Raw genomic sequence first — 115,343 nt, forward strand, 5'->3', positions numbered from 1 at the left:
CGTTCGTCTCGAATATCGTTATACCGATTACGGCCACAAGGATTTCGACTTCGGCGTTCCTGATGCTGGCGTTCGCGACAAGTTCAAGACCAACGAAGTTCGTCTCGGCGTCGCGTACAAGTTCTAATCTGATTTATTCAGATCGACTTCTCTGGAAAGGCTCCGCAATGCGGGGCCTTTTCTTTTTGCGCTCAATTCAGTGCTTTTTTGTTAATGACAAATTTACCCCCCTTTAAACTGCCGCATTTACCCTTCAGGCGATAAACGTCCTCGATATATACGGGTTGATGATTTAAGCGGGTTACAAACCAGTACCCGACGAACAGGTGGGCGGATCAAGAACGATATGGCATCGCGAGACGGCAGAAACGGACGCATCGAACCTTCCTTCGGCAAGCCGGAGGAAAAGGAAGAGGACGTGTTTCGCGTCGACGAGGAGGAGCGCATGGCCCGCCCGCAACGGAAAAGCAAGCCATCGAAAGATCGCGAACCACGCGGGTCAAGCCGCAAGCCAAAAAAGCGTGGCGGCTTTTTCGGCTTTGTTCGCCGCGCTTTCTACTGGTGTCTGGTGCTCGGCCTATGGGGTGGCATCGCATTCGCCGGTATGCTCGTCTATTTTGCGGCCAAGATGCCACCGACAACCGACTGGACTATTCCGGATCGTCCGCCGAATGTGCGTATCGTTGATGTCGGAGGCAATCTGATTGCCAATCGTGGCACCACCGGCGGTGAAGCCGTCGGCCTGCATGAAATGTCGCCATTTATTCCGCAAGCCGTCATGGCGATCGAAGATCGCCGTTTCATGTCGCATTTCGGTATCGATCCTATCGGTCTGGCGCGTGCAATTGTAACCAACGTGACCTCTGGCCGCGCAGTTCAGGGTGGCTCGACGCTGACCCAGCAGCTTGCCAAGAACCTGTTCCTGTCGCCGGACCGTACGCTGGAACGTAAAGTGCAGGAAGTGATGCTCGCTCTCTGGCTTGAGCATAAATATACCAAAGAGCAGATCTTGGAGATGTATCTAAACCGGGTTTATCTCGGTTCTGGTGCCTATGGCGTCGATGCTGCGTCGCGCCGCTATTTCGGAAAGTCCGCCAAGGACGTAAATCTAATGGAAGCGGCAACCCTTGCCGGTCTTCTCAAGGCGCCTTCACGTCTCTCGCCCGCACGCGACCCGGAAGCAGCAAGCGCTCGTGCCAAGCTTGTGCTTGGTGCCATGCGTGAAGAAGGCATGATCGATGACCGTCAGGTGGCGATTGCGGAAAGCGAGCCACCGGCGCGCGCCGCCTCTTACTGGCAGGGTTCTGAAAACTATTTTGCCGACCGCGTTGTAGCCGAAATTCCGGCGCTCATCGGCGAGACAAAAACCGACATCACCGTTGAAACCACCGTTGATCTCAATCTGCAACGCGCCGGTGAAGAAGCGATCAAGGATCAGATTTCGACCAATGGCAAGAAGATGAATGTGAGCCAGGGCGCGCTCGTTTCCATCGATGGTACGGGTGCAGTGCGCGCATTGGTTGGTGGCTATGATTATGCCGCAAGCCAGTTCGACCGCGTTACCGATGCACGTCGTCAGCCTGCCTCTTCCTTCAAGCCTTTCGTCTATCTAACGGCTTTGGAGCAGGGCCGCACGCCGGATTCCGTGCGCAATGATGCGCCGGTGCGGATTGGCAAATGGACGCCCAGCAACGACAACGGCAAATATATGGGTGAAGTGACGCTGGCGACCGCATTGTCCCACTCGCTTAATTCCGTTTCAGCACAGCTCGTGATGGAAGTCGGCCCACAGACGGTGATCGACACTGCCCATCGCCTTGGCGTTCAGTCGAAGCTCGAACCCAATGCCTCGCTCGCACTTGGCACTTCGGAAGTTTCTTTGCTTGAGCTGGCCGATGCCTATGTGCCGTTCGCCAATGGCGGCTATCGTGCGCCGGTCTATTTCATCACCAAGATCACGGATTCGGAAGGTAAGGTTCTCTATCAAAGACAGGATGGCGTCGGCCCGCGTGTGATTGATGAGCGCAATGTCGGCATGATGAATGCAATGCTGCGCAAGACAGTGGAAGACGGCACCGCAAAACGCGCTGCTTTTGGCTGGCCAGCCGCAGGCAAAACCGGAACAAGCCAGAATTTCCGCGATGCTTGGTTTGTCGGCTATACCGCCAATCTCACCACAGGTGTCTGGTTCGGCAATGATGACGGCAAGGGCATGAAGCGCGTCTTCGGCTCGACATTGCCTGTCGCCGCATGGAAAACCTTTATGAAGGAAGCCCACAAGGGCGTGCCTGTTGCGGAACTGCCCGGCCATTATGACATTCAGAACATCGTACCGGGTGGCAGCGACGGTATCGATCCGAACAACCCATATGAACCGGGTATGATTCCGCAGGGTGGCTATGGCGACCAGCCAATGGCTGGCAATGGCGATGATGGCTATTGGCCACCAGCACCCGACTCCCCTGCCCGAAACACGGTTCAGCAAGGTCAGCAGCCCGGCACACCGGCCAATTATCCGGTCAACGACAATGGCGCACCATTACCTCCGGGCGATGTTGGCGGACAGCAGCCGCAACAGAACCGTGATTCAACCACGCTTCTCGATATCATCATGGGCAATTCGCAGTAGTATTTTCTTAGAGAGCCGGGCGCACAAAGGTCGCTCTAAAACTTTATACTTACAGCATAATTTTACCTTAAACTGATCCAGGTTTAAGGAATTATGCTGTAGGGCGGCTTAACTGTAACCGGCCCTTATCGCGATCAAGTGAAGCAGCCGACTGCCTGATTGTTTAAATCCGCTCGAAATCCTGAGCGGCTTAGTCTATTCAAAGATTGAGAGTGAGGTTGTCATGTCTACAGTTTCCCCAACCGATACGTCCCGGTCTGATACTCCCAAGGCAGATACGGAACGTAAAACCCTTGTTCTGACAGGGGCAAGCCGTGGCATTGGTCATGCGACGGTTAAGCGTTTTTCGCGCGCTGGCTGGCGCGTCATCACCTGCTCGCGTCAGGATTTCGCTGAGAATTGTCCGTGGCCAGCGGGACCGGAAGATCACATCAAGGTTGACCTAGCGGATCAGGAAGACGTGGGCAAAGCCATTGCTGAAATCCGCCGCCGCCTTGAGGCCAATGGCAGCAAGCTGCACGCGCTCGTCAACAATGCAGGTATTTCGCCAAAGGCAGAGGGTGGAAAGCGCCTGAACTCGATTGAAACGCCGATGGCCGTGTGGCGCGACGTGTTTCAGGTGAACTTCATGGCGCCCATCATGCTGGCGCGCGGCCTGTTCAAGGAACTTGAAGCTGCGCAAGGCTCGGTGGTCAACGTGACGTCGATTGCCGGAAGTCGCGTTCATCCTTTTGCTGGCACGGCTTATGCGACCTCGAAGGCAGCCCTTGCAGCGCTCACGCGTGAAATGGCGTCAGATTTCGGTCCGCATGGCATTCGCGTCAATGCGATTGCTCCGGGTGAGATCGATACCGCCATTTTATCGCCCGGTACGGATAAACTTGTCGAACAATTGCCGATGCGTCGCCTTGGCAAGACGTCAGAAGTGGCCGAGACGATCTACTATCTTTGCTCCGAAGCCTCGTCTTATGTGACAGGATCGGAAATCCACATCAATGGCGGCCAGCACGTCTGATGATTTTTCAAAAGCGCGGCGTTGAATAACACCGCGCTTTTGTGCTTATTTTCTCTTCAATCGATTTAACAGCTGAGTTGACCCATGATCCTATGCTGCGGTGAAGCCCTGATTGACATGCTGCCACGCGAAACTGCGGCGGGAGAGACAGCCTTTTTACCACTCGCGGGTGGTTCTGTTTTCAACTCAGCCATCGCGCTCGGTCGATTGAATGTCCCGACGGGCTTCTTTTCCGGGCTTTCGTCGGATTTTTTCGGTGAAGTGCTACGCGACACGCTTGCGCGCTCCAACGTCGATTATTCCTATTCCGCCATTTCGGACCGTCCGACGACACTCGCATTTGTGCGACTGGTGGACGGACAGGCCCGCTACGCCTTTTATGATGAGAACACAGCGCTGCGGATGCTTTCCGAGGGTGACATCCCGCTGATCGACGACAATATCAACGCAATGCTGTTCGGCTGTATCAGTCTGATTTCAGAGCCGTGCGGGAGTGTCTATGAAGCGCTGATGACGCGGGAAGCCAAGAACCGCGTGATGTTCCTCGATCCGAATATTCGCTCCGGCTTTATCACGGACCGTGAAAAGCATCTTGCTCGCATGAAACGAATGATTGCCCTTTCCGATATCGTGAAGCTTTCGGATGAAGATCTCGACTGGTTTGGCGAAAAAGGCAGCCATGACGAGATTGCGTCGCGTTGGCTTGAGCTTGGGCCCAAACTGATCGTCATCACCAAAGGTGCCCATGGTGCGGATGCCTACACGGCAAACGCGACTGTTCGCGTGCCCGGCGTTAAAGTGGATGTGGTGGATACGGTTGGCGCTGGCGACACGGTCAATGCGGGTATTCTCGCAAGCCTCAACGATCAGGGCTTGTTGAGCAAGCAAGCAATCGCAAAACTCGACGAAGATCAGATCCATGCCGCCGTCGCGCTCGGGGTGCGTGCAGCCGCGGTTACGGTTTCTCGCGCAGGTGCCAATCCACCGTGGGCGGCTGAAATGCGGGATTGATTTCCCGGTGTTTGAGGCCGATTCTGCTTTTCAATAACAGGAAGGCACAACATGGCTCAGAACATTTATGATCGTGCGGACTTTTTCACCGCCTATAGCGAGCTGCCGCGCTCTGTGCACGGTCTGGATGGCGCGCCCGAATGGCCCTATGTGCGATCAATCCTGCCAGATCTTAGAGGCCTGGACATTGCCGATCTCGGCTGCGGCTTTGGCTGGTTTTCACGTTTTGCCTGTGAACAGGGTGCCGCGTCTGTCACCGGATATGATCTTTCAGAGAATATGCTTGAACGTGCGCGCAAGGAAACGCGAGACGAGGCTATCCGCTACGTGCAGGCGGATATGGAAGCTTTGGAACTGCCGGAAGACCGTTTCGATCTTGTTTATAGCTCGCTGGCCTTTCACTATATCCGGGATTTTCCGCGTCTCCTGACCACGATCAGCCGCGCCTTGCGTGCAAACGGCCAATTCATTTTCACAATAGAACATCCGATTTTCATGGCACCCGCTAAACCCGGTTGGATGGAAGGCGAAAATGGGCAGAAACACTGGCCCATCGATCACTATGCCGTTGAAGGTGAACGGCGCACGGATTGGCTTGCTGATGGCGTCATTAAATATCACCGTCGCCTTAGCACGACCGTCAATGCCTTGATAAAGGCTGGCTTTGCAATCGCCAACCTTGAAGAATGGCGCCCGAGCGAAGAGCAGATCGCAGCCTGGCCCGCATTAGTAGACGAGCTGGAAAGACCGATGCTACTCATCGTCTCGGCAAATAAATAGCCGGGCAAGGAAACAACTCAAGGCTCCCCTGCCCTTGACCGGACGCATTTAGCGTCTTCTATTGGACAGGGGTGGGAGCGAATCGAATATAGGCGAAGGACAATTCATTGGACGTCTTGCGCATAGCAGCCTTCTCGCAAGGCAATCAGGGCGGCAATCCTGCCGGTGTCCTGATTTCTGAAAAACTTCCCTCAGCCGAGGAAATGCAAAAAATTGCCAAGGATGTTGGCTTTTCGGAAACGGCCTTTGCCATGCCCGAAGCCGGTAACTGGCGCGTGCGCTATTTTGCGCCTGAAACAGAAATACCCTTCTGCGGCCATGCCACGATTGCACTGGGTGCAGCGCTCGCCATGCGCGAGGGTGACGGACGCTTTTCCTTAAAGCTTAACCACGCCGAAATCAGCGTCGAAGGCCGCAAGGAAGGCGAGCTGTTTGCCGCCAGCCTGCAATCGCCGGGTACGCGCAACCGGGCCGCCACTGAAGTCGAAATCGAGCAGGCGCTGGCCCTTTTCAACTATGAGAAGGATGATCTTGCGCCAGGCATTCCGCCAGCGCTGATCCATGCCGGAGCGGACCACATCGTGCTGCCTTTGCGCTCACGCGAAAAACTCGCTTCGATGCATTACGATCTTTCGCGCGGTCGCGTGCTGATGAACCGTCAGGGCTGGACGACAATCCTGCTGATCAATTCCGAAACGCCGACGCGCTTCCACAGCCGCAATCCTTTTGCCTCGGGCGGGGTTTATGAAGACCCCGCAACGGGTGCTTCAACTGCCGCTTTCGCAGCTTATTTACGCGATCTCAGCTGGCCGCATGGTGGCTCTATTGAAGTCATTCAGGGCGAGGATATGGGTTCGCCATCGCATCTGCGCGCAGATATCGGAAATGAACGCGGCGGATCAATCCGCCTTTCGGGTACAGCACGCCTGATGGAATAGTGAAACCGCAGCTCGTTACACGCGAACGAGCTGCTCCACCCGCTCTTCGTTTCCGAAGAATTTCAGATAACGCTCGACTTCTTTTGGATCGCCGGTTGCCTTTTGCGGATTGTCCGAAAGTTTAACCGCCGGGCGTCCGTTGGCGTCGATCACCTTACAAACGAGCGATATTGCCTTGAGGCCATGGATCGTTGTCGGCGCGCAACCGGCAAAGTCATTGGTGAGGTTCGTGCCCCAGCCAAAGCTCATGCGGACGCGGCCTTCAAAATGACGATAGGTTTCCTCAATCGTATCGACGTCGAGCGCATCCGAGAAAATCAGCAGCTTTTCACGCGGATCTTTGCCGCGCGACTTCCACCATTCAATGATGCGTTCGCCACCTTCAATGGGTGGGGCGCTGTCTGGGCGGAAGCCGGTCCAGTCGGCAACCCAATCCGGTGCGTTGCGCAGAAAAGCAGCCGTGCCAAAAGCATCCGGCAGGACGATGAGAAGATTGCCGCCATAATAGCGGTTCCAGTCCTGCAACACGCGATAAGGTGCGGTGCGCAGTTCATCATCGGTGTTGGCAAGCGCTGCCAGCACCATCGGCAATTCATGCGCATTGGTGCCAAGCGCTTCGAGGTCATTGTCCATGGCCAAAAGCACATTGCTGGTTCCGGTAAAGGCATCGCCGATACCTTCCTTCAGTGCTTCCACGCACCAGCGCTGCCACAGGAATGAATGGCGGCGACGTGTGCCAAAATCTGAAATCTTGAGGTCAGGCAGTTCGCGCAGTCGCTCGACCTTGCTCCACATCTTGGCTTTGGCGCGGGCATAAAGAACATCGAGCGAGAAAGGCCCGAGGTTTTTCATCGCAGCGCGCGAGCGAAGCTCATTGATGATGGCGAGTGCTGGAATTTCCCACATGGTCGTGTGCGACCACGGACCATGGAAATGCAGTTCATACTGGCCGTCCTTCCGGCGCAAATCATATTCCGGCAGCTGGAAATCATGCAGCCAGTTGAGAAACTCCGGCTGGAAAATCTGCTTGCGACCGTAAAAGCTGTTACCCGCCAGCCAGATCATCTCTTTTTTTGTGAAGCGCAGCGTGCGTGCATGATCGAGCTGCGCGCGCAACTCGCCTTCATCAATCTCATCGGCAAGGCGAACAGACGTCGTGCGGTTGATGAGCGCGAAGGTTGCGTCAACCTTGGGGTAAAGCCCCCAGATCATCTGCAACATAAGAAGTTTGTAGAAATCCGTGTCCAGCAGACTGCGGACAATCGGATCGAGCTTCCATGCGTGGTTAAAGACGCGCCGCGCGATATCGGTTTTGGCCATAACGGCCTCCATTGCATGAGCATGTTCTGCAATCACCCCAAAGCGACTGCAGCAAAAAGAAAGGCGGGTTTTCACCCGCCTTTTTAAATGCTTCATTCAGATTTGGGAAGCTCTACTATGATGTCGTGTTCACCATCGGGCTTGATCGGCACGCCTTCATCCGGCTTGCCCACCTTGCGACCATTGAGCTTGATTACCTTGTCTTTGGCACCTGCTACGACCTTCACGCGATAGACTGCTTCGCCGAAACGAAGTTCCGCTTCATAGCCATCCCATTCCGGCGGCAAGGCCGGATCAAGATGCAGCCGGTCGCCGCGTTTGGTGACGCCGAGAATGCCTTCCGTTGCAACACGATAGAACCAGCCGGCAGACCCCGTGTACCATGTCCAGCCACCCTGTCCGCGACGCGGCTCGACGGAGTAGATATCGGCTGCGATCACATAAGGTTCAACGCGATAGACATCCGGATTACGGCCATGGCTGACCGGGCTGATCAGCGAGAACAAGCGCCATGCTTCCTTGGCCTTACCCATGCGGGCGAGCGCCAGAATGGCCCATGTTGCACCATGCGTATATTGACCGCCATTCTCACGAACGCCCGGCGGGTAGCCCTTGATGTAACCCGGCTCCTGAACCGTCTTGTCGAAAGGCGGCGTGAAGAGACGCAGCAATTCGCCCTGATCATCGAGCAGATATTTCTCGAGCGAAGCCATGGCCTGTTCCGAACGCTTTGGATCGGCAACGCCAGACAACACGCTCCACGACTGCGCAATCGCATCGATCTGGCATTCGTCGCTGTCTTTTGAGCCAAGCGGCGCGCCGTTATCGAAGAAGCCACGGCGATACCATTCGCCGTCCCAACCATCGCGATCAAGCGCTTTGGTCAGGCTTTCAAGATGCGCGGCCCATGCTTTTGCACGCTTTGCATCCTTGCGGGATTCAGCAATCGGGATGAACTGACGCAATGTGTAGGCCAGGAACCAGCCGAGCCATACGCTTTCGCCCTCACCCTTCACGCCGACAAGATTCATGCCGTCGTTCCAGTCACCACCGAGGATCAGTGGCAGGCCATGCTTGCCGGTACGCTCAATCGCAAGATCAAGCGCCAGCGCGCAATGCTCGTAGAGGCTCACAGTTTGGTCGGAAATCTCCGGCTCAAAGAATGCATCATGTTCACCCTCTTCAAGCGTGCGTCCCTTCAGGAAAGCCAGCTTTTCGTCGAGAATTGCATGATCGCCAGTCGTTTGAACATAAAGCGAGGTGCCATAACCAAGCCAGACCACATCGTCGGAGATCAGCGTGCGGACACCTGCACCCGTTGCTGGCAACCACCAATGCTGAACATCACCTTCCGGGAACTGACGCGACGCGGCATTGAGGATCTGCGCACGAGCCAGCGAAGGATCAATCAGCAGAAGCGACAGCGTATCCTGCAACTGGTCGCGGAAGCCGAAGGCACCGCTGGCCTGATAAAAGGCTGCGCGGGCCCAGATGCGGCAGGCAATCGCCTGATATGGCAACCAGCCATTGATCAAGAGATCGAATGCCGGATCAGGTGTCTTGACCTGTACGCGGTTGAAGAGACCTTCCCAATGTTTACGTGCAGCATCGAGCTTTTCTTCAAACGAAGCCTTGCGGCTTTCCGCGACAAGGGCTTTTGCCTGCTGCTGATCGGCAGCATTGCCAAGCAGGAATACCACTTCGCGGCTTTCACCCGGCCCCACTTCGACATCGATAGCGAGAGCGGCACACGGGTCACGCCCAGCTTCAACCGTGTTGGAAAGCACCTTGCCAGCCAGCACGATTTCAGGACGGTCGACCGAGCCCGTCGAGCCGATAAACTCGCCACGGTCAGCCGTTACCGATTGCGGCTTTTCTGTTGCCGCAAAGAAGGCTACCTGACCGGACTTGTCCGGATGATATGGATTGCCTGCAAAGAGCGCGCCCAGTTCTTCATCCTGCGATGGCACAATGAACGGCACATTCTTAGAGCGGGCATTGCCCAACACCCATTCGACATAACCATAGGCACGCAGCTTGCGCTTCGAACGTCCCTTGTTGGTGATCGTCAGGCGTGAAAGACGAACAGGCTTTTCAGCATCGACGATATGGGTGAGTTCGAGTGCCAGTTCGCCATGTTGAGCCGCAAAAGTGCTGTAGCCGTGGCTGTGACGTGCTTCATATGTCACGGCCTCGTCACGGAGTACGCTTGCTGTTGGGGCAAAGCTGCGTCCCGTCTCGCGGTCGAGAATATAGATCGCTTCGCCCGGACGGTTTGTGACCGGATCATTCGCCCAAGGGGTGAGCTGATAATCGCGACTGTTGCCCGCCCATGTGAAGGCCGAACCTTCTGCCGAAACATGGAAGCCGAAATTCGGATTGGCGATGACGTTGATCCAAGGATGCGGCGTGGTTGTGCGGTTGTTGATCCGCACCACGTAGCTGCCATCCTGAGCAAAACCACCATAACCATTCCAGAACTGGAGATCGTCGCCGGTTGGGAGCGGACGTGCGACTGGTTTTGGCTTCGTCACCAGACGACGTTCTTCCGTACCTCGTTCGATTGTTACAGGCGCGAGACCGGCAGCACCCAGACCCTGCTGTGCGGTGGCCGGTGTCTTGGCGTCGCTACGTGCAGCCAAATCAACGGTCAGTTCTTCACTGCGACGAAGCTGTTCGGCAAGCGAGCCGTTCTGGGCGTGCATGACGATACGAGCGGAAGCAAGCAGGGTATTGTAGCTTTCCTCACTCATCTGATCGCGACGAACCGCAAAGATATGCGGCTGACCGCCACCGCGGGCACGGAAGCCCTCGATGATCCAGTCAATCGCGCGCTGGGTATCCTGCGCATAGGAGAAGGCGCGTTCGTTGACCGCCACCACATCCACGGTGAGACCCTTGCTGCGCCAGTATTCCTGCGCGCGCAAGACGCCACGAAGCACGTCGAGATCGGCTTCATTGTCGATGCGCAGGGCAAAGATCGGATAATCACCAGAGATCGACATCGGCCAGAGGTCGGATTGTTTGCCAAGACCTGCCGCAATAGTTTCCGGCGGCTGACGCATGGTCCGCTCCGGATAGAGCAGATAGGCGGCAACCTTCTGATAGTCGGCTGCTTCCGCTGGCTTGATGCCAATATGGTAGAGCTGCACCTGCGAGCTCGTCCACGACAGCGAGTATTCGCGGACGAAGGTTTCCGGATGACGATGGGTTGCAACAGCATGCTCCACCGCATCGCGGCTACCGCCTGCGAAGGTCCAGAAAACAAGGCTTACCTTTTTATGAGCCGGAACGCGGACACGCGTACGCACCGATGCAATCGGATCGAGCACACAGCCCTGGCTGCCGGTGAAAGTTGCACCTTCATCAAAGGCCGCTGCATCGCGCAGCGAACGTCCACGACCGATGAATGCACGACGATCGGTTTCGACTTCCGTTTCGCGGATCGAACCGGAAAGATCGGTTACGAAATGTGCGACGTGGATATCCGGATCGGACGGCGCGCGCTTGCGACGCTTCGCATAGATGGTTGAGCCGTTATCCGCGATTTCCGTTTCGACGAACATCTTGGCGAAGGCCGGATGCGCGGCATCGCTGTCGCTGTCAGTCAGCACCAGTTCGGAATAGGACGTCACTTCAATGACGCGATCACGCGCAGAGGTGTTGATGATATCGAGCCTGCGGCCTTCACCATCGGATTCCGATGATACGATCACTTCCACGACTGTCTTGAAGTCGCCGGCAGTCTTGTAGAACTCGGCCTTATCTTCAGTGAAGACGGTCTTGGTTTCTTCTTCCGGATTGCGCACCGGTTCGCCGGTCGCCGACCACCAGTAGCCGCTTTCCATATCACGCAGGAACAGGAAGCTACCCTGAAGGTCTTCAGACGCATCGGCGTGGAAACGCGTGATGTCCCAATTATGCCAGCGGCTGTAACCGGAACCGTTGGCCGTAACCATCAGCGCATATTGGCCATTCGACATCATATGCGTTGTACGAGGCGCCTTGAACGGCACATCGATGATGCGCATTGGTGCATCGTCGAAGCCGCCCGAATCCACGCGCATCGGATTTTCCGTCTTGGCGTAGATCATCGGGATTTCGCGTGGTGCCTTTTCCTGCAGCAGAAGCTCTGCCGCTTCGATCACCGGATCGGAATGGAAACGCTCACGCATACGGCCTTCAAAAATCACGTTATTGACCGCGATGATCGCCATGCCATGGTGGTGGGCATAGTAGTTTTTCACGACCGCGCAGGTTTCGCCTTCGCGAACACGCGATGGTGTGAAGTCTACCGAATCGTGGAAGCCATAGCGGCCAAGCGCACCGAGCTTTGCCAGACGCTTCAAATTCGCGACTGCTGCTGCTGGCTGGTACTGCGCTGCAAGCAAGCTTGCATAAGGCGCGATAACAGCATTACGCGACAGGCCGCGCTGAAGGCCCAGATTTGGCACGCCAAAGTTGGAATACTGGTAATTCATATGCGCGTCGCGCGCATTGAAGGCAGCTTCCGAGATACCCCATGGCAGACCGCGCGAGGTGGCATAATCGATCTGGCGCTGCACAACGAGCTTGTTGGTCTGGTCAAGCAGCGAGCCAAGCGGCTCGGACATGACCAGCGGCGGCATCAGATATTCAAACATCGAGCCGGACCAGGAGAGCAGAGCGCCCTTCCAGCCCACTGGCACCAGAAGGCGACCGAGCTTGAACCAATGTTCAACCGGCACATCGCCCTTGGCAATTGCAAACAAGCTGGCAAGACGGGCTTCGGAAGCCAGAAGGTCGTAGCAGCTTTCATCCAGCTCGTTTTCCTGCACGCGGAAGCCGATGGAGAGAAGGCGACGCTCTTTACGTTCAAGGAAGCCGAACTGCATGTCGAACGCCAGCTGACGTGAACGTCCTGCCAGATTGCGCAGACGTTCACGCAGATCGTCCGTGTTGTGTTCGCCAACGGAATCGTCGGTATGCGCCTTGCAGGTATCGACCAGAATATTGGCCCATTCCTTGGCCTCGGCGCTTGCCGGTGTTTCGATCTCGCTGTCGAGTTCTTCCATCAGGCGCACAATGTCGGTCGCAAAAAGCGACAGATTGATTGTGCGGAAAGATGCTGTTTCCGGCTCTTCCTTGATGGTGCGGACCGCACGGCGGAAATTGGCAATCCGCTCTTCCAGGCGACGACGAAGCGGACGCAGGATTCGGCGATCATCCGGGATCTGCGCGATGCTTTCTTCAAGGATATCGTTGACATCGAGAATGCCATCGAGATCACCCTGAACATAAACGCTCGGCGCTTCCGCCCATTCTTCCAATGCCGAAGATAGCGTTACGAGATGGCCGGCAAGATTGCCGCTATCGACCGCAGAAACATAGAGCGGACGCATCGGCGTCAGCGTGTTTGTTTCATACCAGTTGTAGAGATGGCCCTGATACTTCTCCATCTTTTCAAGCGTGGTGACGGTGGATTCAATGCGGTTCAGCGTTTCGTCAAAGCCAATCCAGCCGAAATCGCGCGCAGCAACAACAGACAGAACATAGACACCGATATTGGTTGGCGAGGTGCGCTGCGCCACAATAGGTGCCGGATCTTCCTGGAAGTTGTCCGGTGGCAGATGGTTGTTCTCATCATTCGCGAATTCAGCAAAGTAGCGCCATGTGCGGCGCGCATAGCGGCGCAGATCCGACTTGTCGGAAGACAGCACTTCCAGCGTATCCTGCGGCTTGGCCGAGCGGCTGACTAGCCAGGCAATCAGTGGCGAGGCAAACCAGATAACAGCAAAAGGTGCTGCAATCAGCGCTGCATGGCTGTCGGCACCGAGCGGGATAAAGACCGCAAGACCGGCGATGACCATAGCAGGCCACATGAGCTGGAAATAATAGAGGAGCGTATCAGGCGACGATTTTGCCTGGGCTGCTGTTTTCCATTCAAGCAGATCGCGATGCGATACGAACAGACGATAGATCGTGCGTACGATTGCATCGGCCATAAGGAATGCCGAATGGGCGATGAAGGTTGTGCGCAGCGCGACATCAGCCGTGCCAAGTGCGATATCAGTCAGAACCGATTGCGCATGGCCCTTCAGCGAATAGTCCATATTCGACGGAATGAGATTGGTGACGATACCGAAAGTCGGCGCCACGAACATGCTGACGATCAGGAATGCCTGCCAGACGGCAGCCACACCAAGCGGCAGAATGCTCCAGCCAATCACCGAAGCGAGCAGCCACATGATCGGATTGAGCGAGCGACGCAGATTGTCGATCATCTTCCAGCGCGTAATGGTGCTGACGCCGCGGCTTGCCGAGAACAGCCACGGCAGCAACTGCCAGTCACCACGCGCCCAACGATGATGGCGCGATACGTCGACATTGTATCCGGTCGGGTAATCTTCAACGACTTCAACATCGCTGACGAGCGCTGCACGCGCATAGCCGCCTTCAAGAAGGTCGTGGCTGAGCAGCGTGTTTTCAGCCACGCGATCTTTCAGCGCTGCTTCAAAGGCATCGATATCGTAAAGGCCCTTGCCGGTGAATGTGCCTTCGCCCAGCAAGTCCTGATAGGTGTCAGAAACGGCAAAGACGTAAGGATCGATACCGCGATTGACCGAGAAGACGCGCTGCAGGAACGAAGCTTCGTCGCCAGTGGTCAGTGATGGCGTGACGCGTGGCTGCAAAATGCCGTAACCACGAACAACGCGACCAGTCTTGTCATCGAAAACAGGGCGGTTCAGCGGATGGCTGAGCTTGCCCACAAGATGGGTGACGGATTCCGGCGTCAGACGCGTATCAGCGTCGAGCGTCATCACATATTTGATGTCTTTTGGCAGGCGAGCATCGGCAGGGAAATAGCTCGTATCCTGATCGCCTCGCAGCAGCAGATTCAGCTCATGCAGCTTACCGCGCTTGCGCTCCCAGCCCATCCAGCAGCCCTGCTTTTCATTATAAAGGCGGCGGCGGTGAAGCAGGAAAAAACGCGGCTGGTCATTGCCGGTATAGTGCTCATTGAGCTTGGCGATTTCTTCACGCGCATATTCATAGATTTCCATGTCCGCAGGTGTGATTTCCTGCTTGGCATCCGTCCAGTCGCTGACAAGCGAGAAATAGATCTCGCCGCGCGGATTGGTCAGATAATGGACTTCCAGATTGCGGATCTGCTCATCAATGGAATCTCGCGACGTGATCAGGGTCGGCACGGCAACCAGTGTCCGTGCTTCGGCTGGTAAGCCTTCCTTATATTCAAATCCGATCAGACGTGTTGGCTGCACGAACCACGGCACAAGCGCGTTGAACAGTGAATAGGAAGCATCCATTGCCGGGAAAAGCGCAAGCAGCGTGAACAGCGTGCGCAGATCGGCAGAAAGACCCGCCTTCATCATGCAGTAATTGACGATGGTCAGGATCAAGATCGTGAAGATAGCGGTCGGAATGAAAAGACCGAGCAAGCCAAGACCACGATAGCAACGCAGGGCTTTCACACCAAAGGGCGCTTTATATCCGCAAAGCTGTTCGAGCTCTTTTCGACCGTCGCCGGAAAGATAATAGGCAATCGAGCCTTTGCCTTCCGCCTGAGCCTCACCAACCTTGCTGTCTTCTGCAAGCTTGAGTGCGGCCCATGTGATATCGATTTCGCTCATATTCGAGAAACGAGCGAGCTTTTCAATCGTCACGCGATACGCATTGCGCGAGCGGAAATCGAGCAGCTCGAAATCGCTATGATCACGCAGGATCGCATCGACCTCGTTGACGGTTTCAAACCAGGTCTCCCAGTCGATATCGTCAATTCTTTTAAGGCTTGTGATTACATTGCCCATCGTCACGCCGCCAGTGGACTGGCGGGCATGTTCTTCTACGATGGCGTCTTCTGCGTTGCTGCCTTCCTGATCGAGAATACGTTCAAGCCAGCTTGAAGCTGCCGACGTATCGGTTGAGGCGCTGCGAAGGCGATAAAGCAGATGCGTGGCAAAGGTACTGTCGCGTGCGGCTTGATTGTATTGCGCAAGAACCGTTTCCAGTTCTGCCTCATTCGCAGCAATCACAATGCGGTCGGCAGCAGTGTTAGCGAGATTGCGCATGTTGCGTGCGCGATCAACGCGCAGCGCCAGACGGCGCGCATTTTCAATCAGAAAATAGCGCACAGCTGATGGCAGCGCCCACAATTCACCAATCTTCAGCGGCTCGACGGTCTGGAAACCCTGCACAAGCGCAGTCAGAGACTTAAGAGAAAAGTTGCTGTCCGTATGCGCCACGTAAAGCCAGGCGAGCGCGAAAATACGCGGCATGTCCTTCATGGCTGCGTAAGTCGGCAGTTGGCGGATAAACTTGCGTGGCAAATCCCGGCGGGTCTGCTGAACGGTTTTGTCGATCTGATAGTGGTTGTCGAGAAGCCACTGTGCAGCAGGCGTGATGGTCTCGCCCGCGCGAGACGCAGCGTCAGAAGAGCGGTAGGCGTGAAGGATCAGCTTACCGTTTTCAGACAATCGCTCATCATATTCGAAAGGCAGATAGCCTGGCAAAGCCAGCTCATCTCCGCGCGCAACGGATGCCGCAAGCTCGCGCAGCTCGTCCTCTGTTTTGTAAAGAGCACGTATCGGAGAAGGTTGTTCGGGCGGAATCTGATCCGAAGTCTTGCGATCGGCAATGGACGAATTAGACGGCGAAGAAGACAATTCCGGCATGTGCCTTAACAGCCTTTCCGAAGGGAATGAGTTGAATGCGGCGGGTGAATACTAAATAGAGTTTCAATTCAGAAAAACGACAGTATCCGTAATTCGTTCCCTGAATGTCGATATCATTTGGCCAAAATGCGACGACGGGCTGTGCTGATATTCAAACCGTTTAAATCGCAACGCACAATTCTTTCCGAACATTAATGTTGCGTTATGAAATATCCGGCTTTTACAACCCTAACATACTGAAAATAAGAATAATACTACTCTGCGTAATAGTTTGCGAAAATGCCTTGCGGGACTTTTCTGCCCCTTGAATGAAAAAAGACATCCACATCTCGGAAAAGAGGCGGATGTCTTCATAATAGTGCAGGACTGAACCGGTCCTGACGACAGATTTTACTCTGCCAAAGCCGGCGCTTGTTCAGCGGCGTTTTTAGCATCCTCGTTTCCAAAAACCTGCCAATAGCGAGGGCGGAAAGCGATGCGGCTTTTCTCTGCCGCCGGATGTTCAGCGGGAATCTCAATCTCGACACGCTCGCGAGAACCGCCGATCTCAAGTTCTACCCGCCGTTTGCCGCCGGATCTGCGGCTTGCAATGACCGTTCCGGCAATACAGCCACCACATCCCTCAAGCAGTTCGACATCATGGGGACGGAAGAAAAGCTGCGCTTCACCGTCCGCAGCGCCATTCGCAGTCAGTCCGATATTGCGATCCGCGAGCCAAACTTCACCATTCTCGACACGGACAGGAAGAGTGCTGGATTCGCCGATAAAGCCATAGACGAAGGGAGAATTAGGGGTGTCATAAACCTCGTCCGGTGTACCGATTTGCTCGATTCGTCCCTGACTCATGACCACGACACGATCCGCCAATTCCAGCGCTTCATCCTGATCGTGCGTCACAAAAACGGTCGTGTGACCGGTCTTGTCATGAATTTCGCGCAACCAACGACGCAGCTCTTTGCGTACCTGTGCATCAAGAGCGCCGAATGGTTCATCGAGAAGAAGAACCTTTGGCTCGATTGCCATGGCGCGTGCAAGCGCAACACGCTGGCGCTGACCGCCTGAAAGCTGCGAAGGATAGCGGTTTTCAAGCCCCTTCAGTTGCACCAGATCAAGCAGTTCGAGCGCGCGGCGTCTGATTTCAGCGCTGGCTGGACGCGTGCTGCCTGGGCGAACCTTCAGACCAAAGCCAATATTCTCTGCGACCGTCATATGACGAAACAATGCATAGTGCTGGAACACGAAGCCGACGTTGCGCTCCTGGACACTTTTGTGCGAGGCATCTTCCTCACCAAAATAAATTGCACCTTCCGTTGGCTTTTCCAGCCCGGCTATCAAGCGCAGCAAGGTCGTCTTGCCTGAGCCAGATGGTCCAAGCAAAGCAATCAACTCGCTCGAACGGATGTCCAGCGACACATTATGCAATGCCGGAAAGCGAGCAAACTCTTTACGCACACCGGCGACACGAACTTCCATTCCCAATCCTTTCCCCTACCGCCAACGCTAAGCTAAAGCTTGGGCGGCTTATTCTCATCTATAGGTTATTAGTGCCCGTTACCGCCAGCAAGTTCATCGCCGTAACGCAGTTCAAGGAAAGCTTTGATCGCCAAGGTGACAAGGGCGAGCAACGCCAAAAGAGACGCAACTGCAAAGGCCGCGACGAAATTATACTCGTTATAAAGGATTTCGACATGCAGTGGCATTGTGTTTGTGAGCCCACGAATGTGGCCAGACACCACAGACACGGCGCCAAACTCACCCATCGCGCGGGCATTGCAAAGCAGAACGCCGTAGAGAAGGCCCCATTTGATATTGGGCAAGGTAACATAGCGGAACGTCTGCCATCCATTGGCACCCAGAGAGATTGCGGCCTCCTCATCACCGCTTCCCTGCTCCTGCATCAGCGGAATAAGCTCACGGGCCACGAATGGGAACGTCACAAATAACGTTGCCAGAACAATCCCGGGAACTGCAAACAGGATATCGATGCCATGACTTGAGAGCCAAGGCCCCAAAACGCTGTGACTTGCAAACAACAGCACAAAAACCAGACCGGAAATAACCGGTGATACTGAGAATGGCAGATCTATAAGCGTGGTGAGAAGTGCCTTGCCTTTAAACTCAAACTTGGCGATGGCCCATGCTGCTGCAACACCGAACACGAGGTTAAGCGGCACCGCAATGACAGTGACCAGCAGCGTCAGTTTGATAGCTGCCCAGGCATCCGGTTCAACCAAAGCTGCAAAATATTCGCCCGCGCCTTTGCGGAAAGCTTCGACGAAAACCGCTATCACCGGCAAAATGAGAAACAGCGCCAGAAATACAAGTGCGATCGCGATCAACAAGATCCGTGTCGGCAGGCTTTCCGTTACGGCGTTTTGCATCGAAGCTGACACATTATTCGACATGGCCGTACTTCCTTCTTGTCCAGGATTGGATCAGATTGATGAACAGCAACATGGCAAATGACAGCGCCAACATCACAGTCGCAAGCGCGGTGGCACCGGCATAATCATATTCTTCAAGCCGGATAACGATCAGCAAGGGCGCTATTTCAGACACATAGGGTGTGTTGCCCGCAATGAAGATCACCGAACCGTATTCGCCAACTCCACGCGCAAAAGCGAGCGCAAAGCCGGTCAGCACCGCGGGTTGCAAGCTGGGCAGAAGCACGCGCCAGATTGTCTGAAAGCGTGATGCACCCAATGTTGCAGCGGCTTCTTCAACCTCGCGGCTGATTTCCTCCATGATCGGCTGAACAGTGCGCACCACAAACGGGAGGCCTATAAAAATCAGCGCCACCACGATGCCGGCGCGCGAAAACGCGATCCGAATATTGAAAGGTGCAAGCAGACTGCCGATCCATCCATTTGGTGCGTAGATCGAGGCAAGCGCGATGCCGGCGACAGCTGTGGGCAGTGCGAAAGGAATATCGACAATCGCGTCGATAAACCGCCGCCCCGGGAAGCGATAACGCACCAGAACCCATGCCAGGATCACACCAAATACAACATTGATGAGAGCTGCAATGAAAGCAGTGCCGAAGCTCGTTTCAAGAGCTCTGATCGTGCGTTCATCGGTGATGATACGCCAGAAACCTGCAAAGCCGACATCTGTCGAGCGCAGAACCAGAGCTGCCAGCGGGATAAGAATGAGAAGGGTCAAATAGGCGACACTAAAACCGAGTGTCAGTCCGAAGCCCGGAATGACACTCGGTTTTCTAAAATGCCACCCTGCTCTGACCGGTGCAGGGCGCGAAGACATCAATATTTGTTCCCTTTTATTGATTTGTCGGATGACTGCGTCCTAACTGGATTATTTTGCAGGCTTGTAGATCTGGTCGAAAGTGCCTCCGTCACCGAAATGATAAGGCTGTGCCTTGGCCCAACCGCCAAAGATTGGATCATCAATCGTCACAAGCTGCAACTGAGGGAATTCGCGCTTCTGGTCAGCGGGAATGACATCAGGCTTGGACGGACGATAAAAATGCTTGGCTGCGATGGCCTGTCCTTCTGGCGAATAGAGATATTCGAGATATGCTTCAGCAACTTTGCGGGTGCCGTTGTCGTCTGCGTTCTTGTCAACGAGAGCGACTGGTGGCTCGGCAAGAATGGACTGTGGTGGGACGACGATATCAAAAGCATCGTCGCCAAACTCAGCAATCGAAAGATAGGCTTCGTTTTCCCAAGCCAGCAGCACATCACCGAGCTGACGCTGTACGAACGTCGTTGTTGAACCGCGTGCGCCTGTATCAAGCACCGGAACATGACGGAAAAGTTCGCCGATATATTCTTTTATCTTGGCTTCATCGCCGCCATATTGCTTGTGAGCCCAGGCCCAGGCCGCGAGATAATTCCAGCGCGCACCGCCTGATGTCTTGGGATTCGGCGTAATGACCTCGACGCCATCCTTGACGAGATCGCCCCAGTCCTTGATCGCCTTTGGATTACCCTTGCGAACGAGGAAGACGATTGTTGATGTGTAAGGCGAGGAATTATCAGGCAGGCGCTTGCGCCATTCCTTGTCGATCTTGCCCGTATGCTCGACGATTGCATCGATATCGCTTTCAAGCGCAAGCGTGACAACGTCAGCCTTCACGCCATCGATTACCGAGCGCGCCTGCTTGCCCGACCCACCATGCGAAGCGCGGATGGTGACGGTCTCGCCCGTTTCCTCTTTCCAGTGCTTTGCGAAAGCTGCATTATAATCTTTATAAAGCTCACGCGTTGGATCATAGGACACGTTCAACAGTGTCTGATCAGCATGGCTTGTCTGGATGCCACCTGCGAGCGTTGCCGTCGCTACAAACGCCGCAAGTGCAAATGAAAATTTCGATAGGTTCTTCGACATGTTCAGGGCCACCTCTCCGCGTTCTATTGATGAAACAGTATCAGAGGTTTTTGCTCACAGGATGCCACAACGTTTCTCTTATTTGAAAGCAGTTCGGAAATTCTAAGCAATCCTAACGAATTACGAGGAATAAAATTCTAGCGCTCATCTCCATAAGCTGGAGCAGAGGTAATAATTATCAATGTGGTGATTGAAGAGATCCCAGTTCTCATATCAACATTCACCCTCAATAGGGTGGGACCCGGATTGGGATTGCGGGGGCAAATTTACTCCGGGCCCCGGCCGATCTAACGACCAGCAGGGTAAGAACGGGCGAAGTTGAATTTCGTTGCATCGCTTTTCAAAAATATTCGGTTTTTAAGTGGGATTTTATTAGTGAATTAAAACCAACAAATCTTCGCCGCGGTTGATCCGCATAACGGTTCCAAAAAACTGAAAGAGGTCGATGACAATGAAATATAAAACGTCTGTTTTGCTGACATCACTGAGCGTTGCAGCCCTCGCCCAAATCCTCCCTGCCCATGCTGAAACCGTTGAACAGAAAACCGTGGAACGTATCGATTATATATGTGAACGCGGCGTCGTCGTGCCTGTAACCTATATCAAAACAGGTGATCTTCCGGCTTTTGCGGTGCTGGATGCCGAGGGAAAAATGGTCGCCCTGCAATGGCACGAAAGTCTCAAGAAATATGTCGCTCTGGACGAGCAGGACAGCTATCGCTGGGCTGAAAAAGACGGTCAGGCTGTACTTAGTCACCTTGAGGCAGATCATACCGCCAAAGAATTGACGCTGCTTTCAGCCTGCCGCGCCGACGATAGTGAGGAATAAATGTTCCGCTAAATGGGCGATATTAATCAGGGGACGAGATAATGCTTGTCCCACTGATCCTGCGGAACCTCGTCACCAATATCGTAGTCGAATGAAACGACATTGATATGCTCATCATCGGTTTTGCAAACGAAGGCAAGCTTATACCAGTGCTCGCGACTGCGAAAAGCGGCTCCGCCTGCTTTGATCGTATTATTTGAAACTTCTGGATCAGAAAAAGCGTAGGCCAAAACCTTATCAACGGAAAGCTTACGCTCGTCCCGGCTGATCTGTTCCATCGCCTCGACATCGCAGCGCTGTTCAAGGCGCGTTGCAGGATCGAGCTTTTCAAGCTGGGCCTTTTCAAGTGCAGTCATGGCCATTGAGGGTGCACTCAATGAAACAGCAACCGACATGGTGACCAGTGACAAAAGGCGGGCGACGACAGGATTGAGCTGAAATTTCATTGGATTTTGGATAACTCGCTTCGCAATAGTTTCAATAGGAAGGCTTACTAACACACTCTTTGGGCCATCTTGTCGACCATCACAGCAATTTTATCGACCTTCGTCCCCATAAGAACGAGTTGAACAGATCACGCCCCTCTCTCTTCAAACAAGGTACGATCGCGTCCCGCTTCCTTGGCAGTGTAAAGGACCTTGTCTGCACGCTCCACGGCCTGCCAGAAATCATCCTTGCTGTTGAGCCGTACCACCCCAAAACTACAGCTAATATTCGCACCTTTGGCCAGCCGCGAAAATTCGCGTGTCTTCACGCCTTCCCGAATATGTTCAACAAGAGCAAAGGCTTCATCCGCCGGCATATCATCGATGAAGATGATGAACTCCTCCCCGCCTATGCGCGCCGTCAGATTGCGCGCTCTGGAATGTGCTTGAAGGATTTCTGCGAACTCTTTCAGAACAACGTCACCCGTTGCATGGCCATAAACGTCATTGATCGTTTTGAAATAGTCGATATCGCAAGCGACGATCCAACCCGAAAGATCGTGACGCCCTAAAGCGCTCATACGGGTTTCGAGTCCGCGCCGGTTCAGCAGACCGGTTAATGGATCGCTGTCCCGCTCATGAACAAGCTCGCTGAATCGATCGGCACCGGCTGCAGCAAAAAGCACAAGTCCTGCAATCACGGAGGCAACAGCGGTAGAAAATACCGTCCACTGCCAGAACGGCGTGTAGGCAAAATCGACTTCCGTGTCATTTCCGACGATGGAATGTGCAGTGAGTGACGTTCGCACGAAAATATGTATCGCCACCAGAAACAACATACCGAGGATCAGTTTGTCGGCCTGCGAACCGCGCACAAGCCCGCGCAGATACCAGACATAGGCCAGGATCATACAGGCCAAGCCGAAGTTCAGGACGTAAACCCGACCAAGCAAGCTCGGATAGGGATAAAGGAAGAAAACGATCCCGCCGAAGATAAGAGCAAGACTGACAAGGCCAAACCAGACAGGCAAGCGAAGACCTGATCTGCGAAGTATGCCCTGTCCACCCGCAAAAGCCCCCAGCACATATATTGTGGCGGTGAGCATTGTATTCTGCCCATCATCTGCAGGTATATCGACAAGCTGGGCAAGCATGGCAATGCCGATGCAGAAGAAGCAGAGAGCACACCATAAAAGATAACCGCGCAGTTGATCGATGGCCCAAACGATTACGAAGGCCAGTGAAAACAGGAGCAGAACGGCGGGCAGTACATAGAGCATCTAATGATTATCTTACTTCAACTTTTAGGGAGTCTTATCGCCTTCCTCTATTAAAAACACAATTCAGTAAATTAGTGCTGATTGTGAAACGGCAGGGACTTGTGTGAAATGCACTTGATTTCACTCCAGTGGCCGTGCTTGAAACCAGCAAACGCGACCGGCAATCCAGTTACTTGTCCGCCGGGCAACTGGTGGCGAAAGGAAGAAATATGAAGCCCGTTTTCCTGCAACTGCAATGTGCCCCTGGCAAGACCTATGAAGTTGCGGATACGCTCTATAAGCGTGAGATCGTATCGGAACTCTATTCGACGAGCGGTGAGTTCGATCTTCTGGCCAAAATCTACGTCAAAGAAGGCGACGATATCGGCAAATTCATCAATGAGAACGTTTTGAACATTCCAAACATCGTGCGCTCTCTGACCACCCTCACCTTCACCGCTTTCTAAAAATTGACGAGGCGAGACAGGATCAACCCTTTGAAACTTCGCCTTGAGACTTCAGCGAAGTAAAGATTTGATTCACCATTAGTCTAGTATCCTATTCTCTCAGGGAACCTCCCTGTGTCCTTGCGCATTGACTCTGTGATAGCCCGCGCAAATGGGCCTCATGTAAGTTTAAATCGAAAGCGACACTGGAAAGACGATGGATAATCTTGAGCAGAGAAAGGTACTGGTCGTGGAGGACGAAATTTTCGTCGCCCTCGACGTGGCCGCGACTGTAGAAGATGCCAACGGAACCGTTGTCGGCCCCGTCGGCACAGTAAGACAAGCCATAGACCTCATCAGCAAGCAGCCAGTCGATGCTGCGATCCTCGACGTGAACCTTGCTGACGGTGATCTGGAACCCATTTTAGACCACTTGAAAAGTCAGAATATCTTCGTTGTTATTCATACTGGCGGCGGTCTACCTGCACATCTGGCGGCTCGATACCCGGAAGTTCCGGTATTTCAAAAACCTGTTCCGCCCTATGTGCTGACACGAGCTCTAGCAACGGCACTTTCGTCTGAAATTGTTTAGCAGGTTTGATGCGCCAAAACTTTCCCGATTTTGCAACAGTACTGAAAGAAGCTGAAGCGGGCGGCGACAGCGACGAGCAAACACATCGCCCGCATATCGGCCTTGCTTCGGCAATTTTCTCAGCAGGCTTCAGCCCGATTGCAAGTTCCGGACCCGCTACTCAAACAACCTTTCCTTCTTTCGACACAAATGAAGTCGATGATGAAGCGGAGAATGTGAAACGCGATTTGGTCGAGCGGATGAAGAACCATTCTCCCGCATCAATTCGCAGTGAACTCGAACTTAAACCGGGGATGAAACGCGCCGAGCTACAGCGACTGCGTCGCAGCTTTGCAGCGAACAATCACCCCGATCGTCTGCCGGAAGAGTTTCGTCTGGCGGCAGAACAGCGTATGAAGACAGCCAATGCGCTTCTCGATAGCGCCATGGCTTCTGCGACAAATGAGCTTTAAGAAATTTCCTTACGTTTAAAGCTTTAAATCTTTTGCATTATAACAAGAATATGCTAGATTGGCCGCGTCGGTGCCTGCAATTGCTGTTGCACGCCTGAACCTTTCCGCTGAACGCAACATCCTTTAAGGGTGCGCAACCGGTGCAGGCGCTGGGGCAATTTGCGCTTTGCTCTGCGGAAGCAGTTCTGTCATACCGACATCAGCGCATCGGCCTGAAATCGATTTCGATTTCAGAAAAGCACGATGCGTCGATTTAAAGAGTTAGAGCGTCCTTAGTGCGTCCAAAAAGGACGCACGGCGCTCTAAGGTTAGAATAGTCCTAAAAGGTTTGAAAATGCCTCCTTATCGTTCGCGTACTACCACCCACGGCCGCAATATGGCTGGCGCGCGCGGCCTATGGCGCGCCACCGGCATGAAAGATGAGGATTTTGGCAAGCCTATTATTGCTGTGGTGAACTCGTTCACGCAGTTCGTGCCGGGCCATGTGCACCTTAAGGATCTGGGACAGCTGGTTGCGCGCGAAATCGAAAGTGCGGGCGGCGTTGCCAAGGAATTCAACACCATTGCGGTCGATGACGGCATCGCGATGGGGCACGACGGTATGCTCTATTCGCTGCCATCGCGTGAACTGATCTCCGACTCGGTCGAATACATGGTCAATGCCCATTGCGCGGATGCGATGGTCTGCATTTCCAACTGCGACAAGATCACTCCCGGTATGCTGATGGCTGCTCTGCGCCTCAATATCCCGGTCGTGTTCGTTTCCGGTGGTCCTATGGAAGCCGGCAAGGTTATCTGGGATGATCAGGTCAAGAAGCTCGACCTCGTTGACGCAATGGTCGCAGCTGCCGACGACAGCTATACTGACGATCAGGTCAAGGCGATTGAACGCTCTGCCTGCCCGACCTGTGGTTCGTGCTCGGGCATGTTCACCGCAAACTCGATGAACTGCCTCACCGAAGCGCTTGGCCTGTCGCTGCCGGGCAATGGTTCGACACTTGCAACCCATGCCGACCGCAAACGCCTCTTCGTTGAAGCCGGTCATCTGGTTGTCGATCTTGCTCGCCGTTATTATGAGCAGAACGATGAAAGCGTATTGCCGCGCTCGATTGCGAGCTTCCCGGCCTTTGAAAACGCCATGACGCTCGACATTGCCATGGGCGGCTCGACCAATACGGTTCTACATTTGCTTGCAGCCGCACAGGAAGCCGAAATCGACTTTACCATGGCCGATATTGACCGCCTGTCGCGTCGCGTGCCGGTTCTCTGCAAGGTCGCACCCGCCAACAACACGGTTCACATGGAAGATGTGCATCGCGCGGGCGGCATCATGGGTATTCTGGGTCAGCTCGACAAGGCAGGCCTCATCAATACCGATCTGCCGACCGTGCACAGTGAAACCATGGGCAAAGCGCTTGATCATTGGGACGTCACCCGTACCAATAGCGAAATGGTGCATAAGTTCTATTCGGCGGCGCCGGGCGGCGTGCCGACACAGGTTGCCTTTTCTCAGGAACGCCGCTTTGACAGCGTCGATGCTGACCGTGAAAAGGGCGTCATCCGTTCCAAGGAACATGCATTCAGTCAGGATGGTGGTCTGGCGGTACTTTACGGCAATCTCGCGGAAGATGGCTGCATCGTGAAGACCGCAGGCGTGGATGATTCCATTCTGAAGTTCTCCGGCCCTGCCCGCATCTTCGAAAGCCAGGATTCCGCCGTGCTCGGCATCCTGAACGGCAAGATCAAGGCTGGCGACATTGTGCTGATCCGCTATGAAGGTCCGCGCGGCGGTCCGGGTATGCAGGAAATGCTCTATCCGACCAGTTACCTCAAGTCGAAGGGTCTGGGTAAGGCTTGCGCGCTGATCACTGACGGACGTTTCTCGGGCGGCTCTTCGGGCCTTTCGATCGGTCACGTTTCGCCGGAAGCAGCCGAAGGCGGCACAATCGGTCTGGTGCGCGAAGGCGATATCATCGATATCGACATTCCAAACCGCAAGATTCATCTGGCTGTTGATGATGCAACGCTGGCAGAACGCCGCGCCGAGCAGAATGAAACAGGCTGGAAGCCGCTTGAAGAGCGCAAGCGCAAGGTTTCAACCGCGCTGAAGGCTTATGCTTCGATGGCAACCAGTGCTGCCAAGGGCGCGGTACGAAAACTGCCGGATTGATAGAAATTTTATTCGTTAACATTAAAGCCCTCCTACAATTGTGTGGAGGGCTTATTTTTCAGATCAGCATATATATAAATGTCGGTGTCTAATCATACGAACCAACAAACACGATGGCTGCTCCAAAGAAACATCAATTTCTTCCTATTTTTTATCTCAAGCAATGGGCCAGCGAAAACGGAACTATTGTTGAGTATAGCAAACCGTATGGTGACTTATTAAAGCCACGCCGTGTAAATCCGGCCGCTACAGGTTATATCAATAGATTATACGCGATAGATGGATTTGCAGACGAACTCGCTCAGGAAATTGAATCCGAGTTCCTTTCTCCTATCGACAGTCAAGCTGCTGAAGCACAGCAACTTCTATTGTTTGAGGGATCACTGAGCTCTGCACAACGACTTGCATGGGCTCGGTTTATTGCGACATTAATGCTAAGAATGCCAGACGATATAATGAATTTGAAAGCATCGTTGAATGAGCTTTATAGGTCGATAGTACCAGCGTTCGAGGGCATTTATAATCATGTTCTGCAGAACTCTAATGATCCATTTGATAGAGTCAGCGAACAAGTAATCGCATTGAGCTCGCAACACGCAATGTTGAGGCTAAGAGAAATAATGTCTAATAGGAGGCTACTTGATGGTCTTCTCAAAATGGAATGGTTGACACTTCACGTACCAGACTACGATTTCATAACTTCAGATAGACCAGTTATTTTTGAATCACCGTTTGACGATTCACAGGGCTGGTTAGCGTGTCCTATCTCTCCAAATCATGTCTTTTTCGCTTACCAAAACGAAGAAACTCGAACCCAAATAAAATCTGCAGATCCAAGAAAAATTCGATCGAAATTCAACAGCTTAATTGCAATGTCCAGCAAAAGGTTTGCCTACGCGAACCGTGATAATCACTTGCGATTTATTCAAAATAGAATGGGTACATTAAATTCGTTCTGTTTGACTTCAAACATGAAAAATAGTTTTAGCCACCATATACCAATAGTGAAAACTCAACTTATCAAAGCTGGCAAAGAAGAAATACTACGCAATTTATCTTTTTGATTTTTCCTGACATCCTTCAATTTTCATTTTTAGTTATTACTGGCATCAAATCATTCTTTACGGATTCTGGCGTGAACGGCCCGACATGCTTGTAGACAATCTTGCCGTCTTTATCGACGAGGAAGGTTTCAGGCACGCCGTAGACGCCCCATTCAATGGCTGAGCGGCCAGCGCGGTCGGCGCCGACGGCAGCAAACGGATTACCGAGATCGCCTAAGAAGCGTCGGGCGTTTTCGGGCTGGTCCTTATAATTAAGGCCCACGACCCGGATGCGCTCATCCTTGGCGATTTCCATCAGCAGCGGATGCTCCTGACGACAAGGAACGCACCACGATCCCCACACATTGACCAGTGTAAGCTTGCCCTTGAAATCTTCGCTGTTGAGCCCCGGAACAGGCGCGCCGTCGCGTGTCAAACCTTCGACGGCTGGCAGACTGGTTTGCGGTGCATCCTTGCCAATAAGTGCCGACGGGATGGTCGAGCTATCCTTGCCCGACAAAAGCTGCACAGCAAAAACCGCAGCCAGTGCGACGAAGATCAGCAGCGGCAGCAATGCCACCCAGGTTGAACGTTTCTTGGGTGCGGGTTGCTTTTGCGTTGTCTCAGTCATTTCGCAGAACCGGATGCTTTGGCAGAACGGCGACGCACACCCTGCGCCTCAAGCCGTTTCAGCTCATTTTTCTGGATACGCTGATCAATCAATATCCAGCCGATGGTGACAGCAAGTGCGACAACCGTAATGCCATAAGATGCCAGAACAAAGCCTAGATGATTGCCCATTATGCACGCTCCCCGGCCTGTTTGGCGCGATTGCGATCCACATTGCGGGCTGCGAGCTTTTTCATCGAAGCCACCCGGCGACGCCAGATTTCATTGCGCATCGCCATCATGTGAAGTGCCAGAAACAGCAGCGTGAAGCCGATGGCCATCACGAAAAGCGGACGAAGCATGGAGCCGTCAATGGTGGGGCCATCCATACGGAAGACGGATGCTGGCTGATGCAATGTGTTCCACCAGTCGACCGAGAATTTGATGATAGGAATATTGATGAAGCCGACCAGTGTGAGCACCGCCACAGGCTTGGCGCTTTTGGCCGGATCATCCATTGCACGCGACAGCGCGATAATGCCAAGATACATCAGGAAGAGCACGAAGACGGAGGTAAGACGCGCGTCCCACACCCACCATGTACCCCACATCGGCTTGCCCCAGAGCGAGCCGGTTGCAAGTGCAAGTGCTGTGAACACCGCGCCCAAGGGAGCCGCAGCGCGGATCGAAACATCGGCCAGCGGATGACGCCAGACCAGCGTGCCCAGCGCCGAAATTGCCATGATCGAATAACACATCATGGAAAGCCATGCGAAAGGCACATGGATATACATGATACGGACAGTCAGTCCCTGCTGGTAATCATCCGGCGACAGGAAAACCATATAAAGGCCGGCTGCCAGAATGAGCGCAGACAGGCCGCCAAGCCACGGCAATACCTTGCCCGCGAAAGCAAGGAAGCGCGTGGGATTTGCCAGATCGAGCCAGCTTGTGGTTTTCACGATGTCTTTCGTCATGACCTTTATTTAACCCGACCCGATAGGGCGTTCAATTGACCGTAATCAACTGCGTCAATCCGCCGACGTTTTAAGAACAGCCGCGGCTGCCAATGGACCCAAAACGGCGAAAAATAAAGTGAGCGCACAGAGAATAAGGAACGGCGCGAAGAAAGGTGCCACCGCATCGGTCGCGCCATAAGAAGCAGATACGCCGAAAATCAGCACTGGAATGGTCAGCGGCAGCACAATCACAGAAACAAGCAAGCCACCGCGCGGCAATGCAACAGCAAGTGCCGCACCCACAGCGCCGATAAAGGCAATTGCAGGGGTTCCGACCAGAAGTGTGAGCGCTGTTGCAGCGGTTGCCGTCGTATCCATATTCATGAAAAGCCCAAGCATCGGCGATGCAATGACCAGCGGCAGAACGCTTGCGACCCAATGGGCGACGCATTTCACAAATACTGTGAAAGCCAGCATATGGCGGTCTGCGCCGATCAGCAGCAGATCGAGTGAGCCATCTTCGCGGTCCGCCTGAAACAGCCGGTCGAGGCCGAGAAGTGTTGCCAGCAAAGCACCGATCCACAGCATGGCGGGGCCAATGCGCGCCAACAGATTAAGGTCGGGACCAACGCCAAACGGCATCACTGAAATGACTGCCAGAAAGAACAGAATACCGATCAGCGCGCCGCCGCCGGCACGGAAACTCAGACGCAAATCTCGCAGAAACAGTGCCAGCATCACGCAACCTCGTGCGAAAAGCTGGTCATATCGAGCGTCCGCACACCTTCGAGGCCGAGCGGAATATGCGTTGCGGCAATCACCATGCCGCCCTCTCCCATATGGTCTCGCATCAATTCAGCAAAACGCGCTTCGGATGCTTTGTCGAGACCAGCGGTCGGTTCATCGACAATCCAGAGCGGACGGTGGCTGATCAGTAGCTTGGCGATGGAAACGCGGCGCTTTTGCCCTGTCGAGAGATAGCCGAAAGGCAGATGTTCAACGCCCGGCAGATCAACCGCTTCCAGTGCTTCATCGATGTCAAATCGTGCTGAACCGTTGAATTTCTGCCAGAACATAAGGTTCTCACGCACGCTTAAAGCGGGCTTCATTGCATTTTGATGACCGAGATAATGGCAGGCTGCTCGAACGGGCAACGCGGCTCTGTCTTCCAACAGCTCGATCTTACCCGCTTCAGGGGCAAGCAGACCGCAGATAATGCGCAGCAAAGTGGATTTTCCGGAGCCATTCGGGCCAGTGACAATCAGCGCTTCGCCGGACGATACTTCAAATGAAAGACCTGCAAAGATCGTCTCGCCGCCGCGCTCGCCCGCCAGATTTTCGGCCCCAAGCCGCATATTCTCTCCTTACCACATTTGGCAAAAGCCAAACGGGATATCGCAACATTTTGCCGCAAGGGATCAGGTTCACGATAATCTGTCTGGAATCGTTTTAATAAACTCACTATATCAGAGCTACCATGCCAGCGGTCGGTGTGGAAACAAATTTTGGCCGATCTGAATTGCCTGTTGTTTGTAGGAGCACAGGTGTCGGGGCGGACAGCGGAAATGACTGCACCCGCACCTTGGCGCGTCCTTGAAACGCAAGCCTAGGCGTTCGTCCTGGTTTTCCGGCCAGCAGCATGAGGACGAACTAAAGTGTCTAACATTGATAGTTTCAAAAGCCGCAAAACGCTTACCGTCAACGGTAAGGACTATGTCTATTACAGCCTGACCGAAGCCGAAAAGAACGGCTTGGCGGGCATTTCCAAGCTTCCATTTTCCATGAAGGTTCTGCTTGAGAACCTGCTTCGCTTTGAAGATGACCGCTCCGTCAAGAAGTCGGATATCGAAGCTGTTGCCGCATGGCTCACAGATCGCGGATCGGCAGGTGCAGAAATTGCTTACCGCCCTGCCCGCGTGCTGATGCAGGACTTCACCGGCGTTCCAGCCGTTGTTGACCTTGCAGCTATGCGCGATGGCCTCAAGGCACTTGGCGGCGATCCGGAAAAGATCAATCCGCTGGTTCCTGTCGATCTTGTCATCGACCACTCAGTCATCGTCGATGAGTTCGGCAATCCAAACGCTTTCAAGGCCAATGTGGAGCTTGAATATGAGCGTAATGGCGAACGTTACCGCTTCCTCAAATGGGGTCAGCAGGCATTCAAGAACTTCCGCGTTGTTCCTCCAGGCACAGGCATCTGCCATCAGGTGAACCTCGAATATCTGGCTCAGGCCGTCTGGACCAAGGAAGAAGACGGCGTGACCGTCGCCTATCCTGACACCTGCGTCGGCACTGATTCCCACACCACCATGGTCAATGGCCTTGGTGTACTTGGCTGGGGCGTTGGCGGCATTGAAGCGGAAGCTTCAATGCTCGGTCAGCCGGTTTCCATGCTGCTGCCGGAAGTCATCGGCTTCCGCCTGACCGGCAAGGTCAAGGAAGGCGTGACCGCAACAGATCTCGTGCTCACCGTCACGCAGATGCTGCGCAAGAAGGGCGTCGTCGGCAAGTTCGTCGAGTTCTTCGGCGAAGGCCTCGAAAACATGACGCTGGCTGATCGCGCGACCATTGCGAACATGGGTCCGGAATATGGCGCAACCTGCGGCTTCTTCCCGATCGACAAGGAAACGCTCAACTATATGAACACGACCGGTCGCGCAGAAGACCGTCTCGCGCTCGTTGAAGCCTATTCCCGTGCGCAGGGCATGTGGCGTGAAAAGGGTTCCGAAGACCCGGTCTTCACCGACATTCTTGAACTCGACATGGGTGACGTTGTGCCATCGATGGCTGGTCCAAAGCGTCCTGAAGGCCGCATTGCGCTGGAAAACATCGGATCGGGTTTCGCAACTTCGCTTGAAACCGAATACAAGAAGACCACCGGCCAGACCACGCGCTATGCCGTTGAAGGAGAAGATTATGATCTTGGTCATGGCGATGTGGCCATTGCCGCAATCACCTCTTGCACCAACACCTCGAACCCAAGCGTTCTGATTGCTGCCGGTCTTCTGGCACGCAACGCCGTTGCCAAGGGGCTTAAGACCAAGCCTTGGGTCAAGACCTCGCTCGCTCCTGGTTCCCAGGTGGTTGCCGCTTATCTTGAATCCGCTGGCCTTCAGAAGGATCTCGATGCACTCGGCTTCAACCTCGTTGGTTTCGGTTGCACGACCTGTATCGGTAACTCCGGTCCATTGCCTGCTCCGATCTCCAAGACGATCAACGAAAAGGGCCTGATTGCGGCTGCCGTCCTTTCCGGCAACCGTAACTTTGAAGGCCGTGTTTCGCCGGACGTTCAGGCAAACTATCTGGCTTCGCCGCCTTTGGTTGTTGCTCATGCGCTTGCTGGCACGGTCACCAAGGACCTGACCAAAGAGCCACTTGGCGAAGATCAGAACGGCAACCCTGTATTCCTGCGCGATATCTGGCCTTCATCGGCTGAAATCCAGGAATTCATCGCCAAGAATGTCACCCGCAAAGTCTTCTCGGAGAAATATGCGGATGTGTTCAAGGGCGACGAAAACTGGCAGGCCGTGCAGGTTCCTGCTGGCCAGACCTATGCATGGGACGACAATTCGACCTATGTACAGAACCCGCCTTACTTCGTGGGCATGGGCAAGTCGGCTGGTACGATTGCAGACGTCAAGGGCGCCCGCGTTTTGGGCCTCTTCGGCGACAAGATCACGACCGACCACATTTCGCCTGCAGGTTCCATCAAGGCACAGTCGCCGGCTGGTAAGTACCTCATCGACCATGGCGTCGGTATTGCCGACTTCAACCAGTACGGCACGCGTCGTGGCAACCATGAAGTGATGATGCGCGGCACCTTCGCCAATATCCGTATTCGCAACCACATGCTTGGCGAAAACGGTCGTGAAGGCGGCTACACCATCCACTACCCGTCGAAGGAAGAAACCTCGATCTATGATGCTGCCATGCAGTACAAGGCCGATGGTGTTCCGCTCGTCGTCTTCGCAGGCGTAGAATATGGTAACGGTTCGTCGCGTGACTGGGCTGCAAAGGGCACTAACCTGCTTGGCGTCAAGGCGGTGATTGCACAGTCGTTTGAGCGTATTCACCGCTCCAACCTCGTTGGCATGGGCATTGTGCCTTTCGTCTTCGAGGAAGGCACAAGCTGGCAGACGCTCGGTCTGAAGGGCGATGAAATCGTCTCCATCGAAGGCCTTGCCGATGTACGCCCGCGCCAGAAGGTTGAAGCTTCCATCACCTATGCCGATGGCACGGTGAAGAAGGTTCCGCTCATCTGCCGTATCGATACGCTGGACGAGCTCGACTACATGAAGAATGGTGGCATTTTGCAGACCGTTCTGCGCGATCTCGCTGCTTAATCAGCGAAATCGTGGAAATAAAAAGCCGCCGGAGCAATTCGGCGGCTTTTCCATAGATTGTGACAGTGAGATAAAAGAAACACATTGCCTGCAAATCTCACTGCAACGTGAATTCCTATTGATCGTCGTAATTCCTACATAATAGATGTCAGCGTCAATTATTGCAGGATGAACCCAAAGTGACCTTCCATTCGCCCTTCCAAGGGACAAATACATGGCTTTCCGGTGAATACGTTCCCGGCTTGCGCGGTGTTTGTGCCGCGCTGGGTTTGGCCTTCACCGGGTGTCTATCCATGCATGGGGTGGCAAAGGCCCAAGATAGCAGCACGCGAACTTCGGTTCTTGAGCTTTATACCAGTCAGGGCTGTAAATCCTGCCCACAGGCTGACAAGAATTTGGCGAAATACGCCGATGATGCAAACGTGCTCGCGCTGTCATTCCACGTCAATTACTGGGATTATATGGGCTGGCGCGATACGCTAGCTTCTCAGGACAATACAGATCGCCAGAATGCCTATCGCAATTCGTTCAATGCGAAGATGGTCTACACGCCTCAAGCGATCGTAAATGGCGCATCGGAAATGAATGGCGGCGATGCCGAGGTTGTTAAGCAGCATATTGCGGCGAGCAAGCTCAATGTCCCCGTTAGTATCAAGAAGCTTGATGACGGTCGCCTGTCTATCGAGATAGCGGCAGGCAAAAAGCCTGCAAAGCCCGTTCATGTGGTAATGTTTTACCTGCGCGATTCAGTGACAATCCCGATTGATAAGGGTGAGAACGCCGGGCAGTCAGTCACCTATCGCAACACCGTGACTGACATCAATACAATCGGCATGTGGGATGGCAAAGCTCTGAAGATTGAGCTGCCTGCCTCAGAACTCACGCGCAAAGACGTGACCGGCTGTGCGGTCGTACTGCAGGAAAGCAAAAGCGACAATGCTCTTGGCCAGATTCACGGTGCAGCTATTTTCAAACAGGAAGATCGGCTAGGTCTGTAGACTTCCTGGGCAGACACAATCCATGCTTGGTGAATACGTAAAATCTTTGATTTTTAGGAAGCGTTGCATCTGTCTGAGTGGCTAACGCGCAGTGCGCCCTCTTGGTCGCACAAAGGTCGCTCTAACACTTTATATTTACGGCAATCTTTTACCTTAAACTGGTTCAAGTTTAAGGAATTACGCTGTAGGCCAGTAAAGGTTGGTTCGGTTCGGGCAGTCCTTTGGGCGGGGGGCTTGGGGTCGGACATACCCGAACCGAACCGTCTCAGGCAACGTGTAGATGCTGACGTCATAATCAGGCCGGAATGCGAAGTTGACAAGGCCAAAATGTGGCTAACAATCACCATTGAGAACAAGCATTCTCTTTTCGTGATCAGCTAATATACAATAAATTGGGACCTATTTTTATAGGATAAGCTTGGCAGAAGCTGCCATAGAAGCTTCATGGACTTGCAATCATTTTACAAAAGCATCACCTTACTGTCATGAGCTGATTTGATCGGTGTTCCCGCGTTTCCTTTACAATCAATGTCGGCGACGAAAGGAAGGACATGGATAGACCAAGCGCTGCGAACGAGGATGTGTCCTCTCATTCGCTTTCCCATCCTTCGGCATCGCCCAAAGTTGTTCCTCTAGGGCAGATAAAACCGCCTGCTCCGACCGTCAGCTTCGACCGACACGAGCTTGGCAAAATCCTCAATATTTATGGCCGCATGGTCGCGACAGGTGCATGGCGCGACTATGCGATTGACCATCTCGCAGACAGAGCGGTGTTCTCTATTTTCCGCCGTGCGAGCGAGGTCCCGCTTTTCCGCGTCGAGAAAAATCCAAAGCTTGCCCAGAAGCAGGGTGCCTATTCTGTGATATCTGCAAGCGGTCTGATTATGAAACGCGGACACGAGCTTGAACGTGTGCTCCGCGTTTTCGATAAGAGCCTGAAGCTGGTTGATAATTAAGCCAGCGGCATCTCGCCGGGGTCAACAGTGCAACCTCCATTGAGCGACAGCTGCATGAGGACCGTATCAAGCCAGCGCCCATGCTTGAAGCCTGAGCCCTGGATTCGTCCGCAATGGATAAATCCCAAGCTCTCATGCAGCTTCACAGAGCCGATATTGTGCTCACCATCACCAACTACCGCCAGCAGCTGCCTGAAGCCTAATGCTGTCGCACGCTGGATGAGTTCGCCAAGCAGAAGCTTGCCGACGCCCTTCCCCTTGGCATCGGGTGCGATATAGATCGAATCTTCCGCAAGCCAGCGATAAGCCGGGCGGGTTCGAAAATAGCTGATATAGGCATAGCCCAAGACCAGTCCATTTTCTTCTGCAACAAGAATTGGAAAGCCCTGCTCGACAAAGATGTCGAAGCGCCGTGCCATTTCCTCAATGGTGGGCGGCTCGATCTCGTAAGAACCGGAACCGTTCAGCACAGCTTCCGTGTAGATAATCGTGATGGCTTCAATATCAGTGGGCTTGAAATCGCGGATATGGGGCATGTTGGAGGCCAAGACTCAGTTAAAATTGCCCGTCCAGCATGACTCCGGGCTGCCCGCTTGAAAAGCAAAAAGGGCAGCGTTGCCGCTGCCCTCACGTATTCTTCGTTTAGTATCTTCTCAGCAGGTCTTTATCCCAAAACTGGTTCCCACTTTTGGGAGACATGCTCTTAGTCACGGTTGCCCATGAACTGAAGCAGGAACATGAACATGTTGATGAAGTCGAGGTACAGACGCAGCGCGCCCATAACAACCTTGCGGCCCTGCGAATCCGCAGAATCACCTTCAAAGTACATTTCCTTGATCGACTGCGTGTCATAAGCGGTCAAACCTGCGAAGATCAGAACGCCGATCACCGAGATTGCAAACTGCAGCGCGGTGGAGCCGAGGAAGATGTTAACGACCGAAGCGATGATCAGGCCGAACAGACCCATCATCAGGAACGAGCCCATTGCGGACAGGTCGCGCTTGGTTGTGTAACCATAGAGCGACAATGCGCCGAACGAAGCAGCCGTTACGAAGAAGGTGCGAACGATGCTCTGGCCGGTAAAGACCAGGAAGACCGACGACAGCGACAGACCGACGAGAGCTGCATAGCCCCAGAACACGGCGTTAGCGGTCGAAACCGACAGACGCTCAATGCGGAAGCTCAGGAAGAATACGGCTGCGAGCGGAGCGAGCATAACCACCCAGCGCAGCGGAGATGTATAAAGTGCTGCACCAAGTGAGGTGAGCATTTTGCCGTTTGCAAGCTGTGCAACAGCTGCCGACGGATCGGTTGTGGTTGCCAGCGATGAGACAGCCAAAGCAGCAAGGCCTGTAACAACCAGACCAATTGCCATCATGTTGTAGACGCCGAGCATATAGCTGCGGAGGCCCTGATCGATGTCAGCACCAACGCGAGCGCCACCTACCGGCCTCTGCTGTGCCTGAATATTGCGAAAGTCAGCCATGACTTAAATCCTTTTGCGTTGTCCCGTCCGGTGTCGGGGTCAGGCTCATTTCGAGCCGCTCCCAGGCGCCGCTGGCGGGACCCCAGCATGCCTGCGTTTTATTATGGGGATTTTAGCGTTCTCACACAAGTACCAGCTGTAAAAAATCGTGATAAACGACTTGAAAACTGGATCGCATTATCCATGCGATCCAAGGGCTTAAGCGAATTTAAGCTGCAAGGTTACAAATGCTTCATATGGTTCGGAGCACGGTTGCAGGCTTCTCACCCAGCACGCGCCATGTGCCGGCCAGACCGAATCCAACGGTTAGAACGAGTGCCACAGCCACCGTCATCAGCGCGACGTCCGGCAAGAACTGCGCCTTCAGCTTCATGACTTCAACCACCACATACCAGCCAGCAACACCACCTGCGACCAGCGCAAACACCGCTGTTGCAAGGCCCAGAAGCATATATTCAACAATATAGGCTGCAATCAGCGTGCCGCGCGTGGCACCCAGCGTTTTCAGCACAACCGCATCATGAACACGGGCGCGATTACCAGCAGCCAGAGCACCGCCCAGCACCAGAACAGAAGCTGCAAGAGCGATGGATGCAGCAGCGCGAATTGCTGTTGCAAGCTGGCTAATAAGATCATTCGCCACATCAAGCGCATCAGTCACGCTGACGGTCGTAACCGCTGGCCAGGTTTTTGTAACCTGTCGCAGGACATCGGGCGCCAGGTTCTTCTGACCATCAGGAATTGTAAGCGTTGCTAGCCATGTGGCAGGCGCACCGGCAAAAGTGTTCGGCGAAAAAACCATGACGAAATTCATCGCCAGCGTTTCCCATTGCAACTGCCGGAAGCTTGCAATTTTGGCATTGATGTTACGGCCAAGAACATTGACCGTGACCGTATCGCCAAGCTTCAGCCCCAGTTCCTTGCCCTCACGTTCTGCGAAAGAAACAAGCGGCTCGCCGGAGTAATTCTCCGGCCACCATTCGCCTTCGGTCAGTGTCGAGTTTTCTGGAACTTTGTCAGCAAAGGTAATGCCACGATCGCCACGCAGCACCCATGCTGCTTCCGGTGGAATGGTCATGTCACGAACATTCGTGCCGTTAAAAGCGACGATACGACCGCGCAGCATCGGACCGGAGGTGAGTTTGCCATCCGGGACAATGCCGCTCACAAGCTTGGTGAAATCACCGATGTCATTGTTCTGAATATCGACAAAGAAAAAGTCCGGGGCCTGTGCCGGAATATTCTCCGTCACCTGACGCCGCAGATTACCATCAATGAGCGCAATCGCCACCATCAGCGTAAGGCCAAGCCCCAGCGAAAGCACCACGGATGGTGTCAGCGCGCCAGGGCGATAAATATTGCCAACTGCAAGCCGAACTGCTGTCGAACGCGTGCGCGGCGCTCGACGCGCCAGCCAACGGATACCGTCCGCGACCAGCCGCAAAACACCAAAGGCTGCAATCGATGATATGATGAAGATCGCAGCAATCCGTCGATCATAAGCGACGTAAAGTGCCAAGCCTGCCAAAACAGCAATCAGCAAAACAGCGAGCGTTAGATAAAGAAGTGGCGGTAATCCGCGTTGTTCAAAGCCCTGTTCGCGAAATAGCGCGGTTGCCGGAATTTCACGCGCCCGACCAAGCGGGATAATCGCAAAGGCAAGCGTCGTGATGAGACCGAAAACTGCCGCCAAAGCAAGCGCTTGCGGGAAGAAGCCGCCGCCACCTGCAACGGGCAGATAATTGGCGAGCGCCAAAGCGGCAGCATATGGAATGATCGCGGCAAGCACCAAACCTAGAACGATGCCGATAAGGCCGATCACCATGATCTGCACGAGATAGACCAGCACTGCAAAACGTGCAGGTGCACCCAATGACTTAAAAGTCGCAATCACGCCGCGCTTGCCATCAAGATAGGCACGCACAGCATTTGCGACACCAACGCCACCAACAATAAGCGCCGTCAGGCCCACCAGTGTGAGAAACTGCGAGAAGCGTTCGATATTTGCGGTCAGCGCCGGGGCTGCGTTGTTGCGTGAGCGGATATTCCAGCCTGCATCCGGAAAATCTGCGGCTGCACGGGTGCGAAGCTCAGCAATTGCGGAATCGGGCGCACCATCCGGCAATGCCACCTTATAGATATGATCGACAAGGCTTCCGGGCTGGATCAACCCAGACGCACGAAGGCCATCCATCGAAACCAGAAAACGCGGCGCAAAATTAAAACCCGACGACAGAAGGTCGGGTTCGCTTTCGATCAATGCACGCAGCTCAAAAGTTTCAGAACCAAGCAAAACTTTCGTTCCAAGCTGAACGCCCATGCGGTTGAGAAAATCCTGACTGACAGCGGCGCCATAGGCGCCATTCTGCTGTTTCGTCATGTCTTCAAGCGAAAGCTCAGGCACAACTTTTAATGCACCATAAAGCGGATAGACGGCATCAACCGCCTTCACTTCAACCAGCGACTGATCGGAGCCATCCGGCATACGTGCCATGGAGCGCATCGTGGCGCTCTCGGCAACCTTGCCCTGCTGGTCTATGAAAGCGCGTTCGTCGGCACTCGCCTCGCGCTGATTGAGCGCAAAGCTGACATCGCCGCCAAGAATACTCTGGCCTTCGGCTGCAATCCCTGTGCTGACGGAACGTGCAACAGAATTCACGCCACCAATCGCTGCGACGCCCAGCGCGATGCAGGCCAGGAAGATATAAAACCCGGAAAGCCCGCCACGCATTTCACGCAATGCAAAGCGGAGAGCGAGAGAGAAGGAAGCAAACTTGCTCATCGGCCTGCTCATTCGCCAGCCACCACTGTTTCAAGGGCCGGCTCTTTTCGGACGGGCTCCTCAATACGGCCGGAACGCACCGGAATTTCCTGATCGCATCGGGCGGCAAGCGATGGATCATGCGTAACCAGCACCATGGTCAGTCCGTTCTCACGCTGCTTGGAAAACAGCAAATCTGCAATCTGACGACCTGTAGCCGTGTCGAGGTTGCCCGTTGGCTCATCGGCAATCAGGATTTTCGGGCTTGGCGCAAGCGCACGAGCAATAGCCACGCGCTGCTGTTCACCACCCGACAGTTCTGACGGATAATGCGTTAGGCGTTCGCCAAGACCAACAGCGCGCAATTCACGTTCGGACACCTCAAAGGCATCCTTGCGCCCGGCAAGCTCCAGAGGGACGGCGACATTTTCCAAGGCCGTCATATTCGGGATGAGATGGAAGGATTGGAAAACGATACCGATGTTAGCGCCACGAAAAGCGGCGGCCTGATCCTCGGTCATTTGGCTGATGGTTTCACCGGCAATCTTGACCGTTCCCTGATCTATATGCTCAAGACCGGCCAGAACCATCAAAAGTGTGGATTTGCCTGATCCCGACGGACCGACGATGCCAACAGACATCCCCTGGGCAATTGAAAGCGAGACGCCTTTGAGCACATGTACGGATGATGCCGCATGTCCCAGAGTCAGATGAACATTCTCAAGCTCGATGATCGGGCCATGATTTAGCGAAGTCACCTGTTCCGTCACGCGTTTTTCTTCCTATATGAATATTCAAGGCCCGAGCGCGCCACAAATTTGAACTTGTTTTGCGCCAGAAATTGAAGAGAAGTCCTCTGGGCGATTTGCCCGCCTTTGCTAGATATGGGTTGCTAACGATGCGTTTCAAACTCTCGATCCCGGTATGGCTATCGATTTTTGTCATAGCTGCGTCTTTTATTGCTACCGGTGCGCGTGCGCAGGAAGATCCGACCGGTCTTGAAGATGCTTTGCCGACCGAACAGCTTGCACAGGTCAAGATCGTTGGCTTTGGCGACAGTCTGATGGCGGGCTATCTTCTGCCTTCTAACGCCGCCTTCCCGCAGCAGCTTGAAAAAGCGCTGGACGCCAAGGGTTATGAAGTCAGCATCGAGAATGCCGGCGTGTCTGGCGACACCACCACCGGCGGGCTTGCACGCATTGACTGGTCGATCCCAGATGGCACCAATCTGGTCATCCTGGAACTGGGTGCCAATGATGCGCTGCGCGGTATTTCCCCCGACATTACCGAGAAAAATCTCGATGAAATGCTGTCGCGCCTCAAGACACGCGGCATTTCCGTTATCCTTGCAGGCATGATGGCACCACCCAATATGGGCAAGGATTACGCCGAGAAATTCAACCCGATTTACCCGAAGCTTGCACAGAAATATGGCGTGCCGCTTTATCCATTCTTCCTCGACGGCGTTGCCACGCAAAAGGGGCTACTGCTGGAAGACGGAATGCATCCGAATGAAAAGGGCGTTGAAACAATGGTCACCAATTTCATGCCGGTGATCGAGAAAACCCTGAAAGCTGAACAAAAGACGGGGACATCGGGCGGCTGACACAATCAGGAGGCATAAACAGCTTGCTCAGAACAGCGAAGAATGATTCGCTGAGAGTTGCATCGGTAAGGGAAGAAGATTCGTTTTTCTGATGATCGATGCATAGGCACTCTAACTCAGAGCGTCCTCCCGTGGCTTAGACCACACGACGCTCTGGCGCAGAACGATTCGAGGAGGATGCTTTATGCCGCGTCTCTTTACTGCCCTCGAAATCCCGCGCGACGCCGCGCTTTCGCTCTCGTTATTACGAGGCGGCCTCCCCGGCGCACGCTGGATTGATGTCGAAAATTACCACATAACCCTGCGTTTTATCGGAGATGTGGAAGGCCATGTGGCCGACGAGGTTGCCAATGCGCTTGATCGCGTGCGGCGCCCCGAATTCATGCTCAACCTGTCAGGCGTCGATGCTTTCGGTTCCAAGAAGCCGCACAGCATCTATGCGGGCGTATCCCCCTCGCCTGAACTCAACGCATTGCAAGGCGAAATCGAACGCATTTGCCAGCGGCTTCGCATTCCCGCCGATCCGCGTAAATTCACACCCCATGTGACTTTGGCACGGCTGCGAAATCCGCACATTGCGGATGTCGTGCATTATCTCTCATCAAGAGGTAATTTCTCAACAATGCCGTTCAAGGTAGGGCGCTTCGTGCTGATGTCCTCACGCGATTCGGTCGGCGGCGGACCCTATGTTGTCGAGGAAGCCTGGCCTTTGATGGCCATATCACGCCAGAACTGGTCGGCAAGCGCCTTTGATGAGGCCAGAACCATCCGGTAAACCTGTTCGAAATCCCCGATATCTCCATAGTAAGGATCGGGGATTTCAACGGCTTTTCCTTCTGCAATTTCGGTGAAAAGCCCGATACGAGCGCTTGCATTTGCAGGCTGCCTTTGAGCAATCATGCGCATATTATAGCGATCCATCCCAAGGATGAGATCAAAACGCGTAAAGTCGCCCGGCGTCAGCTGGCGGCAGCGTTGCTCGGAAATATCGAGGCCATGTTTCGCAGCAATACGGATCGAACGATCATCCGGCTCTTCGCCGGTGTGGTAGCCATTTGTGCCAGCCGAATCGATCAGCACATGATTAATGCGACGCTCAGCCAGAACCTGAGCCATCACGCCTTCCGCAAGCGGCGAACGGCAGATATTGCCTGCACAGACAAATAGAATACTGGTCGGGGCTGATTGGGTCACGGAACTCTCGCGGCTATGATAAGTTAGAGCTGAATAGCCAACAACATAGGCAAAAGACAATGGCACGCAACAGGCTGACTGATGACGAACTGAAACAGGCACTTGGCGAGCTGAATGGCTGGCAGAAGGCCGATGACCGCGAAGCAATCAGCAAAAGTTTTAAATTGAAGGACTTTAACGCGGCGTTCGGCTTCATGGCCCGAGCAGCACTTTATGCCGAAAAGCTTGACCATCACCCCGAATGGTTCAATGTCTATAATCGTGTCGATGTCACGCTATCGACCCACAGCGAGAACGGAATCACCGAGTTGGACATCGAGCTTGCTCGCAAGATGAATGCGCTGATTTAGAACGATCAAACTTTTGAAATATAAACGATTATCGGCTTCTTCTGATGCGTGAAATTGCCCTCGCGATTTCGTCCCATATAAGGGAGCGCTTTGGTTAGATCGATACGATCACTCCAGTTCTGACCGAGCGTTCCGCCATTGATGCTGCGAATGTAGATGTCACCGACCGCAACGGCTGAATGAAAAATGTGGCCCGCTTTCACGTCGTAGAAGCCAATCGCCCGCCCGTATGGAAGCGCCGAATAGCCGTTCCACAATTCACCGGCTTTGAAATTCAGCAGCGGAATCCAGTTTTGGCCCGACGTGCCGCGTAACGTGTGCTCGGAAATACCTGCCCCCAGCAGAAAACGCATATAGGCGGTGATGTCGTAGCAAATGCCATCCTTCACATCGATGGTGACATGATCGCTAATGTCCTGAGCCGCCGCCAGCTGATGGCCGCGATAGAACTGGCTTGACCGGTCACTGCGCACAAAATTTTTGCCATAGCCGGTGAAATGCATCAAGGTTCTCCAATCAACCAGAGCATGTCGCGCTTAATCCTAGCTACCGCGTTCGCTCTATCTCTTCATTTTTATGCATGTGTTTATCGGAAAACCGGTTCCCACTTTTCCGCGACATGCTTTAAGCTCGGTCACGCAGGCAAATCAGGCCGAAACCCGATTTTTCTCGAATCCATATTTTGTTGATTTCTGAGGCTTTTTGTAGCTGACGGTTCATGCAGGAAATGCATTCCGACTTGAAAGCTGGATGCAATATTCCCATTTCCAATGCTATTGTGGCCCTGCATTCGGCTTACTGGAGATTGCCCAAACATGGATAGCGTCAAGATTGATGAAATCCTGGAGCCCGGCAATGAAGGCGATTTCAATGATCGCAGCGAACGGGTGAAAAAAGGATTCTGGAAGACCGCACGTCGTGCCGGTCGCATGGTTCCGTTTATGGATGAGGTTGTGGCCGCCTATTATTGCGCGCTCGACCAAAACACGCCGACGCGTGTGCGCATGACACTGATGGCAGCACTTGCCTATTTCGTTCTGCCCTTCGATGTCATCCCCGATATGCTCGTTGGCATTGGTTTCACCGATGACATTGCAGTGCTCATGGCGGCATTGACTGCTGTTCGCACACATATAACGCCCGCCCATAGAATCGCAGCCCGTGAGGCTCTTCGCGACGACGGTGAGGCTGCTTAAAGCGGCTTCGCCCCTTCACAGCTTTGTTATGGGGCGACATCACGATCATCGTGCATTGACGCAATATGACAAACTCTTGCCGCTTTCTTTTGGATGAAGTTGGCAACGGGATCGCGGGGACTTAGGTCTACTCGTTCAAGTTTTCTTTCAAAACTTCACCGTTTGGTAACCCAGATTAAGGCACATTAAGGGTCACTAAACGGGACGGCGTGATGAACGGCGACATCCCGATATTCGACTTTGAAGCAAACGAAAGAGAACCGGTAAAAAACCATGCTTGGAAAATCGATCGTCGCGGCTTCGGTGTTTACGATTGCAATGGCGGGTTCGGCACTCGCCCAGACACCGACCCAGATTAAGCAGTTCGACGCCTGGGGCGCCTATAGCTATCAGTCAGGCAATGGCAAGGTTTGCTATGTCCTGTCCGTTCCGACGCAGAAAGCGCCGGCTAACGTTGATCATGGCGATAACTTCTTCCTCGTGAGCCAGAAGCCAGGACAGAACGTCAGCTTTGAACCACAGTTCATGGCCGGTTATGAGCTGAATGCAAATGCCAATGCCAAGGTTATCGTGACCATTGGCAACCGCAATTTCACGATGTTCGTCAATGGCAAATCCGGCTGGATGGAAAATGCCGCGGAAGAGCCACAGCTGATCGCAGCAATGCGCGGCGGTTCGGACATGAAGGTGCAGGCACAGTCCAAGCGCGGCACCAAGACCAATTACACCTATTCGCTCAAGGGCATTTCGGCAGCGCTCGCAGCCATTCAGAAGTGCAAATAAGCCAATCGGTTCGAGTTAAATTATTAAGCCGGGGCTCCGCTCCGGCTTTTCTTTTTGATGTTGTATTGTCACTTATGCATGCCTGCCGCGAAACACTGCGGGATGACGGATCGAATATTGTGTGCTATGAGCGCGCGCAAAGGGCTCGCATTTCAAATGAACGAGCCCATATATCCATGCAATCGCTAAAGCATGTCGCGTTCAATCAGATTCGGGCGACACGTTTTAAGCTTTTGTTTTTACGCATGTCTTCATCCCGGAACCGGTTCCCACTTTCGGGAGACATGCTCTAGATTTACCGGCGCGCTTTATGCGGCGTCCTCAACAGTTGAAAACAGATGTCCATTTCGTTCGACTTAACCATTGATGATACGCGCGACCAGCTTGCCCGCCATGTGCGCGCAAACATGGAGCAGAAGCCGTCGCTCATAGGCATGTCGCGCGAGGAAATGGCTGATGAGCTGATCAAGGTTGGCGTTCTGCCAAAGCAGGTCAAGATGCGCATTGCGCAGCTCTGGCACTGGCTATACGTGCGCGGCGTTTCCGACTTTGCTGATATGCGCAACATTTCCAAGGATCTGCGCGCTCTTTTGGCGCAGCATTTCACTATTGCGCGCCCGGAAGTGGTTGAAGAACAAATCTCGCAGGATGGAACGCGCAAATGGCTGTTCCGCTTCCCACCACGCGGTGCCGGGCGCCCTGTCGAAATCGAATGCGTTTATATTCCTGAAGAAGGCCGCGGCACGCTTTGCATTTCTTCTCAGGTTGGCTGCACACTTACCTGCTCCTTCTGCCACACTGGCACACAGAAGCTGGTTCGCAACCTGACATCAGAAGAAATTCTGGCGCAGCTGTTGACCGCGCGTGATCGTCTTGGTGATTTCCCGGATACCGACACACCGGATGGCGCTATCGTGCCTGCTGAGGGCCGCAAGGTCACCAACATCGTCATGATGGGCATGGGTGAGCCGCTTTATAACTTCGAGGAAGTGAAGAAGGCTCTCCTGATTGCATCCGATGGTGATGGGCTGGCACTTTCCAAGCGTCGTATCACGCTTTCGACCTCTGGTGTTGTGCCGGAAATCTATCGCACCGGCGAAGAAATCGGCGTGATGCTGGCGATCTCGCTGCATGCCGTGCGCGACGAACTGCGCGATCTTCTGGTGCCGATCAACAAGAAATATCCGCTGGAACAGCTGATCAAGGCTTGCCGTGAATATCCAGGCCTGTCGAATGCCAAGCGCATCACCTTTGAATATGTGATGCTCAAGGACATCAATGACAGCATGGAAGACGCCAAGCTGCTGGTGAAGCTGCTGCGCGGTATTCCAGCCAAGATCAATCTCATTCCGTTCAACCCATGGCCGGGCACCAACTACCAGTGCTCCGACTGGGAACATATTGAACGCTTCGCCGATTATGTGAATGCGGCAGGCTACGCTTCACCGATCCGCACGCCACGCGGCCGCGATATTCTGGCGGCCTGTGGTCAATTGAAGTCGGAATCAGAACGTATGCGCAAGACAGAACGTCTGGCGCTTGAAGCGATGATGATCGCCGGACACGGTGAGTAATTTACGAGGACTAAGCGCGGTTGACTGATACGTTCGATTATATCTCGCGTTTTGTTGTTATTGTTTTCGGCTATTGCTTAGCCGTTCTGGCCGCCGGATTCTTTCTGGCGGCCATTCTGTATAGCCAGATCGATGTGCTCGGTTATGCGCTTTCCGATCCGTTCTTTCAGGATGTTTTCAACGAGATTCGCGACGCCTGGGATATGACCGGCTTTTATGCGGCGGTTCTGATAGGTGGCCCTGTACTGGCCACAATGGCGGGTGGTTTCAGCTTTTTCCCGGCAGTGGTGCTGATCGTGATCAGCGAAGTGCGTGGCTGGAAATCATCCCTGCCCTATTGCATTGGCGGACTTGTGATTGGCCTGCTGGGAGTGGGCGCTGGATCGCTACTTGCTGTCGCTGATCAACGGATTGCTGCAAGTATCGCTCTTCTGACCGGCGCCTTTGCATGTTCAGGCATTGTCGGCGGCTTCGTCTACTGGCTGATTGCCGGTCGCAACGCCGGGCGATTTTTAGAGCGCATCCCGAAAAGTGTGAAGCGGTTTTCGGACAAAGATGCGCGGTAAAAAAATAAGTTAGAGCGCTGATCTGATCCAATCAGATCAAAACGCGCTCTAACGGACCGGCTGCGTAATTTCACTTTGCCTGTGCGGTGATGATCTTCAGCGCAAAAGCCGAGAAGACGCCCGCAAAAAGCCAATCGACAATTCGCGTAACAGTTGGGTTCTTCTTGAGAAGACCGGCGAACTTGTCGGCTGCAACTACCATTGGAATGGTGAAAGGCAGTGCCAGCGGAATGAAGGACAGGCCAAGGAAGAACAGCTTTCCCATCGCATGAGGATCATGTGCCGAAACGAACTGCGGCAGGAAGGTCATGTTGAACAGGATGATCTTCGGATTGAGCAGGTTGATGCCAAGTCCGGTCGCCCAGTTCTGAACCAACGTGTGCTTCTTGCCACCATTCTTTTCCGGTGAAAATGCCGAACCTTTGCGGATGGCCTGTACTGCAAGCCAAACGAGATAGACCGCACCCACCACCTTCAATGCGGTGAAGGCTGCAGGCGAAGCGAGGATGAGCGCTGAAAGCCCAAGTGCTACCATGCTCGTATGCACGACAATGCCGGTGCTTGCGCCTGCCATACAGGCAAAACCAGCGGCCTTGCCCTCAGAAAGCGCACGACCGACAAAAAGCGTCATGTCCGGGCCGGGGGTGATGGATAAAATTGCAGTAGCGATCACGAACTGGACGAAGATGGTCCATTCGGGAATGAAGGTCAGGTTTGTCAGAAAAGACATCGAAAGGCACTCCGAGAATTCGCGGCAAGCTAACGCGAATTCAATTGCGCCGCCATAGGATTCTTTTAGCCGCCTCAGCGTCCCTTATTTATGCGTAGGCAACCCATCCGCGATAGGTGAAAGATGCATAAAAAAGGCTCAGATCCTTGAAGCCCGCACCACGCATCAGCGCCTCATCCTGTTGCGGCGTAAGAATATGCAAACGCTCATTGATCGCTGTACCGGCTTTTACTGCACTTGCCATATCGACACCGGAATCATTCAAAAAGGCAGAATAGCGTGAAAGCCACAAAGCGCGCTCATCAGCGCTGGCCTGCTCAAAACTGAAATGTGCCATGATAAATGGTGCGCCGGGTTTCAAGCGGCAATGGATGTCGGAAAGAGTTTGTTTGCGCGTTCTCTCATCCAGAAAATGCATAGTCAGCAAACAGACTGCTCCATCAAATAGCCCGAGAGCTGCGCTATCGATATAGCCTTCATGGAAGTTCACACGAGCTGCATTGGTGCCAAGGTTTTGCCGCGCCAATTGAAGCATTTCTGCGGAAGGGTCGACACCTTCAAAGGTCCAATGCGGGTGATTTTCCGCAAAGAGCTTGAGTTCAAGACCACCGCCCGCACCCAACACCAGAATGCTTGCAGTATCGGACACGGTTTCGGCAAGCAGCAAACGCGTCATGCGCTGCATATCCCGAAAACCCGGTACAGCTTTCGGCGGCCCTTCTGCGTAACGTGCTACGAGCTGCGGATCGGTAAATGGATTGCCAGACTTAATCATGTAACTTTTATAGTTACAAATCAAAGTGACAGTCAAGACTGTCCATAATGGCAGATGAGGCTTTCTTTTCGCTGACAAAGTACCATCCGGCTTGCGCGCCGCTTAGCAACTGATAAAAGAACTGCAACATCCTGTTCTACGGCCCTTTGGGCCACAATCGCATCTCAGACGGAAGTGAACTATGAGCAAGCTGAAAGACGTTAAAAAGGTCGTTCTCGCCTATTCTGGCGGTCTCGACACCTCGATCATCCTGAAATGGTTGCAGACTGAGCTTAACGCAGAAGTCGTCACCTTTACCGCCGATCTCGGCCAGGGCGAAGAACTTGAACCAGCACGCAAGAAGGCCGAAATGCTGGGCATCAAGGAAATCTTCGTTGAGGATGTGCGCGAAGAATTCGTGCGCGATTTCGTCTTCCCGATGTTCCGCGCCAACGCCGTCTATGAAGGCGTCTATTTGCTCGGCACCTCGATTGCCCGTCCGCTGATCTCCAAGCACCTCATTGAAATCGCCAAGAAGACCGGCGCTGACGCAATTGCGCACGGCGCGACCGGCAAGGGCAATGATCAGGTTCGCTTCGAGCTTTCCGCATATGCGCTGAACCCGGACATCAAGATCATCGCTCCATGGCGCGACTGGTCGTTCAAGAGCCGCACGCATCTGCTCGAATTTGCTGAACAGCACCAGATTCCGGTTGCGAAAGACAAGAAGGGCGAAGCGCCATTCTCGGTTGACGCAAACCTGCTGCACTCTTCGTCTGAAGGCAAGGTTCTGGAAGATCCGGCGATCGAAGCGCCTGAATATGTGCATATGCGCACGATTTCGCCAGAAACCGCCCCGGATACACCAACCATCATCAAGATTGGCTTTGAAAAGGGTGATGCTGTTTCGATCAATGGCGAACGTCTGTCGCCTGCAACGCTGCTTGCCAAGCTCAATGATTATGGCCGTGACAACGGCATTGGTCGTCTTGACCTCGTTGAAAACCGCTTCGTCGGCATGAAATCGCGCGGCGTCTACGAAACGCCAGGTGGCACGATCCTGTTGGCTGCACACCGCGCCATCGAATCGATCACGCTCGACCGTGGTGCGGCGCACCTCAAGGATGAGCTGATGCCACGCTATGCGGAACTCATCTATTACGGTTTCTGGTTCTCGCCAGAACGCGAAATGCTGCAGGCTGCTATCGATCTCAGCCAGCGTCACGTCGAAGGTGAAGTCACACTCAAGCTCTATAAGGGCAATGTGATTGTGACCGGTCGTGAATCGGACAAGTCGCTCTATTCCGACAAGCTCGTGACGTTTGAAGACGATCAGGGCGCCTATGACCAGAAGGACGCAGCGGGCTTCATCAAGCTCAATGCACTTCGTCTGCGCACATTGGCTGCACGCGACCGTCGCTAAGCTTTTTAAACACGGAAAAAGCCCGCCTTTCGGCGGGCTTTTTCTTTTAAAACGCAAACGGAGCATGAGCTGTGTTTCTCTATCTGGCAGCACCTCTTTGCATTGTGCTCGGGATTTATCTGCTGACCCGCGGCATTCCCATTCTGTGGGGTGTGATGATGCCAGCGATTCGTCATCGCTTTAGAGCCGACAGCCGGCCACATGTCTTTCATTTGCCAAAAGCGGGACAGTACACAGTCAGCATCGTCTTTCCCCCACTGACTGTTCTGACGGGAACCGCTTATTTCTCGACGCAGTTTGCGATCAGGTCACATCCAACCAACACGCCAATCGCCTATCGTTCTACAAGCCGTTCTCTTTTCAGCGTCAGACGGACGGATATGCAGGGCTATGCTTCTCATGCCCTTGGTAATTTTGAATGCACGATACCCGGCGATTACGAAATTACCTGTCTTACGCCTGAAAAAATCCGGCCAAATTTTCAGCTGGAAATATCGCCTCATATTTCCTTTCTGAAACTCGCGCCTGTCATCATAGGAGTCATTCTGGCAAGCGGATTGAGCATCGGCGGAACGATTATCTTCGTGCTCTTGCTGGCAGACAAAATTTGATAATGTCAGACAGCATTTCTGATTGCTGCGAGCAGCTTTTCTTCACCAGGACGTAAGGTCAGCACCCGCACGCCATTCGACGTGACAGCGACGGTATGTTCAAACTGCGCTGACAATTTTCCATCGCGCGTCACAACTGTCCAACCGTCTTTTTCGGTCTTTACCTTGGCTGTGCCCTGATTGAGCATCGGCTCGATGGTGAACACCATGCCTTCACGCAGACGCTCACCCGTGCCCGGCTTGCCAAAATGCAGAACCTGCGGCTCCTCATGCATTTCACGACCAATGCCATGGCCGCAATATTCACGCACCACGCTGTAATCATGACGCTTTGCGTGACGCTCGATAGCATAGCCAATATCGCCCAGCGTAGCGCCAGGACGCACGGCAGCAATACCCTTCCATAGTGCCTCATAGGCCACACGCACCAAACGCGAAGCAAAGGGAGCCACTTCACCGACCATATAGGTTTTGCTGGAATCAGCGATATAGCCGTCCTTCTCAAGCGTAATGTCGAAATTGATGATCTCACCATCGGTGATGATTTCGCTATCTGATGGCATTCCATGGCAGACGACTTCATTCCTTGAGGCATTGAGCACATAAGGAAAATCATACTGCCCTTTGCTTGCAGGCCGCGCCTGTAATTCGCGGGTGATATAATCCTCGACCAGATCATTGACCTGCATCGTAGTCAGGCCAGCAAGCGGTGTATGATCGAGAAGTGTAAAAACGGACGCCAGCAGCGCGCCTGAAGCCGCCATTTTTTCCACCTCGGCAGGTGTCTTTGTCATGATGATTGTACCACCAGAACGGGAAGCTCGACCTGTGCCGCGCGTAACTGCCTCTGCACGATTTCATTGAAGGACAGTTCCGGATTTGCCTGTGCCAACATACCGATTTTCATCCAGTATTCAGCCTGCGCATTGATCGAACGGCACATGACATCACTTGCCTTGCGCAATTCCTCATGCAGTTCATCGCTGATTTTTACGATACCCATAATACTTTCCAGTTCGATATATATGAAACATATATAAACCGTATAGCGAAGCCTATCAAGACGATCCAATCTCAGTCAGACGATCTAAACCATTTGCTTTTAGTATGGCGCCATACTATATGGCGACATATGGAAATTATCGAGCAAAAACATCACGCCCTTCTGGGTGAACTGGAACGCCGCAGCAGCCCGTCTGCTGACGCGCTGAAAACCTGTTTTGAAATCCTGTCGCTTGCCGCTGCAATTGACCACGATTGTGCCAACAGGCTTGCCCCCCACAAGCTTTCCGAAGGCAAGTTTGTTCTGTTGTTTCTTTTGCAGAATGCGCCTGATGGCCTTTCACCACACGAGCTTTCAGAGCGTGCTGGCGTGACACGCGCGACTATTACCGGCCTGCTTGATGGCTTGGAACGCGATGGCTTTCTCAAGCGCCATGCGGACACGCAGGATCGCCGCAAACTGACGATCAGGCTGACATCCGAAGGAGCGCGATTGGCGCAACAGCTTTTCGTTGAACATACAACATGGATTGCGAGCCTGATGAGCGATCTTTCCGCCGATGAACAAGCGGTGCTCAGCACATTGCTGCGCCGTATTTTCAGCCGCACGGATGCGGGACGAAAGTCATGAGCAAATCGCCGCTGAAAATTTCCGATATCTCGGCCGAACGACTTTCTGTGTTACACAGCGGAACGGTTGAAACGACCGTACTGACCGAATGTCTGGCGATTGACTTTGCGAGCCTCATGCAAAACGCATTTCCGACTATTGGTCAGGATGCCTTGCAGACAATGCATGAAGCCAAAGATCTTGGCATTTCACGCCGCATGATGCTGGCAGCACAGCTTTTGCTCGCAAGCACTGGCGGTCAAGCAATCGGTTCTCTGAGTGCTCATCCGTCAGATACTGTGCGCGGCTGGGCCTGTTTTGCCATCGGCCAGTTAGAAAGCCTTTCTCTTTCAGAACGTCTGAAGCTCATACGCCCACTCGCAGATGATCCACATTTTGGCGTGCGCGAATGGGCATGGCTCGGTCTTCGCGAGCATATTTCTTCTGAGATTGACCAGACGATCCAACTGCTTACGCCATGGACTGCCGATCCGTCCCCCTATATCCGGCGATTTGCCTGCGAAGCCACCCGCCCGCGTGGCGTTTGGTCGGCACATATCAAAAGCCTGAAAGAAGCCCCTGAAAAGGCTTTGTCAATTCTGACACCACTTCGCGCCGATCCCGCACCTTATGTGCAGGATTCGGTCGCCAACTGGCTCAATGATGCGGCCAAAAGCCGACCCGAATGGGTCAAGGCGCTTTGCGCAGACTGTCTTGAAGCAAGCACAAATCCCGCGACTGCACGTATCTGCAAACGCGCACTCCGTTCCTTTTCTAAATAACTTCCCGGAAACGACATGACCCATTATCTCGCAGAACTCTATTCACCCAAGGCAAGCTGGCTGGCACTTGATCTTAAAGGCAGGCAGGCTTTCTTTGAAAAGGTCGGTGCTGGCATGGGCGGTCTGGCCGAACGTGGTATCGAGGCTCTGGCCCTGGGTCCTGTTGACCCAACCAAACCTTATGCGCCGAAGCAGAGCTTTTTCGCGATTTGGCGCTTCCCGGATGAGATGGCTCTCGACATGCTGATTGCCGGAATCACCGCCACCGGTTGGCATGATTATTTTGATACCGTCAATGCAGCAGGTGCTGGCACCGATCTTGGTGGCCATATCGCCCAACTGGCGGGAGTGCCTTTCAAAGAAGCCGCCTGATCTGATCAACCACGACCATAGATGCTTCCTTTCAGAGCACGATCTGAGAGGGAGCATTTTTCTTATCCACACATCCTCACAGCTGATCCCGCTTGACTCTTGGCGGACTCGATTCAATACTAGAACATAAAGTGAACAAATAGCATTCCAATAAAAGCGTGAAGCAGTTTACGTCTGGAATTGCATCCTTACAAACACAGGGTTTTGAACGTGAGCGGCATCGACATCACGGCGTTGCGGCGCATGGTTACGGCCATCGAAGGCAATGCCTCACAGGCGAGTTTTACAGACGAGACCGGAACAGGCTGCGGGCGTGCAGGCAGTTTCACGCTCGGCCTTGCCGAAGCTGATGATGCTTTTCCGCATGGCCTGAGAGGTGATGCACTTCATGAGGTTTTTGCTGAAAACCCCGGTGCACATATGGCCGCTACCGGTTTCGCACTGGCAATGGCTTTGCGTGCATCCCCTTCAAGAAGACCAATCATCTGGATTGAGGAAGAAAGCGCTTCAAGCGAATATGGCGGGCTTTATCCGCCGGGACTTCATGCCTTCGGAATCAATCCGTCACGGCTGCTGATCGTGCGCTGCCCCACCGCTCAAGATGTTTTAAAAGCAGCAAATGATGCGCTTGAAGAGGCAAGCGGCAAGGCTTCGAACCTCATTTCCGGCGTGGTCGCCTCGGTGAGCGGCCAGCCTAAATGTCTCGACCTGACCGCCTCGCGTCGCCTGCTTTTGGCAACCGAAACCGCACACTTGCCTGTCATCCTGCTCAGGAGCCACCGGACAGGAGTGCAGAGCGCTGCCGTCAGCCGCTGGCGGGTGGCGCCTGCATCCTCCCGCTCCAGCGGAGCGAATGCACCCGGAAAGCCGGTTTTTTCCGCAATTCTGGAACGCAATCGACACGGCACCTGTGGGCAATGGATCATGGAATGGAACAATGAAACCCTTGAATTTGCAACAGCCGAACAGAACGGCAGATCGCGTGTTCCTCGCCCTCTGGTTTCCGTTTCTGCCGACCGACCGGCTTCGCAACAACATTCAGCATGATGGCACAGAAAAACTGCCGCTTGTCGTCACCGAGCGCACGGCCAATGCGCTGCACCTGACGGCAGTGGATGCTACAGCTGCAAAGCTCGGTCTTTTCCCCGGTATGGCGCTGACCGATGCGCGAGCGCGGGTGGAAAGGCTTGACGTTGCAACAGCCGCACCAGAACGCGATGCAGCGTTGCTCAAGCGTCTTGCCCATTCGTGCGAACGCTACACGCCGCTTATAGCCTTCGACGAGCCGCATGGGCTGATGCTCGACATCACCGGCTGCGCACATCTTTTTGGCGGGCTTGCTGCCATGCGTGAGGACGCAATCATGCGGATTGAACGTGCTGGCCTGAACATACAGGCGGCAATGGCTGACAACAGCTTTGCCGCACGGCTTCTGGCGCGCGGAACTCGCGGCGGCGTCTTCAGCAAGGCTGGTGTCGACCATTTTTTACCACGCCTGCCGATCAGCTCTCTTGAACTGAACGAGGCTGCTGAGACGGGCCTTAAACGCGCCGGGCTAAAGCGCATTGGCGATGTGATGGCGCTGCCCCGCGCAGCCTTGACTGCGCGTTTTGGAACCGACCTTGCCACCAAACTTGACCGGCTGGCACGACAGGAGCGCGCACCGATTTCGCCCCTGCGTATCGTGCCGCTCAACATTGCCGAACGCCGCCTGTCCGAACCAGTGACCGCCATGGAGCTGGTCGAACACATTCTGCAAGAACTGGCGCAGGAGCTGTTTGCACTTCTTGAAGTCGAGGGAAAAGGGGCGCTGCTGATCGAAGCATCCTTCTTCCGTGTCGACGGTGAGGTGCGCCATATCCGTATCGAAACTGGCCAGCCTTTGCGTGAAGATCGGGTATTTCTCAGGCTGGCGCGGGAGCGGCTCAAGGCTCTCACCGATCCGCTTGATGCCGGTTTTGGCTTCGACATGATGCGCCTGGCAGCACTTCGCAGCGGAGCAATCGCCCAGCGCCAGACAGGGCTTGATCAGCATGAAGAAGATGAAGCTGGCTTTAGCCAGTTGATCGACCGGCTTTCTGCGCGGCTGGGGCAGGAGCGTGTACTGGTTTCCTTCTCGCGCAACACGCATATTCCCGAACGTGCTTTTGGGCTGCGCCCTGCCCTGCAAATCCGCAAAAGCGAAGGCGATTATGAAAGCAGCCCAACACTTCCCGATGATCCGCCCGCGCGACCAATCAAACTGTTTCGTCCGCCGCAGCCAATAGAGAGTATTGCAGAAGTACCCGACAGTCCGCCGTCGTTTTTCCTGTGGCGGCGTGTGCGTCATCATGTGCGCCTTGCCGAAGGGCCGGAGCGGATCGAACCGGAATGGTGGCTTTCCATCGGTCATGATGTGCCGCAGCTGCGCGATTATTACCGCGTGGAGGATGATAACGGCCAGCGCTTCTGGATTTTCCGCGAAGGGCTTTTTGACGGCTTGAATCATCCGCGCTGGTTTTTGCATGGGCTGTTTGCGTGATGTCCCGCTATTTTGAAATGGCGGTGGCCAGCAACTTTTCTTTCCTGAGTGGCGCATCGCATCCACAGGAGCTGGTCTTGCAAGCCCACGCGCTCGGGCTGTCCGGTATCGGCATTGCTGACCGCAACACGCTGGCCGGTGTGGTTCGCGCCCATGCTGCGTGGAAAGATATTCGCGACACATGCGACTTCCGTCTGTTCATCGGCTGCCGCCTTTCCTTCATCGACGGCACGCCAGACATGGTCGTCTATCCGCGTGATCGCGCAGCCTATGGACAATTGTGCCGCCTGCTGACGGATGGCAAACACCGCGCTGTCGCCAAGGGAGAATGCCATCTTGAATGGGGCGATCTGCTGTTTCGGGCGCGGCAGTTTCAGATCGCAGTCTTTGCTCCCGATGAAGATGATCCGGATTTTGCTGTACGTCTGACGGAGATCGCACAAGCCGCTCCCGGCTCTGTCTGGCTGGCGCTGACCATGCCGCATCAGGGTCATGACGGACGCCGCGCAGAGCGCATCGCACGCTTTGCAGCGGAAGCGAATGTGCCGTTGCTTGCCACCAATGATGTGCTTTATCACCATACGGATCGCCGTGCGCTGCAAGATGTGCTGACGGCAACACGGCATTACACAACGGTTTTCGCGGCAGGGCGATTGCTTGAAAAGAACGCCGAGCGGCATCTCAAGCCGCCAAATGAAATGGTGCGCCTGTTCCGCAATTACCCGGCAGCGATTGAGACAACCGCCGATTTCGTGACCCCCATCACCTTCCGGCTTGATGAGCTGAGTTATGATTATCCAGATGAGCCAGTGCCACCGGGCAAGACTCCGCAACAGCATTTGCATGATCTGACATGGGAGGGTGCTGCACAGTTTTATGGCGCGGATAGCATACCGCAGAAGGTGCAAGGACTGATCCGTAAGGAACTGGCACTGATCGAACAACTGCAATATGCGGCTTACTTTCTCACCGTCCATGACATTGTGAGCTATGCCCGCGACCAAAAAATTCTGTGTCAGGGGCGAGGATCAGCAGCCAATTCCGTTGTCTGTTTTTGCCTTGGCATAACCGGAGTCGACCCGGCAGAAGTGGATCTTCTGTTTGAGCGTTTCATCTCCGTCGAACGAAAAGAACCGCCGGACATTGACGTCGATTTCGAGCATGAGCGGCGCGAACAGGTGATGCAATATGTCTATAATCGCTACACGAGAGACCGTGCGGCGATTGTCGCGACCGTCATCAGCTATCGCTCGCGCAGCGCCATCCGTGATGTCGGCAAGGCGTTGGGTCTGACTGAAGATGTGACGGCCGCACTTGCCAACACGGTCTGGGGCATATCGGGCGGCGGTATCGACAAGGAACATATCCGGCAGGCAGGGCTTGATCCTGATAATCCCATCATCCGACGTGCGGTCGAACTGGCGCTGGAGCTGATCAGTTTTCCACGGCATCTGTCGCAGCATGTGGGCGGGTTTGTGCTGACGCGTGACCGTCTGGACGAGACTGTGCCAATCGGCCCGGCGGCAATGGACAAACGCTCTTTCATTGAATGGGACAAGGACGATATCGACGAAGTCGGTCTAATGAAAGTCGACGTGTTGTCGCTCGGTATGCTCACCTGCATCCGTAAGGCTTTCGACCTCATTCATACGCACAAACCACAGCTTTATGGTGGCGAAAAGCTCACACTTGCCACTCTGCCGCGTGAAGACAAAGCCGTTTACGACATGCTTTGCAAAGGCGATTCGGTCGGCGTGTTTCAGGTTGAAAGCCGCGCACAGATGAACATGCTGCCGCGCCTGCGCCCACGAAAATACTACGATCTTGTCATTCAGGTCGCCATCGTCCGTCCCGGTCCTATTCAGGGCGACATGGTGCATCCTTATCTGCGAAACAGGAAGCACCCGGAGAGTATAACTTACCCCGCCCCCTCTCCTGAACATGGCGATCCGAACGAACTGAAAAATATACTATCAAAAACAATGGGCGTGCCGTTGTTTCAGGAGCAGGCCATGCGCATTGCCATTGAGGCCGCTCACTTTACTCCAGATGAAGCCAATCTGTTGCGTCGTGCCATGGCGACCTTCCGCAAGATGGGCACCATCCACACCATGGAAACGAAGATGATCGATGGCATGGTCAACCGTGGCTATGATCGGACCTTTGCCGAGAATTGCTTCAACCAGATCAAAGGCTTCGGTGAATATGGCTTTCCGGAAAGCCATGCCGCAAGCTTTGCGCATCTGGTTTATATTTCCGCATGGATCAAATGCCATCATCCAGAGGTGTTTGCGGCAGCGCTTCTCAACTCACAGCCTATGGGGTTTTATGCGCCAGCGCAGATCATGCGCGATGCCTGTGAGCATGATGTGAGGGCATTGCCTGTCGATGTGAACTTTAGTCAGTGGGACAATATTCTGACAGAAACGCAGGACGGGAAACTTGCGCTTCGGCTCGGCTTTCGTCAGGTCGACGGGTTTTCCGAGCGCAACGCCGAGCTCCTTATGGCTGGCCAGCATGACTCTTATCGCAGCATTGAAGACATGCACCGCCGTCTGCGGCTAGACCGGCGCACATTCACTCTCCTTGCTGATGCCGACGCTTTCGGCTCACTCGACATTGACCGCCGTGCCGCATTATGGGCCGTGCGACGTCTGCCCAATGATGAAACATTGCCGCTGTTTCGTGCCGCCGAAACAAGCGAACTGGCGGAAGAACCGCGCACGAAACTTCCTGAAATGGCTGCTTCCGAACATGTGATTGCCGACTATGAAACAACCCGGCTCTCGCTTAAAGGCCATCCGCTGCAATATCTGCGTGAAGGATTTTCTGCGGAAGGTGTTTCCACCTGTCGGGCCGTGCAGGAAGGCAAACAAGGAAGCCGCATGAAGGTTGCGGGCATTGTGACCGTGCGTCAGCGCCCCGGTAGCGCCAAGGGTGTCGTTTTCCTCACCATCGAAGATGAAACAGGCATTGCCAATATCGTCGTCTGGCCAAAGATCATGAAGACCTTCCGCCGCGAAGTGATGGGGGCACGGCTTATTCTTATTGATGGGCAGGTTCAGCGCAGCCCGGAGGGCGTCGTACATCTGGTGGCGGCAAAAATTCAGGATCGTTCAGCTACACTCATTGAGATGAGCGGACGCGAACCGCAAAGGCTCATTGCGCCCTCACAGACGACCGCACGTCATCCGCGTAATGTGAAGATTATGCCGAACTCACGCGACTTTCATTAGGATTGAAATCACGTCCCGACAACAAAAACCGCACAATAATGAAGTGCTGCGCCGACCACGACAAAGCCATGCCAGATGGCATTTTGAAAACGCAGCCGCTCCCAGACGTGGAAGATCACGCCCAGCGAATAGACCATACCGCCTGCAGCGATCAGCCAGAAGACGGCAGGCGGTAGTGATTGCACCATGGTGTCATAGACCATGACGCCACTCCAGCCGAGCGCCAGATAAAGCAGGATCGATAGACGATCAAAGCGTCCAGGCATGAAGAGTTTGAGAAAGATACCGACAAACGCCACGCTCCAGACGAAGAGAAGCAGCGGCAAGGCGCGATCACCCATATGCATGGCAAAAGGCGTATAAGTGCCAGCAATCAAGAGATAAATGGCCGAATGATCGAAACGGCGCAGAAACCATTTTGTCGGCGAAACCGGCCAGATATTATAAACTGCTGAAATCCCGAGCGCACCGAGAAGACTTGCCAGATAGACACTCGAAGAAATCGAAGTGGCTGCCGACATGTTCGGTAGAAAATAGAGCAACATGGCAATAGCACCGGCAAGCGCCAGAGCAACACCCAGCACATGGATGACGCCATCGGCCCAAAGCTCAGCCCGATCATATTTCCATTTAATTGGATAAGGCAGTTTTACATCCATCTTCCGCGCTCATGTCTTCTAAAGGTGGGAACCGGTTTTGGGATAAACCGCGACACGCTTTTGTTAAGACAGCAAACTGCCATCGCTTTGCAGCGTCAAGATGACAGTTTGTCGGATGAACTTATTGCGCGGAAGGCGTATAGGAAGCCTGAATCGGTGCGACACCCGGCAACGGAGCGGCAGCTGCATCTGGCAGAGTTGTCGTTTCGGATGACACCGCTGCGGCATCGCGGGTTGGACCACTACGCTTCCAGCTGCCATCAAGTCCGGTTTCCTGCAATAATCCCTTGCGCTTGGCATCATAGTAATAACCGCGCGCATAGAAACGAACAGCCTGGCTTTCGTCTCCACCTGCAACCTTATAGGCGCCGGAGAGGTAACGAACCGCATATTTCAGGTTCGTCTCAGCATCGAGAAGGCCCTTGGCATTGCCCTTGTAGCCCATACCGCGCGCGGTTGGATGACTGATCTGCATCAGACCCCAATACGGTCCATTACGCGCACCCGGATTAAAACGGCTTTCGCGATGCACCACGCGGCGTACCAGACGCTCCGGCACATCATAGGCAACAGAATATTTGGTAATCAGTGCGTCGAGTTCTTCCGGTGCGTGATCAGGTGTTTCAAATGCCATATTGGCAGCCATGGAGGCTGGAGAGGCTTCCGCCTGCGCACCAGCATAAGCCATCATCGGCTCGGACTGACCGCGAATGCCCGGAATCGGTACATTGGTAGGAAGAACCGGGTTTTCGAGCGATGCCACTGCCTGCGTTCCATCAGCAGGAGCAGTCGCGTCAGCAACTGCGGTGGCGCCTGCGGCTGGAGTTGCCGTGTCGCCCGTTGCAGATACGGTTGCGGTCGTCGTTGAATTTTCAGTCGGCGAAATCAGCGCGGTCTTTGCAGGCTTTCCGTCATTTGTCGTGTTGCAGGCGCTGAGAGCAACTGCACAACCGAGGAGGAGAGCACCTTTAAGAAAGGTCATAGAAAGCGGCTTTGATGGAGCTTGTGTGCGCATGAGTGACCGATCCTATGAATCGAAATCTTGTTCGATGCGTTTTTCGAGTTCAACCAGATCAGCTGGCAGAGGCATACCTGTGGCTTTGAGCGTGTTAAGCTTCTCACGAACCGTTTCACGAATCTCATGAACGTCCTGCGGCTGGTTTACCATCTGCTCAAAAAGCAGGGCGATTTCCGCTTTAATGTCCTCGAATGCCATAAGACCCTCTTGGCTTGAGCGGTCCGTTTTGCGGCCCGTTTCAGACAATATTCTTTCAATCGATGACAGTCATGTACCACGCAAAATACGCAAAGCGGAAGCCCAGAACGTCAAAGGCGCGTCAAAATGAATATTTCAAAGCGTAATAGAACGATTTCAAGCCTCACAGAATGCGAGGAAGCATCGTATCTATCGCATTGAATTCATGTGCAAAAATTCCTAAGTCGTCAAAACCGAGACCACCATCGGGATCAAACAGATAAATGCTCATCCAGATGAGCGCACATGACAGCAAAATCGCCAAAATCGTCAGAAGCAGAAGGCGGCGACCGAGAGCTGCCTTCTGGCCCGCTCCCTCAGGTGGGTGCTTATTCATATTCAATCGTCATTCGTGGCATTCAAATCTTCTGGCGGTGTACCATGTTCTGGCTCTGCTGCAAGATAGCCCTGATGCACAAGCGCCTTTCGGAGAATGAGAATAATTGCCTCAGTCTGATTGAGGCCCGGATGCGTCTCATGAATGAAACGTTCGAGAGCGTCATGCACGTCAGTGGGGAGATAGGTGCTCATCGTTCCTCCATTATCAGAGCGCTTTCCAATGAGGCCAGCGCCCTGTCTTTCGTTCTTATCATTACCTTGTACAAAACTGATGCGCAGTTTTCACCCAAATGCTCGGAGCCCCCTAAGCCAGCCTAGACGACCTTTACAGAAATCGACCTAACGCCGCCTACTGCGCCTTCGAGAAGATCACCACGCTGGACAGGTCCGACGCCTGCTGGTGTGCCTGTGTAAATAAGATCGCCCGGTTGAAGCTCAAACAGAGACGAAAGATAAGAAATCGTTTCGGCAACCTTCCAGATCATCTGATTAAGATCGCCCGACTGGCGGGTTTCTCCATTAATTTTCAGAGAAATTTCAGCCGATTCGGGATGGCCGATTTCCGATACGGGCACAATGGCTGAGCATGGCGCGGAATGCTCAAAAGCTTTCGCCACTTCCCAAGGACGACCCGCCTTCTTTGCAACGGCCTGCAAGTCACGGCGCGTCATGTCGATGCCGACTGCATAACCATAAACATGGTCCAGTGCCTGTTCGACTACAATGTCCTTGCCGCCTTTTTTGAGGGCCACGACCAGCTCAATCTCATGATGCACGTCTTCTGTCTGCGGCGGGTAGGGAAAATCACCGCCTTCAATCACAAGGCTATCCGGGTTTTTCTGGAAGAAGAAAGGCGGATTGCGCGTTGGATCACCACCCATTTCAATCGCGTGATCGGCATAGTTCTGACCGACACAATAAATGCGATGCACGGGAAAACGCGCTTCGATTCCCTTAACCGGCACGAAAGGCTGCGGAGAAGGCGCGAAAACATAGTTTGTCATGAAAGGCTGATCCCGTGAGAATATAACTGATATTGAATATCATGCAGGCAGGAATCATCTGCGGCAAGCCTTGGCGGTGCAATTTTCCGTCATGCGTTATTATGCCGTTGTGACGATGTAATTCGCATCGCGTGAGGATGAGACCACGAGTTCGGCATTGGGAATATCATTGGAAAGTGCGCGCTGACGTGCTGCGTCTTCTGTGTGTCCATGATCAAGCCAACGCTGGATGAGGCGACGTTCAAGCTCGGAAAAAGGCACTTCCAGAAAGATCGTCATATCGAAAAACGATGCGAGTTCCGTCCAGGGCTCCTGATCGAGCAACAGATAATTGCCTTCCACCAGCAGAATTTGATGATCGGCGCGCACAATTGCTGCGCCAGCGCGTGCAAGATCAAGCGTACGATCAAAGGCCGGAATCACGACGTCTTCCGAAGCATTTTTCAAACGCCCCAGCAGAGCTGCAAAGCCTGCGCAGTCAAAAGTTGGCGGCGACCCTTTACGGCTTCGAAGGCCGCGCTCTTCAAGGATTGCATTGTCCAGATGAAAGCCGTCCATCGGCACAATAACGGCTGGCCCTACCCCGCCTTTATTGATCGCATCCCGCAGATACTCAGAGATCGTCGACTTACCTGCTCCAGGTGGACCAGCAATCGCGACAATCAAACGGCCGTCTGTATTCGAAAGCTTTGAAAGAATTTCTGCCGGCAGATTTTCCGTTGGGCAAGGCTTCATATGAGGGCACCAGAAATGAAAAATAGAAGTGTTTCTGCAGAACAGCACACAGTTTGTTATTTTCAAACAATAAGTTTGATCTATCTTGTCTTGCAATGACCGCAAAGACTGATCACTTGCTAGTTCAAATCATTGAATCGAACGGGAAAAATATGACCGTCAAGACAGTTGCCACCACGCCCTTTCAGGATCAGCAGCCCGGAACATCCGGTCTGCGTAAGAAGGTCCCGGTTTTCCAGCAGCTCAATTATGCTGAAAACTTCATCCAGTCGGTTTTCGATGTGCTGGACGGCTTTGCGGGCAAGACGCTCGTGCTTGGTGGTGATGGTCGCTTCTATAATCGCGAAGTGATCCAGAAAGTCATCAAGATTGCAGCCGCCAATGGTTTCGGTCGGATCATGGTTGGTCAGGGTGGCATTCTCTCCACCCCTGCGGCTTCCAACATGATCCGCAAATACAAGGCTTTTGGTGGTCTCATTCTCTCCGCCAGCCACAATCCCGGCGGTCCGACCGAAGATTTCGGTATCAAATACAATATCAGCAATGGCGGTCCTGCGCCTGAAAAGATCACCGAGGCGATCTTTGCGCGCTCGAAGGTGATCGATCAGTACAAGATCATAGAAGCAGCTGATATTGACCTCAACACGCTTGGAACCGCCAAAGTTGGCGACACAGAAATCGTGGTCTTTGATCCAGTCACAGACTACGCCGAACTGATGGAAAGCCTGTTCGACTTTGATGCTATACGCGCCATGATCAAGGGCGGCTTCGGGTTGAAGTTCGATGCCATGCACGCTGTTACCGGCCCCTATGCCAAGGAAATTTTTGAGCATCGTCTTGGCGCGCCGGAAGGCAGCGTGATGAACTTCGTTCCGCTACCAGATTTTGGCGGACATCATCCCGATCCAAATCTCGTTTATGCCAAAGAGCTTTACGACCTTCTTATGTCGGATAATGCACCGGATTTTGGCGCGGCATCGGATGGCGACGGCGACCGCAATCTCATCATCGGACGCGGAATTTTCGTAACCCCTTCCGATTCTTTGGCAATGCTTGCGGCCAATGCGCATCTGGCACCCGGTTATAAGGACGGCATCAAGGGTATCGCCCGTTCCATGCCAACCAGCGCCGCGGCTGACCGCGTTGCGGAAAAACTCGGCATTGGCATTTACGAGACACCGACCGGCTGGAAATTCTTCGGCAATCTGCTCGACCACGGCAAGGTAACGATCTGCGGTGAGGAAAGCTCCGGCACTGGCTCTGACCATGTGCGCGAGAAAGACGGGCTGTGGGCAGTTCTGCTTTGGCTGAACATTCTGGCCGTGCGCAAGGAAAGCGTGAAAGCCATTGTCGAAGAGCATTGGGCGCGTTTTGGCCGCAACTATTACACCCGTCACGATTATGAAGCTGTTGATTCCGACATCGCAAAACAGCTGGTTGCTGATCTGCGTGGCAAGCTTGCAAGCCTGCCCGGCACCAGCGTCAACGGTCTGAAGATCGAAAAGGCCGATGATTTCGCCTATCATGATCCGATCGACCATTCGGTAAGCGAACATCAGGGCATCCGTATCTATTTTGAAGGCGGTGCGCGTGTCGTTCTGCGTCTTTCCGGCACTGGCACATCGGGTGCCACCATCCGCATCTATATCGAGCGATATGAGGCAGATCAGGCCAAGCATGATCTCGACACGCAGGAAACACTGGCAACGCTGATTGATGCAGCAGAACAAGTTGCCGAGGTAAAAAAGCGTAGTGGACGGACTGAGCCAAGCGTGATCACATAATAAAAAGGGCCCTTACGGGCCCTTCTTTTTTACTCAAACACTATCGTCGGAGCGGGCTTTCCAGCTCCCTCACCCGACTTCATATTCGCCCAAACCTTTGCTGCAATATCGCGATAGATTTTCGCATGTTCGCTGTCGGGTTCAACGACAGTGATCGGTGTGCCGTTGTCGGAATGCGCGCGCACATCCATATGCAGCGGCACTTCCCCAAGGAATGGCACGTTTAGGCGCTCAGCTTCCTTGCGCGCGCCGCCATGGCCGAAAATGTCATAGCGCTTGCCAGTATCGGGCGCGATGAAATAGCTCATATTCTCGACTATGCCCAAAAGCGGCACATCGACCTTGCGGAACATGGCCAGTCCCTTGCGCGCATCAATCAGCGCCAAATCCTGCGGTGTGGAAACAACGACTGCACCCGCCAGCGGCACCTGCTGTGCCATGGTGAGCTGTGCATCACCCGTGCCGGGCGGCATATCAACGACCAGAACGTCGAGATTACCCCAAGCCACTTCGCGCAGCATCTGTGTCAGCGCCGACATAACCATCGGTCCGCGCCAGATCATCGGTGTGTCTTCATCCACCATGAAACCCATCGACATCACCTTGACGCCGTAGTTTTCCATTGGCTTGAGAATGCGGCCTTCAACCGTTTCCGGGCGGCCGGAAAGGCCGAGCAGACGTGGCATGGATGGACCGTAAATATCGGCATCGAGAATGCCGACCTTCAGGCCATTTGCGGCCATACCCAGCGCCAGATTAACGGCAGTCGTTGATTTACCGACACCCCCCTTGCCGGATGCAACAGCAATAATTGCGCCAACGCCGGGAATACCAGGCTTGGCTGCCGGGCGCGGTTGCGGTGGTTGGCGATTTGGCGCTGCCGCAGCCTGTGTCGGGCGTGGCTGTGGTTTTGGTGGCGGGGGCGCATCGTCACTTGTGCGACCGCCCTTCTTTTCCGCAGTCAGCGTGACCAGCGCACCGGACACACCCGGAATTTCCTTAACCGCCTTTTCAGCAGCCAATCGCATTGGTTCAAGCCCGTTTGCGCGATCCGCAGGAACCGTGATGGAAAAGAAGACCTTGCCGTCGGCAATGAAAATATCCGACACCAGACCGAGCGACACAACATCGCTTTCGAAATCTGGTCCTGTCACAGCTTTCAGCCGTTCGAGAACCTGTTCACGCGTTACGCCTGACATTATTCCAACCTCGTCTGCGGCAAGCTCTCCGCTTGCCCGCTTTGCATGTCTTGAGATAATCCAGTTTTAGCCAAAAGGCCAATAGAACCAAGCAAAGAGTTTTGAGAGACAGGTGACATAATGGCCAAAGCCATCCACACGATGATACGCGTTCTTGATGAGGGAAAGTCTGTTTCCTTCTATGATCAGGCTTTCGGTCTGAAGATCGCCGAGCGCATCGATTTCGAAAGCTTTACACTGGTCTATCTGCGCAATGACGAAGCCGACTTCGAAGTAGAGCTGACGATCAACAAGGGGCGTACAGAGCCATATAACCTCGGCGACGGTTATGGCCATTTAGCTTTTGTGGTCGATGCCCTTGATGCAGAACATGCCCGTTTCACAGGACTGGGCTTCAAGGTCGGCAAGCTGGTAGACTTTAAGAATGGCGACGTGCAGGTAGCGCGCTTCTTCTTTGTCGAAGATCCCGACGGCTACAAGATCGAAGTCATTCAGCGCGGCGGGCGCTACGTTTGAGTAAGAGGGTAAGGGGGCGCAGGCCTTCTTTGAGCGCAAGCAAAATTCCTGGCACTGAGCTCCCGCCCTGTTCCTACTGCCTTAAGAACGCTTCTATTTGACGCTTGGCAAAGACAGCCACGTTGGAATAGATAAGGTCGATCCTGAAGGAGATTTTTGGGTTGAACACGCGCGCAGTCCAGTTACGGGCAACATTGGCGATACGCATTCTGAGCGTATTGGCACTGATGCTTGTCGCTTTTGGGCACAAGCCTGTTACGCTCGCTTCTCCTGAACAATTGCTGCTTGCAGAATATGTTCTGCCTGATGGCAGTTATCCCGTTCTCTGTATCACCGATCACGCAGTCGATCAGGACGGGCATGATCGGGATCAACATCTGCATAACAGTAATATCTGCGATGCCTGCCGTATTTCGTCGGCATTCCTTTGCCCGACCCCCGCACCATCAACGGGTGCTGCACCGAATGTTGCCGCTGCTGACATTGTCGTACCGTCAGAGCCAATCTTACGGCAAACAGCCTATCCACCGTCCGCGCCGCCACAAGCGCCGCCCTTTGCCTGAAATCAATTTTCCTGCGCACGCTTAACAGTGCTGCGTCCCTACATTTGATTATTCAGGTTTCTTACGATGAAAAACACTCGTTTTCTTACATCCGCTATTTCGGTTCTCGCACTTTGCGCTTCAGCCGGCTTTGCCAGTGCCCACTCGTCGCTTGAACAGAGCGAAGCCAAGGCTGGCGGTTTCTACAAGGCGGTTGTCCGCATCCCGCACGGCTGCGAGGGCAAAGCCACGACCGCTGTAAAGATTGAACTGCCAGAAGGTTTTGTTTCAGCGCAGCCACAGCCAAAGGCTAGCTGGAAAGTCGAAACAGCCAAGGGCGACTATGCGCAGAGCTATAAGATCCACGGCAAAGACGTGACCTCCGGCGTAAAGCAGGTCACATGGAGCGAAGGCGAGTTGCCAAGCGATTTCTACGATGAGTTTGTCGTGGTTGGCCAGCTTGCCAAGTTCGATAAGGACACGACGCTTTCCTTCCCGGTCACACAATATTGCGGAACGGATGATTCCGTTGCGTGGACCGAAATTGCTGCTGACGGCCAAAATCCGCATGATCTGAAGAACCCTGCGCCGCAGCTTCGCGTGCTCGTAGCTGCCTCGTCTGATGATCATGCAGGACATGGCGCACATGGGGATCACGCCATGGCACCAACCAAGGTCGGCGATCTTAGCATCAGCGGCCCATCAATCCGCGCCATGGTTCCAGGTGCAAAAGTTGCTGGTGGCTTCCTTACCATCAAAAACGACGGCAAGGATGCAGACAAGCTGGTCAGCGTCACAACAACCGGTGTCAAGCGCGTTGAAATCCATGAAATGAGCATGGAAAATCAGGTCATGAAGATGCGCAAGCTCGACAGCGGCTTGGATATTCCTGCTGGAGAAACGGTAGAGCTGAAATCCGGTGGCTATCACCTGATGTTCATTCAGCCAGACCAGCCTTACAAGGAAGGCGACAAGGTTTCCGCGACGCTAGAATTCGAAAAGGCTGGTAAGGTCGATCTCGAATTTCCTGTGACGCCGCAGAGCGGCAAGTCCGACGATCATTCAAACCACTGATATCGTAAGGCACCACAGCATAATTCCTTAAATCTGAAACAGATTAAGATAAAATTATGCTGTAAATATAGAGTGTTAGAGCCATTTTTTTGCGCCCAAAAGGACGCACGGCGCTCTAGAGCAAAGGGCGGTAACGCGCTTCTCTCCGTGCATTATGCGCCCGTTTGCCGCAACCGCTACCCAATTGTAGCGGTTGCGTTCTTCGTTTATTGCTATAAACATGACTTTTATAGTCTAGAATAATTCTACACTGTTGAAATAATTCACTTTTCTAAAAGCTGAGTAATTGACTCCAGATCAATTTAGAGCTTTTATGCGCGAGAGTTATTTTGTGCAGCCTTTGATGTTTGGGCCTTGAACCCGTTCGATTGGAGGACCTATGATCGGTCTCAGTGAGTGCCGGTCCGCAAATGTGGATGGGTTGCCTTGGCAACTTCATCTTATGCCGACCGGATATTGCAATGCGCGAGGGGAAACAGAACGCCTCGCGAAGCAAAAGCAGCAAAGCTGCGCATCAGTTCGTACCTCTGAGTGGAGGCGAACATGAATATGCGCATAACAGAGCTGAACGGCGCCAACAGCGTGGGCTATTATGATCGCCTGCCTGAGAAGCTGGTGCTGGAAGGCTATCGCCGCTGGACAGCCGGTTTTGAAACCGGATCGATCATTCCTTGGGAAATGACCTGGGGCCTCTATTCGGAATTGCTTGGACCATCGGAAGCAAAGCGTGCTGTGGGGGAGCTCTCGCAGTTCATCCGCGTGCTGCGTCATTGTGCAAGCTGCCAGCTACGCGCCTTTCCATTCGATTCACAGCATGTCTGCCGCGAAGAGTGCCTGACGCTCGGTCTGATTTCAGGCTTGCAGAATCAGGATGGCTTACTGCTCCAAACCTGCCTTGAAGCAATCGCCTGCAAACGGCGTTGCGACGATGTGGCAGATGCAGCCCGCAGTTTTGCCGATACTTTGGCCGATTTCGGACAGACTTTGTTGCCAATACCGATTCACGCCATCGACAGTGCTTTGAACATAAACCGGCGCGCGACCTTTCACTGATTTCAGGAACGCTGCGTAGGAAATGAATTTGATTTAGGCCGCAGAAAGCGGCGCGAGGAGAACGAAAATGCAAGCCAGAACCGAACGACGCCTCGGCTTTGTTGCTGCTATCGCACTAACGACGGCAGCCTTTGCCATGCCAGCAATATCAACCCAGATGGCGCAGGATACGACTGCACCAACCACCCTTCATGCATCGGTCGACAGCATGAAGATCGAGCTTTCTCGCCTTGTTGCTTTTGCCGACACCGCGACCAAGCCGGTTCATTACGAATAAGCAAAAGCAACGATCAGCCGGGCGAAACGCCTCCAGTCCGTCCGGTAAAAACGAGAGCGCGTACATAGATCATATGTGCGCGCTCTATTTTTTTGCCCATCGGTAAACCGATCATCCAACGATGATCGGTGCTTGCCCCTGAACACGATTATAAAGATCGATGATGTCCTGGTTCATCAGGCGGATACAGCCTGAGGACATTGACTGACCAATCGACCACCATTCTGGTGACCCATGGATGCGGTAGCCCGTGTCGCGGCCATTCTGGAAGATATAAAGCGCACGCGCACCCAACGGATTTTGTGGGCCAGGCTCTTGACCATTGCGGTATTTTTCAAGCTCCGGCTTGCGCTGAATCATTTCCGGCGGAGGCGTCCAGCGCGGCCATTGCTTCTTGTATTGAACATTGGCGCGGCCCTGCCATTCAAAGCCAGCCTTGCCGATGCCTACGCCATAGCGCAGCGCTTCGCCACCCGGGAGAACGTAATACAGGAAGTGATCCTTGGTGCTGACCACTATGGTTCCAGGCGCCTCACCTGTCGGATCAGGCACGATCTGACGGCGAAATTCTTTCGGCACTTTCTGATATGGAATGGCTGGAAGTGCATAAGGCCCTTCCTGCACCGAAGCATACATCACATCCGGCGTCGTAATGTTCTTATCGACACTGATCTGCGGACGCATCGGCGAAATGCCGCTTGTGGACATCGGGTCGATGTTCATCTGAAAAGCAGACATGTCCATGGTTTGCGAACAGCCCGCGACACCGCCAAGCATGGCAGCGCCGGTGCCCAGCAGAAAATGACGACGGCTTAATTTCTCACTCAACTTAGACATACAAATCGTCCAACTCGAAACAATCGGCAAAATGCCCTTTTATCGTCCCAACAATTTGCGTCCTTATGGTTGAGGAAGCGTTAAATCACTCGCGCAAACGTTAAGAAAAATGGTTACCGTGAGGTCGATAAAATAAAGGCCGGGGAGATACCCGGCCTTTTTGATCAAGCTGTGCTGATCGATCAGTAATCTTTTTCGTAGAAGATACCGCCGCTGGAATCGCCTTCTGATCCAAGCGCGCCCTTGACCTTCAGGTTGCGGGAAATGTCTAAATTGACGGTGCCTTTGGTCGATCCGCCAGAACCGGCTTCAACACCCAGATAAATGTTGTCACGAATATAGCGCCCCGCACGAACTGCAGTCTCACCCTTACTGTCAGTCACGACATCAATATCGTCGAGACCTGTGCCCTGACGCAGTTTACCCATCAGCGAGTTGTTGGAACCGCCAGCCAGTTCCGCCGCTGCTGCAGCAAGCTGTGCAATCTGAAACGCCGACAATTCGCCGATTGAGCGCTTGAAGATCAGATGCGCTAACACCTCGTCCTGCGGCAATTCCGGTGAAGACGAGAACACGATATTGAGATTATCGACGGTGCCGGTAACAGTAACAATTGCCGTGATGTCATCGCCTTCACTGCGTGCAACGAAGTTGATTTGCGGATTAAGGTCGCCAACAAGTGTGACATGTCCTTCATCGAAGGTAATGCGCTGGCCGAGAATGCCAATACGACCGCGAATAAGATCAAACGAGCCAACGGGCTGGATGCCGGTCACGGGACCTGTCAGCCGTACGCGACCGCCCAGCTCAGTATCAATGCCACGACCACGAACAAATATCTGGTTTGGTGCGTTTACAACGACATCGAGACGCGGAACTGTCGGGCGCGCAGTGGGCGTCGGCACCTTGCTGCGGCGCGTTTCGACCTTAGCGCGATCAAGCGTCGTCTGAACGTTCTGTGGCGTATTGATATGGCGCACCGGAACATAGGTTGCACCACCGCCAAGATTCTCCGGCACAGTAATTTCGGCACGATCAACATCGATGCGGCCTGCGATCAGCGGATCACGCATCAGCGGCCCGGAGATAGTAATGCCACCATTCACCGTTGCCACCACCAGCTTGCCGTCGGCATAGCGCGCACGATCAAGCTTGATATCGATATTGGCCGGGAAATTGGCTGCAGCATTGGTCGAGATCGTACCGGTCGCAGAAATCGCGCCACCGCTGCCAAAGGCTGCATTGACCTGACGGAGTGTGATGGTTTCCCCCTCCATCGCGCCCATAATATTGATGTTGTTCAGACGAACATTGGTTTCAGGATCGATAAACTGCGCACCTGACGCCGAGAACATGCCGCGAAGCTGTGGCTTATCAAATCCGCCTGAAACACTTGCCGTCAACGAAAGCGTGCCGCTTGCCTGCGCACCACGGTCCGCAAGGAAGCGGTTGGCGAGTGCCAGCGGAAGACTGCCAGAAACATTGACACCAAGGCCCTGTCCCGAGAATGGAACCTTGCCGTTGGCTGTGACATTGAGGCCCTGCGGACCATCAACAGTCAGCGAAGAAATGTCGACCGCCTTTGCCGCATAGTTACCAGCCGCCTGCAGGCTCAGCGGCGCAAGGCCATTGTCGCGCAGAGGCTTTGCCGCCAGTCCTGTGCCACGTAGATTGAAGCTTGCAGCAGGATTGGTCAAAGGTCCGGTGACACGCGCTGTACCCGTGACATTACCCGCAAGGTCCTGCCCTTTCACAGCGCCATTCAGTGCAGTCAGTGGCAGATTGGCGAGATTGATATCGACCGCCATATCACCCTGTCCGAGCGGAACACTACCCTTTGCGGTCACATCAATGCCACCACCACCAGTAACATGGGCATCCACATTCAGGCGATTATTGTCCGAGCTACCCTTGGCATCAGCATTGAGCGGCGCGATGCCCTGATCTTTTAGCTGTGCCGCCGTGACGCCCCGCGCGGCAATATCGAAAGCAGCATTCGGGTTCTCACGCGTTCCTGTGACGCGAGCCGTGCCATTGAGCGTGCCGCCAAGACCAAGATCGGGTTTGAAGGTATTGGCGAGCGCCAAAGGCAGATTGGAAAGTGCAACCGAAAGGTCGAGACGTTCTCCGATCGCACCATTGACCTTTACCTGACCGTAACCGGTATTGACGATGATATCGCCAAACGAAATGTCACTGCCTTTCATGGCGATGGTTGCAGGTGCTGCTAGTACCGCTGAAAGTGACCCCTGCTTCACATCGGCAGATGTCAGTCCCAGTTCAAAACCGCCATCCTTCGGCTCCAGCGAACCCGATGCGTTGGCCAAAGTGCCAATCTTGAGCTTGGTGCTCGCAGTGAAGTCGGTCTTTGTTCCCGTTGCATTGGCCTTTGCATCAAAATTGTCGATGCCGAAAGTGCCAACGAGAATATCGCGCGCTGCCGCTGTGCCATCGACGACCGGTACACCAAACAGATCCTGTGCCGTTAGCGCAATATCAGCCGAAGCAATGTGATTACCATTGATCTTGAGACTATTGGCCTTGGCATTAACAGTTGCATTCTGGCGTTCGCCATTGGCATCGAGCGTAATGTCGGCATTCGCCGCACCCGTTGCATCGGCGAGGAAAAGTGCCGCAGCTGTCGAGATATCCGGTGCATCCACACCGAGCTGGCCAGCAAGCAGGCCTTTGGCATTCTGTGTAACATTGCCGGAAAGATGCGCGCCGCCTGCATTGAATACAATGTTGGTCAGGCGCTTCTCATCATTGACGATATCGATTAGTGACCCGAGATCAATCTTCTCGCCATTGAGGAACGCACTGCCTGCAAGCTTACCCGAAAGCGATGCGCCCGTCGTTGCATTGCCGTCCAGAAGCGCGTTGAAGTCAAGAGCACCATCGGCGAGCTTGCGGTCGGCAAGCGTTCCCTGTGGTGCATCGGCACGAAGGGCCAAAGCAATAAGCTTATCATCGCCACGCGCGCTACCCTTGATCGTCATGCGACCGGAAGCTTTGTCGGACAGAAGCTTGAGATCAGACAGCATGACGCCAAAATCGAAATCGGCTTTATCGGATGCAAATGAGCCATTGGCAGTGATTTCGCTCAGCTCATTGCCGATGCGGAAATCACGCGCGGAAAATCCTTCCGCGCTGCGGCCCAGAGCGCCACTGAGACGGACTTCACCGTCGAGGATATTATCCACGGCTTCGGTGCCGGTACGCATGTTCTGCGCCGTACCATCAAGATTGAGCTGGAACGCACCGCTGATCGGCCTGACAATGCCCGATGCCTTCGCGTCAATGCTGCCAGCCAGATCACGTCCGGCAAGCTCGGCATAGGGAGCAAGGCTCGCAACCTTCGCAAGGATATCGCCGTTGAATGCAAAGTCATCAATGTTGCCCTGAAGCTCAAGGCTCAGACCATTACCCTCGATGCTTGCCTTGGCGAGCTCAACGGCCGAACCGGCGCGCCAGCCGCCCTCAATCGCCAGATCGATTTTCTGACCCAGCGCTTCGGCAACTTTTGCATCCGTTGCATCAATACCGCTGATGCCGCCATTCACATTGAAAGTGACATGGCGATTTGTAATATCAGCAAGATTTTCAGCAACGCCGCCCATATCCAGCGCTATGCTGGAAGCTGATACGGTCGCATTCTTGAAGCCTGAAACCGCAAGCTTACCCGTCCAGTCATTGTTTGGACGATCGCCATAAGAGATTTGCAGCGTCGCGTTGTTAATGGTCGTATCACCACCCTTGACTGGCAGGAGCACCTCGCCCTTGCTGTCATCCTGAATGGCCGCATCAACGCGCAGCTTGTTCAGGAAGCCATCATTTCCGGATTCAGCTGAAGCTTTTATCTTTAAAGCAGCGGTATTCAACGCCAGATCATCAAGGCGGAAGCCACCGCCGTCTTTCAGCAAACCATTGGCGACAAGTGCAGTCTCTGCACCAAAGAAGTCGCGAAATGCTGGCGGAACCAGAACCGAGATAGGTCCATCGACACGCGTTGCAAAAACACGCCCATCAGCCTGACGAACAAGCGTAAAGCCGCCGGTGAGCGTGCGGCTGCCATTGGTATCAAGAGCCAGATCGATCTTGAGGTCGTCGAGCGTGCCATTGCCGGTCAGCGTCAGATCAACAGGCGGACGGCCATCAATATTGAGCACATTGGCAACAATACCATTGGCCGGTTCCGCAACCTTCAGATCGAGATCAAGCTTCTGATCGGCATTGGCATAAGCTGCCCGGAGCGAAAAATTACCACCCGGGCCATCAAGGCGTTTGATATTGAAAGCGGAATTCAGCGATCCATCGGCCAGCGACAGATTACCGTTGAGCGAAACTTCCGATTGCAGACCGAAAATATCCTGACCAAAGTGCAGGCTTGAGACGTCGAGGCTGTCGATATTGATCGAAAGCGGCAGTTCCGGCAGGCTGAAACTTGATGATTCAGGGGAAGGCAGACTGTTATCCGGCAACGGCTTGCGGATCAGGTCAATGCGCTCTGCCACCAGCGACTGAATGCTGAGGCGGCCAGTGAACAGCGCCGTGCGGCTCCAGTTGAGTTTTGCATTTTCAATTCGTAGCCATACACCTTCACGGTCGGCAATGGTAATTGCGCCGACACTTGCTTCAGATGACAGAAGGCCGCTCAGACCCGAAAACTGGATACGACGGTTTGGCGCGGAAAGCTTGCTCTCCACGAAAGAAATGAAATACGACTTTTCCTCTTCCGCCTGCTCCTGCGCGACCACAGGAATGGCGAAGAGAATGAAGGCTAGAAGTGCAAGAAATCTGGTCAAAACGCCTGTCCTATGCCTACGTAGAATGCATAGCTCGGATCGCCCGAGCGGCGGTTAAGCGGAAGTGCGACGTCGAGGCGGATCGGCCCAAGCCCCGTCAGATAGCGTAAGCCGAGACCCGCGCCGACACGCATTTCTTCCGAAAAATCTGGATAGGATTGCTCACCCACATAGCCCGCATCGACAAAGCCAACAACACCGATGGAATCGGTGACGCGTGCGCGCACTTCACCCGATGTTTCAACCAGCGAGCGGCCACCGATGACATCACCCGTCGATGTTTCAACACCGACACCGCGATAGGAATAGCCACGGATGGAGCCACCGCCACCCGCAAGGAACAGCTGGTTGGGCGGCAGATCTGCAGTATCGGCACCAACAACCGAACCGACCTTTACGCGACCTGCGAGAATCACGCGGTTTGTTGCTCCAAACCCGTAATAGGCACGGCCCTCAGCTGTAAAACGGGTTGCAAAATTGCCGCGTTGAAACTCGTAGAACGGCTGAATATTGCCTTCGAGATAGACACCGGAACTTGGGTCGGGTTTGTTGTTACGGCCATCATAAAGAAGATTGCCTTCAAGCCCGCCTGTCGTGAATTCACGCGTTCCAAAATAATCGTCATCAAAGCGGCCATGACTGGCCTTGGCGTAAAGCGCCCCCGAAAGCTCATCGCTGAAAATCTGCGTAAAGCCCGTCTTCGCATTGATCGATGTTTCGGTATAAGCGTCGAGCACTTCACGCTTTGCATCGAGTGCTGCAACGAAATCCGTGTCCGGCGTATAAACCCCAGGCTTTGTGAAGCTCGTGCCAAGCGTATAGGTAAAGTTGGCCGGATCGAACGAGTTGTCTTGTAAGCCACCTACACCACTGACCTTGGCATCAAAGCGCAAACGTTCGCCTCTGCCGAAAAGGTTGCGATGCATCCAGTATCCGGTGACGCCGAAGCCATCAAGCGTTGAGTATTCTGCACCGAAACCAAAGCGGCGCGGCTTGCGCTCCTGAACATTGAGCGTCATTGGCAGACTGCCATCCGCCTCAATTTTCTCGGCTTCCTCGAAATTCATCGCACGGAAGACTTCCATGCGACCAAGCCGCTTTTTAGCCTTCTCTATATCGTCAGGATCGTATTCCTGTCCCGGCTTCAGGCCCGTCATCCAGGCCACGAATTGCGGGTCCATACGCGCTGTACCAACCACACTCACAGGACCGTAATGCGCCTTACGACCCGGATCGAGCGAAACGTCAGCGGCAAGTGTATTGCCGTCGTGATCGGCTACAATGTCTTCACCGGTTACTTTTGCCTTCGCATAGCCCTGCTGACGCCAGGCCTCGACTGCCAGACGCTCTGCCTTCAGGATCGTACCTGAACGAGCAACCTGACCGGGTGCAAAGCCAGCTTCTTCCGGCGACTGCACTTTATCGCGCTTGTCGACAGGCGGCGGCGCAATGTTGGAAATTGCTGTGCGCGAGAACAAAAACTGAGGACCGGGATCAACTGAAATGTCGATCTTGGCATTGTCTGGGATATCGGCATCAACGGGAATATCATTGGCTTCACGACCATCAACCTTGATGGAGATCGTACCACCATATCGACCTTCGCCATATAGCGCTGATAGAATGCGGCGATAATCGCCACGCGCCTTGGCCAAAAGCCCTGCTGAACCTGATGCTGGCTTATCTTCATCCGATACGAGGCCAGAAGCGCCTTCGATAACGGATTTCACGTCAGCATCGCTACCGTCAGCGTTTTTGCGACTGCCCGTTGCCTCGACGTTGACCGAATAATGCTTGGGATCGGAGATGACCGCATCGGCATCCTCCGTCTTATCCTTGCCCCAGAGACGGACACCAAAAATCTCGAACGCCAATGCAGGCGACACCGTCATCGAAGCAAATTGCACCGCAAGCGCGAGCACAATAAGACTTCTTCCCTGTATCGTCCTGTTACTCCAAGTCATACACGTTACTGTCCGGTTTCTGTTTTACGACCGCTCGGGTAGCGCTTCGTCCTCCCCCAAATCCCAGGACGATTCAGGGATTAACATAGAGTAGTGGGAAGGCCAAGCTTCAACCCAGATGCGTTAAGACATTTCAGGCCCGGACGAGATTTTATCTAAGCAAAACCGAAAATACACATCGGCTCGATCAGAATCTCAAAATGCTTCCAAAGCCCAAACATTCTTTATTCCCTATTTTGAATAGATTGAGTCAATGGAGGGTTAATATGCAAAGCGAACATTGCAAAATGATTGCGGCCCACTGGAGGGAGGAGTTTCCAGTGAGCCGCGGATCAGGCCATCAGGAGGGGAGGATAACGACCTGATATCGATTGATTTACAGCGGTTCCAGCTAAGAATGTACCGTTGGAATCACTGTAACTGTTTGTTTTTACGCATTATCCGGACACAAAAACTGCTTCGCACTTTTGCTGGAAATGCTATAAGTGATTATTCCTACCGTCCGGCATGCATGGGACGCATGTTTCCAAAATGCATGCCGCCACCACCAAAACCGCCACCAAAACCACGATTACCGAATGCTGGTCGGTTAAGCCCGCCGAAACGACCCTGACCAGATGTGAAGCGCGGCCCCACAATCGGACCAGGCCCCCAGTTACCGCGAACCTGGCCCTGCGGCCATCCACGGCCACCCCATTGTGGACCATGGCCCCAGCGAGGGGTCCAGCCATTGCGTCCACCGCCACGATTGGATTGGCAATTGCGGCCAATACAACCGTTGTAATAGTTTGGCCCGCCTCGCCAACCTGGACCGCCCCAACCCGGCCCCCAATAGCCGCCACCTGTTGCCCAGCCGAGACCTAGACCAAGACCGAAACCAGGGGCCCAACCGTCGTTGTAGCCATCATTGCCGACAATTACAGTCGTGTTAGACGGAGCAGCATAAGCGTTGCCGTTATAGGAGCCAAAGCGAACATAACGTGCAGAAACAAACCCAACTCTGTCGCCATTATAAATCTGGCACCAGCTTCCACGACATGACCCCACATTCACGCTAACACCTGCGGGCAGAGCAGCCAAACGCGCATAATTTGCGCCGGGTCCACTGCGAACATTTACGTTTGCAGTCACAGTTGCAGAGGCTGCAAACGCCAATGCCGGAACGGCAACAGCCATAGCAAAAGTCAATCCCCCAACAAACTTATTATTAAGTACTCTCTTAAATAAAAACATCGATACTTCTCCAAATATGCAACTACACAAATGCAATGCGAAGAAATTAACAAAGCAACACATACAACATTAAATAGATTAAATCAAATAAGTCTATTTATGATGGTAAATATCATTATTGTTGATGCGGAATTATAAACACAATAGCCGTATTACGGATATCATCCAGCAATAAGAATCGAAATTTTATTAAAATTTTATACAAGATAAACTTGGAATAAATGCCTCATCTTCTTACCAAGTAAAATGAAAGCGCCCCGGAGGGAACCGGGGCGCCACGCGGCTTTTAAGGGGGAGAGGGAGGAAAAAAGCCGCGGAACCGGGCCGTCAGGCCAGGTATCTGATATCAAAAGGCCTGCAGAAACAGGCCCTTCGAAGTTTAATTATGGCAGATTACGTGCATCATCCGGCGTCATATACATCGGCATCATATTGGTATCGAGGTGATGCATGACCCAGATGGAGCCAGCAAGCACGATGGCCAGAATGATGACCGTGAAAATGAGCGCGAGGATGTTCCAGCCATTTTCCGACTTCGGATCAAGATGCAGGAAGTAAACCAGATGCACCAGGATCTGAACGACGGCGATACCGAGCACGATGGCTGCGGTGGTTGCCGGCGTGAAGTAACCGTTCATGGCCAGCATGAAGGGAACGACGGTGAGAATAACCGCCAGCACAAAGCCAATCAGATAAGACTTCAGGCTGCCATGTGCGGCTTGATCATGTGTTTCGTGTCCAGAGCTCATCACAATACACCCAGCAGATAGACAAGGGTAAAGACGCCAATCCAGATGATGTCCAGGAAGTGCCAAAAGAGGCTCAAGCACATCACGCGCGTCCGGTTCTTTTGAGTCAGGCCATCGCGCAGAAGCTGGGCCGAAAGCACCAGAATCCAGACCAGACCCGAAGTAATGTGGAGACCATGCGTTCCGACCAGCGCAAAGAATGCCGAAAGGAATGCTGAGCGGTCAGGGCCTGCACCTTCCACGATCAGGTGATGGAATTCATAGATTTCCATAACCAAGAACGCCGCACCAAGCAGGAAGGTTACACCCAACCAGAACAGAACGCCTGCACGGTTATTCCTGTACATCGACAGCGTCGCCAGACCATAGGTCAGGGACGACACCAGAAGCAGCATGGTTTCAGTCAGCACAAACTGCAGGTCGAAGAGTTCACGGCCGGTTGGACCGCCCGCGAACTGATGTGCAAGAACAGCGTAGGTTGCAAAGAGGCCCGAGAAGAGAACGCAGTCGCTCATCAGGTAGATCCAGAAGCCAACCAGTGTTGTCGACCCTGCATCATGATGGTCTTCGTGAGCGGGATGCTCGTTTCCGCCCTTGAAAGGGCCAGTAGTCGTAACAGTCGCGCTCATGGATCAGGCCTCCTGAGCATTCAGTTGCCGAGTATAGGCGTCTTCGACGCGCTGTACTTCATCGGCCGAGACATAGAAGTCCCTGTCATTGTTGAAGGAGTGGGCGATAGCAACTGCGAAGACAGCGATGAACGATGCAATTGCCAACCACCAGATATGCCACACCATGGCAAAGCCAAATGGAATGCACAGGATACCGATGATGAAGCCCGTTCCGGTGTTCTTTGGCATATGAATGCGCGCGAACTTTTCGGTACGCCGAACATAATCGTTCTGCTTCATATCCCACCAGCTGTCGTGATCGCGGACATGCGGCACTTCAGCGAAGTTGTAGAATGGCGGAGGCGACGAAATCGACCACTCGAGTGTACGACCTGTGCCCCATGAGTCGCCATCAACAACGCGCAGCTTTTCGCGATCGCGGATGGAGATCATGATCTGCAGAACCTGGAACACAATACCGCAAAGGATAATCGCGACACCGATAGCAGCAATGATCAGATAGATGTGCCATGCTGGGTTTTCGGTGTGGTTCAGACGACGGGTCATACCCATCAGGCCGAGCACGTAGAGCGGCATGAAGGCGAGAATGAAGCCAACGAGCCAGCACCAGAATGCCTTGCGGCCAAGACCTTCATGCAGCTTGAAACCAAATGCTTTTGGCCACCAGTAGATGAGACCGGCAAAGCAGCCGAACAGAACGCCCGAGATGATCACATTGTGGAAGTGAGCGATCAGGAACACGGAGTTGTGCAGTACGAAGTCTGCAGGCGGAACAGCAAGCAGAACGCCCGTCATACCACCAACAACGAAGGTGCACATAAAGCCGATGGTCCACATGACCGGCGTTTCCATGCGAACCCGCCCCTTATACATGGTGAAGAGCCAGTTGAAGACTTTTGCACCGGTCGGGATCGAGATGATCATCGTTGCAACGCCGAAGAAGGCGTTTACGCTTGCACCGCCACCCATTGTGAAGAAGTGGTGCACCCAGACAAGGAATGACAGAATGGTAATGGCAACGGTCGCATAAACCATCGATGCATAACCAAACAGACGCTTGCCAGAGAAGGTCGCAATGATTTCAGAGAAAACGCCAAAGCAAGGAAGAACCAGAATATAGACTTCTGGGTGACCCCAGATCCAGATCAGGTTCACATACATCATCGGATTACCGCCACCATCATTGGTGAAGAAGTGGAAATCCAGATAACGGTCAAGCGATAGCAGAGCGAGCGTTACGGTCAAGATCGGGAACGCAGCCACGATCAGCACGTTCGAGCAGAGTGCGGTCCAGGTGAAAACCGGAACCTGCATCATGCCCATGCCGGGTGCACGCATCTTGATGATGGTTGTGATCAGGTTGACGCCCGAAAGAAGCGTACCCATACCTGAAATCTGCAAGGCCCAGATATAATAGTCGACCCCGACATCTGGACTGAACTCCTTGCCGGAAAGCGGTGGATAGGCCAGCCAGCCGGTCTTGGCGAATTCGCCAACGCCGAGCGAAACGTTGATCAGAATCGCACCAGCAACTGTCAGCCAGAAGCTCAGTGAGTTGAGGTACGGGAACGCAACGTCGCGCGCGCCGATCTGAAGCGGTACGGCAAAGTTCATCAGACCAACGATGAAAGGCATTGCGACGAAGAAGATCATGATCACGCCATGGGCGGTGAATATCTGATCGTAGTGATGTGGCGGCAGAAAGCCTTCATTTGCACCAGAAGCCAGAGCCTGCTGGGCACGCATCATGACAGCGTCCGAGAAGCCGCGGAACAGCATCACGAAAGCCAGAATAATGTACATAATGCCGATACGTTTATGATCGACAGAGGTCAGCCAGTCGTTCCAGAGTGGACCCCACTTTTTATAGTAGGTAATGGCTGCGAGAATAGCGAGCGCCCCACCAGCTATCGCGGTCAATGTGACCATGATGATAGGCTCGTGATACGGGATCGCTTCGAGCGTAAGTTTTCCGAACATTTCTATTCTTACTTCGATTGGAGTGCGATCAGCGGTTTAGCCCCGGACAATCTCCAGGGCTAAGCCGCATCGGCAAATCAGTTTCCAAGCTGCGACAGGCGCTGCGGCTGAATGGCGCAAATGATGTCATTTGCCCAAAGGCTGAAATCGACTGGCGAAGACTTGCGTAGATTTGCGCGAGCTTCACGAACCATCTGAGCCTGGTGCATCTGATCATCCAGGCAGACCGACTTGCCATCCCAGCAACGGTTTACGATGTTATGAAACAGTGCCTTGTCGTTATAAGCAAAATGCTGAACCGGAGCTTTTTCACTTGGCTGAACCAGCGAAGCATAACGCTCACGCGACAGTTCCTGACCAGAAGCCTTTGCATCAGCAACCCACTTGTCAAAGCCGGCCTGATCCAGCGAATGCGCCTTGAAACGCATCTGGGCAAAGCCCTGGCCGCTGTAGTTTGCGGAAATGCCGTCGAACACACCTTCGTGGTCAGCAATCAGGTGAAGCTTGGTCTGCATGCTGGGCATGGAATAGACCTGGCTACCGAGTACCGGAATGAAGAAGGAGTTCATGATATTGCTGGAAGTCAGCTTGAAGTTGACAGGCACACCAACAGGCATTGCCATTTCGTTGACAGAGGCAACACCCTGATCCGGATAGATAAACAGCCACTTCCAGTCGAGCGCTACGACTTCGACATTGATTGGCGGAATATTTGATTCCAGCGGACGATAAGGATCGAGCTTATGCGTGCTGATCCAAGTTACCGTTCCGAGAACCACAATAATGGCGCACGGAATAAGCCAGACTGCGGCTTCAATCTTCGTAGAATGATGCCAGTCAGGTTTGTATTCTGCTTTATCGTTGTCGGCGCGATACTTCCACGCGAAGTACAAGGTCATAAAGATGACCGGCAGCACGACGAGAAGCATCAAACCAGTTGCGAAAAGCATAAGATCGCGCTCAGCCACACCGACCTCTCCTTTCGGAGAGAGCAGGACTTGGTTCTCGCAGCCGGCGAGAAACGCCGTGAGGGCCAAGACGGCGAACGAAACGATCGTCCGGGGGGTGCCGTGTTTCATTTGTCTTTCCATCCTGCGCGCAGAGCTTCAGCTCCGGCGCATGCGTCATTTCCTAGTTTTCGGTAAATTCTGAAAATTCCAAAGGAACCGTTATAACGAATAATTCCGTTTGTCACCTGCCTGGAGCAAAATGTACTGGTTCGAAATGTCGCGGCCGGACACGCCACATGAGTCAGAAACGACTCGGAGAACGACAAAATTGATATAGTTTGCCGTAAGTTAGCCATAAATCATGATCTTTTCTAAAACGGATAAATAAAAAAAGAAAAATAACCTAATCGTGATAGAAATTTACTAACGTAAATAGAAATCAATAATTAAAAATTCGACACTAGTACGCATCTAAATTTTAATTTACTTAAATAAAAAAATAAAAACTAATAATAAATCCGACCTGATAGAGACGTATATTTTGTTAAATGTCAACGCAACCGCGCGGAAAGACTCTCAACCCACATCAGCTTTACAGCTTCTATCTGGGAAAGTATTCGTTTTCTGAAAGAGATAAACTCCATCGTTGCGAATACCGGTCGTTTCTTAACGATCTCATTTTAGATAAGAGTTCTGACTTACCGGGCAACTTTCATGAAATAGCGACCAAGAGATACGTTCATGATTTTCGCTGAGTGGGCGATTGACGAGGCAGAGGGTGCAATACTGGCTTATACGCTGGTGACGAAGGCGGAGAGTGTTCGCAAAGGCACCTTGCTGACCGAAAATCACATCGAAGCTTTGAAACGGGCGGGAATCAACCGCGTTGTTGCCGCTCGACTGGAACCCAATGATATTGGCGAAGATGAAGCAGCCCTCGTAATAGGGCAAAGCCTGATTGAAGATATGATTGAGGCAGGCCCTGCCACAACCGGCCGTGTCAATCTCTTTGCCCGCAGCAACGGTTTGTTTAGTGTTGATGTTGCTGGCATCGATACAATTAACTTGCTCGACCCGAGGATATCAGTGGCCACGTTGAACAATCTTAGCCGTGTTGAAAGTGGGCAAATGGTTGCAACCGTCAAAATCATTCCGTTTGCCGTTCCGGGCTCTCTTATTGGAAATATTCGCACAGTCCTCGAGACAAAACAGGTTCTCAAGGTTCATTCGTTTGAGAAAACGAGACTCGGCGTCATTCAGTCACGACTTCCTTCCGTTCGCGAAACTGTGCTCGATAAAACCCACGAATTGATTACGAAGCGCGTGCAACACAATTGCGGCTCGGTGATAGCGGAGACGCGTGTAGCACACGAAATAGCTCCCTTGTCTAAGGCCATAAGTGAGCTGAGCACCAGTTGCGATCTGCTGATTATTTTCAGTGCTTCCGCGGTTGCGGACGAGATCGATATTGTGCCGAGGTCCATCGTTCAGGCAGGAGGAGAAATCCTCCGTATCGGTATTCCCGTTGATCCCGGCAATCTACTCTCGCTCGGAAAGCTCAACGGAAAGTACATCATCGTGGCGCCGGGAACAGCTCGAAGTGCGCGTGAGAATAGTCTCGACCAAGTGCTAGACAGATTAATGGCTGGCTTAGCACTTGATTCAGACGCCCTTGCACGAATGGGCGTCGGTGGACTTCTGCTTTAAAACGATCAAAAGGTGTAATCGAAAACCAAAATCCCAGCAAGGCCGCCTTCTGCGGCTTCGACCAGCGCTTTTCCGACTTTCGCGTGCTCTGGGTGGGGCAGATAAGCGTCGCGCGCAGCCGAGTCCACAAAGTCCACAACAAAGCCGTGGCGAAAGCCTTTTTCCAGATTTTCCGGACTGTTGTTATCACCAACACTTACGGCAATGATGCCCTCAATTTTATCTTTCAGAGCGACAACTGCATTCAAAGCAGCCTCAATGCTCGCGCTATCGAGTTCGGCTTTGAATTTAACAAGAACTATATGGCGTATCATGATGAAAATCCGTGCTGTGATAACGTCGAATTAATACTAGCTTGGGTTAACACCCGCGCCAAACCGGTCTTCCGAGACTTATAGCATTTCCAGCAAAAGTGCGAAGCGTCTCCGCTGGGAAATCAGTTCGCCGGACTGATTTCTTTTCCTGCTGCGATGCGTCGGAAAATGCGTAAAAACAAACAGTTACAGCAGCCCCAACGATTCAGTCTTAACTGGAGCCGCTGCAGGATAAATATTGCATGTCGGGAATAATTATCATCGCAAGAATTCATTAACAGCCAAAAACGAAAAAGGCCGGGGTGAACCCGACCTTCCGCTCTCATTTAGGTTGCGCCAGTACATCCGTGGTCACATCACCAAATGAATTCCCGATACAATATGGATATAGCAGCCGAGCATTTCAAGATTGTGACACTCTCAGGGAACCTTACCGCCGTACACCAAGAGGGGATTTCACAATCAAAGATGCCGATTAAGCCGCCATCGGTGTTTCGATCGGTTCTGGATGGTTATAATTCCAGACTTCGATCAGGCATTGCTGCATGAGATCAAGATCAACCGGCCCAATACGGCTTAATACAAGATCAAGCTCATCCGGCTCCACACCTCTATTGAGAAGCTCAACGATTGCTTCGATCAGAACTCTTTTATCGTCAAATCTATAGCGCTGCATAAACCTGCTCCGCTAATTGCCCCATTTTGATACATATACACTAAACGCTTATGGTTAACCGAAGCTTACCTGTTGACGATCATTTGAGCTAAAACTGAAATTCTTCAAGCTATAGCGAGCAAATGTCCGATCGGGTCAACCCTGATAACTCAGACAAAAATCAAACATATATTCTCAACGAACAATATTAAGCCTCAATATAACTACATAAAAATCTAAATCAAAGAATAAATGAAAAAATGCTTCATTCAACAATCCTCTTTTAAAGAAAAACATGAACTTCTTCAAAAGATACGCCAATTTCTCGCTCAACCACGTCCCAATATTAAGTGTCAGCGGCTTAATCGGCGCTAGCTTCTTGGGCGGCTATCTTTTTACGATTCAATACAAAGGTAATATCCATACGATTATAGCGGGGCAGGCATATCGATCCAACCAACCCGATCCGTCTCGCATCGCTAAATTAAAAGAGCTTTATGGTATTAAAACAATCATCAACCTGCGCGGCGCAGAGCCTGGCGCGAAATGGTATGACGACGAAGTTACAACTTCCAGCGCTCTTGGCATCAAGCTCACGAACTATGCGATGTCGTCCAGTCGCCAGCTGACGCCAGAGCGGACACGCGAGCTGATTGCACTCATGCAGACTGCTGAAAAGCCAATTCTCATTCATTGCAAAGCTGGATCAGACCGAACGGGTCTTGCCGCAGCACTTTATGTCGCCGCCGTAGCCAAAGGTGGCGAACGCAGGGCCGAAGGGCAAATGTCAATCGCTTATGGCCATTTCGGAATTCCCTTCAGCCCAACCTATGCGATGGAAGAAACTTTTGAGGCCATCGAAGCCGAGCTTGGCTTTCCGAACTCGTAATTCTGCAGCAATTCTTTCGTCTGAAACAAAAACGCCGGGGATAAAACCCCGGCGTTTCACTTACTTTAAATCAGCAATTAATCGAGACCGACGATCTTGCCATCCGACCACTTGAACACGTCGAAGCTTGGTGACGACAGATCACCCGTTTCGCCATATGTCAGCTTACCAATAACGGTATCGATTGGCTGACCGTCGCGGAGGGTCTTCGCAACGGCGGCAGAATCATCCGTCGTACCAGCGCGTTCAATACCACTCGCGAGAACCTGGACAGCGGCATATGCATTCATGGTGAATGCTTCGACCGGGATTTTCTTAGCCGTCAGTGCATCGACGGCTTCCTTGGAAGCTGGGTTCTTCGTCGCGTCAACAGCGTTGGTGAAGAGCGTGCCTTCAGCATTGGTGCCGCCGATTGCCCAATATTCGGTGTTGGACAAGCCTTCGCCGCCAAGGATGAGAGCCTTGAGGCCCGCATCATGCAGCTGACGGGAAAGAAGGCCGCCTTCACCATGATAGCCACCGAAATAAACGATTTCAGTGCCTGCGGCTTTCAGCTTGGAAACGAGCGCGCTGAAATCCTTGTCACCAGGTGTAACCGAATCATATTGAACTTCGGTGATGCCGTCTTTGTTGATTGCAGCCTTGAAGGAATCTGCAAGACCTTTGCCGTATGCGCCCTTGTCATGAACGATTGCGACTTTCTTGTCTTTGAAGTTCTTCAAGAAGTAAGCAGCCATGACGTCAGCCTGCTGGTCATCGCGGCCGCAGGTGCGGAACACATTTTCCAGACCGCGCGCGGTCAGATCTGGACCGGTTGCGGTTGGCGTAACCATCAGAACGCCATTTTCCGAAAGAACATCAGAAACAGGAATTGCGACGCCGGTCGTAACCGGACCAACCACGAACTTGATGCCATCGCCAACGATCTGGTTCGCTGCCGAAACACCCTGCTTTGGTTCACCTGCGTCGTCAGCAAACTTCAAGACGATCTTTTCGCCTTTGATGCCGCCCTTTGCATTGATGACTTCAACGGCGGTTTCCGCGCCCTTCTTAACCTGATCACCATAGGCCGCAACCGGACCTGTCAGCGGTGCAATAACACCGATCGTGATATCTGCATAAGCGGCACCGGCAAAGCCAAGTGTTGCGGCAAAAGCCACGCTGGAAAGCAGTTTCAGATTCATTCTTTTTCTCCTTTGGCGAGGTCTCGCTTTTTCATCGATGACCTCAGACAACCCATGCCGGTCAAATCTCAGCGCGATTGCGCTGCCGAAATGCCGGGCCCTCCCTTTTTTCCATCGTATGATCTCAAAGGGTTAATCTAAAAGCACGCCGCGCCATCATCCATTTAAGGTGCCAGAGCCATAATATTATCCGAAATTGCACCTGCTCTTTCGGAATCATGCTCCAGAACGGGAGCGAGCTTTCATGATGTAATAAGAATGCATTTCCGGCTTCCGATTGCAAGGGGCCAAGTGCCCGAAACTACAACGAAAATCGGCCTCCCATTAAATGCCTATCCTCCTCTCCTCCATGATGGTGATTGCTTTGCAAAAAAGGCCGCAATTCCCTCTGCGGCCTCTGGCGTTTCCCATGTATCAGCAAGGCGGGTGAGCGTCATTTCGATGACGGCCTCGTCTATCGGACTGCCCAGCGCATGAACCAGCCGCTTTGAGGCAGCAACCGCTGCCGGGGCAGTGGAAAAATACGGCCTGATCTCGGACTTTACAGACGCATCGAGTTGCTCGGCTTCGACCACCTGATGCAGCAATCCAATATGCTTTGCTTCGTTTGCATCAAACAATCGTGCCGAGGTGAAGGATCTCAGTGCATGAGCCTGACCGATACGCGCCACCACATAGGGACTGATGGTTGCCGGGATCAGACCGAGCTTGGTTTCCGTCAGCCCAAAACGCGCATCAGAAACACCAATCGCCGCATCACAAACGCTAATCAGCCCAACACCACCACCATAGGCCTGCCCATTCACGCGTCCGATAAGAGGTTTCGGCAGATCGCGCAATGCTTTGAGCATCAACGCAAGCTTGCGCGCCGCTTCAATACGTTGTGTGCGGGGCGCGTTTATCTGCTCTCGCATCCAGCCAAGATCACCGCCAGCACAAAAGCTGGTGCCGCTGCCGGTTAACACTACGATACGCACCGCATCATCATTTGCTAATCGAAGCGTGGCAGTCAGAAGCTCATCAATCATAAGACCGGACAGCGCATTATGCTGCGTAGGCCGGTTGAGCGTTAGCGTAGCAACGCCACGCTCGTCAGTAGCAATCCGGATAGTTTCAAGCTCTGTCATGCCGCTTTATCCTGACGGAGTGCTTGCGCAAACAAAGCTGCTGATCTCAGCTTTTCAATATCAAGACCTGTTTCAAAGCCAAGGCGGTGCAGCATTTCCACGACTGCCACAGTATCGACATTGCCTTTGGCACCCGGTGCAAATGGACAGCCACCAAGCCCGCCGACTGATGCATCGAACACCCTCAACCCTCTTTCAAGGCTGATCTGAATATTGTCGAGCGCCCGTCCATTGGTGTCGTGATAATGACCTGCAAGACTATGCGCTGGTGCCACGTTCAAGACTGCATCCAGCATGGCGCTCACAGTTTCGGGTGTACCACGCCCAATCGTGTCACCAAGGCTCACTTCGTGACAGCCAAGCGAAAAGAGCTGTTCCGTAACATCGGCAACCGCCTGCGGCGCGGTCGATCCATCATAGGGGCATTCGACAACGCAGCTGACATAGCCGCGAATGGCCAGCCCGTCATTGATGGCCGCGCCAATCACTGGCGCAAGCCGCTCAATGCTCTCTGCAATAGTGCAGTTGATATTGGCTTTGGAAAAACCTTCAGAAGCCGAAATGAACACCGCAATCTCATCGACATTGGCGCTCGCCGCGAGCTCATAGCCCTTCATATTTGGCACGAGCACCGAATAGCGCACACTGTCGGCACGGCGGATACCGGCCATAACTTCAGTAGCATCGGAAAGTTGCGGCACCCATCGGGGGCTGACAAAACTGGTCGTCTCGATGCGGGAATAGCCACAATCGGACAGACGGTCGATCAGTGCAATCTTTTCAGCTGTTGGTACAAAACGCTTCTCGTTTTGCAGGCCGTCACGCGCAGCCATTTCGACGATCTCAACGTGTTCAGCCATGTTCTTCCTCCAGTTCGACCAGTAGCGCGCCTTCATTGACTTGATCGCCAGCCGCGACGCTCACAGATGCGACCTTGCCATCACGCGGCGCAGTCAGTGAAAGCTCCATCTTCATCGCTTCCATCGTCACAAGCCGGTCGCCTTTGGCGACGCTGGCACCTTCCGCGACGGAAACCAGTCGTACAAGTCCCGGCATTGGCGACAGAATGCGGCTTTCGCTCGAAGCCTCCTCCTCTGCGCCGATAGACTCAACATAATGAAATATGGTGTCGCGGCCTTCGAACTGCACGGTCACGTCATGGCCGTTGCGTGAGACTGAAGCTTCCGCAACGCGGCCATCAACGGCAAAGCGAGCCAGACCGTTTTTGTAATTGCGGACTTCAACACCGCCAAAAGCAAAACCGAAATGCCTGTCGTTTTTGGTCGTGAAGCTTACAGCATGGTGTTCGCCATGATGATCAAGCAGAACCAAGCGTGAAGCCTCACCCCAAAGGCGGAACCCACGCAGGCTGCCCCATGGATCGCCTTCTTGTGGCAAATCCAGAAGACCAAGCGCACCGAGTGCCGCCAGCGCAAATACAATCTCGGAAGGTTGTTCATCCCTGAAAAGAACAGCCGACTCGCGGGCAATAAGCCCCGTATCAACATCGCCCGAGCGAAACGCTTCAAGCTTGCAAAGGTCGGACAGGAACTGGCGATTGGTGACAAGTCCGGCGATACGGGTTTTGTTTAAGGCGCTCTCAAGCCGGTTCAACGCCTCGTCACGGGTAGCGCCATGCGTGATAATCTTCGCAATCATCGGATCGTAGAACGGTGTGATGGTATCGCCGCTTCGCACACCAGAATCCACCCGCGCATTTTCAGGCGCTGCAAACAGCGCAAGCTTGCCGGTCGCGGGAAGAAAATCACGCGCCGGGTCTTCGGCATAAAGCCGCGCCTCGAAAGCCCAACCGTTTATGGAAAGCTCGTCCTGACGCTTCGGCAGGGCCTCGCCGGATGCCACGCGCAATTGCCATTCGACCAGATCAAGGCCGGTTATTGCTTCCGTCACCGGATGCTCAACCTGTAGCCGTGTGTTCATTTCCATGAAGAAGAATCGGTCGGATCGCAGCCCTTCCGACACATCGGCGATAAACTCCACCGTGCCTGCGCCGGAATAACCAATGGCTTGTGCGGCCTTCACCGCTGCATCGCCCATCGCGGCGCGCATGTCAGGCGTCATGCCGGGCGCTGGCGCTTCCTCGATCACCTTTTGATGGCGGCGTTGCAACGAGCAATCGCGCTCAAAAAGATGCACCGCATTACCAAAATTATCGCCAAAGACCTGCACCTCGATATGGCGCGGCTTGGTCATGTATTTTTCCACTAGCACAGCGCTATCGCCAAACGACGCTTCCGCCTCGCGTCGCGCACTGTCCAGCGCCGCTGCAAAGTCAGCCGCCTGATCGACACGGCGCATACCTTTGCCGCCGCCGCCAGCGCGGGCCTTGATCAACACGGGATAGCCGATTGCATCGGCTTGGCTTTTGAGGAAATCGCCATCCTGATTATCGCCGTGATAGCCGGGCACGACCGGGACACCGGCTTTCTCCATCAACGCCTTGGCAGCATCTTTTAGCCCCATGGCGCGGATGGCTTTTGCCGATGGGCCAATGAAGGTGAGGCCCGCCACTTCGACAGCATCTACAAAACCGGTATTTTCCGACAGAAAGCCGTAGCCCGGATGGATGGCTTCTGCGCCCGTATCCTTCGCCGCTTTTATGATCGCTTCGACATTCAAATAGCTTTGCGCAGAAACGGCAGGACCGACACGGACGGCCTCGTCGGCCATTTCGACATGAAGCGCGTTGACATCGGCGTCGGAATAAATCGCGACTGTGGCAATGCCCAATTGGCGCGCCGTGCGAATGACCCGACAGGCGATTTCTCCGCGATTGGCAATCAGTATTTTCCTAAACATCTGATCGCCCTCTTTACATTCTGAAGATGCCGAAGCGCGTCGGCTCGATTGGAGCGTTCAGCGTTGCAGAAAGCGAAAGACCTAGCACTTCGCGGCTCTTGCGTGGATCAACAATGCCATCATCCCAAAGCCGCGCCGAGGCATAAAGCGGGTGGCTTTGGCGCTCGAACATTTCCAGCGTTGGGCGTTTAAACTCCGCTTCACCTTCCGCCGACCATGTGCCGCCGGTGCGCTCAATGCCTTCGCGCTTGACGGTGGCCAGCACCCCCGCCGCCTGTTCGCCGCCCATCACCGCAATGCGGCTGTTCGGCCATGTCCACAGGAAGCGCGGTGAATAGGCCCGCCCCGCCATGCCGTAATTGCCTGCGCCATAGGATGCGCCAATTAGCATGGTGATCTTCGGCACATTTGCGGTCGCAACAGCCATCACCAGCTTTGCGCCGTGCTTGGCAATACCCTCGGCCTCATATTTCCGCCCGACCATAAAGCCGGTGATATTCTGCAAAAACACCAGCGGAATATTGCGCTGGCAACAAAGCTCGATGAAATGCGCACCCTTTAAGGCCGCTTCCGAAAACAGCACGCCATTATTGGCGATAATGCCGACCGGCATTCCATAAAGGCTTGCAAAACCGCAAACCAGCGTGGGGCCAAATCGTGCCTTGAACTCATCGAAGTCGGAACCATCGACCAGCCGCGCAATCAGCTCGCGTACATCATAGGGAATGCGGGTAACAGCTGAGACAATTCCGAGAATTTCTTCGGGGTCATAAAGCGGTGCTGCACCATCGCCCTTTGGAATAAACTCGCGCTTTTGGCTGTTGAAATTGGCGGCGATAGCGCGTGCGATTTGCAGTGCATGAGTATCGTCATTGGCGAGATGATCCGCAACACCGGAAAGCCTTGTATGCGTATCGCCACCGCCAAGATCTTCCGCGCTCACCACTTCGCCCGTCGCCGCTTTGACTAGCGGCGGTCCGGCCAGAAAAATAGTACCCTGATTGCGCACGATGACCGTCTCGTCGCTCATGGCAGGCACATAAGCGCCGCCTGCCGTGCACGATCCCATGACGACCGCGACCTGCGGAATGCCCGCCGCCGACATCTGCGCCTGATTATAGAAGATGCGTCCGAAATGATCGCGGTCCGGGAACACTTCATCCTGATTGGGTAGATTGGCCCCGCCGGAATCAACCAGATAAATGCACGGCAAGCGATTCTCGCCCGCGATCTCCTGTGCGCGAAGATGCTTTTTCACGGTGATCGGATAGTAGGTGCCGCCCTTTACCGTCGCATCATTGCAGACGATCATGCATTCACGGCCAGATACACGGCCAATGCCGGTGATCATACCGCCGGAAGGTGCTGCACCATCATACATGCCATGCGCTGCCGTCAGCCCCACTTCCAGAAACGGCGAACCCGGATCAAGCAGCTGCGCCACACGATCGCGCGGTAGAAGCTTTCCGCGCGAGACATGGCGTTCACGCGCCTTTTCACCGCCACCATCAATGGCAGTGCGTGATGCTTGTGCCACCACATCAATCGCTGCAAGCATGGCTTGGCGGTTGGCTTCAAAGACGGCGCTGCGTGTCGAAATTTCAGATTTCAGAACCGGCATCAACGGGTCTCCTGAAAGAGTTCCCGCCCGATCAGCATCCGCCGGATTTCCGACGTACCCGCACCGATTTCATAAAGCTTCGCATCCCGCAGAAGACGACCTGTCGGATAATCATTTATATAGCCGTTGCCGCCCAACGCCTGTATCGCCTGCAACGCCATTTGGGTGGCGTTTTCAGCTGCATAGAGAATGCAGCCTGCCGCATCCTTGCGCGTCGTCTCGCCACGATCACACGCAGCTGCCACCGCATAGACATAGGCGCGCGAAGCGTTGAACAGCACATACATATCGGCAAGCTTGCCCTGCATGAGCTGGAACTCGCCAATCGGCTGGTCGAACTGCTTGCGCTCATGCACATAAGGCATAACCACATCGAGACAGGCCGCCATGATGCCGAGCGGACCGCCCGCCAGCACCACCCGCTCATAATCAAGCCCGGACATCAGCACATTGACGCCCTTGCCTTCCGCTCCAAGCAGATTTTCGGCTGGCACTTCGCAATTCTCAAACACCAGTTCGCAGGTGTTGGAGCCGCGCATACCGAGCTTGTCCAATTTCTGCGCGATGGAGAAGCCTTTGAAACCCTTTTCGACGATAAAGGCACTGATCCCACGCGGACCAGCAGACGGGTCAGTCTTGGCATAAACCACCAGCACTTCGGCATCAGGGCCGTTGGTGATCCACATCTTGTTGCCGTTGAGAACGTAACTTTCGCCGCGCTTTTCAGCGTGCAGCTTCATCGAAACAACGTCAGAACCTGCCCCCGGCTCTGACATCGCAAGCGCGCCGACATGCTCGCCGGAAATGAGCTTAGGCAGATATTTTGCGCGTTGTTCGGGGGAACCATTACGATTGATCTGGTTGACGCAAAGATTGGAATGCGCGCCATAGCTCAGGCCAATCGAAGCCGATGCGCGGCTGATTTCTTCCATTGCCACGCAATGCGCGAGATAGCCCATACCCGCACCGCCATAGTCATCAGGTGCTGTGATGCCCAGCACACCGAGATCACCCAGTTCACGCCATAGATGCATAGGAAATGCGTTACTGCGATCAGTTTCGGCGGCAAGCGGCGCAATGCGGCTTTCCGCGAAACGGCGCACCGTATCACGAAGGGCTTCGATCTCCTCGCCAAGACCGAAATTCATGCCAGAAGCAAACATACTCGTCCTCCACAAGTTCTGCCCGGCTGCTGTTTTTGAAAACAGCTATGTTCCGGTCAGAGTGTCCCGTGGCGGACGAATAGGCAATGGCTTTGCGCGGCGTTCTGTGGCTATTTATTACCCTATTACGAAATTTTCTTTCGCGGCATGTTCCGCATCAATTCTTCTGAAGCTCGGCAATCTTGCGATAAAGCTCCAGCGCCTCGGCGTTTGCCAATGCTTCACGGTTTTTCACCTCCCGCCCATGCACAATGTCGCGCACGGCAAGTTCGACAATTTTTCCAGACTTGGTACGCGGAATATCGCTAACAGCGATGATCTTCGCAGGTACATGGCGCGGCGTTGCACCGGTGCGGATCTTGGTCTTGATACGCGCTTTGAGATCGTCATCGAGCGATACACCTTCAGCAAGTCGCACAAAGAGCACCACGCGCACGTCATTGTCCCAATCTTGCCCGATGCAAAGCGCTTCTGCGACCTCTGCCATCTGTTCGACCTGATTGTAGATTTCCGCCGTACCGATACGCACACCACCCGGATTAAGCGTCGCATCCGAACGGCCATGAATGACGATGCCATCATGTTCGGTCCATTCAGCAAAATCGCCATGACACCAGATATTATCGAAACGCTCGAAATAGGCCGCCTGATATTTCGCTCCGTCCGGATCGTTCCAGAATTGCAGCGGCATACAGGGGAAAGCCTTGGTGCAAACCAGCTCGCCTTTCTCGCGGCGCACCGGCTTGCCATCGTCGTCCCAGACATCGACAGCCATACCAAGACCCGCGCCCTGAATTTCGCCTTGCCAGACCGGTTCGGTTGGCACGCCCAGCACGAAGCACGAAACGATATCCGTTCCGCCCGAGATGGATGCGAGATGCACATCCTTCTTGATTGCGTCATATACAAAAGCAAAGCCTTCCGGCGACAATGGCGAGCCGGTCGAGGAAATGGTGCGAAGTGCGGATAGTTCGTGGGCTTCACCGGGACGCAGCCCGGCTTTCAAAACGGCGTCGATGAATTTTGCTGACGTGCCGAAATAAGTCATGCCTTCGGATGCCGCATAATCGAACAATACATTGCCATCGGGATAGAAGGGCGAGCCATCATAGAGCAGAAGCGTTGCGCCTGATGCGATGCCTGAGGCCAGCCAGTTCCACATCATCCAGCCGCAGGTGGTGAAATAGAAGAATCGGTCGCCTTCGCGAATATCCGCGTGCAGGCTATGTTCCTTAAGATGTTGCAACAGCACGCCGCCAGCGCGATGCACGATGCATTTTGGGATGCCCGTCGTACCAGACGAAAACAGGATATAAAGCGGATGGTCGAATGGCAGTCGCGTGAACTCGACAGTCTTTGCAGTGAACGATGCGAGTGCAGCATCAAGCGCGATGCCGTTTGCAGCCTTGCTGGCGACAGCTTCCGCTTCGTCGAGATAGGTGACGATAACTGAGCGCTTGCAGCTCGGAAGCTTGGCTGTGACTTCGGCAATCTTGTCGGCCACATCAATGCGTTTGCCATTGTACCAATAGCCGTCGCAGGCAAAGAACAGCTTGGGTTCGATCTGACCAAAGCGATCCAGCACGCCCTGTGCGCCGAAATCAGGCGAGCACGAAGACCATACCGCGCCGATAGACGCTGCTGCCAGCATCAGCGCAACCGCTTCTGGCATATTGGGCATCATGCCTGCAATGCGATCTCCAGGCTTCACCTCTTCTGCCAGCATGAACTGCTGGAGCTTTGAGACCAACGCGTGCAGATCATCCCATGTTAGGCGGCGCTCGACCTTGTCTTCACCGCGAAAGATGATCGCCTCGCCATCGCCTTTGTGACGCAGGAGATTTTCAGCAAAATTGAGTTTAGCGCCGGGGAAGAATTTTGCCTCACGCATATGACCTTTATCGATCAGCGCTGTTTCCCCACGTTCACCGATGATCTCGCAAAAGTCCCAGATGAGTGTCCAGAAAGCTGCACGATCTTCAATCGACCAGCGATGCAGGGCCTGATAATCAGCCAGACCTTGCCCCGTAAGCTTTTCTGCGCGCAAACGGAATTGCTCCAGATTACTTGCCGCAATGCGTTTTGCATCAGGTTGCCACAATGGCTGGCTGTCAGCGGAAACGGCCTCGATATTCATCATTCCTCCCAGAATCATGCTCGATCACTTGCAGCGCAAGTCATCAATGTGTGGGCAAATTTCTATGGGAGTGTTGAGGAAACGTCCACGGGTTTTAATGAAGGAAACGAAGCAGTACCCAAACTGAGCCTTGCTTACTTGTCCCATTGTTTTCTGAAAAAAATCGGCAGTTTTGCCAACCGATCAATAACTTATAATGAAATCCATATTGCTGGTGCATCGTTTTGGGTTGCCGATAAATATCGGGTCAACGATGACTGATAATAATGCAACTTCTGAAAAGCAGTTCAATTGGGATATCAAACAGCGGATCTTCGCCCATTTGGAGCATTTCCTGTTTTGATTGGGTCATTGGAAATGCTCTATACATTTGTTTTTACGCACATCTTGTTTCGAAAACCGCTTCGCACTTTTCGGGATGCGCTCTAAATTAACGCTATCTGGGGTTGGCGTTCTGTCAGGCTGACTGTGTGGGAGAAGCCGTTTCCACAACGATATCAGGCGTCCGGTTCTCCCAAGCATTAATCTTTGCCACCAGCCAGCGATTAACCGGGTTTTCGAAAAAATGATAAGCGACGATGGCTGCCCCGATGCTTACCAGAACGCCTGCACCGATCAGCAGAACTGCTTCGAGCGTATTCTGCCCCCAGCTTTTAGGCAGTGCATTGAAGAAAAAAAGTCCGATCAGCGGATGCAGAATGAAGATTCCAAAGCTGTAGCGGGCGAGCTGGACAAAGCCGCTCCATCGCAACGGCGTATAGAGTTGCTGTGTACTGGCGGCATAAAGCATGTACATGCAGAAGTAGAGGAAGAGGAGCCGTTTTGGCCCTTCCAGCGTTGCAGTATCAGTATCACTACCCGACGGGTGATAGAACAGAAACACGATCATGCAGGCTGCAAGCGCGATCTTGATAAGCCACTTTGGCAAAGCGCTCTGCTCGCGTCTCGCAAGCCACATACCGAAAAGGAATGACGGCAGAGCACGGAACACACCAACATCGGCAAACTGGATTCGGGTGAGCGATGATGCGCCAAGTAATCGCGCCAGATAATCACCGCCAATGATTGCAGCGACAATAATAACGAGAAGCCAGCCTCCCAGCCGCTTGCATAGAATATCAAATAAGGGGAAGCACAAATACATCATGAAAAGCGCGCTGAGCGACCAACTGACATAATTATAGGAGAAGGTCTGCCCCATCCCCCAATTGTGAATCAGCAGCAATTGCGCAAACCCGGTCCACCAGCTCATGTTCGGCTGTGTAGAGGGGTGCAACATGCCCCAGGCGGTCAGAACGGATATGAGAGCGAAGCAGGAAAACACCACGGCATGAAGCGGATAGATGCGCGCCAAGCGCCTTCCTACAAAGCCTGCATAGTGGCGAGCACCCCAAACATAATTGCGACGCCGCCCGAGGAAAAGACCGGATACAATGAAAAAGATATCCGTAAAATAAGCAAATGTTAATATAATATTTTGGATAGCGTCGTTCTTTACGGAAATCCGAAAAGAATAATGAAAGAGCGCGATTCCGATACACAATAAAAATCGCATACCGTCGAAATCAGAAAGTCTTTTCATTCAACGTATCGCAGAGTTTTACTTCATTGATATGTCAGTAGCAACTTTTTGGGAAAAGTCGAGATGCGTTACAACCCCTGCGACCATTCGGTCGTGTACAATGCTCTATCGTAAATCTCGATATAAATGATTTGGAAAATTTGGTGGAGCCAAGCGGGATCGAACCGCTGACCTCTTGCATGCCATGCAAGCGCTCTCCCAGCTGAGCTATGGCCCCATCAGACCTCTTTCGAGGTGGGCCAGACAGGAATTTCTGTCCGGTGTGGCGGCTTATTAAATGGCTCGTTACAGAAGATCAAGAGCTAAATCGCAACTCTTTTCGTATCGGGCAAATTAATTTGCCGGTTGTGCAGATTCGCCCCGCAATCTGGAACAGAACATTGCCGTTAACCCGCCTAAATGCATAAGGGCGGCCCACTGGACCGCCCTGCAAAAAAGCTTGGTGAAGAAGACGATCAGCCTTCTTCGTCTTCACCACCGACGCCGCCGCCGAGAATGCCCGACATGTCGTCGTCTTCATCTTCCTCTTCTTCAAGGAAGGTGTCTTCATCGTCGTCGCCCAGATCGACATCGTCGTCGATATCCGGAAGATCTTCGCCACCCTTCGATTCGTCGTCCGCGTCCTCAAGGGAAACGAATTCCGGCTTTTCGAGTGCCGTATCCAGTTCTTCCTCTTCGGTTTCCTCTTCGACCGCACGGCTTTCTGCTACGGTCGCTTCGAAATACGAACGCGGGTAGGAAATGCCGGTGTAAGGCGAAACAATCGGATCACGATTGAGGTCGTAAAACTTCTTGCCCGTTTCCGGGTCAATGCGCTTGGTACCAAGTTCAGTTTTTGCCACGTTTAGCCTCGTGAGTTTTTATCCCTGTCGTGCCTGTGGCACTCCACGCCTGATGTTTCCCCCGTAGCACTTGCAGCATTTCCGCCACTTGTTCACCCGGGGACACAAATTCATTCAACCGCGCCTGCCATGACTACATACATGTTGCTCGCCATCATACTCAATAACCGTAAACGGTCGAGAGAAGGCGTAAGGCGCGCCTTACGGTGTTGTTCGGTGCATAAACGCAATTTGCAGCTTTTGTCAAAGCTAAAGACTCGTTGCAGCCCCGATAGTCTTAAAGAGAGCTCTCTTTAAAGACGTATTCGCGGATGACCCCGCCCCGTTCATGTGCTAGGAAGCTGCCGCTTTGATTAATCCAGCGTGAATAACGCCAAAATGAGACAGTGAAGAATCCATGTCCCATTCCGCTACCCCGAAACCTGCAACCGCCCGCCGCTCGGAGGCTTTAACGGGCGAAATCCGCATTCCGGGTGACAAATCCATCTCGCATCGTTCCTTCATGTTCGGCGGCCTTGCTTCGGGTGAAACCCGCATCACCGGCCTGCTCGAAGGCGAAGATGTCATCAATACCGGCCGCGCCATGCAGGCGATGGGCGCCAAGATTCGCAAAGACGGCGATATCTGGGTCATCAACGGTGTTGGCAATGGCTGCCTGTTGCAACCTGAAGCACCGCTCGATTTCGGCAATGCCGGAACCGGCGCCCGCCTGACCATGGGCCTTGTCGGCACTTACGACATGACGACAACCTTTATCGGTGATGCATCACTGACATCGCGTCCGATGGGCCGTGTGCTCAATCCGCTGCGTGAAATGGGCGTACAGGTGAAAGCCGCAGAAGGCGACCGTCTGCCGCTGACATTGACCGGCCCAAAGACTGCAAACCCGATCAGCTATCGCGTGCCTATGGCATCTGCTCAGGTGAAGTCGGCAGTTCTGCTCGCCGGTCTCAATACGCCAGGTGTCACAACCGTCATTGAACCTGTCATGACGCGCGATCACACCGAAAAGATGCTGCAGGGCTTCGGTGCCGATCTCACCGTCGAAACCGACAAGGATGGCGTGCGTCACATTCGCATCGTCGGGCAGGGCAAGCTTACGGGCCAAACCATTGACGTACCGGGTGATCCATCCTCGACCGCCTTCCCGCTGGTTGCGGCTCTGCTGGTCGAAGGTTCGGATGTCACCATCCGTAACGTGCTGATGAACCCGACCCGCACCGGCCTTATCCTGACATTGCAGGAAATGGGCGCAGACATCGAAATCATCGATCCACGCCTTGCTGGCGGTGAAGATGTTGCCGATCTGCGCGTTAAGTCATCGAAGCTCAAGGGTGTCACGGTTCCTCCGGAACGCGCACCATCGATGATCGATGAATATCCGGTTCTGGCGATTGCGGCTTCTTTTGCCGAAGGCGAAACCGTCATGGACGGCCTCGACGAGCTGCGTGTGAAGGAATCAGACCGTCTGGCAGCTGTTGCGCGCGGCCTTGAAGCCAATGGTGTCGATTGCACCGAAGGCGAGATGTCGCTGACGGTTCGTGGTCGTCCAGACGGCAAAGGCCTTGGAGGCGGCACCGTTGCAACGCATCTCGATCACCGCATTGCCATGAGCTTCCTCGTCATGGGGCTGGCCGCTGAAAAGCCAGTCACGGTCGATGACAGCACGATGATTGCAACCTCGTTCCCCGAATTCATGACCATGATGCCCGGCCTTGGTGCAAAAATCGAAGTCAGCGAGCAGCAATGACAAGTTTCGTCGTAGCCATCGACGGACCAGCAGCTTCGGGCAAGGGAACCCTTGCCCGGCGCATTGCCATTCATTACGGCATGCCGCATCTCGATACCGGCCTCACCTATCGTGCAGTGGCGAAAGCTCTGCTCGATCAGGGACTGCCGCTTGATGATGAAGCAATTGCAGCTGATGTGGCGCTTAATCTTGACCTTCATCAGATGGACAAGGCCGTTCTTTCAGCCCATGCTATTGGCGAGGCGGCGTCGAAAGTAGCAGTGATGCCTGCCGTGCGGCGCGCTCTTGTTGAAGCCCAGCGCGGTTTCGCCAATGCATTGCCGTCAAGCGTACTTGATGGCCGCGATATTGGAACTGTGGTCTGCCCGGAGGCTGATATAAAGCTTTTTGTGACGGCATCGCCTGAAGTGCGCGCACAACGCCGCTTTGAGGAAATCGTTGCCAAAGGCGGGACGGCTGATCTCGATGAAATTCTGGCCGATCTCAGGAAGCGCGATGAGCGTGACATGAACCGCACCGATTCTCCGCTTAGGCCCGCTGAAGACGCGCACTTGCTAGATACGAGTGAAATGAGTATAGAAGCGGCATTTCTTGCAGCAAAAAAGCTGATTGATCACGCTTTCGCGCAGCACAAGGCATAATATCGGGACAGTTTAACGACTTTCTGATAAGATAGGCCTTGGAAATGCTGGATAATTCCGGGTTTGTTCCTATATAGGTCTCACCCATATTTATAACCTGACTTCGCGTTCCATGCGCCGGTTGTCTCAAAGAGACGGAGCTGAAGGACAGGCCTAACGCAACTCTAACCCCCGGCGCCGCATCCGATGTTGTTTCATACCGGATGCATCAGGAGTATTTATGTCTGAATTCAATCCCTCCCTCGCAGACTTCGAGTCGCTGCTGGCCGAATCCTTTGCCAACAATGACCTTGCAGAAGGTTATGTTGTAAAGGGTCGCATCGTTGCCATCGAAAAAGACATGGCAATCATCGATGCTGGCCTCAAGGTCGAAGGTCGCGTACCGCTGAAGGAATTCGGCGCGAAGGGCAAAGACGGCTCGATGAAGCCGGGCGACGAAGTTGAAGTTTACGTTGAGCGCATCGAAAACGCACTCGGCGAAGCTGTTCTGTCGCGCGAAAAAGCACGTCGTGAAGAAAGCTGGGGCAAGCTCGAGCAGAAGTTCGCCAATGGCGAGCGCGTCGACGGCGTCATCTTCAACCAGGTCAAGGGTGGCTTCACCGTCGATCTGGACGGTGCAGTTGCATTCCTTCCACGTTCGCAGGTCGACATTCGTCCGATCCGCGACGTTACCCCGCTTATGCACGTCCCACAGCCTTTCGAAATCCTCAAGATGGACAAGCGTCGCGGCAACATCGTTGTCTCGCGTCGTACCGTTCTTGAAGAAAGCCGTGCGGAACAGCGTTCGGAAATCGTTCAGAACCTTGAAGAAGGTCAGGTTGTTGAAGGCGTTGTCAAGAACATCACCGATTACGGTGCGTTCGTTGACCTCGGCGGCATCGACGGCCTCCTGCACGTTACCGACATGGCATGGCGCCGCGTCAACCATCCATCGGAAATCCTCACCATCGGCCAGACCGTTAAGGTGCAGATCATCCGTATCAACCAGGATACCCATCGTATCTCGCTCGGCATGAAGCAGCTCGAGAACGATCCTTGGGATGGCATCGGCGCGAAGTACCCGATCGGCAAAAAGATCACCGGTACTGTCACGAACATCACCGACTACGGTGCATTCGTCGAAATCGAGCCAGGCATCGAAGGTCTGATCCACGTTTCGGAAATGTCGTGGACCAAGAAGAACGTGCATCCAGGCAAGATCCTGTCGACCACTCAGGAAGTCGAAGTTGTTGTGCTCGAAGTTGATCCGGTCAAGCGCCGTATCTCCCTCGGTCTCAAGCAGACACTCGACAACCCATGGACGACCTTCGCTCAGAAGTACCCTCAGGGCACGATCGTTGAAGGTGAAGTTAAGAACAAGACCGAATTCGGCCTGTTCATTGGTCTCGACGGCGACGTCGACGGCATGGTTCACCTCTCCGACCTCGACTGGAACCGTCCAGGCGAACAGGTCATCGAAGAGTACAACAAGGGTGAAGTCGTTAAGGCTGTCGTTCTCGACGTTGACGTTGAGAAAGAACGCATCTCGCTCGGCATCAAGCAGCTTTCCGGCGACAAGGTCGGTGAAGCAGCAGCTTCGGGTGATCTGCGCAAGAACGCCGTTGTAACCTGTGAAGTAACCGCTGTTACCGATGGCGGTCTTGAAGTTCGCCTGGTCGATCACGACCTCGAAAGCTTCATCAAGCGCTCGGATCTGTCGCGTGATCGTGACGAACAGCGCCCAGAACGCTTCACGGTTGGTCAGAAGGTTGACGCTCGCGTCATCGCTTTCGACAAGAAGACCCGCAAGCTGCAGGTCTCGATCAAGGCGCTCGAAATCGCTGAAGAAAAAGAAGCAGTTGCTCAGTACGGTTCGTCCGACTCAGGCGCTTCGCTCGGCGATATTCTTGCTGCAGCAATGAAGAAGTCGGAAAACAACTAAGTTTTCCGTCCCTTCGACTGAACATGAGAAAGCCCGCCAAATGGCGGGCTTTTTCTTTATCCTGATCGCGGACAAGCATTGGAAATGCGCCGATCTGCATTTTCCATAGACATCAGGCTACAGACGTTTGTTCCGCAGCCACCTGATCCAGAATTTCCTGTCGCTGCTCTTTGGTCAGATGATCGAAAAACAACACACCGTCCATATGGTCGATTTCGTGCTGAAAACATGTTGCCAGAATACCATCAGCTTCGATCTGGTGTTTCTCACCCTCAAGATCGGTATAGCTGACAGTAATACGCGCTGGACGTGATATAGAACTCCGATAAGGCCCGACCGAAAGGCAACCTTCATCGTAGCTGCTTTGTTCCTCGGAGGAAGCAACGATCTCTGGATTGATCGCAATCAGCGGCTTGCGTTCGCCATCCCGGTAATTCACGTCAATGGCCGTGATACGCAGGAGCTTTCCCACCTGAACTGCGGCAATGCCGACACCACCCGACTTATACATCGTATCAAGCATATCATGCGCAAAAACGCGAATATCGTCGTCGATGGTTTCGACAGGCAGAGAGACCGCGAGCAAAAGCGGGTCTGGGATTTTGGTAAGCGGTAATACTGCCATTTCTAATCTCGCAAGTCGTTGATCAGCTATGACTTATCGCAGCATTTTTCCGCAGCCCGGACAATCGCAAATCTATTCTGGTGAAGTCCGACAATAGGCGTCAGACAATGTTCAGCATATGGATCAAGCCCAGACTGATAGCGCCAAGCGCCAGCAGCGACAGAATAGCTGTCAGTGTCACCCGCCCGCCAGCGGAAGCCACAGAGCGCACATCGACGCCCAGACCAAGTGCTGCCATGGAAATGATCGTCAGTGCGGTGGACGCAAACTGAATGCCGGGAAGAATGGCTTCGGGGATCAGGTGCAGCGAACGCAGTGCCATCATCACCAGAAAGCCGATGATGAACCACGGCACTAATTGCAGGAAGCCGGGTTTTACTTCCGCGTCCTTGTTGCCAGCCAGCACGGAAAGCGCCAGAATGACAGGGCCGAGCATCAGCACGCGGACGAGCTTGACCAATGTGCCAAGCTGGACGCTGATTGTGGCGATTGGAGCGGTAGCAGCCAGAACCTGCGGCACGGCATAGACCGTCAGCCCAGCCAGAACGCCATATTGCGTGAAAGACAATCCCAGCAACGGCACCAGCAGCGGCAGGAGCAACACAACGACGACACCCAGAATGGCCGTGAATGCGATGGAAGCTGCAACATCTTCACTGTCTGCACCAATGACGGGAGCCGTTGCCGCTATCGCCGAGTTACCGCAGATGGAATTGCCACAAGCAACCAGAACAGCCATGCGATGCGGCAGCTTCAGTAATCGTCCAATCCCGTAGCTGAATGTAATGGCCATCACCACAACACAGGCAATGCCAAATATAAGGCCGGGACCAGCGTCAATGACGGCACTGGCACTGATCGAAGCGCCAAGCAGCACGACCGCTATCTCCAGCAGAAGTTTCGCGGAAAAGCTAATGCCTTTGGAAAATTGCTTACCGGGGCGGAAAATGGTCCGGACGGCGGTGCCAATCAGAATTGCCAGCACCAGCGCTTCCAGCCAAGCTTTACCGGTATAATGCTCCTCAATCTTTTCAAGCCCGATCGCCACAGCCGAAACAGCAAGGCTAAGTGCAAGCCCCGGGAGAATGTTCTGAAATTTTGTGGCAGTTGCGGTGGTCATCGGAATCAGCATTCAAATCTTGAGAAATATTTTCCAATGAGATGCGCTAATTCTTCTGTTCATTCCATCGCATAATATGGCACAATTCATTCGATAAAATCGAACGATTGAAACTATGACACTGGAACAACTGCGTATTTTCATCGAGGTGGCCGAGCGCGAACACCTCACCCGCGCTTCGGAAGCACTTCATCTCACGCCATCGGCGGTGAGTTCGGCCATTCGCACGCTCGAAGAACGCTATGGCGCGATGCTTTTCAACCGCATCGGTCGTCGTATCGAGCTGACAGGCGATGGCCGCATATTTCTGGATGAAGCGCGCGCGACGCTGGCCCGTGCACAATCGGCAGAGCGTATGCTTTCAGAACTTGGCGGCGGCAAACGCGGTATTCTTACAATCCATGCCAGCCAGACTATCGCAAGTTACTGGCTACCGCCTTATCTGGCACGGTTTCATGCGACGCATCCGATGATCGACTTGCTCCTGACGCTCGGGAACACCGAGAGTGTCACGCAGGCCACGCAAGAAGGACTGGCGGATATCGGTCTCGTGGAAGGCGCTGTGCAAGCTCCCGCCCTCTCGATGCGCAAGGTTGGAACGGATCAGCTTATCGTTGTCACAGGCCCTGCGCATGAATGGCGCACTGCCGCTAAACTCACATGGGATACGTTGTTCAGCGGCCAATGGATATTGCGTGAACATGGGTCAGGCACTCGCAGCGTGTTTGAAGATGCGATGCGGGTTGCGGGTTACAATCCTGAACGCCTCAAAATAGCTCTGGAACTTCCATCCAACGAAGCGATCTGTTCGGCCGTCCTGTCAGGCAATTACGTGACTGCAATTTCGGAACTCGTCGCAGCACCGCATCTTGCAGCAGGCACACTCGTCAAGGCCGATTTTACTCTCCCACAACGCCAGTTTCTGATGCTGTCGCATAATGACCGCTATCAGACAAAGGCGCTTAAATCTTTCGCTGACATGCTGATGAGAGAACCGGACATGTCGCGCACAGAACAACTCCCCGACCGATAACCACTGTACGCTTCTTCCACGGGTATATCCCCGCACATCCCGGCCCACTATGTGCGGATCGGGAATGATCCGCACGTCGATCTGGAGGAGGTAGACATGAGCAGGAATAGAGGCGTTGTGTATATGCGCCCGGGTAAAGTCGAAGTTCGAGATATTGATGATCCGGTGTTGAGCGCTCCCGATGGGCGCAAGCTGGACCATGCCGTCATCCTGAAAGTGATCACCACCAATATTTGCGGCTCCGACCAGCACATGGTGCGTGGTCGTACCACCGCAATGCCCGGCCTTGTGCTCGGTCATGAGATCACCGGCGAAGTGATTGAAAAAGGCAGCGATGTCGAAATGCTCGAAGTGGGCGATATCGTATCCGTGCCGTTCAATGTCGCCTGTGGGCGCTGCCGTTGCTGCAAGTCGCAGGACACCGGCGTTTGCCTTACCGTCAATCCATCACGCGCTGGCGGCGCTTATGGCTACGTCGATATGGGCGGCTGGATCGGCGGGCAGGCACGCTATGTCATGGTGCCTTATGCCGACTTCAATCTGCTGAAATTCCCAGACCGCGAACAGGCCATTGAGAAAATTCGCGATCTGACCATGCTGTCCGATATTCTGCCCACCGGTTTCCATGGCGCGGTTAAGGCGGGTGTCCGCGTGGGCTCCATTGTCTATGTGGCTGGTGCTGGTCCTGTTGGACTTGCTGCGGCCGCCTCTGCCCGTATCCTTGGCGCTGCGGTCGTCATGGTTGGCGACTTCAACAAAGAGCGCTTGGAACATGCCCGCAAGGTCGGCTTTGAGCCGATTGACCTTTCAGCGAGTGATCGCCTTGGCGATATGATTGCCGAAGTCACCGGCAGCAACGAAGTGGACAGCGCCATTGACGCGGTTGGCTTTGAGGCCCGCGGCCATAGCGGTGGCGAACAACCGGCCATCGTTCTCAACCAGATGATGGAAATCACCCGCCCGGCAGGCTCTATTGGCATTCCTGGTCTTTACGTGACCGAAGATCCGGGCGCTGTCGACAGTGCTGCCAAGCAGGGAAGCCTGTCACTGCGCTTTGGCCTCGGCTGGGCAAAGGCACAATCTTTCCATACCGGTCAGACGCCGGTGGTTAAATATAACCGCCAACTCATGCAGGCTATTCTGCATGGCCGTCTAAACATTGCCGATATCGTCAATGCGCAGGTGATTTCATTGGAAGAAGCGCCGCAAGGCTACGAAAGCTTCGATCATGGCGTGGCGAAGAAATTCGTACTCGACCCGCACGGTATGCTGACAAAGGCCGCTTAAAATATTGATGCCGGGAGTTTTCGCTCCCGGCAATCCACCTTAGCGGATGGATTTAACCAGTTCGGGCTGGGTAAAACAGGTTGGTGCCAGCCCATTCTTTGACTGCCAAAGACCAATCGAGCGACGGGTTTTGAAGCCCGGCAGACCATCGGCCTTACCAACATCGTAACCCTGCGCCTGCATACGCTTCTGCATCGCAAGAATGTCGGAGCGATACATGGTGCCGACATTGCCCCATTGCGTCTGGAAATCACCCGCACCATAGGCAATACGGTCGCCAACATGGCCGATGAAGAGCGCATAGAGATCGCTCATATTGTAATCTTTAATGACGTAGAAATTCGGCGTCACGATAAAGGCCGGTCCATAACGACCAGCGGGCATGAGCAGAAAACCCTCACCGCGCATTTCATTGGCCGGAAACGCCTTGCCATTGGTGCGGGCGATACCGAGCTTTGCCCATTCGGCAAATGTCTTGCCCTGGTCTGGCCCTTCCAGAGAACAGGAAATATTCTGAGGCACATTGACTTCATAGCCCCAGTCGCGCCCCGCCTGCCAGCCATGGATTTTTAGATAATTGGCGATGGAGCCGAGCGTATCGGGCACCGAATTCCAGATGTCTCGCTTGCCGTCACCATCAAAATCAACGGCATGTTTGAGATAGGATGTCGGCATGAATTGCGGCTGACCCAGCGCACCCGCCCACGAGCTTTTCATCGAACCATTGGAGATGTAGCCGCGTGAGGTGATCTGGAGTGCTGCAATCAGCTCTTTGCGGAACATTTCCTTGCGCGTTGCCATGAAGGCCTTGGTGCCCAGTACTTCAAAGGCATTGTACGGAATTTTGACCGTGCCAAAGCCCGATTCGCGACCCCAGATGGCCACAAGGATGCGGCCCGGCACGCCATATTGCTGCTCGATGCTTTTGAGCAGGCTTGCATTCTGACCAAGCCGCGCTTTGCCGCCGCTTGTGACAGAACCAATCGTTTTGGCATTGAAGTATTTGCCCGGCGCGCCGAACTCCGCCTGTTTCTGCTCTTTGGGTGCTGTTGGTTTTTCGCCCGGAATGACAAGATCAGGCAGTTTCCAGTTGATCGTAACACCTGCAAAAGCCTGCTCAAAAACAGGGCGTGAAACACCAGCCGCCTTTGCTTCGGGCCAGAGGTCTTTTTCAATCCAGTTGCGATACTGGCTCTCAATCTGCGCTTTGGAGGGGGCTGCAAAAGAAGGCGCTACAGATAGGGACGCAGCCACACAAAGAGCCGTGGTCAGGCCTCGTTTCCAGAATGCAGCCTTCATACACGTCTCCCAAAACAGAATAATTGAAACTTAAAGCGTCGTTCGCGCTCGCAATGCAGCCGCAAGCGTTCCTTCATCGAGATAATCAAGCTCACCGCCAACAGGAACGCCATGCGCAAGCCGTGTTACACGGACTTCAAAATTTGTCAGCTGATCGGTAATGTAATGCGCTGTCGTCTGGCCTTCGACTGTCGCATTCACCGCGAGAATCACTTCCTTGATGTCGCCCGTTGCAACGCGCTCGACCAGCCCTTTGATGTTGAGATCATCCGGGCCAATGCCATCCAGAGGCGACAGGCGACCGCCCAGCACATGATAGCGCACATTCATGGTGCCCGCGCGTTCAAGCGCCCAGAGGTCGGACACATCTTCCACGACGATCAACGTCGTAGGATCACGACGAGCATCAGTGCAAATGGTGCAGGGGTCAGAAGTATCGACATTGCCGCAACATGAGCAGATGCGCACTTTTTCAGCAGCCTCTTGCATGGCACCGCCAAGCGGCACCAGAAGCGCCTCTTTTTTCTTGATCAAGTGCAACGCCGCACGACGCGCAGAACGCGGCCCCAATCCCGGCACACGAGCCAGAAGCTGGATCAGACGTTCAATTTCGGGACCGGCGATACGTTTTGACATGCTGCTTTAGGTGGTTGGGGAGTCATAAAGAGGTAAAAAGGGGAGCTGGTTAGCTCCCCGAATAGTCTTAAAACGGCAGCTTGAAGCCCGGAGGAATTGGCAGACCGGCGGTGAGCGACTGGGTCTTTTCAGCCATTTCAGCTTCGAGCTTCGCCTTGGCATCATTATGAGCTGCGATGATCAGATCTTCGAGGATTTCGACCTCGTCTTCCTTGGCAAGTGAAGGATCTATGCGCAGAGCCGACAAGGTGCCCTTGCCCGAAAGCGTGACAGTAACCAAACCGCCACCCGAAGAAGCGGTTGCTTCAAGATTGGCAATCTCGTCCTGCATGGCCTTCATCTTGGCCTGCAGTTCCTTTGCCTGTTTCATCATGCCCATCATGTCACGCATGGGTTCACTCCATCATTTTTTGAACGCGCATCTTACTCCGAAAACCGCTTCGCACTTTTCGGGATGCGCTCTAAAATTCAATCATCGTCAGAAGGCGCGCCGGGCACGTCTTCGACAGTATCAAGGTCTATATCGTCATCATCGCCCTGTTCTGCAACGGCAATGCGGACATCTGTTATCTTTGCGCCCGGAAAAGCTGCAAGAATTGCAGCAACATCGGGATCAGCGCGCGCATCGGTCACGAGGTTATCGCGACGCTCGGTTTCAGCTTCTGCAACAGTTTGCCCAGAAACGTCACGCGCAACTGTCACGACCCAGCGAATGCCGGTCCAGTTGTGCAGGCGCTGCGAAATATCGCTCGGCAGCGATTTCGGTGCATCGTCGGTCAGACCAATCTCAAGCCTTCCGGCAGCGATGGAGGACAGGCGCACGCAGTTCTTGACCAGAATCTTGAACTGCATGTCGCGAAACTTATCAGCCAGCGCAACGATATCATTGAGGCTGTTGATCTGAACCGAAGGCTGTGGTGTGCTATCGACAAACTGCTGTGGTGCGGGCGGTTGAACCGGCTGCGGCTGTGTTTCCACCAGACGCATGGCTGTTGCAGGACCACCCGATGCAGGCATCATGGTTGAGGCGGAAACCGCATCAACACTGCCGCGCGCTTCTGGCTGCGAACCGCCATTTGGCCTTGCGCCGCTTGGAGATTGCGGACGCGGAGCCGAAACAGAGCCATTTTCAAGTCCACGCAGTGCTTCATCAAGCGTTGGCAGATCAGCGGCATGGGCCAGACGGATCAGCAGCATTTCTGCGGCCTGCACAGGCCGCGTTGCCGTATCCACTTCTGCAATGCCCTTAAGCAGCATTTGCCATGTCCGAGACAGCACGCGCACCGAAAGCTTCTGCGAAAAATCGCGACCGCGAACGCGCTCATCTTCCGAGAGCGATACATCTTCCGCCACATCCGGCGTAAACCGTAGACGTGTCACCAGATGATTGAAATCGGCCAAATCAGTAAGCACGACCGATGGGTCGGCTCCGACATCATATTGCGCACGAAATTCGGTCAAAGCACCAGCAACGTCCCCACGCATGATCATCTCAAAGAGATCGATAATGCGCGCGCGGTCTGCAAGACCGAGCATTGAACGCACGGCTTCCGCCGAAACATGACCCGCGCCATGCGCGATGGCCTGATCAAAAATGGAGAGCGAATCGCGTGCGGACCCCTCGCCCGCGCGCGCAATCATCGCAAGCGATGTGTCATCGACTTCGATTGCTTCAGCTTCGGCAATCCGGCGCAGATGTGCAGCCAACGTACCCGATTCGATGCGACGCAGATCAAAACGCTGACAGCGCGACAGAACTGTGATCGGAACCTTGCGGATTTCGGTGGTGGCGAAGATAAATTTCACATGCGGCGGCGGCTCTTCAAGCGTCTTCAACAGGCCATTGAAGGCTTGATTGGACAGCATGTGCACCTCGTCGATGATGTAAACTTTGTAGCGCGCCGAAACAGGGCGATAGCGCACCTGCTCGATGATTTCGCGAATATCATCGATACCTGTATGCGAAGCCGCATCCATTTCGATGACATCGACATGGCGGCCTTCCATGATCGCCTGACAATGCTCACCCATTACGGAGAGATCAATTGTCGGCTGATCGATAGAATCGGTCTTGTAATTAAGCGCGCGCGCCAGAATACGCGCAGTTGTGGTTTTGCCCACACCGCGAACACCAGTCAGCATCCATGCCTGCGCGATACGACCGGTCTCGAACGCGTTTTTCAGCGTGCGGACCATCGGCTCCTGGCCGATCAGATCATTGAAATTCTGGGGGCGATACTTGCGGGCGAGAACGCGATAAGCGCCAGTTTCGGATTTTGTGTCCATTGCGACCCTTCCGTTCCCTGTTCGCTTGTTCCGATCAACAAACTCTAAACAGTTTGGACCGCAGACGAAAGTGACTTCGACGCTGGCTTATCAACCATCAACAGCCATAATCGTCATGAAAGAAAGGTGGGAGGCTGGCACGATGACCCGTGCCGTGCTCGTTGGGGCTGCTTCCTTCCGGACCTGACCCGGTTGGCGAGTGGCTCGTCCACCACCAACCTCCCACGCTGCATATCGTCAATTATGAAGCAAAAAGCAAGAAGGGCATGGCGCAAAAAACAAGCGCAGAGACGAAAAAACTGATAAGAATTCTATTATGGAACAGTTTGAACTCGATAAACGGCTTTCCGCCGACACTTTTTCAGTGGTCCCGCTCGGCCTTTGCGAGCTGCGGCTCATGAATGACAAGCGCTGGACATGGCTTATCCTTGTTCCGCGCCGTGGCTCATTGAGCGAAATTCACGACATGACGCCGCTTGATCAGACCATGCTGACCTTTGAAACCGGCATTGTTGCGCAGGCGGTCAAGAAACTGACCAATTGCGAGAAGATCAACAGCGGCGCGCTTGGCAATATCGTACGCCAGCTGCACATCCATGTCATTGCGCGCAATGAAGGTGATGCAGGCTGGCCCGGCCCCGTCTGGGGGCACGGCACCCGCGAACCCTATAGCGATGCTGACGCACAAAAGCTGATTGAAGAAATCCGCGAAGCACTCTGATTCCCTCCCAAACATTTTCCCGAGAACATCATGGCTTTTCGCCTTTACGACCTGCCGGAGACAGAACCGAGCCGTCTTGTCGGCTTTGCAGGCAACCGCATTGACCGCCTTTCCGAAAAGCGACAGGACGATTCCGCTTTTACAGCGCTGGAGTTGCCTGAAACCCGCGTGATGGTTTTAGGCGGCAATAAGCTTCTACTTGATTATACGCAAGAAACCGCGCCCCGCGCCCTGTTCTCACTTGAACAAGCACAGGCATTTTCGCCTGATCTCAACGAGCCGGTACTGCTTGGATTGCAAGATGGCGCACCGATTGTGGCACTCATGGCACCGCTCGATCCGGATGCTCTTGCAGAGCCATTTCGGGCGCAGGACTATCGCAGCATCTACATGGAAGGGCTCGTACCTGCAGATATCGTCGGTGCTTTGGCACAAGCCGCAGCACTGACCGCATGGCACAGCAACCACCGTTTTTGCGGGCGTTGTGGCACAAAAAGCGAAATGCGTGCCGGTGGTGGCAAACGTGTCTGCCCGAATTGCGGTGCCGAGCATTTTCCGCGCACTGATCCCGTAGCGATCATGCTGCCCGTTCGCGGTGAGAAATGTATTCTCGCGCGCAGCCCACATTTTACCGCAGGGTCTTACTCCTGCCTTGCTGGCTTTATCGAGCATGGCGAGACAATCGAAGCTGCTGTGCGCCGTGAGAGTTTTGAGGAAATGGGGCTCGAAATCGGCCGCGTCGCCTATCATGCGAGCCAGCCATGGCCATTCCCCTATTCACTGATGATCGGCTGCCATGCCGAAGTACTGTCTGACGACTTCACTATTGATCGTTCAGAACTGGAAGACGGTCGCTGGTTCGACAAGGTGGAAGTGCGTGCCATGCTTGCAGGTACACATGAAAATGGGCTGCGTGTACCGGCATCCGGTGCCATCGCAACCCACCTGATCAAGGCCTGGGCGAGTAGTTAACTATTCAGCCGCCAACAACTGCGTGCCGCGCGTATCGGCCCCTTTATAGACGCCGAGAATGCGCACTTCCTTGGTGAAGAAGCGCAGTTCTTCCAATGCGAGCTGAAGGTTCTGGTCTTCCGGATGACCTTCGACATCAGCATAGAACTGCGTCGCGATAAAACGGCCGCCGATCTGATAGCTTTCCAGCTTGGTCATGTTGATGCCGTTGGTAGCAAAGCCACCGAGCGCCTTATAAAGCGCGGCTGGCACGTTGCGAACACGGAAGACAAAAGTTGTGACTATGCGCTCGCCGTTTTCTGGACGTGGCTCCCATTTTTTGTTCTTGGACAGAACGACGAAGCGGGTCACGTTGTCTTCCGAATCCTCAACATTCTCTTCCAGAATATCGAGACCGTAGAGTTCAGCCGCAAGGCTTGGCGCAAGCGCCGCCATTGAGCGATCTTTCATGTCGGCAACGAGGCGTGCAGCGCCCGCCGTATCGCCTGCAATCACTGGCTTCCAGCCATTGCTACGAATGACATTGCGGCACTGACCGAGCGCATGAATATGGCTGTGAACAGTCTTGATTTCTTCGCGCTTGACGCCCGGAAGCACCATAAGCTGGAAGTGGATCGGCAGGAAATATTCACCAACGATATGCATATCAGCAAGCGGCAGCAGATAGTGAATATCGGCAACGCGGCCTGCGAGCGTGTTTTCGATCGGGATCATGGCAAGATCCGCAACACCGCTTTCGACCGCATTAAAGGCATCTTCAAAAGTCGGGCACGGCAAAGGCTCCATATCGGGAAACATGTTGCGGCAAGCCGTATCGGAATTGGCGCCCGCTTCACCCTGAAAGGAAATCCGGTTGGTCTTCATCGTATCCGTACTTTCTGAAATGTTTCGCAACAATCGAAACTTACTTATCACAAACCCTTTGCGATAATTTCCCGTGCCCGGTCAAGATCAGCCTGCGTATCAACGCCAAGCGGAACTGTACGGACAATCTCTGCTTCAATGCGCATGCCGTCTTCAAGGGCACGCAATTGCTCAAGTTTTTCGCGCTTTTCGAGCGGCGAAGGCCCGATCTTCACAAAACGCTCCAGCGCCGCCCGGCGATAGGCATAAAGACCGATGTGATGATAAAGCGGGCCATCACCATAAGGGGCAGTAGCGCGTGTGAAATAGAGCGCACGCAGGCGTTCGCCATCATTCATCGGCGAACCAACGATCTTGACTACATTGGGATTGATCTTTTCTTCATCCACGGTGATCTCGACGCCAAGCGTTGCGATATCCGCAGGTCCATCGACCAGCGGCAATAATGCACGGCGGATTGTTTCAGGGTCGATTGTCGGCAGATCACCTTGCACATTGACGATCGCCTGCATCTCGCCATTCGGATCGACTGTCTGCAGCGCCTCATAAATGCGGTCCGAGCCCGACTCATGATCGCTGCGCGTCATAATGACCTCATGACCATGTGCCTGAACTGCTGCAAAAATATCTTCGCTATCAGTCGCCACCACAGTACGACCGAGCTTGGCTGCCGCAGCACGGTCGGCCACATGCACGATCATCGGCTTGCCGCAAATGTCGGCGAGAGGCTTGTTTGGCAGGCGTGTGGAGGCCATTCGCGCCGGAATGAGTGTCAGTGTTTTCAAAGTCTGAAGCATGATCGCCTCTTGGTGTTTAATGTGGCCTTAAAAGGTCTGATGTTGCTTCCTGGCGACCTTTATCTGCATAGCAAATGCAGCAAAAGTGTCAAAAAGTCACGGGGGTAGCACCCCTTATAGGTGTTGCACCCCCCCTGTAAAAGACCTAGTTTCCGCCCAATGCCGGGGAGAGACTTGCTAGCCTTTTACACAGGTTCTGCATGCCGGCTTTGGAGGCGTTGAGTAGAGGGAGCGCTGACCGGCGATGAATTCAACCCGGACTAATAAGTTTATCATGGCTTTTCTGGCAACGGTTTTCGTTGTCATGACAACGGGCATTCTGTCCGATACGCTGTTTCATGCACCCGCACCTGAAAAGCCAGGTTTCATAATCGAAGCGGCAGAAGCTTCGACTGGTGGTGAAGCTGCACCTG

At 53.7% G+C, this 115,343-nt stretch carries 103 protein-coding genes, 1 tRNA gene and 1 other RNA gene (1 of these 105 running past the window's edge); 45 read left to right on the forward strand and 60 right to left on the reverse strand.

What is annotated here, in order from left to right; genetic code table 11:
- Positions 1–346 precede the first annotated feature (346 nt).
- From QSJ70_RS07405 to QSJ70_RS07425, 5 genes are all read left to right on the forward strand, one after another.
- Positions 347–2,629, forward strand: coding sequence for a transglycosylase domain-containing protein (locus QSJ70_RS07405; RefSeq protein WP_285535480.1), 2,283 nt, complete (start codon positions 347–349; stop codon positions 2,627–2,629).
- 223 nt (positions 2,630–2,852) lie between these two features.
- Positions 2,853–3,644 carry an SDR family NAD(P)-dependent oxidoreductase gene (locus tag QSJ70_RS07410; protein ID WP_007873153.1) on the forward strand — a complete coding sequence of 264 codons (792 nt, stop codon included), beginning with the start codon at positions 2,853–2,855 and terminating at the stop codon, positions 3,642–3,644.
- Positions 3,645–3,728: 84 nt separating this feature from the next.
- Positions 3,729–4,655, forward strand: a complete 927-nt coding sequence (locus QSJ70_RS07415) for a carbohydrate kinase family protein (protein ID WP_105518060.1) — start codon at positions 3,729–3,731, stop codon at positions 4,653–4,655.
- Between the two features lie 51 nt (positions 4,656–4,706).
- Positions 4,707–5,435 carry a class I SAM-dependent methyltransferase gene (locus tag QSJ70_RS07420; protein ID WP_285535494.1) on the forward strand — a complete coding sequence of 243 codons (729 nt, stop codon included), beginning with the start codon at positions 4,707–4,709 and terminating at the stop codon, positions 5,433–5,435.
- Positions 5,436–5,542: 107 nt separating this feature from the next.
- Positions 5,543–6,373: a PhzF family phenazine biosynthesis protein gene (locus QSJ70_RS07425; protein ID WP_285535496.1), complete on the forward strand. Its 831-nt coding sequence runs from the start codon at positions 5,543–5,545 to the stop codon at positions 6,371–6,373.
- A gap of 15 nt (positions 6,374–6,388) precedes the next feature.
- On the opposite strand, the gene pncB is transcribed toward QSJ70_RS07425, so the two are convergent.
- The 6 genes from pncB to QSJ70_RS07455 form a co-directional block, all read right to left on the reverse strand.
- Positions 6,389–7,693: a nicotinate phosphoribosyltransferase gene (gene pncB, locus QSJ70_RS07430; protein ID WP_007873146.1), complete on the reverse strand. Its 1,305-nt coding sequence runs from the start codon at positions 7,691–7,693 to the stop codon at positions 6,389–6,391.
- Between the two features lie 92 nt (positions 7,694–7,785).
- A complete protein-coding gene (locus QSJ70_RS07435; protein WP_285535500.1) occupies positions 7,786–16,365 on the reverse strand; it encodes a glycoside hydrolase family 94 protein in 8,580 nt (2,859 codons plus the stop codon).
- 390 nt (positions 16,366–16,755) lie between these two features.
- The gene (locus QSJ70_RS07440) at positions 16,756–17,838 is read right to left on the reverse strand and encodes a sulfate/molybdate ABC transporter ATP-binding protein (RefSeq protein WP_007873143.1); all 1,083 of its coding nucleotides are present in this window, start codon (positions 17,836–17,838) and stop codon (positions 16,756–16,758) included.
- Positions 17,839–17,906: 68 nt separating this feature from the next.
- Positions 17,907–18,770, reverse strand: coding sequence for a sulfate ABC transporter permease subunit CysW (gene cysW, locus QSJ70_RS07445; RefSeq protein WP_113485463.1), 864 nt, complete (start codon positions 18,768–18,770; stop codon positions 17,907–17,909).
- Positions 18,760–19,626 carry a sulfate ABC transporter permease subunit CysT gene (gene cysT, locus QSJ70_RS07450; protein WP_007873138.1) on the reverse strand — a complete coding sequence of 289 codons (867 nt, stop codon included), beginning with the start codon at positions 19,624–19,626 and terminating at the stop codon, positions 18,760–18,762. Before cysT ends, cysW begins: the two co-directional genes overlap by 11 nt.
- 51 nt (positions 19,627–19,677) lie before the next feature.
- Positions 19,678–20,712 carry a sulfate ABC transporter substrate-binding protein gene (locus QSJ70_RS07455; RefSeq protein ID WP_007873135.1) on the reverse strand — a complete coding sequence of 345 codons (1,035 nt, stop codon included), beginning with the start codon at positions 20,710–20,712 and terminating at the stop codon, positions 19,678–19,680.
- A 451-nt stretch (positions 20,713–21,163) separates the two neighbouring features.
- On the opposite strand from QSJ70_RS07455, the gene QSJ70_RS07460 reads away from it, so the two are divergent.
- Positions 21,164–21,541 carry a hypothetical protein gene (locus QSJ70_RS07460; RefSeq protein WP_064322353.1) on the forward strand — a complete coding sequence of 126 codons (378 nt, stop codon included), beginning with the start codon at positions 21,164–21,166 and terminating at the stop codon, positions 21,539–21,541.
- A 26-nt stretch (positions 21,542–21,567) separates the two neighbouring features.
- On the opposite strand, the gene QSJ70_RS07465 is transcribed toward QSJ70_RS07460, so the two are convergent.
- Positions 21,568–21,987, reverse strand: coding sequence for a DUF930 domain-containing protein (locus tag QSJ70_RS07465; RefSeq protein ID WP_007873130.1), 420 nt, complete (start codon positions 21,985–21,987; stop codon positions 21,568–21,570).
- Positions 21,988–22,115: 128 nt separating this feature from the next.
- Complete coding sequence (locus tag QSJ70_RS07470) at positions 22,116–23,246, reverse strand: GGDEF domain-containing protein (RefSeq protein WP_285535508.1); 1,131 nt, start codon at positions 23,244–23,246, stop codon at positions 22,116–22,118.
- A 209-nt stretch (positions 23,247–23,455) separates the two neighbouring features.
- Between QSJ70_RS07470 and QSJ70_RS07475 the strand changes: the two genes are divergently transcribed.
- The 5 genes from QSJ70_RS07475 to QSJ70_RS07495 all read left to right on the forward strand — a co-directional run bounded on the left by QSJ70_RS07475 (position 23,456) and on the right by QSJ70_RS07495 (position 27,949).
- Positions 23,456–23,692, forward strand: coding sequence for an Lrp/AsnC ligand binding domain-containing protein (locus tag QSJ70_RS07475; protein WP_113158831.1), 237 nt, complete (start codon positions 23,456–23,458; stop codon positions 23,690–23,692).
- Between the two features lie 196 nt (positions 23,693–23,888).
- Positions 23,889–24,263, forward strand: coding sequence for a response regulator (locus tag QSJ70_RS07480; protein WP_285535514.1), 375 nt, complete (start codon positions 23,889–23,891; stop codon positions 24,261–24,263).
- A gap of 8 nt (positions 24,264–24,271) precedes the next feature.
- Entirely contained in the window at positions 24,272–24,715 is a 444-nt protein-coding gene (locus QSJ70_RS07485) for a hypothetical protein (RefSeq protein WP_285535516.1), read from the forward strand.
- A 334-nt stretch (positions 24,716–25,049) separates the two neighbouring features.
- Positions 25,050–26,885 carry a dihydroxy-acid dehydratase gene (ilvD, locus tag QSJ70_RS07490; RefSeq protein WP_064320042.1) on the forward strand — a complete coding sequence of 612 codons (1,836 nt, stop codon included), beginning with the start codon at positions 25,050–25,052 and terminating at the stop codon, positions 26,883–26,885.
- 113 nt (positions 26,886–26,998) lie between these two features.
- On the forward strand, positions 26,999–27,949 hold the full coding sequence (locus QSJ70_RS07495) for a DUF4238 domain-containing protein (protein WP_285535522.1): 951 nt from the start codon (positions 26,999–27,001) through the stop codon (positions 27,947–27,949).
- Between the two features lie 16 nt (positions 27,950–27,965).
- Here QSJ70_RS07495 and QSJ70_RS07500 read toward each other — a convergent pair whose 3' ends face one another.
- From QSJ70_RS07500 to ccmA, 5 genes are read right to left on the reverse strand one after another with little or no spacing between them, the layout of a single operon-like run.
- Entirely contained in the window at positions 27,966–28,559 is a 594-nt protein-coding gene (locus QSJ70_RS07500; protein ID WP_113158828.1) for a DsbE family thiol:disulfide interchange protein, read from the reverse strand.
- Complete coding sequence (gene ccmD, locus QSJ70_RS07505; protein ID WP_007873110.1) at positions 28,556–28,729, reverse strand: heme exporter protein CcmD; 174 nt, start codon at positions 28,727–28,729, stop codon at positions 28,556–28,558. The genes QSJ70_RS07500 and ccmD overlap by 4 nt, the downstream gene beginning before the upstream one ends.
- Positions 28,729–29,514 (reverse strand): heme ABC transporter permease, encoded by a 786-nt coding sequence (locus QSJ70_RS07510; RefSeq protein ID WP_194779102.1) that lies wholly within the window; start codon positions 29,512–29,514, stop codon positions 28,729–28,731. Before QSJ70_RS07510 ends, ccmD begins: the two co-directional genes overlap by 1 nt.
- 54 nt (positions 29,515–29,568) lie before the next feature.
- The gene (gene ccmB, locus QSJ70_RS07515) at positions 29,569–30,234 is read right to left on the reverse strand and encodes a heme exporter protein CcmB (protein WP_285535527.1); all 666 of its coding nucleotides are present in this window, start codon (positions 30,232–30,234) and stop codon (positions 29,569–29,571) included.
- Positions 30,234–30,851 carry a heme ABC exporter ATP-binding protein CcmA gene (gene ccmA / locus QSJ70_RS07520; protein ID WP_285535529.1) on the reverse strand — a complete coding sequence of 206 codons (618 nt, stop codon included), beginning with the start codon at positions 30,849–30,851 and terminating at the stop codon, positions 30,234–30,236. Before ccmA ends, ccmB begins: the two co-directional genes overlap by 1 nt.
- A gap of 300 nt (positions 30,852–31,151) precedes the next feature.
- Here ccmA and acnA point away from each other — a divergent pair, with 300 nt between their 5' ends.
- From acnA to QSJ70_RS07535, 3 genes are all read left to right on the forward strand, one after another.
- Positions 31,152–33,839, forward strand: coding sequence for an aconitate hydratase AcnA (gene acnA / locus QSJ70_RS07525; protein WP_285535532.1), 2,688 nt, complete (start codon positions 31,152–31,154; stop codon positions 33,837–33,839).
- Between the two features lie 263 nt (positions 33,840–34,102).
- Positions 34,103–34,837, forward strand: coding sequence for a DUF1223 domain-containing protein (locus QSJ70_RS07530; protein WP_039859477.1), 735 nt, complete (start codon positions 34,103–34,105; stop codon positions 34,835–34,837).
- A gap of 551 nt (positions 34,838–35,388) precedes the next feature.
- Positions 35,389–35,793, forward strand: a complete 405-nt coding sequence (locus QSJ70_RS07535) for a DUF2794 domain-containing protein (RefSeq protein ID WP_112804593.1) — start codon at positions 35,389–35,391, stop codon at positions 35,791–35,793.
- Here QSJ70_RS07535 and QSJ70_RS07540 read toward each other — a convergent pair.
- From QSJ70_RS07540 to QSJ70_RS07555, 4 genes are all read right to left on the reverse strand, one after another.
- Positions 35,790–36,329, reverse strand: coding sequence for a GNAT family N-acetyltransferase (locus QSJ70_RS07540; RefSeq protein WP_285535537.1), 540 nt, complete (start codon positions 36,327–36,329; stop codon positions 35,790–35,792). The genes QSJ70_RS07535 and QSJ70_RS07540 overlap by 4 nt on opposite strands.
- A gap of 167 nt (positions 36,330–36,496) precedes the next feature.
- Entirely contained in the window at positions 36,497–37,279 is a 783-nt protein-coding gene (locus QSJ70_RS07545; protein ID WP_007873084.1) for a Bax inhibitor-1/YccA family protein, read from the reverse strand.
- 232 nt (positions 37,280–37,511) lie between these two features.
- Complete coding sequence (locus tag QSJ70_RS07550) at positions 37,512–40,061, reverse strand: ABC transporter permease (RefSeq protein ID WP_285535541.1); 2,550 nt, start codon at positions 40,059–40,061, stop codon at positions 37,512–37,514.
- 8 nt (positions 40,062–40,069) lie between these two features.
- Positions 40,070–40,798: an ABC transporter ATP-binding protein gene (locus QSJ70_RS07555; RefSeq protein WP_502871673.1), complete on the reverse strand. Its 729-nt coding sequence runs from the start codon at positions 40,796–40,798 to the stop codon at positions 40,070–40,072.
- Between the two features lie 140 nt (positions 40,799–40,938).
- Here QSJ70_RS07555 and QSJ70_RS07560 point away from each other — a divergent pair, with 140 nt between their 5' ends.
- Together QSJ70_RS07560 and thpR are read left to right on the forward strand one after the other, a co-directional pair.
- Positions 40,939–41,646 (forward strand): arylesterase, encoded by a 708-nt coding sequence (locus QSJ70_RS07560; protein WP_064320031.1) that lies wholly within the window; start codon positions 40,939–40,941, stop codon positions 41,644–41,646.
- A 184-nt stretch (positions 41,647–41,830) separates the two neighbouring features.
- Positions 41,831–42,421: an RNA 2',3'-cyclic phosphodiesterase gene (gene thpR / locus QSJ70_RS07565; RefSeq protein WP_285535545.1), complete on the forward strand. Its 591-nt coding sequence runs from the start codon at positions 41,831–41,833 to the stop codon at positions 42,419–42,421.
- Here thpR and QSJ70_RS07570 read toward each other — a convergent pair.
- A complete protein-coding gene (locus tag QSJ70_RS07570) occupies positions 42,331–42,840 on the reverse strand; it encodes a low molecular weight protein-tyrosine-phosphatase (RefSeq protein WP_285535547.1) in 510 nt (169 codons plus the stop codon). The two genes, thpR and QSJ70_RS07570, sit on opposite strands and share 91 nt — an antisense overlap.
- A 59-nt stretch (positions 42,841–42,899) precedes the next feature.
- Here QSJ70_RS07570 and QSJ70_RS07575 point away from each other — a divergent pair, with 59 nt between their 5' ends.
- Positions 42,900–43,190 (forward strand): 4a-hydroxytetrahydrobiopterin dehydratase, encoded by a 291-nt coding sequence (locus tag QSJ70_RS07575; protein WP_285535549.1) that lies wholly within the window; start codon positions 42,900–42,902, stop codon positions 43,188–43,190.
- Positions 43,191–43,195: 5 nt separating this feature from the next.
- Here the strand turns inward: QSJ70_RS07575 and QSJ70_RS07580 are convergent, their stop codons facing one another.
- Positions 43,196–43,693 carry a hypothetical protein gene (locus tag QSJ70_RS07580; RefSeq protein ID WP_285535551.1) on the reverse strand — a complete coding sequence of 166 codons (498 nt, stop codon included), beginning with the start codon at positions 43,691–43,693 and terminating at the stop codon, positions 43,196–43,198.
- A 312-nt stretch (positions 43,694–44,005) separates the two neighbouring features.
- Between QSJ70_RS07580 and QSJ70_RS07585 the strand changes: the two genes are divergently transcribed.
- The 4 genes from QSJ70_RS07585 to QSJ70_RS07600 all read left to right on the forward strand — a co-directional run bounded on the left by QSJ70_RS07585 (position 44,006) and on the right by QSJ70_RS07600 (position 47,309).
- On the forward strand, positions 44,006–44,386 hold the full coding sequence (locus QSJ70_RS07585; protein ID WP_064320027.1) for a YkvA family protein: 381 nt from the start codon (positions 44,006–44,008) through the stop codon (positions 44,384–44,386).
- A gap of 273 nt (positions 44,387–44,659) precedes the next feature.
- Complete coding sequence (locus QSJ70_RS07590; protein ID WP_285535554.1) at positions 44,660–45,169, forward strand: invasion associated locus B family protein; 510 nt, start codon at positions 44,660–44,662, stop codon at positions 45,167–45,169.
- 338 nt (positions 45,170–45,507) lie between these two features.
- The gene (gene rlmN / locus QSJ70_RS07595; protein WP_064320025.1) at positions 45,508–46,743 is read left to right on the forward strand and encodes a dual-specificity RNA methyltransferase RlmN; all 1,236 of its coding nucleotides are present in this window, start codon (positions 45,508–45,510) and stop codon (positions 46,741–46,743) included.
- A gap of 20 nt (positions 46,744–46,763) precedes the next feature.
- Positions 46,764–47,309, forward strand: a complete 546-nt coding sequence (locus QSJ70_RS07600; protein ID WP_285535557.1) for a hypothetical protein — start codon at positions 46,764–46,766, stop codon at positions 47,307–47,309.
- 70 nt (positions 47,310–47,379) lie between these two features.
- Here QSJ70_RS07600 and QSJ70_RS07605 read toward each other — a convergent pair whose 3' ends face one another.
- Positions 47,380–48,039, reverse strand: a complete 660-nt coding sequence (locus QSJ70_RS07605) for a LysE family translocator (protein ID WP_007873059.1) — start codon at positions 48,037–48,039, stop codon at positions 47,380–47,382.
- Between the two features lie 88 nt (positions 48,040–48,127).
- Positions 48,128–48,814: a class I SAM-dependent methyltransferase gene (locus QSJ70_RS07610; RefSeq protein ID WP_285535559.1), complete on the reverse strand. Its 687-nt coding sequence runs from the start codon at positions 48,812–48,814 to the stop codon at positions 48,128–48,130.
- Between the two features lie 181 nt (positions 48,815–48,995).
- Here QSJ70_RS07610 and QSJ70_RS07615 point away from each other — a divergent pair, with 181 nt between their 5' ends.
- Together QSJ70_RS07615 and QSJ70_RS07620 are read left to right on the forward strand one after the other, a co-directional pair.
- On the forward strand, positions 48,996–50,216 hold the full coding sequence (locus tag QSJ70_RS07615) for an argininosuccinate synthase (protein ID WP_007873048.1): 1,221 nt from the start codon (positions 48,996–48,998) through the stop codon (positions 50,214–50,216).
- Between the two features lie 71 nt (positions 50,217–50,287).
- Positions 50,288–50,827, forward strand: coding sequence for a hypothetical protein (locus tag QSJ70_RS07620; RefSeq protein WP_285535561.1), 540 nt, complete (start codon positions 50,288–50,290; stop codon positions 50,825–50,827).
- Between the two features lie 5 nt (positions 50,828–50,832).
- Here the strand turns inward: QSJ70_RS07620 and map are convergent, their stop codons facing one another.
- Together map and QSJ70_RS07630 are read right to left on the reverse strand one after the other, a co-directional pair.
- Entirely contained in the window at positions 50,833–51,621 is a 789-nt protein-coding gene (gene map, locus QSJ70_RS07625; protein ID WP_285535563.1) for a type I methionyl aminopeptidase, read from the reverse strand.
- On the reverse strand, positions 51,618–51,830 hold the full coding sequence (locus QSJ70_RS07630; protein ID WP_285535565.1) for a ParD-like family protein: 213 nt from the start codon (positions 51,828–51,830) through the stop codon (positions 51,618–51,620). The genes map and QSJ70_RS07630 overlap by 4 nt, the downstream gene beginning before the upstream one ends.
- Before the next feature lie 129 nt (positions 51,831–51,959).
- Here QSJ70_RS07630 and QSJ70_RS07635 point away from each other — a divergent pair, with 129 nt between their 5' ends.
- The 6 genes from QSJ70_RS07635 (at position 51,960) to QSJ70_RS07660 (ending at position 59,350) form a co-directional block, all read left to right on the forward strand.
- A complete protein-coding gene (locus QSJ70_RS07635) occupies positions 51,960–52,460 on the forward strand; it encodes a MarR family winged helix-turn-helix transcriptional regulator (protein WP_285535567.1) in 501 nt (166 codons plus the stop codon).
- Entirely contained in the window at positions 52,457–53,221 is a 765-nt protein-coding gene (locus QSJ70_RS07640; protein ID WP_285535568.1) for a HEAT repeat domain-containing protein, read from the forward strand. Before QSJ70_RS07635 ends, QSJ70_RS07640 begins: the two co-directional genes overlap by 4 nt.
- Positions 53,222–53,236: 15 nt before the next feature.
- Positions 53,237–53,593 carry a DUF6616 family protein gene (locus tag QSJ70_RS07645; RefSeq protein WP_285535570.1) on the forward strand — a complete coding sequence of 119 codons (357 nt, stop codon included), beginning with the start codon at positions 53,237–53,239 and terminating at the stop codon, positions 53,591–53,593.
- 210 nt (positions 53,594–53,803) lie between these two features.
- On the forward strand, positions 53,804–54,640 hold the full coding sequence (locus QSJ70_RS07650) for an ImuA family protein (protein WP_285535571.1): 837 nt from the start codon (positions 53,804–53,806) through the stop codon (positions 54,638–54,640).
- Positions 54,576–56,114 (forward strand): Y-family DNA polymerase, encoded by a 1,539-nt coding sequence (locus QSJ70_RS07655; protein ID WP_285535931.1) that lies wholly within the window; start codon positions 54,576–54,578, stop codon positions 56,112–56,114. The genes QSJ70_RS07650 and QSJ70_RS07655 overlap by 65 nt, the downstream gene beginning before the upstream one ends.
- Complete coding sequence (locus tag QSJ70_RS07660; protein ID WP_285535585.1) at positions 56,114–59,350, forward strand: error-prone DNA polymerase; 3,237 nt, start codon at positions 56,114–56,116, stop codon at positions 59,348–59,350. Before QSJ70_RS07655 ends, QSJ70_RS07660 begins: the two co-directional genes overlap by 1 nt.
- 8 nt (positions 59,351–59,358) lie before the next feature.
- Here QSJ70_RS07660 and trhA read toward each other — a convergent pair whose 3' ends face one another.
- From trhA to QSJ70_RS07695, 7 genes are all read right to left on the reverse strand, one after another.
- Entirely contained in the window at positions 59,359–60,009 is a 651-nt protein-coding gene (gene trhA / locus QSJ70_RS07665) for a PAQR family membrane homeostasis protein TrhA (RefSeq protein WP_007873029.1), read from the reverse strand.
- Positions 60,010–60,130: 121 nt separating this feature from the next.
- Positions 60,131–61,024 (reverse strand): lytic transglycosylase domain-containing protein, encoded by an 894-nt coding sequence (locus QSJ70_RS07670; RefSeq protein WP_231193633.1) that lies wholly within the window; start codon positions 61,022–61,024, stop codon positions 60,131–60,133.
- 12 nt (positions 61,025–61,036) lie between these two features.
- Positions 61,037–61,225 carry a hypothetical protein gene (locus QSJ70_RS07675; RefSeq protein ID WP_007873027.1) on the reverse strand — a complete coding sequence of 63 codons (189 nt, stop codon included), beginning with the start codon at positions 61,223–61,225 and terminating at the stop codon, positions 61,037–61,039.
- A 163-nt stretch (positions 61,226–61,388) separates the two neighbouring features.
- Positions 61,389–61,601 carry a hypothetical protein gene (locus tag QSJ70_RS07680; RefSeq protein ID WP_285535592.1) on the reverse strand — a complete coding sequence of 71 codons (213 nt, stop codon included), beginning with the start codon at positions 61,599–61,601 and terminating at the stop codon, positions 61,389–61,391.
- Positions 61,602–61,603: 2 nt separating this feature from the next.
- Complete coding sequence (locus tag QSJ70_RS07685; protein WP_007873025.1) at positions 61,604–61,795, reverse strand: hypothetical protein; 192 nt, start codon at positions 61,793–61,795, stop codon at positions 61,604–61,606.
- A gap of 122 nt (positions 61,796–61,917) precedes the next feature.
- A complete protein-coding gene (locus tag QSJ70_RS07690; protein ID WP_285535594.1) occupies positions 61,918–62,607 on the reverse strand; it encodes a fumarylacetoacetate hydrolase family protein in 690 nt (229 codons plus the stop codon).
- 99 nt (positions 62,608–62,706) lie between these two features.
- On the reverse strand, positions 62,707–63,342 hold the full coding sequence (locus QSJ70_RS07695) for a nucleoside/nucleotide kinase family protein (protein WP_285535596.1): 636 nt from the start codon (positions 63,340–63,342) through the stop codon (positions 62,707–62,709).
- A 152-nt stretch (positions 63,343–63,494) separates the two neighbouring features.
- Between QSJ70_RS07695 and QSJ70_RS07700 the strand changes: the two genes are divergently transcribed.
- On the forward strand, positions 63,495–65,126 hold the full coding sequence (locus QSJ70_RS07700) for an alpha-D-glucose phosphate-specific phosphoglucomutase (RefSeq protein WP_285535598.1): 1,632 nt from the start codon (positions 63,495–63,497) through the stop codon (positions 65,124–65,126).
- A 29-nt stretch (positions 65,127–65,155) separates the two neighbouring features.
- On the opposite strand, the gene apbC is transcribed toward QSJ70_RS07700, so the two are convergent.
- Positions 65,156–66,325 carry an iron-sulfur cluster carrier protein ApbC gene (gene apbC / locus QSJ70_RS07705; RefSeq protein ID WP_285535600.1) on the reverse strand — a complete coding sequence of 390 codons (1,170 nt, stop codon included), beginning with the start codon at positions 66,323–66,325 and terminating at the stop codon, positions 65,156–65,158.
- 120 nt (positions 66,326–66,445) lie between these two features.
- On the opposite strand from apbC, the gene QSJ70_RS07710 reads away from it, so the two are divergent.
- From QSJ70_RS07710 to QSJ70_RS07730, 5 genes are all read left to right on the forward strand, one after another.
- Entirely contained in the window at positions 66,446–66,841 is a 396-nt protein-coding gene (locus tag QSJ70_RS07710; RefSeq protein ID WP_105518028.1) for a VOC family protein, read from the forward strand.
- A gap of 161 nt (positions 66,842–67,002) precedes the next feature.
- Positions 67,003–67,404 (forward strand): hypothetical protein, encoded by a 402-nt coding sequence (locus QSJ70_RS07715; protein WP_007873017.1) that lies wholly within the window; start codon positions 67,003–67,005, stop codon positions 67,402–67,404.
- Between the two features lie 66 nt (positions 67,405–67,470).
- The gene (locus QSJ70_RS07720; RefSeq protein ID WP_285535603.1) at positions 67,471–68,457 is read left to right on the forward strand and encodes a DUF1775 domain-containing protein; all 987 of its coding nucleotides are present in this window, start codon (positions 67,471–67,473) and stop codon (positions 68,455–68,457) included.
- Positions 68,458–69,000: 543 nt separating this feature from the next.
- Positions 69,001–69,510: a hypothetical protein gene (locus QSJ70_RS07725; RefSeq protein ID WP_192797974.1), complete on the forward strand. Its 510-nt coding sequence runs from the start codon at positions 69,001–69,003 to the stop codon at positions 69,508–69,510.
- A 67-nt stretch (positions 69,511–69,577) separates the two neighbouring features.
- Positions 69,578–69,787 carry a hypothetical protein gene (locus QSJ70_RS07730; protein ID WP_064320009.1) on the forward strand — a complete coding sequence of 70 codons (210 nt, stop codon included), beginning with the start codon at positions 69,578–69,580 and terminating at the stop codon, positions 69,785–69,787.
- 111 nt (positions 69,788–69,898) lie between these two features.
- On the opposite strand, the gene QSJ70_RS07735 is transcribed toward QSJ70_RS07730, so the two are convergent.
- The 8 genes from QSJ70_RS07735 to cyoA form a co-directional block, all read right to left on the reverse strand.
- On the reverse strand, positions 69,899–70,624 hold the full coding sequence (locus QSJ70_RS07735; RefSeq protein ID WP_007873013.1) for a L,D-transpeptidase: 726 nt from the start codon (positions 70,622–70,624) through the stop codon (positions 69,899–69,901).
- 182 nt (positions 70,625–70,806) lie between these two features.
- Positions 70,807–75,429: a translocation/assembly module TamB domain-containing protein gene (locus QSJ70_RS07740; RefSeq protein ID WP_285535607.1), complete on the reverse strand. Its 4,623-nt coding sequence runs from the start codon at positions 75,427–75,429 to the stop codon at positions 70,807–70,809.
- Entirely contained in the window at positions 75,426–77,393 is a 1,968-nt protein-coding gene (locus QSJ70_RS07745) for an autotransporter assembly complex protein TamA (RefSeq protein ID WP_502871671.1), read from the reverse strand. Before QSJ70_RS07745 ends, QSJ70_RS07740 begins: the two co-directional genes overlap by 4 nt.
- Before the next feature lie 495 nt (positions 77,394–77,888).
- The gene (locus tag QSJ70_RS07750) at positions 77,889–78,626 is read right to left on the reverse strand and encodes an SH3 domain-containing protein (RefSeq protein ID WP_285535609.1); all 738 of its coding nucleotides are present in this window, start codon (positions 78,624–78,626) and stop codon (positions 77,889–77,891) included.
- A 383-nt stretch (positions 78,627–79,009) separates the two neighbouring features.
- The gene (cyoD, locus tag QSJ70_RS07755) at positions 79,010–79,375 is read right to left on the reverse strand and encodes a cytochrome o ubiquinol oxidase subunit IV (protein ID WP_007873008.1); all 366 of its coding nucleotides are present in this window, start codon (positions 79,373–79,375) and stop codon (positions 79,010–79,012) included.
- Entirely contained in the window at positions 79,375–80,004 is a 630-nt protein-coding gene (cyoC, locus tag QSJ70_RS07760) for a cytochrome o ubiquinol oxidase subunit III (protein ID WP_285535611.1), read from the reverse strand. Before cyoC ends, cyoD begins: the two co-directional genes overlap by 1 nt.
- A gap of 3 nt (positions 80,005–80,007) precedes the next feature.
- Positions 80,008–81,987 (reverse strand): cytochrome o ubiquinol oxidase subunit I, encoded by a 1,980-nt coding sequence (cyoB, locus tag QSJ70_RS07765; RefSeq protein ID WP_064322347.1) that lies wholly within the window; start codon positions 81,985–81,987, stop codon positions 80,008–80,010.
- Between the two features lie 77 nt (positions 81,988–82,064).
- Positions 82,065–83,066, reverse strand: coding sequence for a ubiquinol oxidase subunit II (gene cyoA / locus QSJ70_RS07770; RefSeq protein ID WP_285535614.1), 1,002 nt, complete (start codon positions 83,064–83,066; stop codon positions 82,065–82,067).
- Positions 83,067–83,678: 612 nt separating this feature from the next.
- Here cyoA and QSJ70_RS07775 point away from each other — a divergent pair.
- On the forward strand, positions 83,679–84,644 hold the full coding sequence (locus QSJ70_RS07775) for a molybdopterin-binding protein (RefSeq protein ID WP_079211352.1): 966 nt from the start codon (positions 83,679–83,681) through the stop codon (positions 84,642–84,644).
- A gap of 5 nt (positions 84,645–84,649) precedes the next feature.
- Here the strand turns inward: QSJ70_RS07775 and QSJ70_RS07780 are convergent, their stop codons facing one another.
- Positions 84,650–84,958, reverse strand: a complete 309-nt coding sequence (locus QSJ70_RS07780; protein WP_064322344.1) for a Dabb family protein — start codon at positions 84,956–84,958, stop codon at positions 84,650–84,652.
- Positions 84,959–85,433: 475 nt separating this feature from the next.
- On the reverse strand, positions 85,434–85,634 hold the full coding sequence (locus tag QSJ70_RS07785; RefSeq protein ID WP_007873000.1) for a hypothetical protein: 201 nt from the start codon (positions 85,632–85,634) through the stop codon (positions 85,434–85,436).
- Positions 85,635–85,908: 274 nt separating this feature from the next.
- Here QSJ70_RS07785 and QSJ70_RS07790 point away from each other — a divergent pair, with 274 nt between their 5' ends.
- Positions 85,909–86,502, forward strand: a complete 594-nt coding sequence (locus tag QSJ70_RS07790) for a tyrosine-protein phosphatase (protein WP_285535620.1) — start codon at positions 85,909–85,911, stop codon at positions 86,500–86,502.
- 77 nt (positions 86,503–86,579) lie between these two features.
- Here the strand turns inward: QSJ70_RS07790 and QSJ70_RS07795 are convergent, their stop codons facing one another.
- The 10 genes from QSJ70_RS07795 to QSJ70_RS07840 form a co-directional block, all read right to left on the reverse strand.
- Complete coding sequence (locus QSJ70_RS07795; protein ID WP_007872998.1) at positions 86,580–87,686, reverse strand: ABC transporter substrate-binding protein; 1,107 nt, start codon at positions 87,684–87,686, stop codon at positions 86,580–86,582.
- A 332-nt stretch (positions 87,687–88,018) separates the two neighbouring features.
- Positions 88,019–88,813 carry a crotonase/enoyl-CoA hydratase family protein gene (locus QSJ70_RS07800; protein ID WP_215775911.1) on the reverse strand — a complete coding sequence of 265 codons (795 nt, stop codon included), beginning with the start codon at positions 88,811–88,813 and terminating at the stop codon, positions 88,019–88,021.
- On the reverse strand, positions 88,810–89,673 hold the full coding sequence (locus tag QSJ70_RS07805; RefSeq protein WP_215775910.1) for a hydroxymethylglutaryl-CoA lyase: 864 nt from the start codon (positions 89,671–89,673) through the stop codon (positions 88,810–88,812). Before QSJ70_RS07805 ends, QSJ70_RS07800 begins: the two co-directional genes overlap by 4 nt.
- Complete coding sequence (locus tag QSJ70_RS07810) at positions 89,666–91,633, reverse strand: acetyl/propionyl/methylcrotonyl-CoA carboxylase subunit alpha (protein WP_285535624.1); 1,968 nt, start codon at positions 91,631–91,633, stop codon at positions 89,666–89,668. Before QSJ70_RS07810 ends, QSJ70_RS07805 begins: the two co-directional genes overlap by 8 nt.
- A 13-nt stretch (positions 91,634–91,646) precedes the next feature.
- Positions 91,647–93,254 (reverse strand): carboxyl transferase domain-containing protein, encoded by a 1,608-nt coding sequence (locus QSJ70_RS07815; RefSeq protein WP_285535626.1) that lies wholly within the window; start codon positions 93,252–93,254, stop codon positions 91,647–91,649.
- Entirely contained in the window at positions 93,254–94,402 is a 1,149-nt protein-coding gene (locus tag QSJ70_RS07820) for an isovaleryl-CoA dehydrogenase (protein WP_285535935.1), read from the reverse strand. Before QSJ70_RS07820 ends, QSJ70_RS07815 begins: the two co-directional genes overlap by 1 nt.
- 172 nt (positions 94,403–94,574) lie before the next feature.
- Positions 94,575–96,554, reverse strand: a complete 1,980-nt coding sequence (locus QSJ70_RS07825) for an acetoacetate--CoA ligase (RefSeq protein ID WP_215776540.1) — start codon at positions 96,552–96,554, stop codon at positions 94,575–94,577.
- A gap of 457 nt (positions 96,555–97,011) precedes the next feature.
- Positions 97,012–98,136, reverse strand: a complete 1,125-nt coding sequence (locus tag QSJ70_RS07830) for an acyltransferase family protein (RefSeq protein ID WP_215775907.1) — start codon at positions 98,134–98,136, stop codon at positions 97,012–97,014.
- 141 nt (positions 98,137–98,277) lie between these two features.
- Positions 98,278–98,353: transfer RNA gene (locus QSJ70_RS07835), tRNA-Ala, on the reverse strand.
- A gap of 238 nt (positions 98,354–98,591) precedes the next feature.
- Positions 98,592–98,978: a TIGR02300 family protein gene (locus QSJ70_RS07840; protein ID WP_007872981.1), complete on the reverse strand. Its 387-nt coding sequence runs from the start codon at positions 98,976–98,978 to the stop codon at positions 98,592–98,594.
- Positions 98,979–99,375: 397 nt separating this feature from the next.
- Here QSJ70_RS07840 and aroA point away from each other — a divergent pair, with 397 nt between their 5' ends.
- The 3 genes from aroA (at position 99,376) to rpsA (ending at position 103,290) form a co-directional block, all read left to right on the forward strand.
- On the forward strand, positions 99,376–100,728 hold the full coding sequence (aroA, locus tag QSJ70_RS07845) for a 3-phosphoshikimate 1-carboxyvinyltransferase (protein ID WP_215775906.1): 1,353 nt from the start codon (positions 99,376–99,378) through the stop codon (positions 100,726–100,728).
- Entirely contained in the window at positions 100,725–101,369 is a 645-nt protein-coding gene (cmk, locus tag QSJ70_RS07850) for a (d)CMP kinase (RefSeq protein WP_215775905.1), read from the forward strand. The genes aroA and cmk overlap by 4 nt, the downstream gene beginning before the upstream one ends.
- A 220-nt stretch (positions 101,370–101,589) precedes the next feature.
- Positions 101,590–103,290 (forward strand): 30S ribosomal protein S1, encoded by a 1,701-nt coding sequence (gene rpsA, locus QSJ70_RS07855; protein WP_007872977.1) that lies wholly within the window; start codon positions 101,590–101,592, stop codon positions 103,288–103,290.
- A 112-nt stretch (positions 103,291–103,402) separates the two neighbouring features.
- Here the strand turns inward: rpsA and def are convergent, their stop codons facing one another.
- Positions 103,403–103,915: a peptide deformylase gene (gene def, locus QSJ70_RS07860; protein ID WP_064322334.1), complete on the reverse strand. Its 513-nt coding sequence runs from the start codon at positions 103,913–103,915 to the stop codon at positions 103,403–103,405.
- Between the two features lie 100 nt (positions 103,916–104,015).
- Complete coding sequence (locus QSJ70_RS07865) at positions 104,016–105,035, reverse strand: YeiH family protein (protein WP_039859461.1); 1,020 nt, start codon at positions 105,033–105,035, stop codon at positions 104,016–104,018.
- 115 nt (positions 105,036–105,150) lie between these two features.
- Between QSJ70_RS07865 and QSJ70_RS07870 the strand changes: the two genes are divergently transcribed.
- Both QSJ70_RS07870 and fdhA read left to right on the forward strand, forming a co-directional pair.
- Positions 105,151–106,068, forward strand: a complete 918-nt coding sequence (locus tag QSJ70_RS07870) for a LysR family transcriptional regulator (RefSeq protein ID WP_215775904.1) — start codon at positions 105,151–105,153, stop codon at positions 106,066–106,068.
- 96 nt (positions 106,069–106,164) lie between these two features.
- Positions 106,165–107,355, forward strand: coding sequence for a formaldehyde dehydrogenase, glutathione-independent (gene fdhA, locus QSJ70_RS07875; protein WP_285535642.1), 1,191 nt, complete (start codon positions 106,165–106,167; stop codon positions 107,353–107,355).
- 39 nt (positions 107,356–107,394) lie between these two features.
- Here the strand turns inward: fdhA and QSJ70_RS07880 are convergent, their stop codons facing one another.
- The 5 genes from QSJ70_RS07880 to ffs form a co-directional block, all read right to left on the reverse strand.
- The gene (locus QSJ70_RS07880; RefSeq protein ID WP_215775903.1) at positions 107,395–108,654 is read right to left on the reverse strand and encodes a lytic murein transglycosylase; all 1,260 of its coding nucleotides are present in this window, start codon (positions 108,652–108,654) and stop codon (positions 107,395–107,397) included.
- A gap of 30 nt (positions 108,655–108,684) precedes the next feature.
- Positions 108,685–109,290 carry a recombination mediator RecR gene (gene recR / locus QSJ70_RS07885; protein ID WP_200635604.1) on the reverse strand — a complete coding sequence of 202 codons (606 nt, stop codon included), beginning with the start codon at positions 109,288–109,290 and terminating at the stop codon, positions 108,685–108,687.
- A 67-nt stretch (positions 109,291–109,357) separates the two neighbouring features.
- Positions 109,358–109,681 carry a YbaB/EbfC family nucleoid-associated protein gene (locus tag QSJ70_RS07890; protein ID WP_007872953.1) on the reverse strand — a complete coding sequence of 108 codons (324 nt, stop codon included), beginning with the start codon at positions 109,679–109,681 and terminating at the stop codon, positions 109,358–109,360.
- A gap of 77 nt (positions 109,682–109,758) precedes the next feature.
- Positions 109,759–111,576 carry a DNA polymerase III subunit gamma/tau gene (locus tag QSJ70_RS07895; protein ID WP_215775902.1) on the reverse strand — a complete coding sequence of 606 codons (1,818 nt, stop codon included), beginning with the start codon at positions 111,574–111,576 and terminating at the stop codon, positions 109,759–109,761.
- 126 nt (positions 111,577–111,702) lie between these two features.
- Positions 111,703–111,799: signal recognition particle sRNA small type (ffs, locus tag QSJ70_RS07900), an RNA gene on the reverse strand.
- Positions 111,800–111,892: 93 nt separating this feature from the next.
- Between ffs and QSJ70_RS07905 the strand changes: the two genes are divergently transcribed.
- Entirely contained in the window at positions 111,893–112,297 is a 405-nt protein-coding gene (locus QSJ70_RS07905; protein ID WP_064322327.1) for an HIT domain-containing protein, read from the forward strand.
- A gap of 30 nt (positions 112,298–112,327) precedes the next feature.
- Positions 112,328–113,269, forward strand: coding sequence for an NAD(+) diphosphatase (nudC, locus tag QSJ70_RS07910; protein WP_285535648.1), 942 nt, complete (start codon positions 112,328–112,330; stop codon positions 113,267–113,269).
- Here nudC and QSJ70_RS07915 read toward each other — a convergent pair whose 3' ends face one another.
- A complete protein-coding gene (locus QSJ70_RS07915) occupies positions 113,270–114,133 on the reverse strand; it encodes a prephenate dehydratase (RefSeq protein WP_007872946.1) in 864 nt (287 codons plus the stop codon). It lies immediately after the preceding gene.
- A 47-nt stretch (positions 114,134–114,180) separates the two neighbouring features.
- Positions 114,181–114,930, reverse strand: coding sequence for a 3-deoxy-manno-octulosonate cytidylyltransferase (locus tag QSJ70_RS07920; RefSeq protein ID WP_285535650.1), 750 nt, complete (start codon positions 114,928–114,930; stop codon positions 114,181–114,183).
- A 244-nt stretch (positions 114,931–115,174) separates the two neighbouring features.
- On the opposite strand from QSJ70_RS07920, the gene QSJ70_RS07925 reads away from it, so the two are divergent.
- Positions 115,175–115,343, forward strand: partial view of a c-type cytochrome gene (locus QSJ70_RS07925; protein WP_007872941.1) — the 5' end (the start) only. Its footprint extends 515 nt past the window's final position; only the first 169 of its 684 coding nucleotides appear in the window; it begins with the start codon at positions 115,175–115,177; its stop codon lies off the right edge, out of view.

The sequence above is a fragment of the Brucella sp. NBRC 12950 genome (assembly GCF_030268145.1).
In the GTDB taxonomy this organism is placed as follows: Bacteria; Pseudomonadota; Alphaproteobacteria; order Rhizobiales; family Rhizobiaceae; genus Brucella.

Bases quoted from the DNA above. Each gene is read 5' to 3' on its own strand.
- QSJ70_RS07405 (WP_285535480.1), top strand. From the start codon at position 347: ATGGCATCGCGAGACGGCAGAAACGGACGCATCGAACCTTCCTTCGGC.
- QSJ70_RS07410 (WP_007873153.1), top strand. From the start codon at position 2,853: ATGTCTACAGTTTCCCCAACCGATACGTCCCGGTCTGATACTCCCAAG.
- QSJ70_RS07415 (WP_105518060.1), top strand. From the start codon at position 3,729: ATGATCCTATGCTGCGGTGAAGCCCTGATTGACATGCTGCCACGCGAA.
- QSJ70_RS07420 (WP_285535494.1), top strand. From the start codon at position 4,707: ATGGCTCAGAACATTTATGATCGTGCGGACTTTTTCACCGCCTATAGC.
- pncB (WP_007873146.1), bottom strand. From the start codon at position 7,693: ATGGCCAAAACCGATATCGCGCGGCGCGTCTTTAACCACGCATGGAAG.
- QSJ70_RS07435 (WP_285535500.1), bottom strand. From the start codon at position 16,365: ATGCCGGAATTGTCTTCTTCGCCGTCTAATTCGTCCATTGCCGATCGC.
- QSJ70_RS07440 (WP_007873143.1), bottom strand. From the start codon at position 17,838: ATGGAAGTTCGTGTCGCCGGTGTGCGTAAAGAGTTTGCTCGCTTTCCG.
- cysW (WP_113485463.1), bottom strand. From the start codon at position 18,770: ATGTCGAATAATGTGTCAGCTTCGATGCAAAACGCCGTAACGGAAAGC.
- cysT (WP_007873138.1), bottom strand. From the start codon at position 19,626: ATGTCTTCGCGCCCTGCACCGGTCAGAGCAGGGTGGCATTTTAGAAAA.
- QSJ70_RS07455 (WP_007873135.1), bottom strand. From the start codon at position 20,712: ATGTCGAAGAACCTATCGAAATTTTCATTTGCACTTGCGGCGTTTGTA.
- QSJ70_RS07460 (WP_064322353.1), top strand. From the start codon at position 21,164: ATGAAATATAAAACGTCTGTTTTGCTGACATCACTGAGCGTTGCAGCC.
- QSJ70_RS07465 (WP_007873130.1), bottom strand. From the start codon at position 21,987: ATGAAATTTCAGCTCAATCCTGTCGTCGCCCGCCTTTTGTCACTGGTC.
- QSJ70_RS07470 (WP_285535508.1), bottom strand. From the start codon at position 23,246: ATGCTCTATGTACTGCCCGCCGTTCTGCTCCTGTTTTCACTGGCCTTC.
- QSJ70_RS07475 (WP_113158831.1), top strand. From the start codon at position 23,456: ATGAAGCCCGTTTTCCTGCAACTGCAATGTGCCCCTGGCAAGACCTAT.
- QSJ70_RS07480 (WP_285535514.1), top strand. From the start codon at position 23,889: ATGGATAATCTTGAGCAGAGAAAGGTACTGGTCGTGGAGGACGAAATT.
- QSJ70_RS07485 (WP_285535516.1), top strand. From the start codon at position 24,272: ATGCGCCAAAACTTTCCCGATTTTGCAACAGTACTGAAAGAAGCTGAA.
- ilvD (WP_064320042.1), top strand. From the start codon at position 25,050: ATGCCTCCTTATCGTTCGCGTACTACCACCCACGGCCGCAATATGGCT.
- QSJ70_RS07495 (WP_285535522.1), top strand. From the start codon at position 26,999: ATGGCTGCTCCAAAGAAACATCAATTTCTTCCTATTTTTTATCTCAAG.
- QSJ70_RS07500 (WP_113158828.1), bottom strand. From the start codon at position 28,559: ATGACTGAGACAACGCAAAAGCAACCCGCACCCAAGAAACGTTCAACC.
- ccmD (WP_007873110.1), bottom strand. From the start codon at position 28,729: ATGGGCAATCATCTAGGCTTTGTTCTGGCATCTTATGGCATTACGGTT.
- QSJ70_RS07510 (WP_194779102.1), bottom strand. From the start codon at position 29,514: ATGACGAAAGACATCGTGAAAACCACAAGCTGGCTCGATCTGGCAAAT.
- ccmB (WP_285535527.1), bottom strand. From the start codon at position 30,234: ATGCTGGCACTGTTTCTGCGAGATTTGCGTCTGAGTTTCCGTGCCGGC.
- ccmA (WP_285535529.1), bottom strand. From the start codon at position 30,851: ATGCGGCTTGGGGCCGAAAATCTGGCGGGCGAGCGCGGCGGCGAGACG.
- QSJ70_RS07535 (WP_112804593.1), top strand. From the start codon at position 35,389: ATGGATAGACCAAGCGCTGCGAACGAGGATGTGTCCTCTCATTCGCTT.
- QSJ70_RS07540 (WP_285535537.1), bottom strand. From the start codon at position 36,329: ATGCCCCATATCCGCGATTTCAAGCCCACTGATATTGAAGCCATCACG.
- QSJ70_RS07545 (WP_007873084.1), bottom strand. From the start codon at position 37,279: ATGGCTGACTTTCGCAATATTCAGGCACAGCAGAGGCCGGTAGGTGGC.
- QSJ70_RS07550 (WP_285535541.1), bottom strand. From the start codon at position 40,061: ATGAGCAAGTTTGCTTCCTTCTCTCTCGCTCTCCGCTTTGCATTGCGT.
- QSJ70_RS07560 (WP_064320031.1), top strand. From the start codon at position 40,939: ATGCGTTTCAAACTCTCGATCCCGGTATGGCTATCGATTTTTGTCATA.
- thpR (WP_285535545.1), top strand. From the start codon at position 41,831: ATGCCGCGTCTCTTTACTGCCCTCGAAATCCCGCGCGACGCCGCGCTT.
- QSJ70_RS07575 (WP_285535549.1), top strand. From the start codon at position 42,900: ATGGCACGCAACAGGCTGACTGATGACGAACTGAAACAGGCACTTGGC.
- QSJ70_RS07580 (WP_285535551.1), bottom strand. From the start codon at position 43,693: ATGCATTTCACCGGCTATGGCAAAAATTTTGTGCGCAGTGACCGGTCA.
- QSJ70_RS07585 (WP_064320027.1), top strand. From the start codon at position 44,006: ATGGATAGCGTCAAGATTGATGAAATCCTGGAGCCCGGCAATGAAGGC.
- QSJ70_RS07590 (WP_285535554.1), top strand. From the start codon at position 44,660: ATGCTTGGAAAATCGATCGTCGCGGCTTCGGTGTTTACGATTGCAATG.
- rlmN (WP_064320025.1), top strand. From the start codon at position 45,508: ATGTCCATTTCGTTCGACTTAACCATTGATGATACGCGCGACCAGCTT.
- QSJ70_RS07605 (WP_007873059.1), bottom strand. From the start codon at position 48,039: ATGTCTTTTCTGACAAACCTGACCTTCATTCCCGAATGGACCATCTTC.
- QSJ70_RS07610 (WP_285535559.1), bottom strand. From the start codon at position 48,814: ATGATTAAGTCTGGCAATCCATTTACCGATCCGCAGCTCGTAGCACGT.
- QSJ70_RS07615 (WP_007873048.1), top strand. From the start codon at position 48,996: ATGAGCAAGCTGAAAGACGTTAAAAAGGTCGTTCTCGCCTATTCTGGC.
- map (WP_285535563.1), bottom strand. From the start codon at position 51,621: ATGACAAAGACACCTGCCGAGGTGGAAAAAATGGCGGCTTCAGGCGCG.
- QSJ70_RS07630 (WP_285535565.1), bottom strand. From the start codon at position 51,830: ATGGGTATCGTAAAAATCAGCGATGAACTGCATGAGGAATTGCGCAAG.
- QSJ70_RS07635 (WP_285535567.1), top strand. From the start codon at position 51,960: ATGGAAATTATCGAGCAAAAACATCACGCCCTTCTGGGTGAACTGGAA.
- QSJ70_RS07640 (WP_285535568.1), top strand. From the start codon at position 52,457: ATGAGCAAATCGCCGCTGAAAATTTCCGATATCTCGGCCGAACGACTT.
- QSJ70_RS07645 (WP_285535570.1), top strand. From the start codon at position 53,237: ATGACCCATTATCTCGCAGAACTCTATTCACCCAAGGCAAGCTGGCTG.
- QSJ70_RS07660 (WP_285535585.1), top strand. From the start codon at position 56,114: ATGTCCCGCTATTTTGAAATGGCGGTGGCCAGCAACTTTTCTTTCCTG.
- trhA (WP_007873029.1), bottom strand. From the start codon at position 60,009: ATGGATGTAAAACTGCCTTATCCAATTAAATGGAAATATGATCGGGCT.
- QSJ70_RS07670 (WP_231193633.1), bottom strand. From the start codon at position 61,024: ATGCGCACACAAGCTCCATCAAAGCCGCTTTCTATGACCTTTCTTAAA.
- QSJ70_RS07675 (WP_007873027.1), bottom strand. From the start codon at position 61,225: ATGGCATTCGAGGACATTAAAGCGGAAATCGCCCTGCTTTTTGAGCAG.
- QSJ70_RS07680 (WP_285535592.1), bottom strand. From the start codon at position 61,601: ATGAATAAGCACCCACCTGAGGGAGCGGGCCAGAAGGCAGCTCTCGGT.
- QSJ70_RS07685 (WP_007873025.1), bottom strand. From the start codon at position 61,795: ATGAGCACCTATCTCCCCACTGACGTGCATGACGCTCTCGAACGTTTC.
- QSJ70_RS07690 (WP_285535594.1), bottom strand. From the start codon at position 62,607: ATGACAAACTATGTTTTCGCGCCTTCTCCGCAGCCTTTCGTGCCGGTT.
- QSJ70_RS07695 (WP_285535596.1), bottom strand. From the start codon at position 63,342: ATGAAGCCTTGCCCAACGGAAAATCTGCCGGCAGAAATTCTTTCAAAG.
- QSJ70_RS07700 (WP_285535598.1), top strand. From the start codon at position 63,495: ATGACCGTCAAGACAGTTGCCACCACGCCCTTTCAGGATCAGCAGCCC.
- apbC (WP_285535600.1), bottom strand. From the start codon at position 66,325: ATGTCAGGCGTAACGCGTGAACAGGTTCTCGAACGGCTGAAAGCTGTG.
- QSJ70_RS07710 (WP_105518028.1), top strand. From the start codon at position 66,446: ATGGCCAAAGCCATCCACACGATGATACGCGTTCTTGATGAGGGAAAG.
- QSJ70_RS07720 (WP_285535603.1), top strand. From the start codon at position 67,471: ATGAAAAACACTCGTTTTCTTACATCCGCTATTTCGGTTCTCGCACTT.
- QSJ70_RS07725 (WP_192797974.1), top strand. From the start codon at position 69,001: ATGAATATGCGCATAACAGAGCTGAACGGCGCCAACAGCGTGGGCTAT.
- QSJ70_RS07730 (WP_064320009.1), top strand. From the start codon at position 69,578: ATGCAAGCCAGAACCGAACGACGCCTCGGCTTTGTTGCTGCTATCGCA.
- QSJ70_RS07735 (WP_007873013.1), bottom strand. From the start codon at position 70,624: ATGTCTAAGTTGAGTGAGAAATTAAGCCGTCGTCATTTTCTGCTGGGC.
- QSJ70_RS07745 (WP_502871671.1), bottom strand. From the start codon at position 77,393: ATGACTTGGAGTAACAGGACGATACAGGGAAGAAGTCTTATTGTGCTC.
- QSJ70_RS07750 (WP_285535609.1), bottom strand. From the start codon at position 78,626: ATGTTTTTATTTAAGAGAGTACTTAATAATAAGTTTGTTGGGGGATTG.
- cyoD (WP_007873008.1), bottom strand. From the start codon at position 79,375: ATGAGCTCTGGACACGAAACACATGATCAAGCCGCACATGGCAGCCTG.
- cyoC (WP_285535611.1), bottom strand. From the start codon at position 80,004: ATGAGCGCGACTGTTACGACTACTGGCCCTTTCAAGGGCGGAAACGAG.
- cyoB (WP_064322347.1), bottom strand. From the start codon at position 81,987: ATGTTCGGAAAACTTACGCTCGAAGCGATCCCGTATCACGAGCCTATC.
- cyoA (WP_285535614.1), bottom strand. From the start codon at position 83,066: ATGAAACACGGCACCCCCCGGACGATCGTTTCGTTCGCCGTCTTGGCC.
- QSJ70_RS07775 (WP_079211352.1), top strand. From the start codon at position 83,679: ATGATTTTCGCTGAGTGGGCGATTGACGAGGCAGAGGGTGCAATACTG.
- QSJ70_RS07780 (WP_064322344.1), bottom strand. From the start codon at position 84,958: ATGATACGCCATATAGTTCTTGTTAAATTCAAAGCCGAACTCGATAGC.
- QSJ70_RS07785 (WP_007873000.1), bottom strand. From the start codon at position 85,634: ATGCAGCGCTATAGATTTGACGATAAAAGAGTTCTGATCGAAGCAATC.
- QSJ70_RS07790 (WP_285535620.1), top strand. From the start codon at position 85,909: ATGAACTTCTTCAAAAGATACGCCAATTTCTCGCTCAACCACGTCCCA.
- QSJ70_RS07795 (WP_007872998.1), bottom strand. From the start codon at position 87,686: ATGAATCTGAAACTGCTTTCCAGCGTGGCTTTTGCCGCAACACTTGGC.
- QSJ70_RS07800 (WP_215775911.1), bottom strand. From the start codon at position 88,813: ATGACAGAGCTTGAAACTATCCGGATTGCTACTGACGAGCGTGGCGTT.
- QSJ70_RS07805 (WP_215775910.1), bottom strand. From the start codon at position 89,673: ATGGCTGAACACGTTGAGATCGTCGAAATGGCTGCGCGTGACGGCCTG.
- QSJ70_RS07810 (WP_285535624.1), bottom strand. From the start codon at position 91,633: ATGTTTAGGAAAATACTGATTGCCAATCGCGGAGAAATCGCCTGTCGG.
- QSJ70_RS07815 (WP_285535626.1), bottom strand. From the start codon at position 93,254: ATGCCGGTTCTGAAATCTGAAATTTCGACACGCAGCGCCGTCTTTGAA.
- QSJ70_RS07820 (WP_285535935.1), bottom strand. From the start codon at position 94,402: ATGAATTTCGGTCTTGGCGAGGAGATCGAAGCCCTTCGTGATACGGTG.
- QSJ70_RS07825 (WP_215776540.1), bottom strand. From the start codon at position 96,554: ATGAATATCGAGGCCGTTTCCGCTGACAGCCAGCCATTGTGGCAACCT.
- QSJ70_RS07830 (WP_215775907.1), bottom strand. From the start codon at position 98,136: ATGAAAAGACTTTCTGATTTCGACGGTATGCGATTTTTATTGTGTATC.
- aroA (WP_215775906.1), top strand. From the start codon at position 99,376: ATGTCCCATTCCGCTACCCCGAAACCTGCAACCGCCCGCCGCTCGGAG.
- cmk (WP_215775905.1), top strand. From the start codon at position 100,725: ATGACAAGTTTCGTCGTAGCCATCGACGGACCAGCAGCTTCGGGCAAG.
- rpsA (WP_007872977.1), top strand. From the start codon at position 101,590: ATGTCTGAATTCAATCCCTCCCTCGCAGACTTCGAGTCGCTGCTGGCC.
- def (WP_064322334.1), bottom strand. From the start codon at position 103,915: ATGGCAGTATTACCGCTTACCAAAATCCCAGACCCGCTTTTGCTCGCG.
- QSJ70_RS07865 (WP_039859461.1), bottom strand. From the start codon at position 105,035: ATGACCACCGCAACTGCCACAAAATTTCAGAACATTCTCCCGGGGCTT.
- QSJ70_RS07870 (WP_215775904.1), top strand. From the start codon at position 105,151: ATGACACTGGAACAACTGCGTATTTTCATCGAGGTGGCCGAGCGCGAA.
- fdhA (WP_285535642.1), top strand. From the start codon at position 106,165: ATGAGCAGGAATAGAGGCGTTGTGTATATGCGCCCGGGTAAAGTCGAA.
- QSJ70_RS07880 (WP_215775903.1), bottom strand. From the start codon at position 108,654: ATGAAGGCTGCATTCTGGAAACGAGGCCTGACCACGGCTCTTTGTGTG.
- recR (WP_200635604.1), bottom strand. From the start codon at position 109,290: ATGTCAAAACGTATCGCCGGTCCCGAAATTGAACGTCTGATCCAGCTT.
- QSJ70_RS07890 (WP_007872953.1), bottom strand. From the start codon at position 109,681: ATGCGTGACATGATGGGCATGATGAAACAGGCAAAGGAACTGCAGGCC.
- QSJ70_RS07895 (WP_215775902.1), bottom strand. From the start codon at position 111,576: ATGGACACAAAATCCGAAACTGGCGCTTATCGCGTTCTCGCCCGCAAG.
- QSJ70_RS07905 (WP_064322327.1), top strand. From the start codon at position 111,893: ATGGAACAGTTTGAACTCGATAAACGGCTTTCCGCCGACACTTTTTCA.
- nudC (WP_285535648.1), top strand. From the start codon at position 112,328: ATGGCTTTTCGCCTTTACGACCTGCCGGAGACAGAACCGAGCCGTCTT.
- QSJ70_RS07915 (WP_007872946.1), bottom strand. From the start codon at position 114,133: ATGAAGACCAACCGGATTTCCTTTCAGGGTGAAGCGGGCGCCAATTCC.
- QSJ70_RS07920 (WP_285535650.1), bottom strand. From the start codon at position 114,930: ATGCTTCAGACTTTGAAAACACTGACACTCATTCCGGCGCGAATGGCC.